99 protein-coding genes and 3 pseudogenes (1 of these 102 only partly in view) are annotated in these 113,126 nt (G+C 71.8%); 60 read left to right on the forward strand and 42 right to left on the reverse strand.

The window, feature by feature from the left end; all coding sequences use genetic code 11:
• Positions 1–21: 21 nt before the first annotated feature.
• Both DFH01_RS20025 and DFH01_RS20030 read left to right on the forward strand, forming a co-directional pair.
• Positions 22–762, forward strand: a complete 741-nt coding sequence (locus DFH01_RS20025) for a response regulator transcription factor (RefSeq protein ID WP_109872225.1) — start codon at positions 22–24, stop codon at positions 760–762.
• Between the two features lie 116 nt (positions 763–878).
• A complete protein-coding gene (locus tag DFH01_RS20030) occupies positions 879–2,903 on the forward strand; it encodes an eCIS core domain-containing protein (protein ID WP_109872226.1) in 2,025 nt (674 codons plus the stop codon).
• Between the two features lie 51 nt (positions 2,904–2,954).
• On the opposite strand, the gene DFH01_RS20035 is transcribed toward DFH01_RS20030, so the two are convergent.
• The 3 genes from DFH01_RS20035 to DFH01_RS20045 all read right to left on the reverse strand — a co-directional run bounded on the left by DFH01_RS20035 (position 2,955) and on the right by DFH01_RS20045 (position 5,081).
• On the reverse strand, positions 2,955–3,515 hold the full coding sequence (locus tag DFH01_RS20035) for a DedA family protein (RefSeq protein ID WP_109872227.1): 561 nt from the start codon (positions 3,513–3,515) through the stop codon (positions 2,955–2,957).
• Between the two features lie 100 nt (positions 3,516–3,615).
• On the reverse strand, positions 3,616–4,305 hold the full coding sequence (gene cuyB / locus DFH01_RS20040; protein WP_109872228.1) for a cysteate racemase: 690 nt from the start codon (positions 4,303–4,305) through the stop codon (positions 3,616–3,618).
• Between the two features lie 11 nt (positions 4,306–4,316).
• Positions 4,317–5,081, reverse strand: coding sequence for a sulfite exporter TauE/SafE family protein (locus DFH01_RS20045; RefSeq protein ID WP_109872229.1), 765 nt, complete (start codon positions 5,079–5,081; stop codon positions 4,317–4,319).
• Positions 5,082–5,248: 167 nt separating this feature from the next.
• Between DFH01_RS20045 and DFH01_RS20050 the strand changes: the two genes are divergently transcribed.
• Both DFH01_RS20050 and DFH01_RS20055 read left to right on the forward strand, forming a co-directional pair.
• Complete coding sequence (locus DFH01_RS20050) at positions 5,249–6,100, forward strand: sulfite exporter TauE/SafE family protein (protein WP_332903287.1); 852 nt, start codon at positions 5,249–5,251, stop codon at positions 6,098–6,100.
• A gap of 95 nt (positions 6,101–6,195) precedes the next feature.
• Positions 6,196–6,453: a hypothetical protein gene (locus tag DFH01_RS20055; protein ID WP_146217102.1), complete on the forward strand. Its 258-nt coding sequence runs from the start codon at positions 6,196–6,198 to the stop codon at positions 6,451–6,453.
• 18 nt (positions 6,454–6,471) lie between these two features.
• Here DFH01_RS20055 and DFH01_RS20060 read toward each other — a convergent pair whose 3' ends face one another.
• From DFH01_RS20060 to DFH01_RS20070, 3 genes are all read right to left on the reverse strand, one after another.
• Positions 6,472–8,112 (reverse strand): ABC transporter permease, encoded by a 1,641-nt coding sequence (locus DFH01_RS20060; RefSeq protein WP_109872232.1) that lies wholly within the window; start codon positions 8,110–8,112, stop codon positions 6,472–6,474.
• Positions 8,113–8,136: 24 nt separating this feature from the next.
• A complete protein-coding gene (locus DFH01_RS20065) occupies positions 8,137–9,126 on the reverse strand; it encodes an ABC transporter substrate-binding protein (protein ID WP_109872233.1) in 990 nt (329 codons plus the stop codon).
• Positions 9,127–9,224: 98 nt separating this feature from the next.
• Entirely contained in the window at positions 9,225–9,899 is a 675-nt protein-coding gene (locus DFH01_RS20070) for a cyclic nucleotide-binding domain-containing protein (protein WP_109872234.1), read from the reverse strand.
• Positions 9,900–10,118: 219 nt separating this feature from the next.
• Here DFH01_RS20070 and DFH01_RS20075 point away from each other — a divergent pair, with 219 nt between their 5' ends.
• The 12 genes from DFH01_RS20075 (at position 10,119) to DFH01_RS20130 (ending at position 36,924) form a co-directional block, all read left to right on the forward strand.
• Positions 10,119–12,857 (forward strand): nitrate/nitrite transporter, encoded by a 2,739-nt coding sequence (locus DFH01_RS20075; protein WP_109872235.1) that lies wholly within the window; start codon positions 10,119–10,121, stop codon positions 12,855–12,857.
• Between the two features lie 19 nt (positions 12,858–12,876).
• Positions 12,877–16,611 carry a nitrate reductase subunit alpha gene (locus tag DFH01_RS20080; protein ID WP_109872236.1) on the forward strand — a complete coding sequence of 1,245 codons (3,735 nt, stop codon included), beginning with the start codon at positions 12,877–12,879 and terminating at the stop codon, positions 16,609–16,611.
• 28 nt (positions 16,612–16,639) lie between these two features.
• Positions 16,640–18,214, forward strand: coding sequence for a nitrate reductase subunit beta (gene narH / locus DFH01_RS20085; RefSeq protein ID WP_109872237.1), 1,575 nt, complete (start codon positions 16,640–16,642; stop codon positions 18,212–18,214).
• A complete protein-coding gene (gene narJ / locus DFH01_RS20090) occupies positions 18,211–18,918 on the forward strand; it encodes a nitrate reductase molybdenum cofactor assembly chaperone (protein WP_109872238.1) in 708 nt (235 codons plus the stop codon). The genes narH and narJ overlap by 4 nt, the downstream gene beginning before the upstream one ends.
• A 12-nt stretch (positions 18,919–18,930) precedes the next feature.
• The gene (narI, locus tag DFH01_RS20095) at positions 18,931–19,728 is read left to right on the forward strand and encodes a respiratory nitrate reductase subunit gamma (RefSeq protein ID WP_109872239.1); all 798 of its coding nucleotides are present in this window, start codon (positions 18,931–18,933) and stop codon (positions 19,726–19,728) included.
• 5 nt (positions 19,729–19,733) lie between these two features.
• Complete coding sequence (locus DFH01_RS20100; protein ID WP_109872240.1) at positions 19,734–20,591, forward strand: peptidylprolyl isomerase; 858 nt, start codon at positions 19,734–19,736, stop codon at positions 20,589–20,591.
• Positions 20,592–20,603: 12 nt separating this feature from the next.
• Positions 20,604–21,110, forward strand: a complete 507-nt coding sequence (locus tag DFH01_RS20105) for a hemerythrin domain-containing protein (protein WP_109872241.1) — start codon at positions 20,604–20,606, stop codon at positions 21,108–21,110.
• A gap of 10 nt (positions 21,111–21,120) precedes the next feature.
• Positions 21,121–22,359 carry a molybdopterin molybdotransferase MoeA gene (locus DFH01_RS20110; protein WP_109872242.1) on the forward strand — a complete coding sequence of 413 codons (1,239 nt, stop codon included), beginning with the start codon at positions 21,121–21,123 and terminating at the stop codon, positions 22,357–22,359.
• On the forward strand, positions 22,359–23,075 hold the full coding sequence (locus DFH01_RS20115; protein ID WP_109872243.1) for a carbonic anhydrase: 717 nt from the start codon (positions 22,359–22,361) through the stop codon (positions 23,073–23,075). The genes DFH01_RS20110 and DFH01_RS20115 overlap by 1 nt, the downstream gene beginning before the upstream one ends.
• Positions 23,072–24,268: an NnrS family protein gene (locus tag DFH01_RS20120; protein ID WP_109872244.1), complete on the forward strand. Its 1,197-nt coding sequence runs from the start codon at positions 23,072–23,074 to the stop codon at positions 24,266–24,268. Before DFH01_RS20115 ends, DFH01_RS20120 begins: the two co-directional genes overlap by 4 nt.
• A 164-nt stretch (positions 24,269–24,432) precedes the next feature.
• Complete coding sequence (locus DFH01_RS20125; RefSeq protein WP_158287835.1) at positions 24,433–35,514, forward strand: autotransporter outer membrane beta-barrel domain-containing protein; 11,082 nt, start codon at positions 24,433–24,435, stop codon at positions 35,512–35,514.
• Positions 35,515–35,523: 9 nt separating this feature from the next.
• Positions 35,524–36,924: a M48 family metalloprotease gene (locus DFH01_RS20130; protein ID WP_109872246.1), complete on the forward strand. Its 1,401-nt coding sequence runs from the start codon at positions 35,524–35,526 to the stop codon at positions 36,922–36,924.
• Between the two features lie 36 nt (positions 36,925–36,960).
• Here DFH01_RS20130 and DFH01_RS20135 read toward each other — a convergent pair whose 3' ends face one another.
• Genes DFH01_RS20135 through DFH01_RS20155 form a run of 5 tightly spaced genes read right to left on the reverse strand, consistent with a single transcriptional unit; the run spans position 36,961 to position 42,190 of the window.
• On the reverse strand, positions 36,961–38,154 hold the full coding sequence (locus DFH01_RS20135) for an efflux RND transporter periplasmic adaptor subunit (RefSeq protein WP_109872247.1): 1,194 nt from the start codon (positions 38,152–38,154) through the stop codon (positions 36,961–36,963).
• 3 nt (positions 38,155–38,157) lie between these two features.
• Complete coding sequence (locus DFH01_RS20140) at positions 38,158–40,518, reverse strand: ABC transporter permease (RefSeq protein ID WP_199231303.1); 2,361 nt, start codon at positions 40,516–40,518, stop codon at positions 38,158–38,160.
• Positions 40,515–41,279: an ABC transporter ATP-binding protein gene (locus tag DFH01_RS20145; RefSeq protein WP_109872416.1), complete on the reverse strand. Its 765-nt coding sequence runs from the start codon at positions 41,277–41,279 to the stop codon at positions 40,515–40,517. The genes DFH01_RS20140 and DFH01_RS20145 overlap by 4 nt, the downstream gene beginning before the upstream one ends.
• Before the next feature lie 55 nt (positions 41,280–41,334).
• Complete coding sequence (locus DFH01_RS20150; protein WP_109872249.1) at positions 41,335–41,865, reverse strand: cytochrome b; 531 nt, start codon at positions 41,863–41,865, stop codon at positions 41,335–41,337.
• A gap of 16 nt (positions 41,866–41,881) precedes the next feature.
• Entirely contained in the window at positions 41,882–42,190 is a 309-nt protein-coding gene (locus DFH01_RS20155) for a PepSY domain-containing protein (protein ID WP_109872250.1), read from the reverse strand.
• A 126-nt stretch (positions 42,191–42,316) separates the two neighbouring features.
• On the opposite strand from DFH01_RS20155, the gene DFH01_RS20160 reads away from it, so the two are divergent.
• The 3 genes from DFH01_RS20160 to DFH01_RS20170 are packed head-to-tail and all read left to right on the forward strand — an operon-like array spanning position 42,317 to position 44,636.
• Positions 42,317–42,631 (forward strand): PepSY domain-containing protein, encoded by a 315-nt coding sequence (locus DFH01_RS20160; RefSeq protein WP_109872251.1) that lies wholly within the window; start codon positions 42,317–42,319, stop codon positions 42,629–42,631.
• On the forward strand, positions 42,631–43,290 hold the full coding sequence (locus DFH01_RS20165; protein ID WP_109872252.1) for a response regulator transcription factor: 660 nt from the start codon (positions 42,631–42,633) through the stop codon (positions 43,288–43,290). Before DFH01_RS20160 ends, DFH01_RS20165 begins: the two co-directional genes overlap by 1 nt.
• Positions 43,287–44,636, forward strand: a complete 1,350-nt coding sequence (locus tag DFH01_RS20170) for a sensor histidine kinase (RefSeq protein ID WP_109872253.1) — start codon at positions 43,287–43,289, stop codon at positions 44,634–44,636. The genes DFH01_RS20165 and DFH01_RS20170 overlap by 4 nt, the downstream gene beginning before the upstream one ends.
• 60 nt (positions 44,637–44,696) lie before the next feature.
• On the opposite strand, the gene DFH01_RS20175 is transcribed toward DFH01_RS20170, so the two are convergent.
• The 4 genes from DFH01_RS20175 to mntR all read right to left on the reverse strand — a co-directional run bounded on the left by DFH01_RS20175 (position 44,697) and on the right by mntR (position 48,803).
• Positions 44,697–46,316: an arylsulfatase gene (locus tag DFH01_RS20175; protein WP_233256194.1), complete on the reverse strand. Its 1,620-nt coding sequence runs from the start codon at positions 46,314–46,316 to the stop codon at positions 44,697–44,699.
• Between the two features lie 62 nt (positions 46,317–46,378).
• Complete coding sequence (locus tag DFH01_RS20180; protein ID WP_199231304.1) at positions 46,379–47,701, reverse strand: DUF2252 domain-containing protein; 1,323 nt, start codon at positions 47,699–47,701, stop codon at positions 46,379–46,381.
• Between the two features lie 221 nt (positions 47,702–47,922).
• Positions 47,923–48,363, reverse strand: a complete 441-nt coding sequence (locus DFH01_RS20185; RefSeq protein WP_109872255.1) for a MerR family transcriptional regulator — start codon at positions 48,361–48,363, stop codon at positions 47,923–47,925.
• Positions 48,360–48,803 (reverse strand): manganese-binding transcriptional regulator MntR, encoded by a 444-nt coding sequence (gene mntR, locus DFH01_RS20190; protein ID WP_233256195.1) that lies wholly within the window; start codon positions 48,801–48,803, stop codon positions 48,360–48,362. Before mntR ends, DFH01_RS20185 begins: the two co-directional genes overlap by 4 nt.
• Before the next feature lie 95 nt (positions 48,804–48,898).
• Here mntR and DFH01_RS20195 point away from each other — a divergent pair, with 95 nt between their 5' ends.
• From DFH01_RS20195 to DFH01_RS20225, 8 genes are all read left to right on the forward strand, one after another.
• Entirely contained in the window at positions 48,899–50,233 is a 1,335-nt protein-coding gene (locus DFH01_RS20195; RefSeq protein WP_109872257.1) for an Nramp family divalent metal transporter, read from the forward strand.
• Positions 50,234–50,332: 99 nt separating this feature from the next.
• A complete protein-coding gene (locus DFH01_RS20200) occupies positions 50,333–50,614 on the forward strand; it encodes a hypothetical protein (RefSeq protein ID WP_109872258.1) in 282 nt (93 codons plus the stop codon).
• A gap of 53 nt (positions 50,615–50,667) precedes the next feature.
• Complete coding sequence (locus DFH01_RS20205) at positions 50,668–52,956, forward strand: heavy metal translocating P-type ATPase (RefSeq protein WP_442899715.1); 2,289 nt, start codon at positions 50,668–50,670, stop codon at positions 52,954–52,956.
• Between the two features lie 28 nt (positions 52,957–52,984).
• Positions 52,985–53,803: a hypothetical protein gene (locus tag DFH01_RS20210; RefSeq protein ID WP_109872259.1), complete on the forward strand. Its 819-nt coding sequence runs from the start codon at positions 52,985–52,987 to the stop codon at positions 53,801–53,803.
• A 184-nt stretch (positions 53,804–53,987) separates the two neighbouring features.
• Positions 53,988–54,179, forward strand: coding sequence for a hypothetical protein (locus tag DFH01_RS28840; RefSeq protein ID WP_233256213.1), 192 nt, complete (start codon positions 53,988–53,990; stop codon positions 54,177–54,179).
• A complete protein-coding gene (locus tag DFH01_RS28845; RefSeq protein ID WP_233256211.1) occupies positions 54,179–54,478 on the forward strand; it encodes a DsbA family protein in 300 nt (99 codons plus the stop codon). Before DFH01_RS28840 ends, DFH01_RS28845 begins: the two co-directional genes overlap by 1 nt.
• Before the next feature lie 44 nt (positions 54,479–54,522).
• Entirely contained in the window at positions 54,523–55,038 is a 516-nt protein-coding gene (locus DFH01_RS20220) for a M23 family metallopeptidase (protein ID WP_109872419.1), read from the forward strand.
• Positions 55,035–55,361: a YnfA family protein gene (locus tag DFH01_RS20225; RefSeq protein WP_109872260.1), complete on the forward strand. Its 327-nt coding sequence runs from the start codon at positions 55,035–55,037 to the stop codon at positions 55,359–55,361. Before DFH01_RS20220 ends, DFH01_RS20225 begins: the two co-directional genes overlap by 4 nt.
• A 54-nt stretch (positions 55,362–55,415) precedes the next feature.
• On the opposite strand, the gene DFH01_RS20230 is transcribed toward DFH01_RS20225, so the two are convergent.
• Both DFH01_RS20230 and DFH01_RS20235 read right to left on the reverse strand, forming a co-directional pair.
• Positions 55,416–56,741, reverse strand: coding sequence for an MFS transporter (locus tag DFH01_RS20230; RefSeq protein ID WP_109872261.1), 1,326 nt, complete (start codon positions 56,739–56,741; stop codon positions 55,416–55,418).
• Positions 56,741–57,016, reverse strand: a complete 276-nt coding sequence (locus DFH01_RS20235; protein ID WP_109872262.1) for a metal-sensing transcriptional repressor — start codon at positions 57,014–57,016, stop codon at positions 56,741–56,743. The genes DFH01_RS20230 and DFH01_RS20235 overlap by 1 nt, the downstream gene beginning before the upstream one ends.
• Positions 57,017–57,108: 92 nt before the next feature.
• Between DFH01_RS20235 and DFH01_RS20240 the strand changes: the two genes are divergently transcribed.
• The 9 genes from DFH01_RS20240 to DFH01_RS20275 all read left to right on the forward strand — a co-directional run bounded on the left by DFH01_RS20240 (position 57,109) and on the right by DFH01_RS20275 (position 61,771).
• Positions 57,109–57,810 (forward strand): HupE/UreJ family protein, encoded by a 702-nt coding sequence (locus DFH01_RS20240; RefSeq protein WP_233256196.1) that lies wholly within the window; start codon positions 57,109–57,111, stop codon positions 57,808–57,810.
• Positions 57,811–57,828: 18 nt separating this feature from the next.
• Positions 57,829–58,548 carry a transmembrane anchor protein gene (locus DFH01_RS20245; protein WP_109872264.1) on the forward strand — a complete coding sequence of 240 codons (720 nt, stop codon included), beginning with the start codon at positions 57,829–57,831 and terminating at the stop codon, positions 58,546–58,548.
• A gap of 229 nt (positions 58,549–58,777) precedes the next feature.
• On the forward strand, positions 58,778–58,984 hold the full coding sequence (locus tag DFH01_RS20250; protein ID WP_109872265.1) for a cold-shock protein: 207 nt from the start codon (positions 58,778–58,780) through the stop codon (positions 58,982–58,984).
• 205 nt (positions 58,985–59,189) lie between these two features.
• Complete coding sequence (locus DFH01_RS28290) at positions 59,190–59,342, forward strand: hypothetical protein (RefSeq protein ID WP_158287836.1); 153 nt, start codon at positions 59,190–59,192, stop codon at positions 59,340–59,342.
• 146 nt (positions 59,343–59,488) lie between these two features.
• On the forward strand, positions 59,489–59,614 hold the full coding sequence (locus DFH01_RS29040) for a hypothetical protein (RefSeq protein ID WP_269846272.1): 126 nt from the start codon (positions 59,489–59,491) through the stop codon (positions 59,612–59,614).
• A 77-nt stretch (positions 59,615–59,691) separates the two neighbouring features.
• Positions 59,692–59,883 (forward strand): hypothetical protein, encoded by a 192-nt coding sequence (locus tag DFH01_RS20260; RefSeq protein WP_109872267.1) that lies wholly within the window; start codon positions 59,692–59,694, stop codon positions 59,881–59,883.
• A 693-nt stretch (positions 59,884–60,576) separates the two neighbouring features.
• Positions 60,577–61,086 carry a cold-shock protein gene (locus DFH01_RS29045; RefSeq protein WP_269846273.1) on the forward strand — a complete coding sequence of 170 codons (510 nt, stop codon included), beginning with the start codon at positions 60,577–60,579 and terminating at the stop codon, positions 61,084–61,086.
• Between the two features lie 81 nt (positions 61,087–61,167).
• Positions 61,168–61,347: a hypothetical protein gene (locus DFH01_RS20270; RefSeq protein WP_199231305.1), complete on the forward strand. Its 180-nt coding sequence runs from the start codon at positions 61,168–61,170 to the stop codon at positions 61,345–61,347.
• A 97-nt stretch (positions 61,348–61,444) separates the two neighbouring features.
• Entirely contained in the window at positions 61,445–61,771 is a 327-nt protein-coding gene (locus tag DFH01_RS20275) for a hypothetical protein (protein WP_109872270.1), read from the forward strand.
• Positions 61,772–62,134: 363 nt separating this feature from the next.
• On the opposite strand, the gene DFH01_RS20280 is transcribed toward DFH01_RS20275, so the two are convergent.
• Positions 62,135–62,587 carry a hypothetical protein gene (locus tag DFH01_RS20280; RefSeq protein ID WP_146217103.1) on the reverse strand — a complete coding sequence of 151 codons (453 nt, stop codon included), beginning with the start codon at positions 62,585–62,587 and terminating at the stop codon, positions 62,135–62,137.
• 365 nt (positions 62,588–62,952) lie between these two features.
• On the opposite strand from DFH01_RS20280, the gene DFH01_RS20285 reads away from it, so the two are divergent.
• On the forward strand, positions 62,953–63,321 hold the full coding sequence (locus DFH01_RS20285) for a hypothetical protein (RefSeq protein ID WP_109872272.1): 369 nt from the start codon (positions 62,953–62,955) through the stop codon (positions 63,319–63,321).
• Positions 63,322–63,521: 200 nt separating this feature from the next.
• The gene (locus tag DFH01_RS20290; RefSeq protein ID WP_109872273.1) at positions 63,522–64,604 is read left to right on the forward strand and encodes an NnrS family protein; all 1,083 of its coding nucleotides are present in this window, start codon (positions 63,522–63,524) and stop codon (positions 64,602–64,604) included.
• 21 nt (positions 64,605–64,625) lie between these two features.
• Here DFH01_RS20290 and DFH01_RS20295 read toward each other — a convergent pair whose 3' ends face one another.
• From DFH01_RS20295 to DFH01_RS20325, 7 genes are read right to left on the reverse strand one after another with little or no spacing between them, the layout of a single operon-like run.
• Positions 64,626–65,630: an FAD:protein FMN transferase gene (locus tag DFH01_RS20295; RefSeq protein ID WP_109872274.1), complete on the reverse strand. Its 1,005-nt coding sequence runs from the start codon at positions 65,628–65,630 to the stop codon at positions 64,626–64,628.
• A gap of 14 nt (positions 65,631–65,644) precedes the next feature.
• Positions 65,645–66,229: a nitrous oxide reductase accessory protein NosL gene (locus DFH01_RS20300; protein WP_109872275.1), complete on the reverse strand. Its 585-nt coding sequence runs from the start codon at positions 66,227–66,229 to the stop codon at positions 65,645–65,647.
• Positions 66,226–67,056 carry a DUF2705 family protein gene (locus DFH01_RS20305; RefSeq protein ID WP_109872276.1) on the reverse strand — a complete coding sequence of 277 codons (831 nt, stop codon included), beginning with the start codon at positions 67,054–67,056 and terminating at the stop codon, positions 66,226–66,228. The genes DFH01_RS20300 and DFH01_RS20305 overlap by 4 nt, the downstream gene beginning before the upstream one ends.
• Entirely contained in the window at positions 67,053–67,991 is a 939-nt protein-coding gene (locus tag DFH01_RS20310) for an ABC transporter ATP-binding protein (RefSeq protein ID WP_233256197.1), read from the reverse strand. The genes DFH01_RS20305 and DFH01_RS20310 overlap by 4 nt, the downstream gene beginning before the upstream one ends.
• Positions 67,979–69,331, reverse strand: coding sequence for a nitrous oxide reductase family maturation protein NosD (locus DFH01_RS20315; protein ID WP_109872277.1), 1,353 nt, complete (start codon positions 69,329–69,331; stop codon positions 67,979–67,981). The genes DFH01_RS20310 and DFH01_RS20315 overlap by 13 nt, the downstream gene beginning before the upstream one ends.
• Positions 69,331–71,286 (reverse strand): TAT-dependent nitrous-oxide reductase, encoded by a 1,956-nt coding sequence (gene nosZ / locus DFH01_RS20320; protein ID WP_109872278.1) that lies wholly within the window; start codon positions 71,284–71,286, stop codon positions 69,331–69,333. Before nosZ ends, DFH01_RS20315 begins: the two co-directional genes overlap by 1 nt.
• Before the next feature lie 11 nt (positions 71,287–71,297).
• The gene (locus DFH01_RS20325) at positions 71,298–73,625 is read right to left on the reverse strand and encodes a NosR/NirI family protein (RefSeq protein WP_233256198.1); all 2,328 of its coding nucleotides are present in this window, start codon (positions 73,623–73,625) and stop codon (positions 71,298–71,300) included.
• Between the two features lie 169 nt (positions 73,626–73,794).
• Here DFH01_RS20325 and DFH01_RS20330 point away from each other — a divergent pair, with 169 nt between their 5' ends.
• Positions 73,795–74,694 carry a ferritin family protein gene (locus tag DFH01_RS20330; RefSeq protein ID WP_109872279.1) on the forward strand — a complete coding sequence of 300 codons (900 nt, stop codon included), beginning with the start codon at positions 73,795–73,797 and terminating at the stop codon, positions 74,692–74,694.
• A 187-nt stretch (positions 74,695–74,881) separates the two neighbouring features.
• On the forward strand, positions 74,882–75,652 hold the full coding sequence (locus DFH01_RS20335) for an SDR family NAD(P)-dependent oxidoreductase (RefSeq protein ID WP_109872280.1): 771 nt from the start codon (positions 74,882–74,884) through the stop codon (positions 75,650–75,652).
• A gap of 34 nt (positions 75,653–75,686) precedes the next feature.
• Here DFH01_RS20335 and DFH01_RS20340 read toward each other — a convergent pair whose 3' ends face one another.
• The 10 genes from DFH01_RS20340 to DFH01_RS20385 are packed head-to-tail and all read right to left on the reverse strand — an operon-like array spanning position 75,687 to position 84,965.
• Complete coding sequence (locus DFH01_RS20340; protein ID WP_109872281.1) at positions 75,687–76,481, reverse strand: ABC transporter permease; 795 nt, start codon at positions 76,479–76,481, stop codon at positions 75,687–75,689.
• Positions 76,478–77,425 (reverse strand): ABC transporter permease, encoded by a 948-nt coding sequence (locus tag DFH01_RS20345; RefSeq protein ID WP_109872282.1) that lies wholly within the window; start codon positions 77,423–77,425, stop codon positions 76,478–76,480. The genes DFH01_RS20340 and DFH01_RS20345 overlap by 4 nt, the downstream gene beginning before the upstream one ends.
• 4 nt (positions 77,426–77,429) lie before the next feature.
• Complete coding sequence (locus DFH01_RS20350; protein ID WP_109872283.1) at positions 77,430–79,019, reverse strand: ABC transporter substrate-binding protein; 1,590 nt, start codon at positions 79,017–79,019, stop codon at positions 77,430–77,432.
• Between the two features lie 24 nt (positions 79,020–79,043).
• Positions 79,044–79,793, reverse strand: a complete 750-nt coding sequence (locus tag DFH01_RS20355) for a creatininase family protein (protein WP_109872284.1) — start codon at positions 79,791–79,793, stop codon at positions 79,044–79,046.
• A gap of 2 nt (positions 79,794–79,795) precedes the next feature.
• Positions 79,796–80,263 (reverse strand): RidA family protein, encoded by a 468-nt coding sequence (locus DFH01_RS20360; protein WP_109872285.1) that lies wholly within the window; start codon positions 80,261–80,263, stop codon positions 79,796–79,798.
• Complete coding sequence (locus tag DFH01_RS20365; protein ID WP_109872286.1) at positions 80,260–81,177, reverse strand: NAD-dependent epimerase/dehydratase family protein; 918 nt, start codon at positions 81,175–81,177, stop codon at positions 80,260–80,262. The genes DFH01_RS20360 and DFH01_RS20365 overlap by 4 nt, the downstream gene beginning before the upstream one ends.
• A complete protein-coding gene (locus DFH01_RS20370; RefSeq protein WP_233256199.1) occupies positions 81,174–82,148 on the reverse strand; it encodes an ABC transporter ATP-binding protein in 975 nt (324 codons plus the stop codon). The genes DFH01_RS20365 and DFH01_RS20370 overlap by 4 nt, the downstream gene beginning before the upstream one ends.
• An 8-nt stretch (positions 82,149–82,156) precedes the next feature.
• Positions 82,157–83,149 carry an ABC transporter ATP-binding protein gene (locus DFH01_RS20375; RefSeq protein ID WP_233256200.1) on the reverse strand — a complete coding sequence of 331 codons (993 nt, stop codon included), beginning with the start codon at positions 83,147–83,149 and terminating at the stop codon, positions 82,157–82,159.
• Positions 83,146–84,312 carry a mandelate racemase/muconate lactonizing enzyme family protein gene (locus DFH01_RS20380; RefSeq protein WP_109872288.1) on the reverse strand — a complete coding sequence of 389 codons (1,167 nt, stop codon included), beginning with the start codon at positions 84,310–84,312 and terminating at the stop codon, positions 83,146–83,148. Before DFH01_RS20380 ends, DFH01_RS20375 begins: the two co-directional genes overlap by 4 nt.
• On the reverse strand, positions 84,309–84,965 hold the full coding sequence (locus tag DFH01_RS20385; protein WP_109872289.1) for a GntR family transcriptional regulator: 657 nt from the start codon (positions 84,963–84,965) through the stop codon (positions 84,309–84,311). Before DFH01_RS20385 ends, DFH01_RS20380 begins: the two co-directional genes overlap by 4 nt.
• Before the next feature lie 244 nt (positions 84,966–85,209).
• Here DFH01_RS20385 and DFH01_RS20390 point away from each other — a divergent pair, with 244 nt between their 5' ends.
• Positions 85,210–85,821, forward strand: a complete 612-nt coding sequence (locus DFH01_RS20390) for a hypothetical protein (RefSeq protein WP_109872290.1) — start codon at positions 85,210–85,212, stop codon at positions 85,819–85,821.
• Positions 85,822–85,857: 36 nt separating this feature from the next.
• Here the strand turns inward: DFH01_RS20390 and DFH01_RS20395 are convergent, their stop codons facing one another.
• Positions 85,858–86,766 carry an acetamidase/formamidase family protein gene (locus tag DFH01_RS20395; RefSeq protein ID WP_109872291.1) on the reverse strand — a complete coding sequence of 303 codons (909 nt, stop codon included), beginning with the start codon at positions 86,764–86,766 and terminating at the stop codon, positions 85,858–85,860.
• Positions 86,767–86,984: 218 nt separating this feature from the next.
• On the opposite strand from DFH01_RS20395, the gene DFH01_RS20400 reads away from it, so the two are divergent.
• Positions 86,985–88,340 (forward strand): L-serine ammonia-lyase, encoded by a 1,356-nt coding sequence (locus DFH01_RS20400; protein WP_109872292.1) that lies wholly within the window; start codon positions 86,985–86,987, stop codon positions 88,338–88,340.
• An 18-nt stretch (positions 88,341–88,358) separates the two neighbouring features.
• Here DFH01_RS20400 and DFH01_RS20405 read toward each other — a convergent pair whose 3' ends face one another.
• From DFH01_RS20405 to DFH01_RS29150, 3 genes and pseudogenes are all read right to left on the reverse strand, one after another.
• The gene (locus tag DFH01_RS20405) at positions 88,359–88,895 is read right to left on the reverse strand and encodes a hypothetical protein (RefSeq protein WP_146217105.1); all 537 of its coding nucleotides are present in this window, start codon (positions 88,893–88,895) and stop codon (positions 88,359–88,361) included.
• A 43-nt stretch (positions 88,896–88,938) separates the two neighbouring features.
• A complete protein-coding gene (locus DFH01_RS20410) occupies positions 88,939–89,709 on the reverse strand; it encodes an LLM class flavin-dependent oxidoreductase (protein ID WP_408609209.1) in 771 nt (256 codons plus the stop codon).
• 100 nt (positions 89,710–89,809) lie between these two features.
• A pseudogene (locus DFH01_RS29150) lies at positions 89,810–89,983 on the reverse strand (LLM class flavin-dependent oxidoreductase); the annotation flags it as partial.
• 535 nt (positions 89,984–90,518) lie between these two features.
• Here DFH01_RS29150 and DFH01_RS20415 point away from each other — a divergent pair.
• Positions 90,519–91,436: an alpha/beta hydrolase gene (locus tag DFH01_RS20415; RefSeq protein WP_109872294.1), complete on the forward strand. Its 918-nt coding sequence runs from the start codon at positions 90,519–90,521 to the stop codon at positions 91,434–91,436.
• On the opposite strand, the gene DFH01_RS20420 is transcribed toward DFH01_RS20415, so the two are convergent.
• On the reverse strand, positions 91,325–91,978 hold the full coding sequence (locus DFH01_RS20420) for a membrane dipeptidase (protein WP_158287838.1): 654 nt from the start codon (positions 91,976–91,978) through the stop codon (positions 91,325–91,327). The two genes, DFH01_RS20415 and DFH01_RS20420, sit on opposite strands and share 112 nt — an antisense overlap.
• A gap of 241 nt (positions 91,979–92,219) precedes the next feature.
• On the opposite strand from DFH01_RS20420, the gene DFH01_RS20425 reads away from it, so the two are divergent.
• Positions 92,220–93,257, forward strand: coding sequence for a Bug family tripartite tricarboxylate transporter substrate binding protein (locus DFH01_RS20425; RefSeq protein ID WP_109872296.1), 1,038 nt, complete (start codon positions 92,220–92,222; stop codon positions 93,255–93,257).
• 157 nt (positions 93,258–93,414) lie between these two features.
• Here DFH01_RS20425 and DFH01_RS20430 read toward each other — a convergent pair whose 3' ends face one another.
• Entirely contained in the window at positions 93,415–94,998 is a 1,584-nt protein-coding gene (locus DFH01_RS20430) for an ABC transporter substrate-binding protein (protein WP_109872297.1), read from the reverse strand.
• Between the two features lie 195 nt (positions 94,999–95,193).
• Between DFH01_RS20430 and DFH01_RS20435 the strand changes: the two genes are divergently transcribed.
• From DFH01_RS20435 to DFH01_RS20455, 5 genes are all read left to right on the forward strand, one after another.
• Complete coding sequence (locus tag DFH01_RS20435) at positions 95,194–96,399, forward strand: dipeptidase (RefSeq protein WP_109872298.1); 1,206 nt, start codon at positions 95,194–95,196, stop codon at positions 96,397–96,399.
• Positions 96,400–96,477: 78 nt separating this feature from the next.
• Positions 96,478–97,449, forward strand: a complete 972-nt coding sequence (locus DFH01_RS20440; RefSeq protein WP_233256201.1) for an ABC transporter permease — start codon at positions 96,478–96,480, stop codon at positions 97,447–97,449.
• Positions 97,446–98,348: an ABC transporter permease gene (locus tag DFH01_RS20445; protein ID WP_109872300.1), complete on the forward strand. Its 903-nt coding sequence runs from the start codon at positions 97,446–97,448 to the stop codon at positions 98,346–98,348. Before DFH01_RS20440 ends, DFH01_RS20445 begins: the two co-directional genes overlap by 4 nt.
• Positions 98,345–99,184 carry an ABC transporter ATP-binding protein gene (locus tag DFH01_RS20450; RefSeq protein ID WP_109872301.1) on the forward strand — a complete coding sequence of 280 codons (840 nt, stop codon included), beginning with the start codon at positions 98,345–98,347 and terminating at the stop codon, positions 99,182–99,184. Before DFH01_RS20445 ends, DFH01_RS20450 begins: the two co-directional genes overlap by 4 nt.
• Entirely contained in the window at positions 99,181–99,921 is a 741-nt protein-coding gene (locus DFH01_RS20455; protein ID WP_109872302.1) for an ABC transporter ATP-binding protein, read from the forward strand. The genes DFH01_RS20450 and DFH01_RS20455 overlap by 4 nt, the downstream gene beginning before the upstream one ends.
• A gap of 118 nt (positions 99,922–100,039) precedes the next feature.
• Here the strand turns inward: DFH01_RS20455 and DFH01_RS29155 are convergent.
• Positions 100,040–100,180, reverse strand: a pseudogene (locus DFH01_RS29155) (tripartite tricarboxylate transporter substrate-binding protein); the annotation flags it as partial.
• 95 nt (positions 100,181–100,275) lie between these two features.
• On the opposite strand from DFH01_RS29155, the gene DFH01_RS29115 reads away from it, so the two are divergent.
• The 11 genes and pseudogenes from DFH01_RS29115 to DFH01_RS20510 all read left to right on the forward strand — a co-directional run.
• On the forward strand, positions 100,276–100,449 hold the full coding sequence (locus tag DFH01_RS29115; RefSeq protein WP_332903288.1) for a hypothetical protein: 174 nt from the start codon (positions 100,276–100,278) through the stop codon (positions 100,447–100,449).
• Positions 100,450–100,714: 265 nt separating this feature from the next.
• Entirely contained in the window at positions 100,715–101,722 is a 1,008-nt protein-coding gene (locus DFH01_RS20470) for a dipeptidase (protein ID WP_109872304.1), read from the forward strand.
• A 4-nt stretch (positions 101,723–101,726) separates the two neighbouring features.
• Positions 101,727–102,590: a carbon-nitrogen hydrolase family protein gene (locus tag DFH01_RS20475; protein WP_109872305.1), complete on the forward strand. Its 864-nt coding sequence runs from the start codon at positions 101,727–101,729 to the stop codon at positions 102,588–102,590.
• Between the two features lie 90 nt (positions 102,591–102,680).
• Positions 102,681–102,854, forward strand: a complete 174-nt coding sequence (locus tag DFH01_RS28295; RefSeq protein ID WP_158287839.1) for a helix-turn-helix domain-containing protein — start codon at positions 102,681–102,683, stop codon at positions 102,852–102,854.
• 43 nt (positions 102,855–102,897) lie between these two features.
• A pseudogene (locus tag DFH01_RS20480) lies at positions 102,898–103,134 on the forward strand (IS66 family transposase); the annotation flags it as partial.
• Between the two features lie 95 nt (positions 103,135–103,229).
• Positions 103,230–104,210 (forward strand): LysR substrate-binding domain-containing protein, encoded by a 981-nt coding sequence (locus DFH01_RS20485; protein WP_109872306.1) that lies wholly within the window; start codon positions 103,230–103,232, stop codon positions 104,208–104,210.
• Positions 104,186–107,998 carry an FG-GAP-like repeat-containing protein gene (locus DFH01_RS28855; protein ID WP_109872307.1) on the forward strand — a complete coding sequence of 1,271 codons (3,813 nt, stop codon included), beginning with the start codon at positions 104,186–104,188 and terminating at the stop codon, positions 107,996–107,998. The genes DFH01_RS20485 and DFH01_RS28855 overlap by 25 nt, the downstream gene beginning before the upstream one ends.
• Positions 107,943–109,691 carry a cadherin-like domain-containing protein gene (locus DFH01_RS20495; protein WP_233256212.1) on the forward strand — a complete coding sequence of 583 codons (1,749 nt, stop codon included), beginning with the start codon at positions 107,943–107,945 and terminating at the stop codon, positions 109,689–109,691. Before DFH01_RS28855 ends, DFH01_RS20495 begins: the two co-directional genes overlap by 56 nt.
• Positions 109,692–110,199: 508 nt before the next feature.
• Entirely contained in the window at positions 110,200–111,264 is a 1,065-nt protein-coding gene (gene pdhA, locus DFH01_RS20500; RefSeq protein WP_109872309.1) for a pyruvate dehydrogenase (acetyl-transferring) E1 component subunit alpha, read from the forward strand.
• Positions 111,261–112,247 (forward strand): alpha-ketoacid dehydrogenase subunit beta, encoded by a 987-nt coding sequence (locus tag DFH01_RS20505; RefSeq protein WP_109872310.1) that lies wholly within the window; start codon positions 111,261–111,263, stop codon positions 112,245–112,247. The genes pdhA and DFH01_RS20505 overlap by 4 nt, the downstream gene beginning before the upstream one ends.
• Positions 112,244–113,126 carry the 5' portion of a dihydrolipoamide acetyltransferase family protein gene (locus DFH01_RS20510; protein ID WP_109872311.1) on the forward strand. The gene runs 224 nt beyond the window's last position, so 883 of the gene's 1,107 nt are visible here — the first part of the coding sequence; it begins with the start codon at positions 112,244–112,246; its stop codon lies off the right edge, out of view. Before DFH01_RS20505 ends, DFH01_RS20510 begins: the two co-directional genes overlap by 4 nt.

The raw sequence follows: 113,126 nt of genomic DNA on the forward strand, positions 1-113,126 counted from the left end.
CGCGCCCTGGGGGAGTCGCCGATGGCCGAGGGCACGACCACGATCCTGGTTGTGGAGGACGACCCGTTCCAGCGGGAGACGGTCTGCGCCTATCTGGCGAACCAGGGCTTCGCCGTGGAAGGCGTGGGCGACGGCGCCGGCTTCCGCGCGGCGGTCGCGCGGGGGATGCCGGATGCCGCGCTGGTGGATATCGGCCTGCCGGGCGAGGACGGCTTCTCCCTGGCGCGCTGGCTGCGGGGCCTGTCGCCAACGGTCGGCATCGTGATGCTGACGGCGGCCACCGACCTGGTGGACCGGGTGGTCGGCCTGGAATCGGGCGCCGACGACTACATCACAAAGCCTTTCGAGCCGCGCGAGCTGCTTGCGCGCCTGCGCGCGCTCATGCGGCGTGCCGGCGGCGAGGGGCGCGCCGCGGCGGCGCCGGGCCCGGCGGAGGCGCTGCCGCCCAACAAGGTGCGGATCGGCGCGGCTGTGCTGGACCGCAAGACCGGCGTGCTGCGCACCGCGGAAGGCAAGGACGACCAGCTCACGGAGAGCGAGCTGTCGCTGCTGAACCTCTTCATCGAGAACCCGAACCGCGCGCTGCACCGCGACTGGCTGCTGGAGCGGACCTCGGGCGAGGAGGAGCCGGAAGCCTTCGACCGCGCCATCGACCTGCGGGTGATGCGCCTGCGCCGCAAGATCGAGCGCCACCCGGCGCGGCCGATGGCGCTGCGGACGGTGCGGGGCGTGGGGTATCTGTTCGACCCGGAGGCCGGCTAGCGCCTGGCGCCGCAAGGCGAGAGGACGGACCGCACGAAGCTGTTTACGCGGGTTTCTTGCCTTTGCGACCGACGCGGCAATAGGTTCTTGCACAGTCGCGAGCCTGGGGAACCCGGATGTCACGCAGCTGGGCGCTTCCGAAAGCGCGCTCCGGCCCGGCCGCCGAGGCAGTGGCAGCAGCAGGGCAGATCCCGGCGCATCACGCCCGCCCCGCCACGCGGTCGCGCGACCTGCCGCGTGGCGACGCGAAAGCCGGCTACTACGATCATCGCCTGGGCGGTTCGCCGGACGTCGTCCTGGCGCCCATGCAAGGGGGCCTCGAACGCGAAGCGGCTGCCGTGGCAAGCGGCCTGGTGCATCGTCCGGCGGATGCGGGCGCGGCTCGGCCGCTCTCCCGGTATCAGCCCGAGGCCCACCGCACCGGGGCGCAGCCCGCGCCCCCGAGCGTCAGGCACACGCTTCTGTCGCAGGGCGAGGCGCTCCCTGGCGGGTTGCGACGCTACCTGGGTCGGCGGCTTGGGGATGACCTGGCGCATGTCCGGTTGCACCGCGACGCAGCCGCGGCCGACGCCGCGCGGGACATCGGTGCGCAAGCCTTCGCATCCGGACGGCACATCGCGTTCGGTGCGGGCGCCTATCGGCCCGACACGCCGGGTGGTCTGGCGCTGGTCGCGCACGAGCTGGCCCATGTCCTGCAGCAGCGCGGAGCGTCCAGTCTGGTGCAGCGGTCACCGCAGCCAGGGACGGGAGAGTCACTCGCGGACGGGCCTTCGCCGGCGGCGCGCTTCTGGCTGGGCGTGGCTGCGACCGGACTTGAGTGGCGCGAGCAGCAGATCGAGGATGCTCGGAGGCTTGCCGAGGAGTCCGTGGCGCGGATGCTTCGCGAGCAACGGCTGCGTCTGATCTATCTCCAGGATCAGATCCGCAGCCTTGAGCGCGGTAACGCTTATGAAACGCTGGACGGGCAGGAGCGACGGCTCGCGGCGCTGCGCAAGTTCGAGGAAGAGCGACAGGCGATCTTCGACGCCTACGATCCCTCCTATCCGCGCCGGTCCCAGTCGCGTCTGCCGCAGGCCGCGCATGTCCCGCTATCCTATGGCACGACGACGCTGCCCTTGCAGGGTCCTCTCCAGCCGTCCTTCCCGCAGTCCGCGCCCGACATCGCGCCCGACAAGCCTGCCCGTTTCGGCAAGTTCGGCGGCCTGCTGCATGAGCATGACGCGGTTCGGTCGTCGGTCGCCGACGCGTACGGATACGACATCGAGACGCAGAAATTCCAGGTCGCCGATGACCTCGAGCGGCTGGCCAGGGCTGGCTACACGGAGATCCACATCGCGACGGGCACGCATGGAGCGCCTCAGGGCACCCTCGATGCCGAATTCGACTTTCTTCGCCAGGATGCGCGCAGCATCCTCGACACCGCGCAACGCCATCCGGGGTTGCGCATCATCCCCTACAACATGGCGGACGCCGTTCAAGTGGCCCGGTTCAACGCCGCGCAACTCCTCGCCGCGGAGGGGCGGCTGCCTGGCGGGGCAACGATGGCGGCCTATTGCTTCAGCCGAACCAATATTCCCGATCCGAACCAGGGCCCGGCCGGCCCGCACGGCACGGTGGAGGTGCTGGAGCCTCGCGGACCGCTGGGCGCGACTTTCCTGCACGGCGGGCTCGCCGTCGGTGCCGGCGTGCTCAGCATCTCCAGCGGCATGCAGGACCCGAATCGCGGCGTCGGCATGGCGAAGATGGCCGGCGGTGGCGCGCAGGTCGTCGGCGGCATGAGCTACGCCGCTGGCCATGCGCGCGATTCACTCGGGCTTGTACGCTTCGGCTCCCGTGCCAATGCGGTCGGCGGGGCAATCACGGCGCCGCTTGCCCTCGTGGACTTCTATCGCGGCATGCAACAGAAGTTCGATCCGGGCGCCGTCCCGGAGAGCAGCCAGGAGGCGTTGTATGGCGCCTTCGAAGACACGGCGATGCTGGCCGGGGCCTTCTTCCCGCAGGCGGCGCTCGCCGCTTTGGCCCTGCAGTTCGGCCTGAGGCCGGCAGCGGAGGCGGTTGCGGAGCGCGTTGCCCCGACCTTTGTCGAGAGCATGTCCGGTGCGTACGGCATACCCTCGCAGTATCTTTGGGGGTGGAACTGATCCGGCACGCGGTCCCTGCGCACATCGCGCGCCGAGCGGGCGCGGGAGCCCTCACACGCCTGGCGCGACCCTCGGCCGGCGCAGGAAGCGGCGCAGAAGGTAGACGCCGATCAGCGTCACCGCGGTTCCGACCAGCACCCAGAGCAGGCGCTCCGGTCCGAGCAGCGCGCCCAGGAACCAGCCCGCCGCGGTGAAGGTGCAGGCCCAGATTCCCGCGGCGATGAAGTTCAGCACCGCGAAGCGGCGATGGTCCATGCCGGCGATGCCGCAGGCCGCCGAAGCGACGTTCCGGATACCGTAGAGGAAGCGGAAGCTCAGCACGAAGAGCGCGCCGTAGCGTTCCAGCAGGCCGGAGGCGCGGGCCACGCGCGCCTCGGCTTTCGGGAAGCGCCGCAGGGCAGACGGCCCAAACTTCCGGCCGAGGGTGAACCAGGTCTGGTCCCCGGCGAAGGAGCCGAGCCAGACCGAGGCGATCAGCAGCCAGGGGTCCACGATGCCCGTCGCGGCGCCGGCCGCGGCCGCAACCAGCACGAAGGTTTCGCCTTCGAAGAAGGCCCAGAGGGCAGCCGCCACATAGGCGAGCGCCCCCCACTCAGCCCAGAACTCCGCCACCCCTGTCCTCCCAGAGCGGCGGGACTATGCCGATCACGGGCGCGTTACCAAAGTCCTTTCTTGGGTGGGAATGTAGAGATCGCCGGACAGGCGCGCCGGCCTAGGCTCCGCGCGCCCAGCCGATCGCCGCGCGCGCCAGCGCGTCGATCGTGTCGCAGACCGGGAAGGGCAGGGGCGGGCCTGCGGCGATGCCGAGCGGGATTTCCGTGCATCCCAGGACCACGGCGCGGGCGCCGCGCGCCGCCAGGGCACGGGCGGACTCGGCCAGCGGCGCATGGGCTTCGGCGACGCGGTTCGCCTTCACCTCCGCGATGCCGGGCGTGACCAGGCGGGCCATCTCGGTCTCCGTGGGCACCAGGCACTCGTAGCCACGCCCCTCCAGCCGCTGCTGGTAGAGCCGCATGGCGAGCGTGCCCGCCGTGCCCATCACGCCGATCCGGCCCCGCGGCACGCCAAGCCTGGCGAGCTCCGCCGCCGCGGCGTCCACGATGTGCAGGATGGGCAGCGGCGTCGCCGCCTGCATCGCCTCGAACCACCCATGGACGGTGTTGCAGGGGATGGCGATGGCGCCGCAGCCGGCGGCCTCGAGCCCCCGGATGCCGCGAAGCAGCGCCGGCAGCGGATCCTCCCCGCCGCCGAGGCGTGCCGCGGTGCGGTCCGGCACGCGGGGGTCGGACCACAGCACGGCGGGGATGTGGTCCTGGTCGCGCTCGGCCGGCGTCAGCAGCGTCAGCCGCCGCATGAACTCCGCCGAGGCCAGCGGCCCCATGCCGCCCAGCACGCCCAGCATGCGCGATTCCGTCACAGCCCCAGCCCGTCCCACACCAGCTTCACCCCGGTCACGAAGAGCATCACATAGACGATGCGGTAGAACAGCCGGTCCTCGATCCGCTTCGCCATCCAGACGCCCAGCGCGACGCCGATCGGCGCCAGCGGCAGCAGGACCAGGCTGGTCAGCAGGTTCTGCGCCGAAAGCTGGCCGAGGAAGAAATACGGCACCAGCTTCACGTAGTTGATCACGCCGAAGAACACGACCGTCGTCGCGACGAGCTTCGCCCGGTCCAGCCGTAGCGGATAGAGATAGACCGCGAGCGGCGGGCCGCCGGCATGCGCCACGGTGGAGGTCAGGCCCGACAGGGCCGACCAGAAGCCGCCGCGCCAGCGATCGGGCTGGGCCGGGGGCGGGGCCACCCGTCCGGGCCGCGCCTGCCAGAGAGAGCGGGCGAGGAAGGCGAGCGAGATCACGCCGACCATCAGCTTCACCTGCCGGTCGCCGAGCAGCCCGAAGACCGCCGTGCCGAGGGCGATGCCGAGCAAGCCGCCGGGCAGGATGGCGAGCAATTCGCGCCGGCTCCACTTGCCCCACCAGGCGCGGAGCCCGGCGATGTCCATCGCGCAGAGCACCGGCAGGGCGATGCCGGCGGCCTGCGGCGCGGGCACGGCCAGCGCCATCAGGGGCACGGCGACATTCCCGGCGCCGGAGGCGAACCCGCCCTTCGAGATGCCGGTGATCAGGAAGGCGGGAATGGCGAGCGCCCAGAAAAGCGGCTCGGTGACGAGGGGCATGACGCGATCCTAGGCGCTGCCGGGCTGGCAGGCGCAATCCGCATGGCTGAGAAGCGACTTGTCCAGGTGACGCATGGCTTGCGCCTCGTTATGCCACCGCCGTTGACGCTTTAACCGTGATTCGGTGCGCTCCGCCAGAGTGAACTGGATTGTGGTTAATTTCTGCCTTGACGGGGTTCGACGCAATGACCGGCTTCCTGCACGATCCGCTCTGGCTCGCGGGCCTCGCCCTGGCGATGGCCGCAACCGGCCTCGTCTCCGGCACGCTGGCCGGCCTGCTCGGCGTTGGCGGCGGCATCGTGATCGTGCCCGTGCTGTTCAACGTCCTGCCCTTCTTCGGCATCCCGGAGGCGGTGCAGATGAAGCTCGCCATCGGCACCAGCCTGGCGACGATCATCCCCACCTCCATCCAATCCGCCCGCAAGCATTTCGCCAAGGGGACCATGGATGTCGCGCTGCTGCGCAGCCTGGCGCCCTCCATTGCGGTCGGCGTGGCGCTGGGCACGGTGCTTGCGATCTGGCTGCGGGGCGATGCGCTGAGCGCCGTCTTCGCGACGGTCGCCGTGCTTGTGGCGGTCAACATGGCCACGACCGGCGCGGAGTGGCGCCTGCGCGAGAGCTTCCCCGCCGGCGCGCCACGACACGGCATCGGCGGCTTCATCGGCACCGTCAGCGCCATGATGGGCATCGGCGGCGGCACCGTCGGCGTGCCCATCCTCTCCGCCTTCGGCGCGCCGATGCGCGCGGCGGTGGCGACGGCCAGCGCCTTCGGCATCATCATCGCAGTGCCGGCGACGCTGGGCTTCGTCTGGGCCGGCTGGGGCAACCCGCTGCTGCCGCCGCTGAGCCTGGGGTATGTCAACCTCATCGGCGTGGCGCTGATCGTGCCGACCTCGATGCTGGCCGCGCCGTGGGGCGTGAAGCTGGCCCACACCATTCCGCCCGTGCTGCTGAAGCGGCTCTTCGCCCTGTTCCTGGCAGTGACGAGCGCGCGGATGATCTGGGGCCTGGTGGGCTGAACCCCGGGCCGGGGGCCGGCGGTCCGGCCGCCGCCCTAGGCCCGCCACGATCCGGCGCGAGCCTCCGGGCGGCCCGATGCCCGGAGGCAGTCCCGATGCGCCGCCTGTCCCTCGCTATGCTCGCCCTTGCGCCGCCAGCCGCGCCGGCCCTGGCCCAGTCCACGCCGGCGACCGTCTTCTGCGCCAACGAACGCATCCTGGTGGAGCGCAGCAAGCTGGTGCAGGTGCAGTCCCGCATGGGCCATGCGCGGATCTGCATCATCGGCCCGAGCTTCGACTTCCAGCCGGATGGCGTGACCTGGGTGCGGCAGAACCTGCGCCGCGACGTCGGCGACCGCTGCAACTGCGGCTGAGCGCGCCGCGAGACCCGCTCAGGGCCGCCAGGGCAGCGTGCCGGCCGGCAGCTTCCGCGCCGCCAGCGTGGCCAGCGCCATCAGCCCCGCCATCAGCAGCAGCGCCAGGCAGGAGACGGCCGAGGCGAGGGGCGAATTGCCGCTTTCCTGCAGCCCGAAGACCAGCACGCCGAGCGTCTGCGTCCCCGGCCCGTAGAGCAGCGAGGAGACGGTGACCTCGTTCACCGCCGTCAGCGCCACCAGGATGCCGCCCGCGGCCAGCGCCGGCGCCAGCGGCGGCAGGTGCACCCGGAACAGCCGTCGCAGCACGCCCGCGCCCATGCCGCGCGCGGCCTCGTCCAGCGACGGGTCGAGCCGTGCCGCCGCCGCCGCGACGGGCCGCAGCGCCAGCGCCTGGAAGCGCGTGAGATAGGCGAAGAGGATCAGGCCGAGCGTGCCGTAGATCGCCCCGCCGCCCGGCAGGGACAGCACCACGAGGATGGCGGCGACCCCCGTGCAGGCGCCGGGCAGCGCATAGGGCAGGTCCGTCGCGGCACTCGCCGCGCGCACCGCCCGCGCCCTCAGAACCAGCGCGATCGGCAGGGCCGCCAACGCCAGCAGCAGCGCGGCGCCGAGGCTGAGCAGAAGGGAGTTGGCGAAGGCCGCGGCGGTATGCGCCCCCGGCGCGGTGGCCGCGGCGAAGTGGCGCAGCGTCACGGTCTCGGCGGAAAGCTCCATGCCGCGCGCCGGGACCAGGGAAGCCGCAAGCAGCGCCAGCATCGGCACGGCCAGCACCGAGAAGAGATAGAGCAGCACGAGCACGAACGCGCCGCGCTCGGCGGGCCGGGCCAGCGGGACCGCCGCGAAGGGCTGGCGCCCCGCCACGGGCGCGCGCCGCGCCGCCAGCGACTGCATCGCCAGCGCCGGCGCGGCCAGCAGCGCCAGCAGCACGGCGAGCGCCGCGGCCTGGGCGAGCGCATCCGCGCCGCCGGCCGAGAGGCGCTGCCAGATCAGCACCGGCAGCACCGTGATCCGCGCGGGAATGCCCAGCAGCGCGCCGACGCCGAAATTGCCCAGCGCCGCGACATAGGCGAGCCCGGCGCCGGCCAGCAGCCCGGGCATCAGCAGCGGCCAGATGGCGCGGCGCAGCGCCGCCTCCGGCGTGGCGCCCAGGCCGCGCGCCGCCAGCACGGCCTCGCCCGGAACGCGCCGCAGCAGCGCCGCGATGGCGAGCATCACCAGCGGCGCCGACTGCACGGCCAGCAGGATCGTCATCCCCGCCGCGCCATAGACCGGATTGGGCGTGCCGAGCGGCGGCGCGAGGCCCAGCGCCAGCAGCAGCGGCGAGGCCGGGCCGGAAGCCTGGATCCATCCCAGCGCCATCACCTGCGCCGGCACCAGGGCGGGCAGCACGGAGAAGAAGAGCAGCACGCCGCGGCCTGCCAGGCCGCGCAGCAGCAGCGCCCAGGCCAGCCCGGCGCCGATCGCCGTGGCCAGCGCCGCCGCGCCGAGCGAGATCCGCAGGCTGTTCGCCGTTGCGCGCCAGACGGCGGGGTCGGCCAGGCCCGCCGCAACCGCGCCGCCGCCGAGCGCCTCGGCAAGCAGGCGCAGCAGCGGCACCGCCCCGATCGCCAGCAGCCAGGCGGCGGCGGCGAGAACCAGCGGCCGTGAGGTCGGCAAGGCGGAGCGGACCCGGCGCGGCCCTTACCCGCCCGCGAGCTGGGCGAAGCGGCGCAGGATCTCGGGCTGCTCGCGTGCCGCACGGGCGGCATCGAAGGGCATCACCTTGATGCTGCGCGGGTCGGGGAAGCCGGCCGGCGGCGCCACGGCGGGGTCGGCGGGCAGGAAGCCCTGGCCGGAGGCAAGGACCTGGCCCTCGCGGGAGAGCAGGAAGTCCACGAAGGCGACTGCCGCCGGCACGTTGCGCGCCGTGGAGAGGATGCCGACCGGCTCCGTGATCGCGGAAACCCCGTCCTCGGGGAAGACGAAGCGCACGGGCGCGCCCTTCGCGGCTTCGCGGATGGGCAGGTAGTCGATGACGATGCCGAAGGCGCGCTCGGCGCCCGAGACGGCCTGCATGACGGGGCCGTTGCCGCCGCGCGCCTGCACGCCGTTCTGGACCAGCCGCTCGACATAGGACCAGCCGAGGGCCGGGTTCTGCACCAGCGTCGTGATGTGGATCGCCGCGGCGCCCGACACGGCCGGGGAGGGCATGGCCACCTGGTTGCGCGCACGGGCATCGAGCAGATCGGTCCAGCGCGCCGGCACGAAGGGCGCGCGGACATGGTGCATGAAGCCGGTGGTGATGAGCTTGGTGCCGAAATAGCCACGGCCCGGATCCAGATGCTCGGCCGGGATGCCGCCGGTCTGCACCTCGGGGCTGGCCCGCAGGCGACCCTCGGCCTTCAGTCCTTCGAAGGTCAGGCTGTCGGCCAGCAGCAGCAGGTCCGGCCGGGGCTGGCCGGCGGCGATCTCGGCACGGAGGCGGGTCATGATCTGGCCGGTGCCGCCGCGGATCCACTCGACCTGCACCGCCGGATGGCGGCGCCGGAACGCCTCGACCGTGGCCGCGGCATCGGGCTCGAGCTGCGACGTGTAGAGCACCAGCGGCCCGGACACCTGTTGCGCCGCTGCCGGGCGGATCGCAGCCGCCGCGAGCGAGACGAGACCAAGACCGAAGCTGCGACGCCGCATCCCTGTGTTCTCCCCCTGGTTGCTCCCCTGATCTAGCCGGGCGCGCGGCGTCGCGGCAGGGGGGCAATGTGAAGAGGAGGTTGCAGCGCCGGGCCTGCTCAGGAGTGGACGAGGGCGCTGCGGTCGCGGACCGTCGGTCCGCGCGCGCCGCGCCTGAGCCTCCCCTTGGTCTCCAGCGCGGCAAGGGTGCGCGAGAGCGTCTCCGGCGTCATGCCGAGGCGCGCGGCGATCGCGGCCCGTGGTTCCGGCAGCGCCGCGCATCCCGCCCCGGCCTCCTCCGACACGCGCCTGGCCAGGAAGCGCGAGACGCGCGCTTCGACACTGTTCAGCTTCAGGTCCACGACCTGGTCCACCATCAGCCGCCAATGGCGTGACAGCAGCTCGACGGTGGCGCGGCTCAGATCGAGCGAGGCAGCCAGCCTGTCGCGGAAGTGCTGGGCGGGGATCATCAGCACGCGGATTTCCGTCAGCGCCATGGCGGACGGAAGATAGGGCAGGCGGAGCACGACGGCGGGGGCGACGAAGATCTCCCCCGCGCCGAAGATCTCGACGATCGTCGTGCCGCCCTGGTCCCCCTTCGCCTGGAGCCCGACGCTGCCCTCGAGCAGCAGGTGCAGGAACTCCGCCTCCTCGCCTTGCTCGAACAGCACGGTCCCCTTCGGCAGCAGCTGCGTGAAGCTCGGCTGCAGCAGGTCCTGCATCGCGGCCGCCCCGGCGGCCTGGAAGAACGGAGACCGCTCGACCATCGCGTAGGTCGTCTCACGCTTGCCCATGTCCCGTCCTCCTGCTGCCGGTCCGGTATGGCAGGCGGGCCGCCGGTGCGAATTGACCCAGATCAAGAGCGACCTTGCTCCGGGCCAATGGCCGGCTTGCCGAATGTCGCCAACCCTCGAACATTGGCCTCGCCCCTCCCCGCGACTTGATCTGGCTCAAGCCCGCGAAGCTGCGCGGCGGCTCAGTTGCGCCCATCCCGCTCGAAACCGGAGGAGGGCATGAGCGCAACGACGAATCCGCCCGAGCCAGGGGCGCAATCACGCGCCCTCTGGCTCTCCACCATCGCCTTCACGGTCTGCTTCGCCGTCTGGACGATCTTCTCCATCATCGGCGTGCAGATCAAAAAGGATCTCGGGCTGACGGAGACGCAGTTCGGCCTCCTGGTCGGCACGCCGATCCTGACGGGCAGCCTGGTGCGCCTGCTCCTCGGCATCTGGACCGACCAGTATGGCGGACGGATCGTCTATGTCGGCGTGATGGTCGCGGCGGCGATCGCCACCTTCCTGCTGACCTTCGCCTACGACTACACGACCTTCCTGATCGCCGCGCTCGGCATCGGCATCGCCGGCGGCTCCTTCGCCGTCGGCATCGCCTATGTCTCGAAGTGGTTCCCGAAGGAGAAGCAGGGCACCGCCCTCGGCATCTTCGGGGCGGGCAATGTCGGCGCGGCGGTGACGAAGTTCCTCGCCCCCGTCGTCATGATCGCCTTCGGCTGGAAGATGGTGGCGCAGCTCTGGGCCGTGGGCCTGCTGGTCACCGCGGTGGTGTTCTGGTTCGGCACGAAGGACGATCCCTCGCTCGCCGCGCGCCGCGCCGCCGGCGAGAAGCCCGAGCCGATGACGGCCCTGCTGGAGCCGCTGAAGAACATTCAGGTCTGGCGCTTCAGCCTCTACTACTTCTTCGTCTTCGGCGCCTTCGTCGCGCTGGCGCTCTGGCTGCCGCGCTACGTCATCGACGTCTACGGCTTCGACATCGCGACCGCGGGCATGATCGGCGCGGCCTATTCGGTGCCGGCCTCGATCTTCCGCGCCTATGGCGGCGTGCTGTCCGACAAGTACGGCGCGCGGCGCATCATGTACTGGACGCTCGGCGTCTCGGTGGTGGTGAGCTTCATCCTCTCCTACCCGCCGACCACCTATGTGATGGAAGGCATCCGGGGACCGGTCGAGTTCCACCTGGCCACCGGTGTCGGCGCCTTCATCGTGCTGGTCTTCGTCCTCGGCTTCTTCATGAGCCTGGGCAAGGCCGCGGTCTACAAGCACATCCCGGTCTACTACCCGAACCGCGTCGGCCCCGTGGGCGGCATCGTCGGCCTGATCGGCGGCCTTGGCGGCTTCGTGCTTCCGATCGCCTTCGGCGCGCTCAACGACCTGACGGGCATCCGCCAGTCCTGCTTCATGCTGCTCTTCGCGATCAGCGCCGTGGCGCTGGTGTGGATGCACTTCGCCATCCTCCGCATGGAGCGCGAGGCCGCTGCGCCGGCACTGGCGAAGCTGCCGGCGCTGCCGGAGATGCAGCCGATCCACGGGCCGGCGCAGGAAGGCGTGCTGCGCGGCGGCGCCATCGAGGACTGGCGGCCGGAAGACCAGGCCTTCTGGGAGGCGAAGGGCCGCGCCGTCGCGCGCCGCAACCTCTGGGTCTCCATCCCCTGCCTGCTGCTGGCCTTCGCGGTCTGGATGGTGTGGTCGGTGGTGGTGGCGAAGCTGCCTCAGGTGGGCTTCCGCTTCACCACGGACCAGCTCTTCTGGCTGGCGGCGCTGCCGGGCCTGTCGGGCGCCACGCTGCGCATCTTCTACTCCTTCATGCCGCCGATCTTCGGCGGAAGGCTGTGGACCACGCTCGCGACCTGGTCGCTGATCGTGCCGGCGCTCGGCATCGGCTTCGCAGTGCAGAACCCGGACACGCCCTACTGGATCTTCCTTGGCCTCGCGCTGCTCTGCGGCCTTGGCGGCGGCAACTTCGCCTCCTCCATGGCGAACATCTCCTTCTTCTTCCCGAAGCGGGAGAAGGGGAACGCGCTCGCGCTGAATGCCGGGCTCGGCAATCTCGGCGTCAGCGCGGTGCAGTTCGTGGTGCCGCTGGTGATCACGGCGGGCGTGTTCGGCGCGCTCGGCGGGGATCCGCAGGCGATGCAGGGCGGGGGCACGCTCTGGCTGCAGAACGCCGGCTTCGTGTGGGTGCCCTTCATCGCGGCGGCGGCCTTCGCGGCCTGGTTCCGCATGGACGACATCGCCAGCATGAAGGCCTCTTTCGCCGACCAGGCGGTGATCTTCCAGCGCAAGCACAACTGGGTCATGTGCCTGCTCTACACCGGCACCTTCGGCTCCTTCATCGGCTACTCCGCGGGTTTCCCGCTGCTGGCGCGCACGCAGTTCCCCGGCGTGGACGCGCTGCAGCTGGTCTTCCTCGGCCCGCTGGTCGGCGCGCTCTCCCGCTCGCTGACGGGCTGGGTGTCCGATCGCTGGGGCGGCGGGCGCGTGACCTTCTGGGTCTTCGCCGCCATGGCGCTCGGCGTCTACGGCGTGATCCACTTCATCGGCATCAAGGACCAGCCGGGCGCCTTCTGGGGCTTCTTCGGGTCCTTCATGTTCCTCTTCTTCGCAAGCGGCGTCGGCAACGCCTCCACCTTCCAGATGATCCCCGCGATCATGGGCAAGGACATGGCACGCCTGATGCCCGACGCGGATGCCACGACGCGGCGCCTGCAGGCGGAGAAGGAGAGCGCGGCGATCATCGGCTTCACCTCCGCGATCGCGGCCTACGGCGCCTTCTTCATCCCGAAGAGCTACGGCACCTCGATCGCCATGACGGGCGGCCCGCTCGCCGCGCTGTGGGCGTTCTTCCTCTTCTACCTGCTCTGCATCGCCGTGACCTGGGCGGTCTACACGCGCCGCGGCGGCCTGCTGCACGACGTCGAACGCAGGCCGCCGCCTGCCGCCGCAATGCCTGCCGAATGACCGGGAAGGACAAGCAACAATGAGCCATTTCCTCGACCGCCTGACCTACTTCAGGAAATACGCCGGCAGCTTCGCGAACGGCCACGGCGAGACCACGACCGAGAGCCGCGCCTGGGAGGACGCGTACCGCTCGCGCTGGGCGCACGACAAGGTCGTGCGTTCCACGCACGGCGCGAACTGCACGGGCTCCTGCTCCTGGAAGATCTACGTCAAGGGCGGGATCGTCACCTGGGAGACGCAGCAGACCGACTATCCGCGCACGCGGCCCGGCCTGCCGAACCACGAGCCGCGCGGCTGTTCCCGCGGGGCGTCCTACTCCTGGTATCTCTACAGCGCGAACCGGGTGAAATACCCGATGATCCGCAAGCGGCTGCTGAAGCTGTGGCGGGAGGCGAAGGCGCTGCACGCCGATCCGGTGGCGGCCTGGAAATCCATCCAGGACGATCCCGTGAAGCGGCGCGACTACCAGCAGGTGCGCGGCCAGGGCGGCTTCGTCCGCGCCAGCTGGGACGAGGCGGAAGAGATCGTCGCCGCCGCCAACGTGCACACCGTGAAGCGGCACGGCCCGGACCGCGTCATCGGCTTCTCGCCCATCCCCGCGATGAGCATGGTCAGCTACGCCGCGGGCAGCCGCTACCTGTCGCTGATCGGCGGCGTCTGCATGTCCTTCTACGACTGGTACTGCGACCTGCCCCCCTCATCGCCGCAGACCTGGGGCGAGCAGACGGACGTGCCGGAGAGCGCCGACTGGTACAACGCCGGCTTCATCATGATGTGGGGATCGAACGTGCCGCAGACGCGCACGCCCGACGCCCACTTCATGGCCGAGGCGCGCTACCGCGGCACCAAGGTGGTCACGGTCACGCCCGACTACTCCGAGGCGTCGAAGTTTGCCGATCTCTGGCTGCACCCGAAGCAGGGCACGGACGCGGCGCTCGCGCTGGCGATGGGGCATGTGATCCTGAGCGAGTGGCACGCGCAGGGCAGGGGCGACTACTTCCTCGACTACTGCCGCCGCTACTCCGACATGCCGATGCTGGTGCTGCTGACCGAGCGCGACGGGCGCCTGGTGCCGGACCGGCAGCTGCGCGCGAGCGACCTGGCCGGCAATGCCGGCGAGGCGAACAATCCGGACTGGAAGACCGTCGCGATCGACGATGCGACCGGCAACCCGTACATCCCGACGGGCTCCATCGGCTTCCGCTGGGGCGAGCAGGGCAAGTGGAACCTGGAGGGCCGCGACGCCCGCACGCTGGAGGCGGTGACGCCGCGCCTCACGCTGCTGGGGAACGAGACGGCGCCGGTGGCCTTTCCCTATTTCGGCGACGGCGCGCCCGAGTTCTTCAATCCGACCGCGCTTGGCGACACCGTCACGCATGACGTGCCAGTCGCCAGCGTCACGCTGGCCGATGGAAGCTCCGCCCGCGTCGCCACGGTCTACGACCTGTTCCTGGCGAATTACGGCGTCCTGCGCGACGGCCGCACCAACTACGACGCCCTGGCGCCCTACACGCCGGCCTGGGCGGAGGCCGTGTGCGGCGTGCCGCGCGCGCAGATCGTCTCGGTCGCGCGTGAGTTCGGCGACAACGCCGAGAAGACGCGCGGCAAGTCCATGGTGATCCTCGGGGCGGCGCTGAACCACTGGTACCACTCCGACATGAACTACCGCGGCATCATCAACCTGCTGGTGATGTGCGGCTGCATCGGCCAATCGGGCGGCGGCTGGGCGCACTACGTGGGCCAGGAGAAGCTGCGGCCGCAATCGGGCTGGATCCCGGTTGCCTTCGCCACCGACTGGGCGCGACCGCCGCGGCAGCAGAACAGCACCTCCTTCTGGTACGCGCACACCGACCAGTGGCGGTACGAGACGGTGCAGGTGAAGGACCTGCTCTCACCGACGGCGCCGCAGCCGTTGAGCGGGCAGCTCATCGACTTCAACATCCGCGCGGAGCGCATGGGCTGGCTGCCCTCCGCGCCGCAGCTCGCGCGCAACCCGCTGACGATCGCGGCCGACGCGGAGGCCGCCGGCGTGCCGGTGCCGCAATACGTCGCGCAGTCGCTGAAGTCGGGCGCGCTCGAGATGTCCTGCGAGGATCCGGACCATCCGGCGAACTGGCCGCGCAACCTCTTCGTCTGGCGGTCGAACCTGCTCGGTTCCTCCGGCAAGGGGCACGAGTATTTCCTCAAGCACCTGCTCGGCACGCAGCATGGCGTGCAAGGCAAGGACCTTGGCGAACAGGGCGAGGCGAAGCCGGAAGAAGCCGCCTGGCACGACGAGGCGCCGAAGGGGAAGCTCGACCTGCTGGTGACGCTCGATTTCCGCATGAGCACCACCTGCATGTATTCCGACATCGTGCTGCCGACGGCCACCTGGTACGAGAAGCACGACCTCAACACCTCCGACATGCATCCCTTCATCCACCCGCTCTCCGCGGCGGTGGATCCGGCCTGGGAGAGCCGCACCGACTGGGCGATCTTCCGTGGCATCGCGAAGCGCTTCTCGGCGATGGCGAACGGCCATCTCGGCAAGGAGCGGGACGTGGTGCTCACGCCGCTCATGCATGACAGCCCGGCCGAGCTCGGCCAGACGCATGTGATCCGCGACTGGAAGAAGGGCGAGGTCGAGCCGATCCCGGGCAAGACCATGCCGTCCGTCACGGTGGTGGAGCGCGACTATCCGAACACCTTCGCCCGCTTCACCGCGCTCGGCCCGCTGATGGAAAAGCTCGGGAACAACGGCAAGGGCATGGCGTGGAAGACCGGCGACGAGGTCGGCTTCCTCCGCCACCTGAACGGCGAGGTCGAGGTGCCGGGCGTCGAGGGCAAGCTCGCGCGCATGGACACTGACATCGACGCCTGCGAGACGCTGATGCATCTCGCGCCCGAGACCAACGGCCATGTCGCGGTGAAGGCGTGGGAGGCGCTGGGCAAGGCCACGGGCCGCGACCACCGGCACCTGGCGCTGCCGAAGGAGCATGAGGCGATCCGCTTCCGCGACGTGCAGGCGCAGCCGCGAAAGATCATCTCCTCGCCCATCTGGTCTGGCCTGGAGAGCGAGGAGGTCTGCTACAACGCAGGCTACACGAACGTCCACGAGCTGATCCCGTGGCGCACGCTCAGCGGGCGGCAGCAGCTCTACCAGGACCATCCGTGGATGCTCGCCTTCGGTGAGGCGCTCTGCCTCTACCGGCCACCGGTGGATCTGCGCGCGCACCAGGCGCTGCACAACGCGAAGCCCAACGGCCATCCGGAAGTGGCGCTGAACTTCATCACGCCGCACCAGAAATGGGGCATCCACAGCGTCTACACGGACAACCTGCTGATGCTGACGCTCTCGCGCGGCGGCCCGATCGTCTGGATCAGCGAGACCGACGCCGCGACCATGGGCATCGAGGACAATGACTGGATCGAGGCGTTCAACGCCAACGGCGCGCTCTGCGCCCGCGCCGTCGTCTCCCAGCGCGTGCCGAAGGGCATGATCATGATGTACCACGCGCAGGAGAAGATCGTGAACGTGCCGGGCAGCGAGATCACGCATGCCCGCGGCGGCATCCACAACTCCGTCACGCGGGCAACGGTGAAGCCGACTCACATGATCGGCGGCTACGCGCAGCTCGCCTACGGCTTCAACTACTACGGCACGATCGGGACCAACCGCGACGAATTCGTGGTCGTGCGGAAGATGGCCAAGGTTGACTGGATGGACGGGCCGAGGATCACGCCGCAGGCCGCGGATCTGCGGGCGGCCGAGTGAAGCGCGGACCGGGAAAGGAGATCAGACCATGAAGATCCGCGCGCAGATCGCGATGGTTCTCAACCTCGACAAGTGCATCGGCTGCCACACCTGCTCCGTGACCTGCAAGCAGGTCTGGACCAGCCGCGAAGGCGTGGAATACGCCTGGTTCAACAACGTGGAGACCAAGCCCGGCATCGGCTATCCGAAGGACTGGGAGAACCAGGAGAAGTGGAAGGGCGGCTGGACGCGCAAGCGCAACGGCACGCTGCAGCCGAAGATCGGCGCGAAGTGGCGCATCCTGGCGAACATCTTCGCCAACCCGAACCTGCCGGAGATCGACGACTACTACGAGCCCTTCACCTTCGACTACACGCACCTGCAGACCGCGCCGGAGAGCGAGACGATGCCCGTCGCGCGCCCGGTCAGTCTGCTGACCGGCGAGCGGATGGAGATCAAGTGGGGCCCGAACTGGGAGGAGATCCTGGGCACGGAGTTCCGCAAGCGCAGCGCCGACCGGAACTTCGACGGGATCCAGAAGCGGATCTACGGCGAGTTCGAGAAGACCTTCATGTTCTACCTGCCGCGGCTGTGCGAGCACTGCCTCAACCCGGCCTGCGTCGCCTCCTGCCCGTCGGGCTCGATCTACAAGCGGGAGGAGGACGGCATCGTCCTGATCGACCAGGAGAAGTGCCGCGGCTGGCGCATGTGCGTCTCGGCCTGTCCCTACAAGAAGATCTACTACAACTGGCAGAGCGGGAAGGCGGAGAAGTGCATCTTCTGCTACCCGCGCATCGAGGCCGGCGAGCCGACGGTGTGCTCCGAGACCTGCGTCGGCCGCATCCGCTACCTCGGCGTGATGCTCTACGACGCCGACCGCATCCAGCAGGCGGCGAGCGTCGAGAACGAGCAGCATCTGTATCAGGAGCAGCTCGACCTCTTCCTCGATCCCGAGGACCCGCAGGTGATCGCCCAGGCGCGCGCTGACGGCGTGCCGGAGGCCTGGCTGGAGGCCGCGCGCCGCAGCCCGGTCTACCGCATGGCGATCGACTGGAAGATCGCCTTCCCGCTGCACCCCGAATACCGCACGCTGCCGATGGTCTGGTACGTGCCGCCGCTTTCGCCCGTGCAGTCGGCGGCCGAGGCGGGACATGTCGGCTGGAAGGACGGCCTGCCGGACATCGAGGCGCTGCGCATCCCGGTGAAGTATCTCGCGAACCTGCTCACAGCGGGGGCGGAGGCGCCGGTCGTCAGCGCGCTGCAGCGCATGATGGCGATGCGCATGCACATGCGGGCGCGCACCGTGGAAAGTCGTGACGACACGGCGATCCTTGCGCGCGTCGGCATGACCGCGTCGCAGGTGGAGGCGATGTACCAGACGCTGGCCATCGCGAATTACGAGGATCGCTACGTCATCCCCTCGACGCACCGCGAATACGCCGAGAACGCCTTCGACCTGAAATCGTCCTGCGGCTTCAGCTTCGGCCAGGGCTGCTACGACGGGCGCACGGTCGGCAACCTGTTCAGCGCCAGCGGCCCCTCCGCGGGGCGCATGGCACCGCCCGCGATCCGCGAGGCGAACGAGGCCGCCGCCGCGGCGGCAACGCAGGAGCCCGGACGATGAACCGCCGCCTCGCCATCCTCTCTGTCCTGCTGCGCTATCCGGACGCGGCGCTGCGCTCCGACCTGCCGGACATCGCGCGCGCGATCCCGCAGGCGGGGTTCCGCGCCGATCTCGCCCCGCGCCTCGGCCGCCTCGCCCGGCGGCTCGGCCTCGGCGACGGGCTCGACCGGGAGGAGGCCTATGTGCGCCTCTTCGACCGAGGCCGCGGCACCAGCCTGCACCTGTTCGAGCATGTGCATGGCGACACCCGGAACCGCGGCCCCGCGATGATCGAGCTGGCGCAGGTCTACGAGCAGGCCGGCTTCGCGCTCGATGCGCGCGAACTGCCGGACTTCCTGCCGCTGTTCCTCGAATTCTGCGCCCACACGCGGGAGGACGTCACCGCGAACCTCCTCGGCCAGTGCGCGCCGATCCTCGATGCGCTGCATGCGCGCCTGCTCGGCCGGGCCACGCCCGATGCGCGCGCCTATGCCGCCGTGCTCGCGGCCGTGCTCGCCGAGGCCGGCCTGCGGCCCGCGCAGCAGCCCACCTCCGAGCAGGAGCGGAGCGACGCCGAGGAATTCGCCGAACTCGACGCCGCATGGGAGGCGGAGCCCGTGGTCTTCGGCCCCGAATCCGATCCCGACAAGCAGGGCGCGCGCGCGAAGGTGGGCGCGATGATCGACCGCCTGCGCGCGCTGCGCGCCAGCCATGCCATCCGCTGAAGGAGCCTTGCGATGATCGAGCTCTACGACAGCTTCACCGCCTATCTGCAGGGCTTCCTGTTCGGGATCTATCCCTACATCTGCATGGGCGTCTTCCTGATCGGCAGCCTCATCCGCTTCGACCGGGACCAGTACACCTGGCGGTCCGGCTCGTCCCAGATGCTGCGCGCGCGGCAGCTCCGCCTGGGTTCGAACCTGTTCCACTACAGCATCATCTTCCTTTTCTTCGGGCACCTGATCGGGCTGCTGACGCCGCATTGGGGCTACGAATGGGCGATCCGGCCGGAGACGAAGCAGCTTCTCGCGGTCTACAGCGGCGGCGCCGCGGGCATCGTCTGCTTCGTCGGGCTCAGCCTGCTGCTGCACCGCCGCCTGTTCGACCCGCGCATCCGCCGCACCAGCACCTTCGCCGACATGGCGATCCTCGTGCTGCTGTGGGTGCAGCTCACGCTCGGGCTGGTGACGCTGCCCTTCTCGCTCGGCCATGAGGATGCCGGGATCATGCTTGCGCTGGCCGCCTGGAGCCAGGCCATCTTGACCTTCCAGGCGCGGGCCTCGGAGCTGGTGATCGGCCTGCCGTTTCCCTACCTCGCGCATCTCGTGCTGGGCATGACGCTGTTCCTGCTGACGCCCTTCACGCGGCTGGTGCACATCTTCTCCGCACCGGTCTGGTACCTGTTCCGCTCCTGGCAGATCGTGCGCCTGCGCGGCGGCGCCACGGCCCGGCCCGGCCCCGTGCCGCGGCCCGGCCTGGCGCCCGTGCCTGCGCCTGTCCTGGCGGAACAACGCCCGCGCGTGCCGGCGGAGTGAGCGACATGGCCGTTCACTTCCATCCCCGTCCCGCCCCGTCCGCACCCGCACCCGCCGCCGCATCTCAGCCGTCGGGGCCGCTGCTGCCCGAGCACGACATCACGGTGAACGGGCACGTCATCACGGCACGCGAGGTCGCCGCCGAGATGCAGCACCACCCGTCCGACAGCGCCCTCGCCGCCTGGAACGCCGCGGCGCGCGCCCTGGTGCTGCGCCGGCTGCTGCTCGATGCGGCGGCCGAGGCGGGAATCGCCACCGGAGGGGAGGCCGAGGAGGAGGATGCCGTGTCCGAGCTCCTCTCCCGCGAGATCCGCCTCCCCGCGCCGGACGAGGCGGCGTGCCGCCGCTGGTTCGCCGCCCATCCCGAACGCTTCGGCCGGCCCGAGGCGTGGGAGGCGAGCCACATCCTGATCGCCGCCGATCCGGAGGTGCCGGAGGAACGCAAGGCCGCCGAGGCGCGGGCGCGGGACCTGCTCGCGCAGGTCGAGGCTGCGCCGTGGCGCCTCGCGGACCTCGCACGCCTGCACTCGGACTGCCCTTCGCGGGAAGAGGGCGGTGACCTCGGCCGCATCGCCCGCGGCTCCAGCGTGCCGGAGTTCGAGGCGGCGCTCGCCGCGGCCGAGCCCGGCCGGCTCCTCCCCGATGTCGTGGCCAGCCGCTACGGCCTGCATGTCGTGCTGCTGCACCGCCGCCTGCCGGCGCGGCCGGCGACGTTCGAAGGGGCGGCCGATCAGGTGGCCCGCGACCTCGTCCGGGCCTCCTGGGAGACGGCGGTGCGGCAGTATCTCGCGGTGCTGGCCTCGCGCGCGGCGATCGAGGGCTATGCCTTCGACGGCGCGGCCTCCGGTCCCCTGGTGCAGTAGCGGGAGGGTGCGATGGGCGCGGTGGAAGCGGAGTTCGGCGGCCTCGGGCCCGACCTGCTCGCCGATCCCGTCGCCTTCCTGCTCGCCGAGCATGGCCGACAGCGTGCGCTGCTCGGCCATCTCGAACGCCTGGCGCGGCGCACGCAGGGGTCCGCCCGGCCGGCGATCGCACGCGCGCTCGTCGCCTGGCTGGCCTGCGAGCTGCCGCTCCATCTGCGCGACGAAGCCGACAGCCTGTTGCCGCGCATGGCCGCCGCCGCGCCCGCGCTCATGGTCCGGCTGCAGGCGGAGGACCTGGCGCTGCGCGCGCTGCGCCGGAAGCTGCGCGACGCCCTGGCGCCGATCGCGGCCGGCCACGCCCCGCCGAAGGACTTCGCCGCGACGGTGCTCGCCTTCGCGCAGCTCTATCGTCGCCGCCTCGCCACCGAGGAGGCGGAGGTGCTGCCCACCGCGCGCCGCGTCCTGGACGACGCGGCCTGTGACGCCATCGCCGCCGAGATGCGGCAACGCCGGAGTTGAGGACAGCATCATGCCAGATGGAGCGCATGCCTGCGGCTGCGACATGCAGGACGGGCTGCTCGCGCCCGACATCGCCCTGCGGATCCTGCTGGAGGACGCGGCGCCGGTCGCGCGGGAAGCGGAGGTTCCGGCCGAAGCCGCACGCGGCCGCGTCCTGTCGCGTGCCGTCGTCGCGCCCGGCGACCTGCCGCCCTTCGACCAGTCGGCGATGGACGGCTACGGCTTCGCCGCGGCGGATTGTGCGCAAGCGGCGGCGCCACGCCTCGGCCGCCGGATCGCGGCGGGTGACGCCCCCGGCGCGGAGGTTCCCGCGGGCCAGGCGGTGCGGCTGCTCACCGGCGCGGCCATCCCCGACGGCATCGCCGCCGTGCTCATGGAGGAGCACGCGGCCCTGCGCGCCGGCGCCGTTTTCGCACGCCGGCCTCCGCGGCCGGGGCAGAACATCCGCCGCCGCGCCGAGGACGTCGCCGCCGGGGCCGCGGTGCTGCAGCCCGGGCTGCGGCTGGGAGCGCGGCACGTGGCGCTGCTGGCCGCGCTCGGCATGGGGCGGGTGCATGTCCGGGATCGCGTGCGCGTGGCGCTGCTCTCGAACGGCAGCGAGTTGGACGCGGGGCGCGGCCTGCGGGACAGCAACCGGCCGATGCTGGCCGCGCTGCTCGCGGGCCAGCCGGCGGAGGTCGAGGATGTCGGGCTGCTGCCTGACGACCCGGATCGGATCGCCGCCGCGCTCGCGCGGGCCGCGGCGGGCGCCGACCTGATCCTCTCGACCGGCGGCGTCTCCGGCAGCGATGCGGACCACCTGCCGGCCGCGCTCGCGGCGGCGGGCGGCGAGGTCGAGGTGCTGAAACTGGCGCAGAAGCCGGGCAAGCCGCTGGCGCATGGGCGGCTCGGCGGGGCGCGCTGCCTGTTCCTGCCCGGCAATCCGGTCGCGGCGCTGGTCGGGATGCTGACGCTCGGCGTGCCGCTGCTGCATCGCCTCGCCGGCATGCCGCCGCAACCACCGCGCCTGCTGCCGAGCGTGCTGGCCGAGGGCTTCGCCCGCCAGCCCGGCCGCGTGGAGTACCTGCCGGTCCGTATCGTGGGCGAGACGGAGGAGGGTCTGCCGATGGTGGAGCGCACGGGCCCGGCCGGCTCGGCGCGGCTGCTGCCGCTGGCCGCGGCCGACGGCCTGCTGCGCATCCCGGCCATGCTCGGGACGGTGGCGGCGGGCGGGCGCTTCGGGATGCTGCCGCTGGAAGGGCTTGCCTGATGGCCACGGCCTTTCCCCCGCGGTCGCGCGGCGGGGCGCTGCGCCGCCTCGTGGACGGCTTCGACCGGTTCCGCGACCAGCATTTCGAGCACGACCACGAGCTCTACGACACGCTGCTCGACGGGCAGCGGCCGGAGGTGATGGTGATCGCCTGCTCCGACAGCCGCACCGACCCCGCCATCATCTGCGGCGCCGAGCCCGGCGAGCTCTTCGTCGTGCGCAACGTCGCCGCGCTGGTGCCGACCTACGAGCCCGACCACCGCCCGCGCGGCACCTCGGCCGCGATCGAGTTCGGCGTGGTCGCGCTTGGCGTGCGGCACGTGATCGTGCTCGGCCACAGCTTCTGCGCCGGCGTTCGATGCCTGCTGGAGCACGACCATGGCGGTCGGCGCTTCGACTTCGTCTCCGACTGGGTCGGGATCGCATCGGAGGTGCGCGACGAGATGGACGGGCTGGTGACCGAGGCCGAGCGACCGGTGATCGCGCGCCGCGCCGAGCAGGCGGCGGTGCTGGCCAGCTTGCGGCACCTCCATACCTACCCCTTCGTCGCGGAGCGCGTCGCCGATGGCCGGCTCTCGCTGCATGGCTGGTATTTCCACTTCGGCTGGGGCCTGTTGCAGGCCGCCGAGGGGCCGGACGGCCCGTTCCGCCAGGTGGACCGCGGCATGCCGCCGGCCCCGGCCATGGGCCGCGCGGTGGCGGAGCCACCGGCATGAACGCCCCTGCGGCAGACCGGACCGCCTTCGCCGTGCCGCTCTTCCGCCACGGCTTCCGTCCGTTCTTCCTGCTCTGCGGCCTCTGGGCGGTGGCTGCGATGCTCGCCTGGACCGCCATGCTGCACGGGGCGTCGTTGCCGGATGGCCTGCTCCCTGGCGTGCGTTGGCATGCGCATGAGATGATCGCGGGCTTCGTCGGCGCGGCGATGTGCGGGTTCCTGCTGACCGCCGTGCCGAACTGGACCGCGCGCCCGGGCTATGCCGGCTGGCCGGTGATCGGGCTGGCGGTCCTGTTCGTGGCGGCGCGGCTGGCGCTGCTGCCGGGCGTCGCGTTGCCGCCCGATCTGGCCGTGACGGTGGCGTTGCTGCCGGTCCCGGCGCTGCTGCTGGCGATCCTGCCCGCCATCGTCGCGGCCCGGACGCCGCGGCTGTTCGGCCCGCCCGCGCTCGTCCTGGCGTTCTGGGTGGGTGATCTGCTCATGCTGGGCGATGCCGCCGGCTGGTTCGCGGACAGCTGGGCGATGGGGCAGATGCTGGCGCTGAATGTCGCGCTCGCGCTGGTCGGGCTGATCGGCGGGCGCATCGTGCCGGCCTTCACGGTGAACGGGCTGCGACGCGCAGGCCGGCCCGTGGAACTGCGGCCGCTGCCGGGCGTGGATCGGGCCGGCATGCTGGCGCTGATCGCGGTGGCGCTGGTGGACCTCATGTTGCCGGGCGGCCTGCTGGCGGGTGGCGTGGCCGCCGTCGCGGGCGTGCTCGCGGCGCTCCGGCTGTCCCGCTGGCACGGGCTGCGGACCTGGCGCGAGCCGATTCTGTGGGTGCTGCATGCCGCCTATGGGCTGATCCCTGCCGCGCTGCTCCTGAAGGCCGCCTTCCTGCTGGCATCCGCGCCCTGGGCGGCGGCCTGGCTGCATCTGCAGGGGGCCGGCGCGATCGCGCTGATGGTGCTGGCGGTCACGACGCGGGCGACGCTCGGTCACACCGGGCGCGACCTGGCGGCGTCGTCCCTCGTGGCGGCGGCCTATGGCCTGCTGCTCGCGGCGGCGCTGCTGCGCGTCTTCGGCGGGCTGGTGCTGCCTGCCGGCACGTCCCTCGCTGCGGCCGCGACGCTCTGGATCGCGGCCTTCTCGATCTTCCTGGCCGTCTTCGGGCCGATGCTCCTGGCGCCGAGACCGGACGGCAAGCCCGGCTGATCCGGTATGCGCGGCGTTGCGCATATGTAGTCATCTGGACATGTTCAACTTCTGATTGACCACCCGCAACGTTTCGTGATGCGTTTTGCCCGACATCACGGAACGGGGGCGGGCGACGCGGCGGCAAAGCCGCGCGCCGCGCCGGGAGAGACGACGTGCATCCGATGGCGGACGGCGCATGCTTTCCGGCGTGTGGCGACAGGATCCCGCTGCCCAGTACGCGGCGCCGCGGGCTGCTTGCGACCACCAGCCTGACCCCGGCCGTACTGGCCGTGCTGATCAGCCTCGGGCCCGGCGATGCGCTTGCCGCCTGCGTGGATGCGGGCGCCACGCGAAGCTGCACCGGTGACGTCACGACCGGCACGCTCGTCGTCGGGCCTTGGCCGGGCCCGGCGCCCGACATCCGCAGCATCGTGGTCGACAGCCTGACCTCGAGCATCGTCGCGACCAACGGCCCGGCGATCGGGCTGCTGCGCTTCGGGGCGGTGGGGATCGGGCCGAATGTCTCGGTGCAGGCCGTCATCGCCCCGGGCCTGGTCGCGCAGGGCGCCCCGCTCTCGGTGCCCCTTCTGCCGCGCGATCTCGGCGCCGTGCATGCCCTCAGCCTCGGCGGGCGCTTCAGCGCCGGCGGCGCGGCGCGGGTGGTCACGGAAGGTGACTTCAACTGGTTCAGCCAGGGCGGGGCGGCCATCTCGGCCGCCTCGCTCGGCGGCTTCTCCGATGCCGAGAACGTCGCCGGCGGTGCGGGCGGCGTCGCGACGGTCACGGCCCGCGGCGGCACGGTCGTCACCACCTCCGACGAGGCGGTCGGCCTCTCCGCGCTGTCGCGTGGCGGACGCGGCGCCGATGGCGACAGCGGCAGCGGGCTGCCGAGCGAAGGCGGCATCGCGGGCGCCGGCGGCTCCGCCGCGGTGACGAGTTCGGCCGTCGTCGTGACGGGCGGACGGAGTGCGGTGGGCCTGCTCGCGCAGTCGCGCGGGGGCCAGGGCGGCGACGGCGACAACGCGGTCGTCTTCGGCCGGGGTGCCGACGGCGGCGCGGGCGGCGCCGGCGGTGTCGCGACGGTGCTCAACATCGCGGGCGGGAGCGTCACCACCAGCGGCTTCGGCGCGCATGGCGCCATGGCGATCTCGGTCGGCGGTGGCGGCGGCGCCGGCGGCGACTTCGATGGCATCGTCGGTCTTGGCGGCGCCGGAGCGCAGGCGGGCGCTGGCGGCATCGCCTTCGCCGTCAATGAAGGCGTCATCGCCACGCAGGGCATGCTGGCGGCGGGTCTCGTCTCCATGTCCGTGGGCGGCGGCGGCGGCGATGGCGGCACGTCGCAGGGCATCATCTCGCTCGGCGGCGCCGGCACGCTCGCCAGCGCCGGCGGCAACGTGCTGGCGCGCAACAACGGCAGCATCAGCACGACCGGCGGCCTCGCGCAGGGAATCTTCGCACTTTCGCAGGGCGGCGGCGGCGGCCGCGGCGCGACCGCGAGCGGCGTGATCAGCGTTGGCGGCGAAGGCGGGGGCGGCGGCAGCGGCGGGACCGTCACCGTCCATCACGCGGGCAGCATCGCGACGGAAGGCCTCAACGCCGAAGGCATCCTGGCGCTGTCAGTGGGTGGCGGTGGCGGCGCGGGCGGCAATGCGACAGCGATCGCCCCCCTCGGTCCGCTGTCCGTCGCGATCGGCGGCTCGGGCGGTGCAGGCGGCGCCGGTGGCACGGTGCGGATCAACCAGGACGACGCCGCGCTGCCGCCGGATGCCAGGCCGACCGTCATGACGCGGGGCGATGGCGCCACGGGCATCGCCGGACTGTCGGTGGGCGGCGGCGGCGGCAGTGCCGGAAGCGCGGTGTCGGTCGCGGTATCCGCCTTGCCCTTCGTGCCCAGCGTGTCCGTCGCGCTCGGCGGCAGCGGCGGCGCAGGCGGCGCTGGCGGCCTGGTCGAGTCGCGCTACAGCGGCAGCGTCGAGACCCGCGGCGACGTCGCGCATGGCATCCGACTGCAATCGGTGGGCGGTGGCGGCGGCGCCGGCGGCAGCGCGATCTCCGTCGCGGCCGGGGTCTCGGCCGGCATCAGCGTCGGGCTCGGCGGCAGTGGCGGCGGCGGTGGCGCCGGCGGCGGCGTGACCTACCAGGGCGCCGCCGACATCTCCACGCTCGGCGCATCCTCCGTCGGCATCATGCTGCAATCCATCGGCGGCGGCGGCGGCGACGGAGGCAGTGCGATCTCCGTCGGCGCCAACGCCTTCGGCAGCATCGCCGTCGCGCTTGGCGGCACGGGGGGTCTCGGCGGCGCCGGCGGCAACGTGCAGGGCGTCAGTTCCGGCAGCATCGAGACCCTCGGCGACCTCAGCCACGGCATCATGGCCCAGAGCATCGGCGGCGGCGGCGGCAATGGCGGCCAGGCGATCGGCTTCGGCGCCGGCCTGGCGGGCTCCGTCACGGTCGCGCTCGGCGGGGCAGGGGGCGTCGCGGCGAGCGCGCGGTCGGTGACGGTCTCCCAGGCCGCCGGTGAGGGCGAAGGCCCCGCCATCCTGACGCATGGCGTCGGCGCCTATGGGATCCTCGCGCAATCCGTCGGCGGCGGCGGCGGGCATGGCGGCGTCGCCGGCGCCGGTGCCCTGGCGGGCGGCGGGGCGGTGAACGTCGCCCTGGGCGGGCAGGGCGGCCTGGGCAGCAATGGCGGCACGGTGGAGGTCGGCGGCGCCGGTGCGATCACGACCCTCGCCGACAATGCGGTCGGCATCTTCGCGCAGAGCGTCGGCGGCGGCGGCGGGGTTGGCGCGCTCGGCGCCGGCGCCGCCGCGACCCTGTTCACCACCGTCGGCGCCACGATGGGCGGCACCGGCGGCGCAGGCGGCAATGGCGGCCGGGCCACCGTCACCTACGCCGGCGATATCAGCACCGGGCAGACGCTCGAGGGAGACATCACCACCGGGCGGAGCGCCGCCGCGATCGTCGCGCAGAGCATCGGCGGCGGCGGCGGCGCCGGCGGACTTGCCGGCGGCGCGTCGGTGGGGATGGGCACCGTCAACCTGGCGCTCGGTGGATCAGGCGCATCCGGCGGCAGCGCCGGCATTGCGGAGATCACCTACAGCGGCAATGCGCGGACGCTTGGCGATCTCGCGCCCGGTCTGGTCGCGCAGAGCGTCGGCGGCGGCGGCGGCATCGGCGGCGTCACGCGCGGCGGCGGGAGCGGCGGCCTGCTCGGCCTGTCGATCGCGCTCGGCGGCAGCGGCGCGGCGGGCGGCAACGGCGCGCGAAGCCGCGTGGACCTGGCCGGCACGGGCAGTGTCTCCACCGAGGGCGACCACTCCCACGGCATCGTCGCGCAGAGCATCGGCGGCGGCGGCGGCATGGCCGGAACGGCGCTCGGCATCGGGGTCGGCGCCGCACCCATCACGATCGCGGTCGGCGGCGCGGGCGGCGCGGGCGGCGCGGGTGGCGCGGCCACCGCCCTTTCGGCCGGCAGCGTGACGACGCTCGGCAACCAGGCCTACGGCATCGTCGCGCAGAGCATCGGCGGCGGCGGCGGCATCGCCGGGGAGTCGCAGGCCTATGCCATCGGCGTTCCGATCGGCGTGCCGGTGGGCGGCCAGGCCGGCGCCGGCGGTGCCGGCGGCCTTGCCCGCGCGGAGAACACGGGCAGCGTCTCGACCAGCGGTGACTTCGCCGCGGGCATCCTGGCGCAAAGCGTCGGGGGCGGTGGTGGCATCGGCGCCTTCGGCCGCTACTTCGGCTTCCAGCCGCCGCAGCTCAGCGACGTCACCCTCGAATTGTCGGTGACGCTGGGCGGGCGCGGCGGCGTGGCCGGCGGCGGCGGGCAGGCGAGCGTCGCGGGCACCGGAGCGGTGGCGACGACGGGGGCAATGGCGCCGGGGATCCTGGCGCAGAGCATCGGTGGCGGCGGCGGCATCGGCGGCACCGCGAACGGCCAGACCGCCGGCGCCGGCACCGTCGGCCTGACGATCGCCGTCGGAGGCGGCGGCGGCAGCGCGGGCGGGGGCGGTGTCGTCGCCCTGGACTACGCAGGCACCGTCACAACGGAAGGCCCGCTGTCCCACGCGATCCACGCACAGTCCATCGGCGGCGGCGGCGGGGCCGCCGGTTCCGCCACGGCCGGCAACGCATCGGCCTACAACCTCGCCTTCGCCGTCGGCGGCAGCGGCGGCTCGGCAGGCGCCGGCGGTCTCGTCAGCGTGAACTCCACGAGCCCCATCGCCACGACGGGCGAACTCTCCGCGGGGATACTGGCGCAGAGCATCGGCGGCGGTGGCGGTGCCGCCGGCGGCGCGATGATCGACAATTCGGGCTTCGGCACCGGCAGCATGGCGCTCGGCGGCAATGGCGGCTTCGGCGGCGCCGGCGGCGGCGTGGTGGTCACGCGCAGCCATGGCGGGCTGGTGCCGCCGGCGTCCGGGGCGGTCCGGGCGCTGTCGAGCTACGGGCTTCCCGCCGGCATCGCCACGCTCAGCACCACGGGCGGTGGCGCGCCGGGCATCGTCGCGCAGAGCATCGGCGGTGGTGGCGGCCTCGGCGCGACCAACCTCAATCTCGCGCTGGTGACGAGCTTCGACGTCAATGCCCTGCTCCCGACGAGTTGGGATTTCCAGGTCGGAACCAACGGCGTCGGCGGCGCGGGAGGCGTCGTGACGGTGGCCGCCGCCGACAACATCGCGACCGGCGCCGCCGCGCCGGCGGCCGACCCTGCCGAGCCGCTGCTCACCATGCTGCGTGTCGCCGGGCTCTCGGCCGAGGGCGGTGCCTCGCCGGCGATCGTGGCGCAGAGCATCGGCGGCGGCGGCGGCACCTATTTCGGCGCGGGCAACGCGCTGCTGCGCTCCACCTCCGGCCGTGCCGAGGTTGCCGCCGAGCTTGGCGGGACCTCCGCAAGCAGCAATGCGGCAAGCGCGGTCGCCATCCGCTTTGCCGGCGCCGTCCAGACGCTCGGCCTCGGCTCGGACGCGTTGGTCGCGCAGTCCGTCGGCGGCGGCGGTGGCACCATCGTCCAGGCCGCCGGCGGCCTCCGCAGCTTCGGCGTCGGGCTGGACGCCTCCGTGCTGCTCGGCGGCCAGGACATCAGGGACGGCACCGCAGGCAGCAGCGCCGTCACCTTCCAGGGCCGCGCGAGCACGACCGGCCATGCCGCACGCGGCATCGTCGCGCAGAGCATCGGCGGGGGCGGCGGCCTTGCCACCCTGCCCATCGCCACCGGGATCGGCGGCCCGGCGACGAGCGACGACGATGTCCGTGTCGTACTCGGCGGCGTCGCGCGGCCCGAGGGCGGCGGTTGGAGCCAGAACGCGACTTCGGACAGCCCGGGCGGTGCCGTGAGCGTGCGCACGATCGAGGCGCCCGGCGAGGCGACCAGCGTGAGCACCATCGGCCGTGGCGCGCACGGTATCGTCGCGCAGAGCGTCGGCAATGGCGGCGGACTGGCCGAGGTGCCGGGGCTGATGACCGTCGGCGACGACGTCTCGCGCGACGAGTACCGCTTCGGACTGACGCTGGGCGGCGGTGGCGGCGCAGCCTTCGCGACCGGGTCCGCCACCGTCGACAATCAGGCCGACATCGCGACCGCAGGCGCCCATGCGATCGGCATCGCGGCGCAGAGCATCGGCGCCGGCGGCGGCCTTGCGGGCATGCCGCTCGCCTTCTTCCTCCGCGCGGACGACATCCGCGACCGCACGATCCACCTCACCCAGTCGCTCGGCGCGCGGGAGACCGACGGCAGCGGCGGCGCGGTCACGCTGTCGAACAACGGCATCGTCCAGACCGCCGGGTTCAATGCCCACGGCCTGCTCGCCCAGAGCATCGGCGGCGGCGGTGGAGCGGCCGTCGGCGCGCTCGAATTCCCGATCGGAACGGCGGAGGGCGGCGCCGGCAGCCTCGCCCCGCGGCATCGTGTCGAGGCCGGCATCCGTCTCGGCGGAACCGCGGCGAGCGGCGACGGAGGCATCGTCAGGCTGACCAACGTCGCGAGCGTGGTGACAAGCGGCGATGCCGCCTTCGCGCTGCTCGGCCAGAGCATCGGCGGCGGAGGCGGCAGCGCCGGGCTCGGACGGCCAGGCGAGTCCTGGCTGTATGCGGCGCCGGACAGCGACATCGGCCTCACCGTGAGCGCCGATCCTGCCGACCGGGCGGCGGTCAGCTTCCGGCAGGTGGTGGATCTCGGGGCGGGGGCGGGCAGTGGCGGCGCCGGCGGCGCGGTCGAAGTGGTCAACAAGGCGGCGGTCACCACCTTTGGCAGCGAGTCCATCGCGCTGCTCGCGCAGAGCATCGGCGGCGGCGGCGGGGTCGCCGGGCTTGGCATGGCCGACCCCTCCGGCCGCGTCACGCTCGGCGGCGCCCTCGGCCTCGGCGGTGCCGGCGGGCGGGTGACGGTGACGCTCTCCCCGCCCGGCAGCATCGCGACCGAGGGGCGCATCGCGCATGGCGTCGTCGCGCAGAGCATCGGCGGCGGTGGCGGCATGGGCGGTGGCGGGCTCGGCACGGTGACGCTCGGCACGACGGGCGGCATCGGCGGCAACGGCAGCCGCGTCGCGATGACGCTGGATGGCGCGATCGCGGTCGGCGGCGGCCTGGCCGCCGGCGCCGTGGCGCAGAGCATCGGCGGCGGTGGCGGCATCGTGGCGGCCGACGGGCTGGGCGGCGCCGAGCCGGGCGGCCGCTCCGTGCGCCTCGGCGCGAACCTCGGCGCGAGCGGCAGCGGCGGGCAGGTCACCGTGACGCAGGGCGCGGGCGCGACACTGCAGACGGGCGGAGCGTTCGGCCTCGGCCTGCTCGCCCAGTCGGTGGGCGGCGGCGGCGGGCTGACGCTGCTGCACAACCCGGATGCCGGCGCCGCGGAGACGGCGCTGCGGCCGCTCCATCGACTCGGTGCCCTGTCCGGCGCGGCCGGCGATGGCGGCGCGGTGGCGTTCACCCAGTTCGGCGTGATCGCGACGGATGGCGAGGCGGCGCATGGCGTGCTGGCGCAGAGCATCGGCGGCGGCGGCGGGCTGGCGATGGGCAGCGGGCTGCATCAGCTCGGCGCGGGTGGCGCCCAGGGTGGCGCCGGCGGGGATGTGGCGCTGTCGATGCGGGGCAGCGGGGTCTTCACCGCCGGCGACTTCGCCCATGGCGTCGTCGCGCAAAGCGTGGGTGGCGGCGGCGGTGCTGCGCATGCGCAACTGCCTGTCGGCCAGGGAGCCGGCGTGATCGCCGGATTCCCGGCCGTCGTCCTCGGCGGCACGACGGGCGTCGCCTCGCCCGGCGGCACGGCAAGCCTGACCCTCTCGACCCGCGGCGGGGTCGCTGCGGCGATCGGCACACAGGGCGACGGCGCGCTTGGCGCGCTGGTGCAGTCGGTCGGCGGCGGCGGCGGCCTCTCGGGCGGCATCGTCGCGGCGCAGGGGCCGCTGACGCTCGGCTCCGCCGGGCCGTCTGGCCGCGGCGGCGCGGTCGCGCTCTCCATGAACGGCAGCATCGCCACCGCGGGCGCGGCCGCGCCGGCGGCCATCGTGCAGAGCATCGGCGCGGGCGGCGGTGTCGCGAGCGCGTCCACCGGCGCGGTGACCCTCGGCGCCAGCCAGCCGGGCGATGCGGCGGGCGGCAGCGTGCGCCTGACGCTCGCCGGCACGGTCTCGGCCACCGGCCAGGACGCTTCCGCGGTGATCGCCCAATCCGTGGCGGCCGGCGGCGGCTTCGTCGGCTCCGCCGGCGGCGTCCTGCGCCTCGGTTCCCAGGGCGGATCGACCGATGCGCCGGGCACCGTCGAGATCCGCAACAATGCAGCGATCGGCGCCACCGGCGATCGTGCCACCGCCCTGCTGGCGCAGTCCGTGGGCGGCGGCGGCGGCGTGGTGCTTCGCGCCGGCGGCAATGCCACGCTCGGCCTGAGCCCGGTGAGCTTGCCAGGCATCAGTGACTTCGGGGCCAGCGGCGCCGGCGGTGCCGTCACCTACTGCGCGACGCCGACGGTCGGCGCCGGCGGCACGCCCTGCTCGATCGTGGCCGGGGGCGCGACCGGCACGGTCACGCCCGGCCCGCTCACCGTTGCCGGCACCGGCGGCATCGCGCTTGTCGCGCAATCCATCGCCGGCGGCGGCGGTTTCGTCGGCGACGTGGCGGGCAGCGCCACCTTCGGCAGCGTCGCGGCCGGCAATGGCGGCCTCGTCACCGTGACCGGACCCGGCGCCATCACCGTGCTCGGCGCGAACGGCGCGGCCGCGATCGCGCAGTCGGTCGGCGGCGGCGGCGGCATCGTGGCGCGCGCCGGCGGTGCCGCGGTGCTCGGCGGCACCGCAGGCGGCATCGCCAATGCGAACCTCGATGCCGATGGCGGCCGCGTGACGCTGCAGACCGAGGCGGCGGTGACGGCGACCACCGCCGGCAGCCTCGGCCTCGTGGCGCAGAGCATCGGCGGCGGCGGCGGCACGCTGCTGTCCGGCGGCGGCGCCGCCACGCTGGGCGGCGCGCGGCCGGGCGACGGCGGATCCGCGGAATTGCGGTCCGCCGATGCGGCAACCTCCGGCGCGGCCCTGATCGCGCAGAGCGTCGGTGGCGGCGGCGGTCTCGTCGGCCGTGCGAACGGCGCCGTCACCCTCGGCGGCAGCGCCACCGGGGACGGCCAGTCTGCGCGGGTCGCCCTGCGCGGCGCGGTGGCGACAGCGGGCGACGGCGCCCCGGCGATCATCGCCCAGAGTCTGGGTGGCGGTGGCGGCATCGTGCTGGGCGGCGCCGGCTCGGCGACGCTCGGCGGCTCCGGGGTCGGCCGCGGCGGCGCGGTGGACGTGGAGGTGACGTCCGACAGCGTCATCGCGACCGCGGGCATCGGTTCGGCGGGCATCGTCGCGCAGAGCCTCGGCGGCGGCGGCGGCGTGCTGGCCGGCGTCAACCTCGGCCGCGTCGTGTTCGGCGGCACGGGCACGACGGCATCGGACGGCGGCGGCGTGGACGTGGACAGCAAGGCCGCCATCACGACATCCGGCGTGGGAGCCCACGGCATCGTCGCGCAGAGCGGTGGCGGCGGCGGCGGTATCGTGCTCGGCACCCGCGAGGAACGGGCCGGTTCGTCGCTTCGCGCCGGCAGCGGCAGCGGCGGCGCGGTGAACGTGACCAATGCCGGGCCCATCCGGGTGTCGGGCGCCAATGCGCATGGCATCGTCGCGCAGTCGGCGGGCGGCGGTGCGGTCTTCGCCAATGAGGGCCTGCGGCTCGACGGCATGCCGGCCAGCGGCCGCATCGGCCGGGCGGGCGGCATCGGCAGCGCCGGGCCGATCAGCATCTTCAACGACGCGCGCGTGGAGGCCGCCGGCGCGAACGGCATCGGCATCCTCGCCCATGGCATGGCGGAGGCCTTCTCGGCCGCCGCGACCGTCACGATCGAACTCGATCCTCAGAGCCAGGTCATCGGCGGGCCCGGCGGCGCGGGGATCCACGCGCAGTCGCGCGCCACGGCGATCTCGCTGACGAACCGGGGCCTGATCGGCTCCGCCGACGGCATCGCGGGCCGAGCCGTCAGCGTAGGCAGCGGCAGCGGCCTGCTCAGCCTGACCAACAGCGGCGTGATCACCGGCAACATCGCCGCGCCGAACGCGACGATCGACAACCGGCCTCGCGGCGTCATCAACGCCGGACCCAGCCTCGCGCTCGGCAATGCGGGCCTGCTCAGCAACGAGGGCGCCTTCGCGGTGGCAGGCCGCGGGACCCTCGGCGCGACCGAGCTGAATGGCCGCTTCGTGCAGGCCGCCACCGGATCGATCTTCGTCGATGTCGCCGGCCGGTCCGGCGGCGGCATCAGCGTGGACCAGCTGGTGGTGACGCGGAGCGCGACGCTCGGCGGCAGCGTGCGGCCGGAACTGGTCGCGGGCAGCATGATCGCGCCGGGCACGCACCAGGCGAGCTTCCTCAGGGCAGCCCAGGGCGTCACGGCGAGCGCGCCCGTGCTGGTGCCGCCGCCGACGCTGAACATGACCTGGTCGCTGCAGTATCCGAACGCCAACGAGGCGGCGATCCGCGTCGACGTCACCACCTTGGCCCCGGCGGCCGCGATGACCGCGAACCAGCGCTCCGTCGCGGCCGGGCTGCAGCGCGCGGCGATCGCCAATCCCGCCGGCTTCGCACCGATGGCGGCGGGCGTCTACGGCGCGACGGACCCCGTCGCCTATGCCAGCGCGATGACCTCGCTCGGCGGCGATGGCGGCATGACCGGGCTGATGGCCACGCAGGGCGCGATGCGCCAGTTCATGTCCGGCCTGACCGCGCGCATGGACCTGCTGCAGCGCAGCTTCCAGGCGGACGTGATCCCGCCCGCCTCCTTCCTGCCCTATGACTTCTCCGCGGCCTTCGCCGGCGACGGCGCGATCCGCGGGGATGGCGCGCTGCTCGGCATGGACAGCCTGGCGGACACGCTGCCCTCGCCCTTTCGCGTATGGGCCATGCCGATCGGCTTCGGCAGCGGCATGGACGCGCGCGCCGGCTTCGGCACCGACGCGGAATCGCGCGTCGGCGGCTTCATGACCGGCTTCGACACCGAGGTCACGCCGCGGCTGACCATCGGCGCGGTGGGCGGCTGGTCCGACGGCGGCTACTCGGCGGGCTCGCTGGTGTCGAGCGGCACGTTGCGCGGCGCCCACGCCGGCACCTACGCGCTGTGGAACGACGGGCCGCTGTATGTCTCGAGCGTGCTCGGATACGCCCGGCACGACGCGCGGCAGAGCCGCATCATCGCCGCGCCCGGCGTTACGGAGATCGCGCGCGACGATCTCGCCTTCCACAATCTCGGCGCCAATCTCGAACTGGGCTACCGGATCGCCTTGGGGGAGGACTTCACGCTGACGCCGCTGGCCGGCATCGGGCTGAATGCCTGGCACCGCGAAGGCTCGTCCGAAGCGAGCCGCACGCTCGCTGGCGCCGGCGGCATGCTGGGCCTGACCCAGGCCCCGGCGGGAGACTACAGCGTGCCGATCTCGCTCGGCTTCCGCGCCGACACCGCCTGGGACCTGGGGAAGGGGCTGATGCTCGGCGGCCATGCGCGCCTCGCCTGGGTACGGGAGGATGGCGCGACCGCCAGCAGCGCCGCGGCCCTGGCCTTCGCGCCGGGCGAGACGTTCCGGCTGCAGGGGTCGGCGATGCCGCGCGACCGGCTGTCCTTCAACCTCGGCCTGCAGTTGCAGCCGAACGAGACGCTCGGCTTCGGCGTCAGCATGCTCGGCGACGTCGGCGACGGCTACAGCGCGATCGGCGGCGTAGGCCGCGTGGTCTGGCGCTGGTAGGATGCGCCGATGTGTTTCGGTGCGCCCCATGGCCCGGGCTGCGCGATAGGCCGCCGTTCGCTGCTGGTGGCGACGGCCTTTGCCGCCGGCGTCGTCAGCGCGCCGGATGCCGCCGCGCAGGTGGCGCCGCGGCAGATCGTGACCATCCGCGACGCCGAGACCGAGAACCTGCTGCGCCGGATGGCGTATCCGCTGATGCAGGCCGCGGGCGTGGACCCCGCGACCGTGCCGATGACGCTGATCCGCAACGGCGCCGTCAACGCCTTCGTGGCGCAGGGTAACTTCCTCTACCTGTACACCGGGCTGATCCAGCAGGCCGAGTCCGCCGGTGAGGTGGCGGGCGTGCTGGCGCATGAGATCGGGCACGTGATGGGCGGGCATCTTGCCCGTCTGCCGGAGCAGATGCGCAACGCCATGCTGCGCTCGCTGGGTGCCATGCTGCTTGGCGGCGCCGCGGCCGCGGCCTCCGGCGAGCCGGGCGCCATGGCGGCCGGCATGCTCGGCGGCCAGGCCATGGCGACGAACGAGTTCACGGCCTTCACCCGCACGCAGGAACAGTCGGCGGATCAGGCGGCGCTCGACCTGCTCGACCAGGTCGGCTGGTCGGCGCGCGGGCTGGAACGCCTCCTGGAGCGCACAGTGGACAAGGAGCAACTCGTCGCCGGCCGCCAGGATCCGTATTTCCGCACGCACCCGCTCTCGCGCGACCGGCTGGACTTCGTGCGGCAACGCGCCGGCAGGTCGCGCGTGGCCGGGGCCGGGATGCCGGCCGGGATCGAGCGCTCCTTCGTCATGGTGCGCGCCAAGCTCGACGGCTTCATCGAGCCGCATGCCGCCGTGATGCGCCGCTATCCCGCCTCCGACACCAGCGCGCCGGCGCGCTATGCGCGGGCGATCGGCACCTTCCGCGCGGGCCGCATCGACCAGGCGCTCGCGATGCTGCGGCCCCTCGCGGCCGAGGCTCCGTCGGATCCCTGGCTGCAGGAGCTGACCGGCCAGGTGCTGCTGCAGGGCCAGCGGCCGACCGAGGCGGCGCGACGCTATGCCGAGGCCGTGCGCCTCGCTCCCGCGGAGCCGCTGATCCGCATCGGCCATGCACGCGCGCTTGGCGAGATCGGCAATCCGGCGCAGCTGCGCCTCGCCGCGTCCGAGCTGGAGACCGCCTTGCGCAGCGAGCGCCGCAGCGCCTTCGCCTGGCGTCAGCTGGCGGTGGTCCGCGGCCGGCTCGGCGAGACGGCTCTTGCCGACCTCGCGCTGGCCGAGGAAGCGCTGATCCTGCAGGACGCGCGCCAGGCCGCCGCGCTGGCGCGCCGTGCCGAGGCGGGCCTTCCAGCCGGCGCCCCGCGGCTGCGTGCCCAGGACATCGTCGCCGCCGCGGAAAACCTGCCGGCACGCAGGCGGCGCTGGTAGCCCGGCGCCGCGCCGGAGTCGCCCGGCGCCACGCCGTCAGCGGGTGCGGCTGACGCGGCCGCCGTCGCGCAGCGTGCTCGGCGGGAACAGGATGACGGTTTCGCCGGGCGCAAGGCCGGAGGAGACCATCGCGTCGCGGGCGGCGCGGCGCGCCAGCGCGACCTGCCGCTCATGCGCGACGCCATCCTGCACGACGAACACGGCCCAGCCCGCGCCGCGGCGGAACAGCGCGCTGACCGGAACCAGCACCGCGCCCTCGACCGCCTCGACCGTCATCCGCGCATCCACGCGGAAGCCGTCGCCGAGCGCGGCCCAGGATTCCGGTGGACCGGTGAGGTCGATCACCACCCAGACCCGCTGCTCCTCCACGCCGAGCGCCGAGACGCGGGTGAAGGCGCCTGGCTCCACCAGGCGGACGCGACCCTCCAGCGGCGCCGGCCCGCCCCAGCGCTCGATGGTCACCGGGGCACCGGGGGTGATCCCGACCGCCTCCGTCGTCAGGACATCCACCACGACCTCGAGGTCCGTCGGATCGCCGAGCTCCAGCAGCGGCGCGCCGGAAGCCACCACCGCCTCGCTCTCCTGCAGGACGCGCAGCACGCGCCCGGCGACGGGTGCGCGCACCTCGCGCCGCTCCTCCCCGTTCTCCGTCGCATCGACGGCCGCCAGCACGGCGCGCGCCTGGTCCACCTCGTGCTCGGCGGCGTGCCGACGCCGCTCCGCCGCGAGCATGTCGCGCGCCGCCACGCGCTGGGCCAGCTCCGCGCGCTCGAGCTGCTGCAGCGGCGCGGCGCCGCGCGCCTGCAGCTGGCGCACCCGCGCCGCGTCCGCCTCGGCCTGGGTCTGCTCGGCGGCGGCGCGCTCCATCAGCGCCGCGGCCTGCTCCAGCATCGCCTCGGCCGCCCCGAGCCGCTCCTCCGCTTCGCGGCGCGCGCGCGGACTGAGCAGGGCGGAGGGCGCGGCCAGGATCTCCGCGACCACGTCGCCGCGCCCGACCGTGTCGCCCGCGCGCACGCCAAGCCGCATGACCTGCCCCGCGACGGGGGCGGAGACGACGTAGCGGTCGCGCACCCGCGTGCGGCCATCCTCCTCCACCACGACCTCGAAGCGGCCGCGCGTGACCTGCTCGGTCTCGACGAGGGCCGGTCGGGGGCGAAAGGCGACGAAGGCGCCGCCCGCAGCCAGCAGGACGGACGCGGCGATCAGCGCCCGGCGGAGGTGCCGGCCCACGCCTCAGTCCCTCGCCTTCAGGGCGGCGATCAGGTCGAGCCGGTCGATCCGCCGCCGCACCACCAGTGCGCTGGCCAGCGCCGCGCCCAGCACGACGAGCGCCGCCGTCGCGAAGGTCGCCGTGCTGATCACCGCGGGCACGTCGAAGCTCTCATTGTCCCGCGCTCCCAGGATGAGCCCGACGAACCACTGCGCCAGGACCAGCCCCAGCGGCACCGCGACCAGCACCGCCAGCGCCAGCTCCGCAAGCAGGATGCGCGACACCTCCCGCCGCGTGAAGCCGAGCACCCGGAGGCTCGCCATCTCCCAGCCCCGCTCCTGCAGCGCGACGCGGGCGCTGTTGTAGACCACGCCCACCGCGATGATCACGCCGAAGCCGGTGAGCGTCACGGCGCTGGTCAGGACCAGGCCGGCGATCACCTCGTCGAAGACGCGCAGCCACACCGCCTTCACGTTCGTCGCCGCCACGCGCGGCCGCTCCGCGAGACGCTGCCACAGCGCCTCGGCCGCCAGCGGGTCCACCCGCAGCGCGACGTGGGAGACGAGGTCGTCCTCGCGCATCAGCCGGTTCAGCGCGCCGATTTCCATCAAGGCGGTGAAGCCGATGATGTCCTCGACCAGCGCGGCCACCGGCAGGTCATGCACGCGTCGCGCGCCTTCCAGCACCTCGACCTGCACCGTGTCGCCTTCACGGACGCCGAGCCGCTCGGCCAGCCGCCGGCTGAGGGCGATGCCGTGCCGCGGGATGGGCACGGGCCGGAGATCGACATCCCGCGGCACCCGCAGCGCCGCGCCCTCCGGCAGGCCGGTCAGCGCGAGCAGCCGGCTGCGCTGCGCCGCACGCAGCCTGACCGGCACGATGCGCTGGCCTTCCGCGGCGAGCACACCGGGCAGCCGCGCCATCTCGCGCACGGCGCGGGAGGGGCGGGGGTCGGTGAGCGCGACGAAGGCGTCGCCGCGCTCAATGCGGTCGAACTGAAGCTCGACCATGCTGTCCATCGCGTCCCACCAGAACAGGCCGAGCACCACCATCGGCACCGCCAGCGCGATGCCGAGCACGGTGAGCAGCGTGCGCAGCGGGCGGCCGAGCAGGCCGCGCAGCGGGATCTTCGCCCGTGCGCCGAGCCGGCGCCCCACCCCGCCGAGCACGCGCCCGCCGAAGGCCGCGGGCCGCGCCGGGCGCAACCCCTCCGCGGCGGGCAGGCGCAGGATCCGCCGCAGGGCCGCGAGCACGCCGAGCAGCGCGACCGCGAAGCTCGCCGCGGCGGCCAGCAGGGGCAGCCACGCCGGCAGCAGGTAGGGCAGCTCGGGGAAGCGGAAGAAGGGCCGGTAGTTGCCGAGCATGCCGGCCCCCATCCAGGCGCCTGCCGCGACGCCGAGGGCCGAGCCGAGCAGGCAGATCATGGCGACGAACTTCGCGTAGTGGAGCGCGATCGGGAAGGACGGGTAGCCGAGCGCCTTCAGCGCCGCGACCTGCTCGCGCTGCGCCTCCACCATCCGGCCCAGCACCACGTTGAGCAGGAAGGCGGCGATGCCGAAGAAGACGAGGGGCACGGTGACGGCCAGCGTGCGCTGCTCGGCCAGCTCGTCCTCCAGGAAGCGGTGCGAGGGCTGGTCGCGCCTGCCATAAGCGCCGCGGCCGCCCCAGGGCAGCAGCAGCCGGTCGAGCTCGGCGATCACCGCCGGCTCCGAGGCGCCGGGGGCCAGCGTCAGCACCACCTGGTCGAAGGCGCCCTGCATGTCGAAGGCCCGCGCCACGGCGTCCTCGTTCGCCCAGAGCACGACGAAGCCGCGGTCGTCGGGCAGCGGGTTGCCGGGGCGCGAGGTGAAGACGAATTCCGGCGAATGCGCGATGCCCGTGATCCGGAAGCGCTCGCGCCTTCCGTTCAGGATGACGGCGATCTCGTCGCCCGGCCGCACACCGCGGGCTTCGGCGAAGGCGGCGTGGATCACCGCCTCGTCGTGCCGCGTCGGCTCCGGCAGGCGGCCGGCGAGCAGCCGCAGCCGGTTCAGCGCCGGCTGCTCGCCGCCGACCGGCAGGGACAGGACACGGCCGGCGACGGGCACCTCGGCGCCCGGCCAGTCCACGCGGGCCTCGCCGGTGACGCGTCCCTCGGCGAGCGCGACGCCCGGGATCTCCGCGATCCGCGCCAGCAGCGTGCGCGGCGCGCGCTCCACCTCGGCATAGGCCTCCGCGAAGTGGCTCTCCGCATAGAAGGCCTGCTGCGCCCCGCGGAGCGAGAGGAAGCTGCTGACCGACATCACCAGAACGGCGACGCCGGCGCCGATCAGCAGCGCGATGGTGACGACCTGGCCGCGCAGCGCCCGGATGTCGCGTAGCAGCTTGCGGTCCAGCACGCTCACCAGACCAGCTCCTCGGGCGCCAGGCGGCGGGCATTCGGCTCGATCGCCACGATGCGCCCGCCGCCCATGCGCAGCACGCGGTCCGCCATGCCGGCGATCGCCGCGTTGTGGGTGATGACGACGGTCGTCGCCCCCACGTCCCGGTTCGCCCGCGCGATCGCCGAGAGCACCAGCTTGCCGGTCTCGACATCGAGCGCGCCGGTCGGCTCGTCGCAGAGCAGCGCGTCGGGGCGCTTGACGATGGCGCGCGCCACCGCGACGCGCTGCTGCTCGCCGCCCGAGAGCTGGCCCGGGAAATGGTCGAGCCGGTGCGACAGCCCGACCAGCGCCAGCGCCTCCTCCGGCCGCATCGGGTCGCGTGCGATCTCGGCGACGAGCTCGACATTCTCGCGCGCGGTCAGGCTCGGGATCAGATTGTAGAACTGGAAGACGAAGCCGACATGGTCGCGCCGATAGGCGGTCAAGGCAGCCTCGTCGGCGCCGGTCAGCTCATGGTCGCGCCAGGCGGCGCGGCCGGAGGTCGGCGCATCGAGACCGCCCAGGATGTTCAGCAGGGTCGACTTGCCGGACCCCGAGGGTCCCAGCAGCACCACGAACTCGCCCTGCAGGATGTCCAGGTCGAGGTCGCGCAACGCGTGCACGGTCGCGTCGCCGCTGCCGTAGCTCTTGCACAGGCCGCGCGCGACGAAGACCGCGGGGGCGTCGGTGTTGCCGGAGCCGCCGGCCTGGGGCGCTGCGTCGGTTGCCGTCGTATTGGGCATCCGGCGCAGCATGCCACGGTTCTGCTGCTGGCGGCGACGATCGCGCCGCCCGGGTTCAGCCTCGCACCATGCGGGAGAGGGCGCGGTCCCGCAGGATGAACTGGTGCCAGAGCGCCGCCAGCACATGCGCCGCGATCGCCGCGAGCATCAGGTTGGCCAGCACCTCGTGCGCCTCCCCCCAGAGGCGCCCGCCCGGCACGGGGAAGGGGGCGGGCAGGGGCATCCCGCCGAAGATGGTCACCGCCCGGCCGCGCGCCCAGCGGTCGAGCAGGCCGCTCAGCGGCACGCCGATGGTCAGCCCGATCAGCGCAAGATGCATGGCCGTGGCCGCCAGGCGCTGCCAGGCCGGGCCCTCCGCCGGGGGCGGCGGCGCCACGGCGCGCCAGGCGACGCGCAGCGCCGCGAAGCCGAGCACCAGCACGCCCAGGCTGTAGTGCAGCTGCATCGCGAGGTCGCGGCTGGCACCGCGGGGGAAGTCCTCCATCGTGCTGCCGACCGCCCAGGCCAACAGCACCAGCAGCGCGCTCGCCCAGTGGATGGCGCGTGTCGCCATGCCGGGGGAGCGCAGCGCGACGGTCGTCGCCATCCCTGTGCTCCTTCGCTCAGCGGCCGCGGGGCGCGACGGCGCCGGTGGCGGCGTCCACGCGCAGCTCCACGCGGCGGCCCTGGGCGTCGTTGGCCTTCACCTGCCAGCCGCCGCGCTCCCATTCGAGCTCGCTGACGGCGGTGTAGCCGGCGCCGAGCACGGCGGCGATGGCGGCGGGGGCGTCGAAGCGGGCATTGGCGGGCGTCACCGCCTGCGCGCCTGACCGCTCGGCGCGGTTGTCGTCGGAGGAGGCGAGCGCCGCGCCGAAGGGGGCGGCTGCGGCAAGGGCGAGGGCGAGGGCGGCGACGGGGCGGAAGCGGGTCATCTCGGATCTCCAGGGTTCGGCGTTGCGGCCTCTCCGCAACGGGGCGCATCCTGGCCACCCCCACCTGAACCGAGGCTGAGCCACCCGTTCAGCCGCGGTTCAGGTGGCAATGCCGATGCTGGACGGATGCGCCGAGCCCTCCTGCTGCTGCCGATGCTGCTGCTGGCCAACCCGGATGCGCGGGCGGATGACCGGCGCGACCATGAACGCGCGCGCGCCGCGCTCGCGGCCGGCGAGATCCGGCCGCTCGCCGAGCTGCTGGCCGAGGTCGAGCGCCGCTATGTCGGGCGCGTGATCGAGACGGAGCTGGAGCGCGAGGATGGGCGCTGGATCTACGAGTTCAAGCTGCTGCCGTCCTCCGGCCGGGTGGTCGAGCTGCGCCTCGATGCCGCGACCGGGGCGCTGCTGCGCAGCCGCGGGCCGGTCCAGGAGCGGCGCTGATGCGGATCCTCGTCGTGGAGGATCACCCGACCCTCGCCCGGCAGGTGATGGACGCGCTGGCGGAGGCCGGGTTCGTGGTCGATCACGCGGCGGATGGCGAGGAGGGCCACTTCCTCGGCGACACCGAGCCCTATGACGCGGTGGTGCTCGACCTCGGCCTGCCGGTGCTGGACGGGCTGACGGTGCTGAAGCGCTGGCGTGCCGCGGGGCGCGACATGCCGGTGCTGATCCTGACGGCGCGCGACGGCTGGAGCGAGAAGGTCGCCGGCCTGAATGCCGGCGCCGACGACTACCTGGCCAAGCCCTTCGTCATGGCGGAGCTGGTCGCGCGCATGCAGGCGCTGGTGCGGCGCGCGCATGGCCGCAGCCGCCCGGAGATCGCGCTCGGCCGCCTGGTGGTGGACACCGCCGCGCAGCGCGTGACGCTGGACGGCGCGGCGGTGAGGCTGACCGGGCTGGAATACCGCCTGCTCGCCTATCTTGCCCTGCATGCCGGGCAGGTCGTGTCCAAGACGGAGCTGACGGAGCATCTCTACGCGCAGGACTTCGACCGCGACAGCAACACGCTGGAAGTGGTGATCGGCCGGCTGCGGAAGAAGCTCGGCGAGGGGCTGATCGAGACGATGCGCGGCCAGGGCTACAGGCTCGCCGCCGCATGAGATGGCCGCGCTCGCTCGCGCTGCGGCTGGCGCTGGCGGCGGGGTTGTGGGTGGCGGTCGGGCTCGGCGCCGCGGCGTGGTTCGTGACCGGCGTCGCGGTGCGCGGGGTCGAGGGCGCCTTCGACGCACGGCTCTCCGGGTTGCTCGATGCCGCCGTCGCAGCCACGGCGACGGATGCCGAGGGGCGCATCGTCGTGGCCCGCGCCCCGGCGGGCGCGGATTTCGAGCGGCCCTTCGGCGGCGCCTACTGGCAGGTGACGGCGCCGGACGGCTCGGTCACCACCTCCCGCTCGCTCTGGGACCAGGCGCTGCCGGCCGCGGCGGGCGGCCATGACGGCGTGCTGCTGCGGGACGTGGCGGGGCCGCGGGGCGAGAGGCTGCGCCTCGCCGAGCGCGACCTGCTGCTGCCCGGCGCGGCGGCGCCGGTGCATGTCGGGGTCGCGCTGTCGCGCGCGGAGACGGAGGCCGAGATCGGCAGGCTGCGCACGTTGCTGCTGCTGACCTTCGCGGTGGTCGGGCTCGGCCTTGTGGCCGGCGTCGTCGGCACGGTGGTTGCGGGCCTTGCGCCGCTCCGTCGCGTACGCAGCGCGCTCGCCGAGATACGCGACGGCCGGCGCGAGCGGCTGGGCATCGCGGCACCGTCCGAGATCGCACCGCTGGTGGCGGAGGTCGACGCGCTGATCGCCGCGAACCGTGCCACCGTGGAGCGCGCGCGGTCGCATGTCGGCAACCTCGCCCATGCGCTGAAGACGCCGCTCGCGGTGCTGCGCAACGCGCTCGACCGCGCGAGCCCGGACATCGTGGCCGCGCGAGCCGAGGCGTCGGCGCTGGAGCGGCTGGTGCATCACCACCTTGCGCGCGCCCGGGTGGCGGCGCTCGCCTCGTCCTCCGCCGCGGAGTCCTCCCCGCGGGCGATCGCGGATGACGTCGCGCGCGCTTTGCGCCGCCTCTTCGAGGAGCGTGGCCTCGTCATCGAGGTGCGCGGCGATCCCGGTGCCCGGGTGCGGGTGGATCCCCAGGATCTTGCCGAGATGCTCGGCAACCTGATGGAGAATGCGTGCCGATGGGCCCGGCAGCGTGTCGGCGTGACCGTCGCCGCGGAGGGCAAGCTTGTGGTCGTCACCATCGCCGATGACGGGCCAGGCCTGCCGGAAGGCGTGCGGGACGCCGTCCTCGGCCGCGGCGTGCGGCTGGACGAACGCGAAGCGGGAAGCGGCCTCGGTCTCGCCATCGTGGCGGACCTGGCGTCGTTGCACGGAGGCAGCCTGGAGCTTGGACGCGCCGGCGAAGGCGGGCTGCTCGCCGCCCTGCGGCTGCCGGGGCACGCCGCCCTGGCGGCGAGCTGACGCGCCGGGAGCCCGGCGCGCCGCGTCGCCGTCAGCGCGCGTCGACCCCGGGCTCGGCGCTCACTGGTTTCGTCCGGCCGCGGCCCGCTGCATGGCCTCCATCACCTGGTCGATGCTGAAGCTCGCCGGCCGTTGTCGGGGCGGGAAGTCCCGGAAGGTCTGCAGGTGCTGCGCCACCGCTGCCTGGGCCGGTACGAACACGAACATCCGGGCCAGGGCCCAGGGGCCGTAGAGCGCGCTCTCCTGCCCGCGCTCGAAGGGATCGGCGCGAATATGGAACAGCCCCGGGGCCCGCAGGTTAGTGAATTCTCCGGACCAGACGCCGATGCCCGTCGCCCGCTGCTCGGCGAACACGAACTTCCATTGCTGGTAGCGCAGGGCGACGAGCTGGCCGTCGTCGTTCCAATAGAAGAACTCCTGGCGCGGCGAGCGCTCCTGGTCGCCTTTGAGGAAGGGCAGCAGGTTGTAGCCGTCGAGATGCACGCGGAAGGTCTTGTTGCCGGCCTGGTGGCCCTGGCGGCACCGCTCCACGATGTCGGGCACGCCCGCCGCGGCGACCAGCGTCGGCAGCACGTCCTCGTGCGCGCAGATGTCGTTCACCACGGTTCCGGGCCGGACCACGCCGGGCCAGCGCATGCAGAAGGGCACGCGGTAGCCGCCCTCCCAGTTGGTGGCCTTCTCGCCCCTGAAGGGCGTGGCGCCGCCATCCGGCCAGCTCATGACCTCGGCGCCGTTGTCGGTCGTGTAGATGACGAGCGTGTCCTCGGCGATGCCGAGGTCGTCGAGCTTCTTGAGCAACGCCCCGACATGGCCGTCGTGCTCCACCATGCCGTCCGGATAGAGGCCGAGGCCGGTCCTGCCTTCCGCCTGCGGGCTCAGATGCGTGAAGACATGCATCCGTGTGCTGTTGAAGTAGCAGCAGAAGGGGCGGTTGGCGCGGTGCTGGCGGTCGATGAAGTCGAGCGCGGCGTCCAGGAATTCCTGGTCGATCGTCTCCATGCGCTTGCGGGTGAGCGGCCCGGTGTCCTGGATGCGGCCATCGGCAAAGCTGCGGATCACGCCGCGCGGGCCGAAGCGCTGGCGAAAGCGCGGATCGCGCGGGTAGTCGGGGTTCTCCGGCTCCTCCTCGGCGTTCAGGTGGTAGAGATTGCCGAAGAACTCGTCGAAGCCATGGTTGGTCGGCAGGAACTCGTCCTTGTCGCCGAGGTGGTTCTTGCCGAATTGGCCGATGGCGTAGCCGAGCGGCTTCAGCAGGTCCGCGAAGGTCGGGTCCTCGGGCTGCAGGCCAATGTCGGCGCCCGGCAGCCCCACCTTCGTCAGCCCGGTGCGGATCGGCGACTGGCCGGTGATGAAGGCGGCGCGCCCCGCGGTGCAGCTCTGCTGGCCATACCAATCCGTGAAGTAGGCGCCTTCGCGCGCGATCCGGTCGATGTTGGGCGTCCGGTAGCCCATCGAGCCGTGGTTGTAGACGCTGAGGTTCCACCAGCCGATGTCGTCGCCCATGATGAGCAGGATGTTCGGCGGACGCCGCTGCCCCGCCTGCACCGGCGCGGCGGCCTGGCCGGGCCTGGGCGGCTGCTGCGCCTGCGCCAGCTGCCCGCCGGCCGTGGCGAGCCCGGCCGCGCTGCCGAGCAGCATGTCGCGCCGGTTCACGCGGGCGCCGCGTTCACGCTCGTTCACCGCAGGGTCCTCCCCTTCCTGTCCGGATCGCCGCGGATGCGGCGAAAGCCGGTTCCGTTCGCTCACGCCTCCTGCATCACGCGGACCTTGCCCTTGCGCACGGCCGCCTTGAGCGCGGCGTGGTCGCGTTCCGCCTGGTCGGCATAGGCGAGGGCGAAGCGGCCGATCGCCCGGTCGAAGTCATCGCCGGAGCCGAGATAGCCGCTGATCTGCGACACGCCGCCGGCCTTGGCATGCGCCCGCGCCAGCACGGCGCCGGTGGCCTTGGCGTAGATCTCCAGCATCTCCGCGTCGAAGGTCTCGACCAGCGGCTTGATCTTCGCGTCCCGCAACTGCCGCACGTAGAAATGCACGCCGTTCGGGCTGGTGACCCAGCCCAGGAAGATGTCGCTCGTCGGCTGCATCAGCCGCTGGCCCATCACCACGCGCTGGCCGTGGTGCGGATAGGCGCTGGCGCCCGCGAAGGGCTCCAGGACGGAGGCGGCCGCTTCCTTGAACTGCAGGAAGAGCGGTTCGTTGGAGGTGGACATCATCAGCAGGATCCAGCAGCGCCGGCCGACGCTGCCGATGCCCACCACCTTGATGGCCGCATCCACGGGCTTGAAGCGGTCCAGCAGCACCCTGCGATCCTCTGCCAGCGTCTCGCGGTACTCGGCCAGCAGCGTGTCGACGACGCCCTTGAAGGTCGGTGCGCGCGCCAGCTCGGGATGGAAGATCAGCGGCGGCGCGTCGCGGATGCCGGGCTGCCCACCCACCACCTGCCCGAGCTTCGGGAAGTCCATCTCGGACCCTGAGCGGTCGAGCGCCTTCTCGATCCTGTCGCTGACCATCTTCCGCCGGTTCTTCGGCAGGCCCTCGATCACGTCCTCGGCGGTCAGGCGTGAGTACCAGACCTCGGTCGGGTGCATCTCGGCGAATTCGCGCAGCCGCTTGCGGTAGCTCCGCGCGGCGGCCTCCGCGGCATCGCGCCCCCTGGCGTCGGACAGGCCGAGCGAGCGCGCGGCCAGCACGAAGGAGGCGGCCAGGCGCTTCACGTCCCATTCGAATGGCGCCGGCAGGGTCTCGTCGAAATCATTGATGTCGAAGATCACGCTGCGCTCGGGCGTGGCGAAGCCGCCGAAATTCATCATGTGGCAGTCGCCGCAGGCCTGCACGCGCAACCCCGGGCTCGGTGTCCGCGCCAGGTCGGCCGCCATCAGCCCGGCCGAGCCGCGGTAGAAGGCGAAGGGCGAGGCGAGCATCCGGCCCCAGCGGATCGGCACCAGTTCCGGCAGGCGCTCGGCGTCGGAAGCCTGCAGGAAGGCGATGGGATCGACGCGGTCGGCGGGCTTCTTGCATGCCGCGTGGGCATCGCGCGGTACGCTGTCGCGCAGCGCCTTGCCCACGGCTTCGTGCTCGGCATGGGATCGGTGCGGCCGCGGGGCGCCTTGCGATGGAGCCTCGGCCGACGGCGAAGCCGGCGCGGCAGCACGCTTCAGGCGCGCCGCACGGTTCGATGTCCTGGCCTCAGGCATGGCACGCCTCTCGCTGCGCGGTGGGTCACACTCGCCCCAGCATCAGAAGGCAGATTGCCTCAGGCAGCCTTGATGTGCCGCAAGCGCCGGCGTCACCCGCCCCCATGCGTCGGATCGTCGCAGTGCCCGTGCCCGAAATCGGCCAGGGTCTCGATGATCCGGCATTCGCCGACCACCCCGCCCGCGCAGCTCGTCGCCATCCGGTCGAGTTCCGCCCGCAGGGCCGTCAGCCGCCGCAGCCGCGCATCGATCTCGCGGATCTGGGCCGTTGCCAGCGCGTGTGCCGCGCCGCAATCGGCGTCGGGATGATCGGCCAGGTCGAGCAGCGCCCGGATCGCCTCGCTCTCGAAGCCGAGTTCACGCGCGTGGCGGATGAAGCCGAGGCGGCGGAGATGCGCGTCGCCATAGGCGCGGTGCCCGCCCCCCGTGCGCGCGGGCGGCGGCAGCCAGCCTTCCTGCTCGTACCAGCGGATCGTCGTCGGCTTGACGCCGGTGGCGCGCGCCAGGTCGCCGATCGAGAGATGCGCACTCATCGCCCGCCATCCTCCCGTTCGGCCAGGAAGCGCGCGAAGGCGGCCAGCGCCTTCTCGCTCGCATGGTGCTCGAGGCCCTCGGCATCCGTCTCGGCCGTCTCGGGATCGAGGCCGACGGCGATCAGGAAGCGCACGACCAGCTCGTGCCGCGCCTTGGCGGTCCGCGCCATCTCCTGGCCGGAGGGCGTCAGGAACAGGCCCCGGTAAGGCTTGGTCTCGACGAGCCCGTCGCGTTGGAGACGGCCGACGGTCGCGGTGACGGTCGCCTGCGACACGCCCATGCGCCGCGCGAGATCCACGGCGCGCGCCTCGCCCTCCTCGCGGAGCAGGTCGGCGATCAGCTCGACATAGTCCTCCGCCGTCGCCGTCCGGTCGGCCTCGCGCTGCCTTGCGAAGCGCGCGGCGTGGTGGTCGGCGGGCGGCAGGGGGCGCTTGGCCATGGTGCGCTGCATGGGGCTGATGTGGGCACTCCGCTGAAGGGGCTTGATAGCGGCAAGATGATAACTTAGCCTAGGCTTAGTTTCGGAGGCAGTGCATGAACCCGCCCTCGGACAGGTCTGCCACGCCACATGCAGGCCCGCCGAGCCTGCCGGAGGTCCACCGCAGCGTCGCCGTCCCGAATGCCGGCGGGTTCCTGCGCAAGCTCTTCGCCTTCATGGGGCCGGGCTACCTCGTGGCGGTCGGCTACATGGATCCGGGCAATTGGGCGACCGCTTTGGCCGGCGGCTCTGCCTTCGGCTACACGCTGCTCGCCGTCGCGCTGGCCTCCTCGCTGATGGCGATCCTGCTGCAGGCCCTCTGCGCGCGCATCGGCATCGCCACCGGGCGTGACCTGGCGCAGCTCTGCCGCGAGCGCTTCCCCAAGCCGGTCTCCTATCCGCTCTGGCTCTTCGCCGAGGTGGCGATCTGCGCAACCGACCTCGCCGAGCTGATCGGCACGGCGATCGCGCTGGAGCTGCTGTTCGGCATCCCGCTGATCTACGGCGTGATGCTGACCGCGCTCGACGCCTTCCTCATCCTCTGGCTGCAGAACAAGGGCGTCCGCTGGCTCGAGGCGCTGATCTTCGGCTTCATCGTCCTGATCTTCGGCTGCTTCGCGATCCAGATCGTCCTCTCCGACCCGGTGTGGGGCGAGGTGCTGCGCGGATACGTCCCTTCCGCCTCGATCGTGACGAACGAGACGCAGCTCTACATCGCCATGGGCATCCTCGGCGCGACCGTGATGCCGCACAACCTCTACCTGCACACGGCCGTCGTGCAGTCCCGCGCCTGGCGGCAGGACCTGGACGGCAAGCGGGAGGCAATCCGCTTCGCCAGCATCGACAGCACCATCGCCCTTTCGTTCGCGCTGCTGATCAACTCGGCCATCCTGATCACCGCGGCGGCGACCTTCCACACCACAGGGAACACCGAGGTCGCCGAGATCGGGGAGGCCTACCAGCTGATGACGCCGCTGCTCGGCAGCGGTCTGGCGGCAACGCTGTTCGCCGTCGCGCTGCTGTTCTGCGGGATCAACGCCACCGTCACGGCGACGCTCTCGGGCCAGGTGGTGATGGAGGGCTTCCTGCGCTTCCGCATGCCGCCGGTGCTCCGGCGGCTCGTCACCCGGCTGATCGCGATCGTGCCCGCGGTGGTGGTCACCTGGATGTACGGCGCTTCCGGCACGGCGCATCTGCTGATCCTGTCGCAGGTGATCCTCTCGATGCAGCTGCCCTTCGCGGTGATTCCGCTGATGATGTTCGCTTCCGACAAGGCGAGGCTCGGCGCGCTCGCGGCGCCGCGCTGGCAGGTGGTGACGGGATGGGCGATCGCGGTCGTCATCGTCGTGCTGAACGTGAAGGTCCTGGTGGACGCCGTCCCGGGAGGGTGAGGGGATCGCCCCGACCGTAAGGACGGGCGCGCGGAACAGGCCCGCGCGGCAACCGCCGCTCCCGGGGGACGTTCGACGCCGCGAGGAGGGCACGGCGTCGTGCATGCGCATCTCCTCGCCGAGACCCTGGTCGAGCGGATTCAGGGCGGCGGCGGCGAAGGCGGCCGGACGGGCATCTGGATGATCTACGTCGCGGTGGCGGTGGACCTCACCAGCGACGGGCTGATGCTCGGCACCGGTGCGGCGGTGTCCGCCGGGCTCGGCCTCGTGCTGGCGGCCGGGCAGGTGCTGGCCGACCTGCCGGAGGGCTACGCGGCCGTTCCGTCACCGGGCGTCGCAGGGCGCGTGAACTCCTCCTCATCTTGCGTGGTTGGAGCTTGAACCTCCAGCCACTGGAGATCCCATAACCCGACCTCGGCTGCGGAGTTCGTGGGGTGGACAGAACGGAACGCCTGGCCTGGCGCATCGAGGGCATGGACTGCGCCTCCTGCGTGGCCAAGGTGACGAAGGCGGTGGAGCGGCTGCCCGGCGTCTCGGAGGTCGAGGTCAACCAGATGGCCGAGCGCCTGACGGTATCCCTGGCACCCGGCGTCAGCACGCCCGAGCAGGTCGTGAGCCAGGTGGAGGTGCTGGGCTACCGTGCGCGGCCGCTTCCCACGCCAGCGGCGCGCGAGCCGCTTCGCGCGGCGGGACATACCGCTCACGTCCATGGCCCTGGCTGCGACGACCACGACCACGACCACGACCACGACCACGGCCGCGGCCACGGCGGCGGCGCGGGGCAGGGGGGCGCCTTCGGGCATGCTCATCCGCATGACGATCCCGCCGATGCCGGCAAGCCGTGGTGGCGTACCGGCAAGGCGTTGCTGGTCTGGATCCTCGGCGGCCTCGTGCTCGGCGCCTATGCGGCGTCGCTCGCCCTGCCGGAGCGGCTGACCTACCCGCTCTTCCTTGTCGCGACCGCCCTGGCGCTGGTGCCCTTCGGGCGTCGCGCCATCGCACTGGCCCGCGCCGGCAGCCCCTTCTCCATCGAGACGCTGATGGTCACCGCCGCCATCGGCGCCGCGGTGATCGGCGCGGCGGAGGAGGCGGCCATCGTCGTCCTGCTCTTCGCGCTGGGCGAGTTGCTGGAGAATGTCGCCGCCGGCCGCGCCCGGGCGGGCATCCGGGCGCTCGCCTCGCTGATGCCGCGGGTCGCCCTGCGGCTGCGCCCCGACGGCAGCAGGGAGCAGGTTCCGGCCGAGAGCCTGGACGTGGACGACGTCGTGCTGGTGCGCCCCGGCGACCGCGTGCCCTGCGACGGCGCGATCGAGGAGGGCGTCTCCGCCGTCGACGAGAGCCCGGTGACGGGCGAATCCGTGCCCGTCGCGCGCGGACCCGGCGACCATGTCGTCGCGGGCTCGATCAACGCGGACGGCACGCTGCGCGTGCGCGTGCTCCGCGCCGCGGCCGACAACACCATCGCGCGCATCATCCGCATGGTGGAGGACGCCACCGCCTCCCGCGCGCCAACGCAGCGCTTCATCGAGCGCTTCGCGGCCTGGTGGACGCCGGGTGCGATGGCGGTGTCGGCGCTGGTCATCCTGGTCACGCCCTTCGCCTTCGGCTGGGACTGGTGGACGAGCCTCTATCGCGGGCTGGCGGTCCTGCTGATCGCCTGCCCCTGCGCGCTGGTGATCTCGGTGCCGGCCGCCATGGCCTCGGGCCTCTCGGCCGGCGCGCGGCGGGGGCTGCTGATCAAGGGCGGCGCCGCGCTGGAGGCGATCGGCACGGCGCGCACCGTCGCCTTCGACAAGACCGGCACCCTCACGGAGGGCCGGCCGCGCGTGACCGACCTGCTGCCTGCCGATGGCCGCTCCGCCGAGGACCTGCTCGCCCACGCCGCGGCGGTTGAGGCGGGCTCCGCCCACCCTTTGGCGAAAGCCGTGCTGGCGGAGGCGGAGGCGCGCGGCGTCGCGGCCCTGCCCGCACAGGGCCAGGCCGCCGTGCCGGGCAAGGCGGTGCTCGCCACCGTCGCCGGGCGGCGCGTCAGCGTCGGCAGTCCGCGCCATGCCGCGGAGGCCGGCGCCGCACTCGGCGCGTTTGCGGGCGAACTCCTGCGGCTGGAAGGCGAGGGAAAGACCGTCGCGGTCGTGCTCGTCGATGGCGGGCCGCTCGGGATGATCGCCTTCCGCGACGAGCCGCGCGCCGACGCCTCGGCCGGCGTACAGGCGCTGGGCGCTCTCGGCATCCGCCCGGTGATGCTGACCGGCGACAATCGCCGCACCGGGGAGGCGATCGCCGCCTCGCTCGGGCTGGATGCGAAGGCGGAACTGCTGCCCGACGACAAGCTGCGCGAGATCGCGCGGCTGAGGGAGGACGGCGCGGTGGTGATGGTCGGCGACGGCATCAACGACGCGCCGGCGCTGGCCGCCGCCTCGGTCGGCGTCGCCATGGGCGGCGGCACCGATGTCGCGCTGGAGACGGCCGGCGCGGCGGTGCTGCAGGACCGCGTGACGGGCGTGGCGGAACTCGTCGCCCTGTCGCGCGCGACGATGGCGAATGTGAAGGCCAATGTCGCCATCGCCATCGGGCTGAAGGGCGTGTTCCTGGTGACGACGATGGCGGGCATCACCGGCCTCTGGCCCGCGATCATGGCCGATACCGGCGCGACGGTGCTGGTCACGCTGAACGCGCTGCGGCTGCTGGGCTGGAAGCCTGCCCTGGCCGGCGCGCGCGGCTGACGGCTGAAGACGGAAGGACGAAGACGCGATGGATACGTCAGGGGCGGTGCTCGCCTCGGTGCTGGTGACGGGGCTCGTCGTCGCCTTTCTGCATGCGGCGATTCCGACGCATTGGCTCCCCTTCGTGCTGGCGGCGCGCGGCCAGGGCTGGAGCCGTACGCGAACGCTCGGTGTGGTCGGCTTCGCCGGCGCCGGCCATGTGCTGCTGACCACGCTGCTCGGGGCGCTCCTGGTCTTCGCGGGGATGCAGGTGGAGGGATGGATCGGCAGCCTCTTCGCCTGGATCGCGGGCGGCGCGCTGATCCTGATCGGACTTTTCTATCTGTGGCGGCAACGGCGCGGCGGTGGGCACGGGCATGTGCACCTGTTCGGCGGGCACGCGCATGATCACGACCATGATCACGACCACCATGGCCACCGTCACGACCATGCCCATCATCACGACCACGACCACGACCACGACCACGACCACGGGCACGATCACGGCCATCGCCACGATCACGCGCCCCGTGCCGCTCGCGCCGCGCAAGGTGCGGCTGCGGCTGGCGCGCCGGCGCGCCGGTCCGATATCGCCGTCATCCTCGGCCTCTTCGCGCTGCTGACCTTCTCGCCCTGCGAGGGCTTCCTGCCGGTGTACGGCGCCGGCATCGTGTTCGGATGGTGGGGCTTCCTGCTGCTGTCGGGCGCGCTGGCGCTGGCCACCGTCGCGGCGATGGTGCTGTTCACCTGGCTGACCCTGCTCGGCATCGAGCGGCTCAACCTCGGTCGCATCGAGCAATACGAGGCCGGGATCTATGGCGCGCTCTTCATCGGTCTCGGCCTGCTGATCATCGTCACCGAGGCATGATCCGCGGCGATGCGCTTGCCAGATGCCCTTGCAGATCCGCCTGGGCGCCGGGGTCTGCCTTGCGCCTCGGCTTCAATACCGGCGCCCATGTCGCGACAATGCTCGGCCTCGGCTCCCTGCTCCTCGCCGGCCTGAGCCCGGCGCGCGAGTCCACGCCGGCCCATGACAAGACCGGGAGAACGACATGAGCACGATGGTGACCCGCCGCGCGGGGCTGATCGGCTTCGGGACCGTCATTCCCTTGCCTGCGCTTGCCCAGCCGGCGCAGCCGCCGTTCCGGGTCACGCCCCCGGGCGATGCCACGCCCCGGCCGACCCCCGCGGAGCGCTTCATCGGCCGCGACGACGCGCCTGGCCGGAGCGCTTCGAGGCGCTGATCACGACCTTCTACGTCAACAAGGAAAGCTGGGCGCACAGGCAGGATCCGCGCACCTGGCTGCGGCGCACCGCGCAACGTGCCGGGCTTTCGTCGGAGCGGCTGCAAGCCTGTTGGAGCGACCGCGCGTTCCTCGATCCCCTCTTCGCCAGTCGCCTGCAAGGCGAGCGCGAGTTCGGCGTGACCGCGACGCCCTCCTTCATCATCGGCGGCACCCTCAATCCGGGCGTGCTGACCTTCGAGCGCTTCTCCGACCTCGTGCGGCCTCTTCTGCCGGCCGGCTCGGCGCCGCGAGGCTGAGCGCGGGGTTGAGCTTCCGGGCGGACCGGGGCATGCCGCGCTCCATGCGATCCCTCCCGACCCTTGGCGGCGCCACGCTGGCGCTGGCCGCCGGCATGTCCCTCGGCCATCCCGCGGCGGCCGCGCCCTGCCCGACGGTGATGCCGGTCGCGGGCGAGAAATCCTCGCCCTTCGGCGCCGCGCGGGGCGGGCGCGGCCATGGCGGAACCGACATCAGGGCGCCGATCGGCTCCGTCGTGCTGGCGGCCGCCGGCGGCGTGGTCACCTTCCTCGGTCGCTTCCACGACTACGGCCTGATGGTCGAGATCATGCATTCCGACGGCAGCCGCGCGCGCTACGCCCACCTGGCGCGCTTCGCCCCGGGCCTCTCGGCCGGCGATGCCATACGCGCGGGGCAGGACATCGGCATCCTCGGCCGGACCGGGCGGACGACCGGGCCGAACCTGCATGTCGAGCTGCGCCGCGAGGGCAGGCCGGTGGACCCATGGCCCTGGCTCACCCGCGCCGCCTGCACGGAATACCAGGAGGTCGCCGAAGCCCCGGACACCCCGTCACGATGAGGTCCATCGCCCTCTTTGCCGCCGCCGCCGTGGCCGAGATCGCGGGCTGCTACGCCTTTTGGGCCTGGCTCCGGCTCGGCAAGCCGGCGGTCTGGGCGGCGGCGGGCGTTCTCTCCCTCATCGCCTTCGCCTGGCTGCTGACCCTGGTCGAGGTGGAGCATGCGGGCCGCGCCTACGCGGTCTACGGCGGCATCTACATCGTCGCGACGCTCGTCTGGCTGCGCGCCGTCGAGGGCTTCGCGCCCGACCGCTGGGACGTGATCGGCGGCGCCGTCGCCCTGTGCGGCGCGGCGATCATCCTCTGGGGACCACGGGGCGCGTGAGGATGGCGTGGCGCGCTTTGCGCGGGCCCATCTCCGCCCGCGGCGGCGCGGCGCTCAGCGGCCGGGGAACGCGTGCAGTTCGTCCGTCATCGGCGCGTGCGCATGCCGGAAGCGTCCGTCCGGCAGCGGATCCGCGCCGACCAGATGCGGGTGATCCGCGGCGAGTCCGTGGTGCTCGTGCGGGACGGGGCGCTCGCTGGCAGCCGGCCAGAGGGCCGCGGCCAGCGCCGTGCCCGCCGCAGCCAGCACCGCCATGGCGATGAACGTCGCCCCAAGACCCGCGGAGGAACCGAGCCAGCCTGCCAACGGATAGGTCAGCAGCCAGCACGCATGGCTCAGCGCGAACTGCGCGGCGAAGAGTGCCGGGCGGTCGCCTGCCGGTGCCGAGCGGCGCAGCAGCCGCCCCGATGGCGTCAGCACCAGCCCGTTGCCGAGGCCCAGCATCGCCCATAGCGGCAGCACGAGCGACCAGTCCCGGATCGCCGCGGGCCCGGCCAGCATGCCCGCGGCCAGCAGCCCCGCGCCGGCCAGCATCACCGGCCGGTCGCCGAGCCGGTCGAGCACGCGCGGCAGGGCCAGCGCTGCCGTCATCGAGCCGAGGCCATAGGCCGCAAGCGTCCAGGCCAGTTCGCCGCTGCCAAGCCCAAGCCCGGACTTCACCACCACCACGGTGTTGACGATCACCATCGCACCCGCCGCCGCCACCGCGAGGTTCAGCGCGAGCAAGCCGCGCAGCCGCGGCGTCGCGAGATAGAGGCGCGCACCCCGCGTGGTGCGCCCCCAGGCGCCTTCCGCGGTCGTAGGTGGCCGCGGCGAGGGCAGCAGCACCGAGACGACCAGCGCCGCCGAGGCCAGGAAGCCGAGCGTCGTGCCGGCGAACAGCCAGTGGAAGCCGATCACCGAGAGCAGCGCCGCGGCCAGCATCGGGCTCAGCAGCGATTCCATGTCATAGGCGAGGCGCGAGAGCGACAGCGCCCGCGTGTACTCCGCCTCGTCCGGCAGCACGTCGGGGATCGTCGCCTGGAAGGTCGGCGTGAAGGCGGCGGAGCAGGATTGCAGCAACGCGATCAGGACATAGACCTGCCAGATCTCGGTGACGAAGGGGAGCGCCAGCGCGACCGCCGCGCGGACAAGGTCGAGTGCGACGAGCAGGCTGCGCCGCGGCACCAGATGGACGAAGGCGCCGGCCACGGGCGCGATGCCGACATAGGCGACCATCTTGATCGCCAGCGCCGTGCCCAGCACCGCGCCGGCATCCGCGCCGGCCAGTTCGAAGGCGAGCAGCCCGAGCGCCACGGTCATCAGCCCGGTGCCGACCAGCGAGAGGATCTGCGCGGCGAAGAGATGCCGGTAGGTGCGGTCGGCGAGCGGAGAGAGCATCAGAGGTACTTGGTGATCTGCTTGAACTCCTCCATCGAGGCACGGCGCTTTGCCGCCGTCTGATCCGCCGCGTCGTCGAGGCAGTGGTCGATGTGGTCGCGGATCAGCACCCGCTTCGCCTCGCTCACCGCGCGCTCGATGGCATGCAGCTGCTGCGCGAGATCGAGGCAGGGGCGGCCCTCCTCGATCATGGCGACGACGCTGCGCAGATGCCCCTCGACCCGGCGCAGGCGTTTCGCCACCGCGGGATGCGAGCCATGCAGATGCTTCGTCATGGGCTTGATCCTATCCCCCAGGGGAGGATAGGGGCAAGCCGGAAAGACCGCCGGCAGGGCGGCGATTCGCCGGGATGATGATCTTGCACCACGTGACGCCACGGCCGCGCGGCCGATCTTGCCTGCTCCTGCTGCTTGCCGCCGCGCTCGTGATGCTGCCGGCCGGGGCCTTCGCCCATGCCGTCGCGGAAGGCGACGCCGGCTACATCCAGGAAGTCTCGGGCGCGCACCTGCTGCCCTTCGCCTATCTCGGCGCGAAGCACATGGTCACCGGCTACGACCACCTGCTGTTCCTGCTGGGCGTGGTGTTCTTCCTCTACCGGCTGCGTGATGTCGGACTCTATGTCACGCTCTTCGCGGTCGGGCATTCGGTCACGCTGCTGCTCGGCGTGCTGCTCGACATCGGCGTCAGCGCCTACATCGTCGATGCGATCATCGGGCTGTCGGTGGTCTACAAGGCGCTCGACAACCTTGGCGCCTACCGCCGCTGGTTCGGGGTCCAGCCGGACACGCGGGCCGCGACCTTCATCTTCGGGCTGTTCCACGGCTTCGGCCTCGCCACGAAGATCCAGGATTTCGACATCGCGCCCGAAGGGCTCGTCGCGAACCTCATCGCCTTCAACGTGGGTGTCGAGATCGGTCAGATCCTGGCGCTCTCGGCCATCCTGGTCGCGATGGGCTGGTGGCGGCGCAGCGCCTCCTTCGCCCGGCACGCCTATGCGGCGAATGTCTGGATGATGGGGGCGGGCTTCCTGCTCACCTTCTGGCAGCTCGCCGGCTTCTTCCTCGCCTGACCGAACGGATCGCACGCCATGTTCAACGCACCCCTGCCGCGGGTCGAGGACCTGCCTTCCTCCGCCCAGCTGCTCCGCTCCACGCTGGTCTCGGCCGCCATTGCGGGCGGGCTGCTCGTCACCGTGCTGCTGCCGGCCGAGTATGCTGTGGACCCGGCCCGCATCGGCCGCGTGCTCGGCCTGACGCAGATGGGCGAGATCAAGCGCCAGCTCGCCGAGGAAGCGGCCGCCGACCAGGCGCGCGGCGCGAGCCTCGCCGCCATCGAGCAGCGCATGGCTGCGGTGGAGGAGCAGATGGGCCGGCTCGAGCCCCTCGTCGCACTGGCGCAGGGGATACCGTCGCCACCCCCCGCCAGCCGGCCCGTGGCTGCCGCGCCGGCTCCCGTGCCCTCCGCCCCGGCTGGCGCCGGCCGCAGCGACGAGACGGTGCTGACGCTGCGCCCCGACCAGGGGATCGAGATCAAGCTGCGCATGCGCCGCGGGGCGGAGGCACGCTTCGCCTGGCGGGTGAATGCGGGGCATGTCAATTTCGACACCCATGGCGAGCCGCCTAACGCCGCACGCGGCTTCTACCACGGCTACGGCACCGGCCGGTCCGTGACACAGGATGAAGGCCGGATCGTCGCCGCCTTCGACGGCACGCATGGCTGGTTCTTCCGCAACCGCTCCGGCCGCACCGTCACGATCACGCTGCGCACGGAGGGCGACTACGACACGATCATCCGCCCGAACGGATGACGGCGCGACGATGCGTCCGACCACCCGCGCAGGGCGCGCACGAGAACGTGCTGAGAAACAGCTTGCACTCGTGGGGCGGGTCAGCCACTTTGCGGGGGTCAACCTCGTTTGGTTCGGCCTGGTCCCTTGCTCTTCACTGAGCGCCGAGCCTGGTGTCCGCTTCCCCTCGACGCTTGATCCGACGCGCGACGTTCGCGCGGCGGCTCTTTATCATGAACGGAACACCATAATGTCCATCGGCACCGTGAAGTGGTTCAACGCGACCAAGGGCTATGGCTTCATCCAGCCGGATGACGGCTCGAAGGACGTCTTCCTGCACATTTCGGACGTCCAGCGCTCTGGCCTGCAGGATGTGCGCGAGGGCGACAAGCTCGAGTTCGACGTCCAGCAGGGCCAGCAGGGCAAGACCTCGGCCTGCAACCTGCGGATGGCCTGAGCCGACGCGAACCGGGGCTGCTTCGGCAGCCCCACCCGTGCCTTGCCGGCGCATCTCTGCCGGACCGTTGCCAGTTCAGCCGATACCGGCAGACTGACTTGTTTTTGTCCGGGCCGTCTTGCTCGGCCGGACCTTGACCCGCCATCGGCGCCCCGTTCCCGTTCGGAGCCGCTTGGGACGCCCGATCGGCACTTTGGAAAATCGCATGCACGTTTCTTTGGCGCAGGCCGCGATCGCGCCTGGCCGTACAACTCTTGTCACCACCTCGCATCAGACCGCCGAGACGTCCTGGCGGGCCGAGCCCGGCACGCTGACAGCCGAGGAGATCCGCAACATCGTCATCGAGATTCTGGGCTGACCGATCCACGGCGCTGCGACGCTGTTCGCGGGGCCGTCTTTCCCAGAAGAGGAGTCATCATGGTGCAGCACAGCTTTTCGGTCGGACAGAGTGTCGAACTCGTCCCGGGCCGGCTGGACGGCAACATTCCCCGAGGAGCCTACACGGTGCAGCGACTGCTTCCGAACGACGGAGCGGACCGCGAGTATCGCGTCAGGAACGTACGCGACGGCCACGAGCGCGTGGTGCGTGAGAGCCAGCTGCGATCTGGTCCGAACCAGCTGTTCGGCTGAGCTGACGCCGGCTGCGGCGCGCGAACGACCGTCGGACCTCATCGCTTCGCCTCACCTCGTCCAGAGAGGGATCTCGATTGCAACAGCAGAGCAAGACCACCAACAGAGCGCCCGACGGAACGCCCGCCATCCCGGAGGAGGAGGTCGCCTACCTCGCCAAGCGCCACCGGATCTCACCGGCGATCGTGCGGGAAATCGTGCGGCGTATCGGCTCGGGGGAGCGCAGCGCGGTGGAGCGGGAGATCCGCAAAGGCATGATGCGGCGGTGAACCGGATGCCGCTTCGGGCCGCGCCGCAACGCTGATCGTCCTTGCTGCGGATCTGCCCGAAGACCCGCACGGGGTCATGGGCGAGAGCGTCCCGACGGCTGCCCGCGGTTCGGCTCCTCCTCGGCAACCTCGGGGCAGTGGGTGACTTGCCCGCCCCTGGCATGGAACTCAGCCACCAGCCGCGCCGCCTCGGCTTCGGAGGGTTGCCCACCGGCAGCCCGGGCGCGGGCGATCTGCGCGGCAACCGCTTGTGCCTGGCGGAAGCGCTCGCGGTAGACATCGGCCCTCGTGGGAGCGGCCGGCTGCTCATTGTCTGACGTCGCGGCGGGGGCCGTCTGCTTGCGGTCGCTTTGCATCGGCAGGCCCTACCAGAGGGCAGTTGGCCTTGGCCAGCCGCAGGCTCGTCACCTGACCGTCAGCGATCGCCGTTCCGACCCGCAGGCGGGCTGCGCCCGCGACGTCGCGCAAGCCCTGCCGGATCTGTCGTCCCGGCAGACAGCTTGCGAAGCTTTCCGGCTAGGAGCGCTGCATCTATCATCCATCCGGGCGCGAGGGAGGAGATCGGTTGCCTTGAGTCGAGATGGTGGACGGGTCCGCAAGTCCCGTGGAAGAGGCCGGTCCGAGGACGAGACGTTCGGCGATGGCGGTTGGTCGCCTCCGCCCGACTTTGGCCGCCCGGCAGCGCGGCCTCCGGTGCCCGGCTTCGGTCAGGAAAGCCAGGCGACCGTGAAGTGGTTCAATGCGGAGAAGGGCTTCGGCTTCGTCGAAATCGCTGAAGGCGGCGGCGATGCTTTCGTTCACGCAAGCGTCCTGGAACGGGCCGGTGCCAAGTTGGTCGAGCCGGGCGCGATCCTGCGGGTCCGCACGGGACCAGGCCAGAAGGGATTGCAGGTCACGGAGGTGCTGGACATTTCCGCCGGGGAATCGCCGCCGGCAGAGCGGCCCCGAACCCGCTCCCGGGACTCTTACGCGGCGGCGCCCGCCTACGGTGAGGGCGAGGAGGTGCAGGGCACCGTGAAGTGGTACGATCCGGGGAAGGGCTTCGGCTTCGTGGCGCCGGCAGACGGCGGCAAGGACGTGTTCGTGCATGCCACGGCTCTTGAACGCAGCGGCGTCCGAACGCTCACGGACGGACAGGCTGTTCGGATGCGGGTTGTGCAGGGGCGGAAGGGACCGGAAGTCTCGACGATCTCCACCGATTAGCGGGACAGGATAGGCCTCCATTTGCCGCGGCCGCCCGCGCTTCCGCGGGCCGTACGCTCACCTCGTCGACAGGGATCAATGATGCGAAAGCCGAACTACAACATGGAGCGGAAGGACCGCGAGCGAGCCAAGCAGGCGAAGGCCGCGGCCAAGGCGGAGAAGCGTGCGGCGAAGGGCGCAGAGGATCGCGCGCCGGACGCTTCCATGCCGCAGGACGACATCCGGGCCGACAAGGTCGAAGGCGGAAAGCAGGAGAGCTGAGCGCCGTGCCTGTCGCAGAGCGCGCCCGATCCGCGGCGTGAAACAGCGAGGGCCTGCTGAAGCTCGAGCGGGCCGATGATCCTGGGGGAGTGGCGGCGTGGATAAGGATGCCCTGGCCAGCTGGGCGCTGACAAACGGGTGGCGGCTGATCGCGGGCCACCCGAGCCTCACGAAGCCCTCCGCGCCGAACGAAGCCATCGTCCGGCTCGTGCTCAAGGCGACGGTTGCGAATGTGGAGGCGAAGAAGCCCGCAGGGAAATGGGAGAAGGTTGCGGGCGCACCCTACGCGCAGATCGAGTCCGATCCAGATGGCGGGTTGCCGCGCGGCCTTGGCCTGGAAGCCATACCCAGCATCGGCATGCTGATGCAGGAGAACAAGGACCGCATGGTCTTTGCCCGCATGACCGCGCCAGCAAGGCCCTAGCTAGCGATCACCCTGTTTGCGCGTGCTTTGCGTGGTCTTGCTGACGCCGCCCTGTTTCGGGGTGACGTTGTGCTTTCCACCCGCGCGGGAATCCTTCGGGTTGGATTTGCCACCTGCTGCGTTCTGGCCTCCCTGAGGGGCGCGGCCCGCCGGCGGAAGTGGCGGTAGGTTTGCCATCGGTTCTCGGTGTCCTTTCTGCGACAGGATCGGCGTCGCGTGCCTGGGCTGGGACGTCGCATTGGGAAGCTGGTCGTCCGTGCCAGCATCATCCATGGGCGCGATCCGGGTCAGGCACAAGCGATCCTCGCTGCCTTTCCAACCTGCAGACGGTGATCGGGTGCCGGCGTCCAGCGCCGAAGGACGTCAAGCGTCCGCCGAGGCATGTCGCAGCCTCGGCGCGCCGGTGCGCAGGTCCGACTCTCCCGCGTTCGCGATCTCGGGACATGCGGCGGCTGGATCGAAAAGCCGGATTATGTCGTCCGCCAGCGCGGCGTAACTCACGGGCTCGCTTTCGGGATCTCGCCGATACACCCGGACGGCATGGGCCTTCGCCAGCAGCCCCAATGCAGTCGCGGGCGTCGAGGAAAGAATCTCGGCAAGCATGCTCCTGTGTGCCGGTTCACCCCGGCAGAGTTCGCTGTAGCCGCCATCGACTGCAGCGCACCACGGCATGCTGTCGAGGCGCGCGCCCTCGATGGAGCGGGCCTGAGCGGAAGCGATGAAGGCGGCGCAGAGGCTGAGCAATCGAGCATCAGCAGCAGGTGTTTGGTCTGGCGCGGCCTGGGCAAAGGAATGCGGTTGAACCCCAAAGGTCATGCAGAAAGTTCTCCGGCCGCGGAAACAGCGGGTTGAGCCGGCGTGGGGAGCACCGATGACGTATTGTATGAACCCTTCGGCCCGCGCGGCAACCCTTCCCTTGTTGCTCTCTGCGGGTCCGCCGGCTGTCGATATGCAGTGGAGCCGCGCCGTTGCTTGGGCTGGAGAACAGCGGAGAGCGGCAGCTTGCGCGGGAGCAAGCACGTTGCAGCAGGCGTCCAGCGAGCCTCCGTGATGCTCACGCGCTCAGGATGCCACGTGCTAGGCTGCGCGGCGCCTGAAGACGCGCCGCGACCTGGGTTGGGGGAAGAACGGGTCACCGGTGCGGCCTGCACGTTCTGCTCTTCGGGCGACAGGGAGGCTCCATGACGCTGCGGCTCGTGGCTTCTGGCGATGGCGACGCGCTCGCACTGCGCGATCACCTCGTGCCCCTTATCCGCACGCGAGGGGCCATCGAGATCCAGCGTGACGCCGTTCGCGTCGTCACGTGGCGCCCGGGCGATTGGGGCTTCGAACACTGGACGCCTTTCAACGACCTCCAGCCGGGCGAGGCCTCCTCTCCCGGCTACCGCCAAGCGCTGAAGCGGCAGCACACCGAGCCGGACCTGCCCTACGGCCTCGACGTGTGGCTGTCCGGAACCCGGGTGCTGAGCGTGTTGTGGGCCGATGACGGCAGCTTCCACGTCGCTGCCTTTTCCCGAGGACCCTGGGAGGACGACGCGCTGGCTCTCTGAGGGCGGCCCGCCGGCCGCAGGCGCTACGTCGCCGTGCTTCGCTCTGACTCCCAGCCCAGGCTCTGCCCATTCCGGGACGGCGATGGGCGATTGGATGCTCGCGGCCATGTGCCACCGAGAGTCGCGGGCTGACGCTGGTGCTCGATGGCCGCCGGTGGTGTGTTGCCCTCCAGGCGCGCGGAGCAGCCACGGTCCATGGCATGAAGCACCCTCGCTTTCTTTCCTCTCATCGCCTGATGTTCGGCTTGGCCACGGCCCAGGGCGCCGTCTTCCTCCTCGCCTGGGTCCTCTTCGGCGTGCCGCTCTCGGACGGCGCAGCCTGGCACGCGCATGAGATGATCTTCGGCCAGGCAATTGCCGTGATCGGCGGCTATCTCCTCAGCAGCGTCGGCATGCGGCTGTTGGCTGCGGGCGCCCTCGCCTGGCTCGCGGCGCGCGCGGCCATCCTCGTGCCCGGAGTAGCCGACGAGCTCCGCGCCGCGCTGTCTGTCGCCGCAACGGCCACGATCGTGCTGCCTGCCGCGCGCGCCTTCCTGCGCGGCGTGAAGCGGCCGGGCAATGTGGTCTTCCCCGTGCTGCTCGGCGGCTTCGTCGCCGCCGATGCCTTGTTCCTGCTGGGCCAGTTCCACTCCTGGGATCGGATGACGGAAGCGGGCGTCTGGCTCGGCCTCGGCCTGGTGGTGCTGTTGATCGCCGCGATGGGCGGGCGGCTGCTGAGCGCCGCCGCGTCCGGGGCGGCGCAGCGCGGCGGGGGAGGGCGCATCCCGCCGCGGCCGGGCCTGGAAGCGGCCCTGCTGGGCCTGCTCGCCGCGGGCTTCGTCGCGGAGGCCGCTGCAGATGCGGCGTTGGTCGGCGCGACGCTGTTCGCGGCAGGCGGCGTGCTGCTCGGCTACAGGGTGGCGTTGTGGATCCCGGGATTGCGTCGCAGCGGTGGTGATGTCCTCGCGCTGGCGGCCGGGCAGCTCTGGCTCGGGCTGGGCTTTGTGGCGTGGTGGATGGCAGCGGCCGGCCTCATTCCGCTTCCCGGGCTTGCGGCCCTGCACCTCGCCACCATTGGCGGGATCGGTGGAACGCTGCTGGTGATGACCATGCGCGCCGCCGCGCAGCGGGAGGGCCGGGCGATGCCGCGGCGTGCCGCGCCGGTCGTGGCGGGCCTGATGGGTGCCGCGGCGATCATCCGCGCCGTCGCGCCGCCGGATTGGGGCTGGCCGATGGCGGTCACGCTCTGGACAGGCGCAAGCCTGGTCGCGGCGGCGTTCGTGTTCCGCGCGCGCGAGCACTGAGCAGCGCTTCGCGCGGCGTGCTCAGCCCGCGCCGATCCGCGCGGACGTGCCGTCGTGCCGCAGCAGACGCACTTCGATATCCGGCCGATCCGACAGCGCTTCGGCGATGGCCTCTTCCGGCATCAGCGCGAAGCCGGTGGAGAGCGCATCGGCCCAGGTCGCGTCCGGCGCCAGCACCGACACGGCGCGGTGCAGCCGCGGGCTGCGGCCGCTGCGCGGATCCAGCAGATGGGTGAAGCGTCCGGCGGGGTCGAAGACGAAGCCCGCATCGCCGGAGGTGGCGAGGGCGCGGTCCGTCAGATCCACCTCGTCCCAGTTCTTCCCCGGCGCCTCCGGGTCACCGAGCGCCGCGCGCCAGGGACGGCCCGAGGGCGGCACGCCGAGGCTCCGTGCCTCGCCGAGGTCCACCAGCGTCCGCGCCACCCCGCCGGCACGTAGCAGCGCGACGACGGCATCCGTGATGTAGCCCTGGGCGATGCCATTCAGGGTCAGCGCCATGCCGCGGCGCGTGAACGCCACGCGGTCCGCGGAGACGCGCAATCCGCGATGCCCGACCTGCGCCAGCGCCGCCTGCAGTGCCGCCGGCGCAGGACCCGCGGGGTCCGCGCCGCGCGCGCCGAAATGCGCGGCGTAGAGCATCCAGAGCGGCTGGATCGTGGGATCGAAGGCGCCGCCCGTGGCCTCCGCAGCCTCGATCGCGCGCGACAGCAGTCGCACCATTTCCGGCGGTGGCGCGACCAGCACGCCGCGACGGTTCAGGCGCGACAGCAGGCTGTCCTCGCGCCAGAGGCTCAACATCGCCTCAAGCCGGTGGATCTCTGCCGCTGCCGCGGCGACCAGCCGCTCCGCCTGCGCCTGGTCGGGGTGGAACAGGGTGATCCGGCCGAGCGCGCCGAGGACCGGGCCGGTCCAGGTGATGGCAGGCGCTGCGACGGCGACCGCCTCCGGTGCTCCGGGCAGGGCAAGGCCGGGCGCGGCTGCCAGGATGCCGAGGACACGACGGCGGGAGTATGTGGTGGGCTGCATGTCCTCCCTCCCGTTCAATGCGAATGCGGCGGCGGATGTTCCGCTGCGCGTTCTCCCGGTCCGCGTTCCGCGGCAGCAGCGGCGCCGGCAGCTTCGCCACCCAGCGCCCAGTCGCGCGGCACCTCGTCGAAGGTCAGCACGCGCCCGCCATGCTCCGCGGCGAAGCGCTCGGCCGCGCTACGCTCGGAGAAGGGCACTGCCTCCTCGGCGCCCATCCCGCCTCTGCGATCGCTGCCGAGCACGAAGAAGGCGCGATGCGCGTCCACCCAGTTCGTCGCGCCCGGATCGTCCCAGCTTTCCGCCTTCGCCATGTCGGAGACATAGAGCGCGGCGATGTTCCGAGGGCTCTCGGCCAGACGGGTGTAGGCGATGGTGTCGCGGGCCGAGGAGAACCAGACCGGCTGAGCCTCTCCGCGCAGCAGCGCCTGGCCCTTGGGCCCCGCATGCTCCACGAGGGTCATCCCGCAGAAATGCCCCACCGCGTCGCCTGTTAGCGCCGCCGGTGGCGGCGGCGCGGCGGCTGCCTGCTCGTCGTCGCAGCCAGCTAGGGAGGCGAGGGCCAGCAGGGCGGCGAGCGGCACGACATCCCGGCGTTTCACAACTCCCTCCGCGCGAAGACGGCCGCTGCCGCGGCGAGGGGAACCAGCACCCAGGCCAGCAGCGCGGCGAGCAGCACGGGCGGCCCGAGCGCCGTGCCTTCCGCGACCCCTGCCATGCCGGAGAGCTCGCCGAGGCCCGGCAGGCCCGCCAGGTTGAGGAGGCGGTAGGCATCGGCCGGATTGAGCAGCAGCGCCGCGTCCAACATGCCGGCGGTGATGCGTTCGCCCGCATCCGCGACCAGCAGGCCGAGCAGCGCCATGTCCCAGATCAGCACCATCAGCAGCCAAAGCCCGACCGCGATGCCGGCGGCGGTGCCGCGATCCCTGACCAGCGCGCTGGCCAGCATGCCGAGCGCCACGAAGGCCGCCCCGAGCAGCACCGAGGAGCCGATCATCTGCGCGAAGGCCCACCAGCCTTCCGGCCCGACATCGTGACCCGCCACGGCCAGCGCGGCGCCCGCCGCGCCGTAGCCGGACACGGTCGCCACCGCCAGGATCGCGACCTGGCCGAGGAACTTGCCGCCCAGAACCTGCCAGCGCGCGACGGGATAGGAGAGCAGCAGCAGCATGGTGCCGCGCTCCATCTCGCCCACCACCGCGTCATGGGAGATCAGCAGCGCGATCAGCGGCAGCAGGAAGATCGAGAGGCTGGACAAGCTGACCACCACCACGTCCAGCGCACTGGCGCCGACGCGCCCGGCCGGCGCGGCGCCCAGGAACGCGAGCGTCAGGGCGAGCGCCGCCAGCAGCAGCGTGGCCGCGATGACCCAGCGGTTGCGCACGCCTTCGCGTACCTCCTTGCCCGCGACGAGCAGGGCGGCGTTCATGCGGTGCCCCCCCGCTCTCCTCCCTGGCCGCGCAGGAAATGCGCGTAGAGCTCGTCCAGCGTCGGCGCCTGCAGCTCGATATCGGTGATGGCGGGATCCTCCGCCGCGCGACGCAGCAGCGCCATCTTGTCCTCCGGCGCGCAGGGGATCTCGACGGCCCGCGCAGCGATGCGGCGAAGCCCGCCGGCGGATGCCAGCCAATCCGGCGGCGTCGCACCGGCAAGCGTCAGGCGCAGCCGCACTGGCAGGCGCGCCAGCGCGCGAAGCTCCGCCAGCGTGCCGTCGGCCACCAGCCGGCCGCGATCGAGAATGACAACGCGCTCCACGCGGCCTTCCAGCTCTTCGAGCGCGTGGGAGGAGAGCAGCACCGTCGTGCCCGCGCCGGAAAGCCCGGCCAGGATGTCGTAGAGGCCCTGTCGCATCTCGGGATCCAGGCCGGTGGTCGGCTCGTCCAGCAGCAGGGCGCGGGGCGCGCCGATCAGCGCCTGCGCCAGGCCCAGGCGCTGGCGCATGCCCTTCGAGTAGGTGCCGACGCGCCGCCGTGCCGCTTCGGCGAGGCCGACGCGGTCCAGCATCGCATCCGCGGCGGCCGCATTCTCGCCCTTCAGGCGCGCGAAGAAGCGCAGGATCTCGCGCCCGGTCAGCGCGCCGTTGAAGGTGACGCTCTCGGGCAGCCAGCCGATGCGCCGACGCGTCTCGGCCGCTCCCTCGGATGGATCGCGGCCGAGGACCAGCAGGCGCCCGGCGCTCGGCCGCGCCAGGCCGAGCATCAGCTTCATCAGCGTCGTCTTGCCCGCGCCGTTATGGCCGACCAGCGCCACGCGCCCGCCTTGCGGCAGCGAGAAGGACACGTCGCGCACCGCCTCCACGGCGCCGTAGCGCTTCGCGACCCGTTCCAGCTGGACCGCGGGAATGTCGGCCTTCACGGACGCCACCTCGGCGCGGCATCGGGCAGGGGCGGCGCTGTGATCAGCGGGCGGCTGTCCACCACGCCGCCCGGCAGGATGGCCGGGAATTGCGACTGCGCCCAGCGCAGCACCTGCACGGCCGGGCTGTTCAGCAGCAGCTTGGCGCGCGGCGCGGTCCATAGCACCTGGTCCACCAGGTCGTTCGGGCGGTAGGCGGCGTCCGCGATGCCGTCCCGGTCCAGATCGAAGGCCGGGTTGTCGGACCAGTAGTTCCCGCGTCCGTCGCGCGACCAGTCGAGGTGGCGCGTGCCGACGTATTTCACCTGCGTCCGGTTGCCGATGAAGGCGTTGCCGGTGATCGCGTTGCCCTCCGACCCCGCGGTGAAATGCACGCCGATGCCGCAGCCCTCGAAGCGGTTGCCGGTGAAGCGGTTGCGGTTGGAGTTGTAGATGAAGACGCATTTCCCGGGTGCGGGTCCGCCCGCCGTGCCGCCGCCGGCTCCCGCAGGCATGTGTTCGCGCGCCGTCGAGTCCGAGTCCTCATCCGCCCTGAAGCCGCCCGCGCGGCCGATCACCCGATTGCCCGTGATCTCGGAGCCATTGGCGTAGTTGAAGAGAAGTCCGTGGTCGCGGTCGCCATCCGAGAGATTGCCGCGCACGCGCAGGCGCTGCGAATACATGATGGCGTAGCCGGCGTGATTGCCGAAGGACGCGTTGCCGCTGACCTCGCTGTCGTTGGCGTACATGTAGTGGATGGCGAAGCGCAGGTCGCGCAGGCGGTTGCCGGCGAAGAGGTTGCGTCGGCTCACCTTGACGAAGATGCCGTCGCGCCCGAAGCGGATGTCGTTGTTCTCCACCCGCGCGCCCGGCGCGTTCCACACCGACACGCCATCCCCGCGTTCCGACATGCGGCCGCCGCTGCGTCCGGTGATGGTGTTGCCGCGCACCACCCCGCCCTCCGCACCATGGACATAGACGCCGAACAGGTTGCCTTCGATCCGGTTCCCTTCGACGACCGCGCCCTTTGCGCTCTGTCGGATCAGCACGGCGGAATCCATCGCCTCGAGCCGCGACCCGGAGCCGCGGATCGTCAGGTTGCGCACCGCGGCGCCCTCGGCCGTGATGGTCACGACGCTGCCGTTGCCCGGCCCCTCGAGGACGGCGCCCTCTTGCCCCACCAGCGCGACGGCGCGGTCGAGCGAAACGGGGCCGCGGTGCAGGCCGGGCAGCAGCTCGACCACGCCGCCCGGCGCTTCGGACGCGATGGCCGCCCCGATGTCCTCTCCCGGTGCGACGGTGCCGCGCGCCGCGGCCGCGCCGCCTAGCAGCAGCGCTGGGAGAAGGACGAGAGGGGCGGCCGCGCGCATCACGCGTTCTGCGGCTCCACCAGCATCCTGCCCTTCATCTCCATGTGCATGGCGTGGCAGAACCAGGTGCAGTAGTACCAGTAGACGCCCGGGCGCTCCGCCCTGAAGGTGACGGAGGACGTCGCCTGTGGCGGCACCTCCATGCTGATGCCGTAGTTGCTGATGGCGAAGCCGTGCGTCAGGTCCTCCACGTCGTCGACATTGGTGACATAGACCGTCACCTCGTCGCCCTGCCGCACGTTGAACTTCTCGAGCCCGTACTGCGGCGCCATGGAGGTCATGTAGACCCGCACCTTGCCGCCGTCGCGCACCACCTTGCTGTCCTCCATCAGGTTCACGCCATCGGCCTGGGCCTGCTTCACCGCATCGGCGAAGAAGGGATCGTCCCGCGTCCAGCGATGCACGGGGTTGATCTTGGAACGGTGGACGATGGTCGCGTCATGCGGCTCCGCGTAGCTCGGCCCGTCATGCACCAGCACCATGCGATCGCCGGAGATGTCGATGAGCTGGTCGTTCTCCGGCTTCAGCGGGCCGACATTGAGGAAGCGGTCCTTGGAGAATTTGTTGAGGCTCAGCAGCCACCTGCCGTCGGCCTCCTTCGTCTGGCCCATGGAGCTGTGGTTGTGGCCGGGCTGGTAGTGGACATCGAGCTTCTGGATGATCGGGTTCGCGCGCTCGCCGCGGAAGGCGCGCTTCGCCGTCTCGATGTTCCATTTCACAACCTGGCTGTCGATGAACAGCGTGGTGAAGGCGTTGCCCTTGCCGTCGAAGGCGGTGTGCAACGGCCCTAGGCCGAGCTCCGGCTCCGCCACCACCACGTCGCGCGGCTGGATCCTGTCGTCGAACAGGTCGTCGAAGCGGCGGACGTCGAAGACGGTGACGGTGGGCGAGAGCTTTCCGTTCGCGACCACATGGATGCCGTCGGGCGCCGTGTTGATGCCATGCGGGCTGTTCGGCACCGGCACGTAGCGCGTCAGCGGCGATCCGCGCGTGCCGTCCAGCACGGGCACGCCGCCGATCTCGCGGTAGTTGCGCTGGCGCACCGCCTCCTCGATCCGCTGCAGGTTGAAGATGACGACCCAGTCCTGCTCGGCCGACATCATCTCGGCGAGGGTGACGCCGCCTTCGGAATTGTAGCAGGTCGAGAAGGCATACTTGCCCTGGTAGTCGGCATCGGTGTTGTCGAGGTTTCCATCCACCACGATCTGCCAGGCGACCTGCATCGTGTCGCCGTTCACCGCGGTGAAGATCGAGCGATAGGCATCGGGCCTGTCGAGGTCGCGCCCGTCGTTCGGAACCGGCACGCGGTCCTCGCCATTGCAGAAGACGTAGCCGGTGCGCGGATATTTCTGCACGCGCAGCCCATGCACGGTGAACTGGTTCGGCAGCTGGATGATCTTGTCGCAGCGCATCACGTCGAGGCGGATGCGGCACACCCGCGTGTTCAGCTTGTCGTTCGCGAACAGGTAGCGCCCGTCATAGGTGCCGTCCGTGAAGGACAGGTGCGGGTGGTGCAGGTCACCGCTGTCGAAGGTGACCTTGCCGAGCTTGGCGAGGTGCGTCTTCGTTTCCGGCGTCAGGCCTTCGGTCAGCACCTTCAGGCTCTCATTGGTCTGTCCCCAGCCGGTGGCGCTGTCGCGGTTGAAGACCGGCACGCGGATCAGCTCGCGCATCGAGGGCATGCCGTAGATCCGCACCTCGCCGCTCTGCCCGGAGGAGAAGAAGACGTAGTATTCATCGAGCTCGCCGGGATGCACCTCGTTGCTCTGCCGCTCGGGGCGGCGCTGCGGGCGCGACCTGTCGTCGCGTTCCTCTCGGCGGCGGTCCTGCGCTTCCGCTGTCCCGACCAGGTGCGTCACGGTGCCGGCGGCTGCCGCCCCGGCGGCACCGGCCGCCGCGGTCGTGCCGAGCAGCCGTCGGCGGTTCATCCCCTTGGGCTCGCGGTCGTCGGACATGGCTTCCTCCTTCATGGGCCCTGCGTTGCCGCCGGCGGCGTCGACGGCGTCCCGGTGGTCCTGGTGATGACGGTCTTCGGCGGCCCCTTGGCGCCTTTCGCCGGAAGCGGCACGGCGCTCATCGCGATCGCCTTCTCCCGCTTCAGCCGCTTCTGGATGTTGTGCGGGCAGCGATCCTCCGCGCGGTAGAGTTCCTGGCAGTGCATGCAGTAGATGCACTCGTTCGGGTTGATGTTGCCCTCGGGATGGATGGACTGGACCGGACACTCGCGCGCGCAGCGCTGGCAGGGGCTGCCGCATTCTGGCCAGCGCTTCAGCCACTCGAAGGTTCGCATCCGCGCGGGGATGGCGAGGCCCGCACCCAGCGGACAGAGGTAGCGGCAGAAGAAGCGCTCGATGAATAGACCCGCCGCCAGCAGGCCGACGGCGTAGAGCACGAAGGGCCAGGTGCGGTCGAATTTCAGGATGATGGCCGTCTTGAAGGGCTCGACCTCGGCCAGCTGCTCGGCCAGCGCGACGGAGTAGAGCGAGGCGCCGAAGAGCCCGAGGAAGATGATGTACTTGATCGGCCAGAGCCGCTCATGCAGGCCCCAGGGCACGGTGATCTGCGGCACCTTCAGCTTCTGCGCCACCGTCGCGAGCAGTTCCTGCAGCGCGCCGAACGGGCAGAGCCAGCCGCAGAAGACGCCGCGGCCCCAGAAGATCAGCGCCGCCGCGACGCCCGTCCAGAGCACGAAGATCAGCGGCGCGGCGAGGAAGTAGGTCCAGCTGAATCCGGTGACCAGCGCGCTGGCGAAGGTGATGACGTTCACCACCGAAAGCTGCGCATTCGCGTACCAGCCGAGCCAGACGAGCGTCCAGATCAGGAAGATGCGCCGCACCCACCGGTAGAGCGCAGGACGGCGCACGAGCTGGTCCTGGAAGAAGAAGATCCCCGTCAGAACGCCGAGCGCCACGGCCGTGATGCCGATGTCCCAGGTCTTCGTGCGCCAGATCCGCTGCCAGAGCGGTTCGTCGAGCGGGCCGTCCGTCGCCGTCTCCGGGCCTGCGCCGATCGCTGGCGGCGCGGCCGCGACGGGCGCGGCGGGCGGCGGGGAAGGGCGGTCGATGTATCGCTCCGGCAACCGGTATCCCAGCTCGAAAGGCAGGAAGGCCTTTTCGCGCGCGCCGATCGCGCGCTGGATCAGGAGCTGTGTCTGCCACGGCGCCGTGGGGTCCATCCCGAACTGCGGCGGCACGGTGAACAGCGCGATCTCCGGCAGCCGCGGCGCGCCGTCCGCGGCGATGTCGCCGAGCCGCGTGTGGTCGCGGTCGCGGAAGCGCAGCGTGCGCCCGTCCTGGATCAGCTCGATCCGGTCGAAGATGCCGCCGCGCACATAACCCGAGCCCTTGAAGGAATAGACGCCCTCGCCGGCGACGAGGATCGCCTGCTGTCCGGGCTCCAGCCTGCTTCTCAACTGCTCATAGGCGGCATCACCGAGCAGGCTGCGCCCGATGGTCGGCACGCTGACGAGGGCGGCGTAGAGATCGATGAAGGTCTCGTCCTCGTCGCCCGGTTCCGGACTGTCGGCGGCCGCCTGGTTGCCGCCGCGCCGGAAGGCGTCGTTGACCTCGCCGATGCTGAGGTGGAGCCGGCGCACGGATCCGTCGCCCAGCAGGCTCTCCCAGTCCCGCACCTCGCCGGGGCCGGTCGCAAGCGTGGCCGGAGCCGTGGCGGGTGTTGCCGCCGTTTCAGCCGGTGCGGTGCCGCCGAGGCGTCCTGAACGGATGAGCCGCACCGCGGAGCGCACGACGCTGTCCGCCATCACCAGCACCGTCACGGTCGCGCCACTGACGATGTCCGTCTGCGGCGGCCTCGCCTCGCCTCGCACCACCGGGGCGATCTCGGCACCGACCAGGCTGTTGATCGCGCTGACCACGCGCTGTTCGGGGATGCCGATCAGCACGATGGGCTCCTTGTGATCCACCAGTCGCACGCCGCGGATCACGCCCCCGGTGTCGATGGCGACGAGGATGTGGATCGGCTTGCCGGAATAGCCCGTGGCGTCGGTGACGTCGGCGTTCAGGTAGACATGGCCGAGCAGCCGGTCGCCCGCATATACCGGCGCGAGGGGCGGGTCGCCCTGCGGCGGCCCGATACGGTCCGCGCCCGGGAAGATCTCCGCGGGCGTGACGCCTGGCAGGAACTCCGCAAGGCGCGCAGCCTTGGCGGGATGGGCGCAAACGCAGAGCCAGCCCAGCAGCAGCAGAAGGTGCAGAAAGCATGTCTTGCCGCCGGTACGCCGGCTGCGACGGGTCCGGTCCGGATGCTGGTAAGCCAACCGCAACTCGCCTCGCACGCCTGACCTTCCTCAAGGGGCAGGGCCAAGCGCTGTGCTGCGGCCCGTATTGTCCTTGGCCAGGCGCGGCGATGCTCCGCCGCGGCCTGGCGATCCTTCTCCTTCCGTCGAACGCCTGTCGGCCGGGGGCGTTCCGTGGCCAACGAGCCTTGGCGGAAGGAAGACTGCCATGTCGCTGCTGAAGAACGAGCCGCCCGCTCCCATGCGTTCGCTCGGCGAGCTCTTCGCCATGGCGCAGGCCCTGGAGGAGGAGGCCGCGGCACGCTACGCCGAGCTCGCGGCCGAGATGCGCGCGGCCGGCCTCGCATCGGTCGCCCAGGCCTTCGAGCACCTCGCCGACGAGGAGCGCGGCCATGCCGAGCATGTCATGGCGTGGTCCCAGGCCCGCACCGGCCATGCGCCCGATCCGGACATGATCCGCTGGCAACCCCCCGAGACCTTCGACGAGGAGGAGGCGCGCGGGATCGCCTCGTCCAGGCTCGCCTCGGCGTATCGCGCGCTGTCCATGGCCGTGCGCAACGAGGAGCGTGCCTTCGCCCTCTGGACCTACATCGCCGCGCAGGCGGAGGATGCCGAGATCCGCGAGGCGGCGGAGCGGATGGCGGCCGAGGAACTGCGGCATGCCACGCTGCTGCGCCGTGAGCGCCGCCTTGCCTACCACGCGGGCCGAAGCGCAGGCGGTGCGGACTCCGGTTCGATGCAACGGCGCTCGCCTCTCGACCAGGCTGCGCATGCGGAGGCGGCGCTGGCCGCTCTGCTGGCCGAACTTGCGCGCAGCCCGGCTGCGCCGGCCGAATTGAGCGGCCTGGCGGCGGATGCCGTGGCGATGGCTGAACGGGTGGCCAGGGCCTCCGCGGCGGCCGGCGAAGACTTGCGGCTACCGAGCGGCAGCGCCGTTGTCCCGGCCTCCATGGAGGAGGCGCTGCGCCTCTCCGAAAGCACTGTCGAAGCCTATCTGGACGCTGCCGAGGCCGCCCGCTCGGATGAGGTGATGCGAGAGCTGCAGGCGCTCGCTGCCCGCGCGATCTCCCGAACGGCATCGCTGCGCCGGATCGCGGAGGGCAGCTGACGCGCCGAAGCCACGGCAAGACAGGCCGAAGCACGGCGGGCCTCTACATCCGGGGTGCCGGAAATGGCTTGGCCCTGCTGCGCCGACGGCACAGCATGCTGCTACCTTGCCGGCCCGGCTGCGATCTGGAAGGCAGCCCGGCGCGGAGACACCCGCCAACCCGTCGCCGCGCACCCAGGAGCAGCAGATGACGCAGCCAGGTCCGGTCGCGCTGATCACCGGCGCATCCTCCCCGGTCGGGATCGGCGCCGCCATCGCAAGGCGGCTCGCGCATCACGGATGGCGGCTGCTGCTGGTCGCGGAGGGGCCGGAGGCGTCGCTCGCCGGGGTGGTCGCCGAATGCCGCGCCATCGCGCGCGACCCCGGAAAGGTGGAGGGCCTCATTGCCGACCTGCGCGAGGCGTCCGCGGCGGAGGCGATGGTCGCCCGCGCACTCGACGCCTTCGGCCGCGTCGACGCGCTGGTCAACAATGCCGGCATGCGCCTGAGCAAGCCCTTCGGCAGCTTCACGGCCACGGAGTTCGACGAGGTCGTGGCCGTGAACCTGCGCGCCCCCTTCCTGACGAGCCAGGCGGTGCTGCCCGCCATGCGTCGCCAGGGCGGCGGCCGGATCGTGCACGTCGCGAGCCAGCTCGCCTCCGTCGCCGCGCAGGACCGCGCGCTCTATGGCCTGACGAAGGCGGCACTGATTCACCTCACGAAGTGCATGGCGCTCGAACTGGCGCCGGAGAACATCCTGGTCAACGCCGTCAGCCCCGGGCCGACAGCGACCGCGCCGATCCTCTCCGGTGCGCATGACCGTCCCGGGGTCGCCGAGGATCGGCTGCGGCGCGTGCCGGCCGGACGGCTTGGCCGGCCTGAGGAGATCGCCGAGGTGGTCGCCTTCCTGCTCACGACGGAGGCGACCTTCCTGCTCGGCCACGACATCGTCGTGGATGGCGGCTACACGCTGCACTGAGCGTGGTGGCCCGGGGCGTGGTGCGCCCCGCGCATCACGCCCGCGCCTGCAAGCCGCGTCCGAGCAGCATCGCCGCAAGCGCAGCGACCAGAAGGGCAAGGCCCGGGAAGATTGCGAGCCAAGGTGCGGCCGTCATGTAGTTGCGGCTCTCCTGAAGGCTCGCGCCCCAGTCGGGCGTGGGGGGCGGGACGCCAAGCCCCAGAAAGCCCAGCGCCGCCTGGATCTGCAGCGCGAGGGGGAAGAGGATCACGCATTGCAGCAGCACCGTCGGCAGCACGTTGGGCCCGACATGGCGCAGCAGCACCGCCCATTCGCCATGGCCGAGCGCGCGCGCGGCCTCCACATAGGCGCGGGCGCCCTCGCCCAGCGCCGCGGCACGCGCGACGCGGAAGAACACCGGCGCGTAGATGATGCCGAGCGCCAGCACCAGGTTCACCGCCCCCGGTCCCAGCGTCGCCGCGACCACCACGCCGAGGATGATCGGCGGGAAGGCGAGCAGCGCGTCTGCGCCGCGGGAAAGCGCCATGTCGCCCAGCCGCCCGAAGAAGCCCGCCACCGCGCCAGCCACGCCGCCGATCAGCGCGGCAAGCAGCACCGCCGCGCCGACGATGCCGAGCGTGGTGCCGGCCCCGTGCACCACGCGCGCATAGACGTCGCGCCCCGTCTCGTCCGTGCCGAACCAGTTGGCGGCGGAGGGCGGTGCGAGGCGGCGCGCGATGTCCACGCTGTCCGGCGCGCCGGCGAAGAGGCCCGGCGCGATGGCGACAAGCAGCAGCAGCCCGGCGAGGCCAAGCCCGAGGCCGTATTCGATGCGCGCGCGCCGGTTCATGCGCCGCGCACCCGCGGATCGATCGCGGCGTAGAGCAGGTCCACCAGCAGGTTGACCAGCAGCGCGATCAGCACGGCGACCAGCAGCGCGCCCTGCAGCACCGGATAGTCCCGTGCCTGGATCGCGGCGAGGAGCGTGCGGCCCAGGCCCGGTATGGCGAAGAGGGTTTCGACCACCACCACGCCGCCCAGGATCTGCACCAGGATCACGCCCGCGAAGGTGACCAGCGGGATCGCCACGTTGCGCAGCAGATGCCGCCCATAGACCAAGCGCGCCGGCAGGCCGCGGGCGATCGCTGCGCGAATGAAATCCTGCCGCATCACCATCGCGGTCTGCTGGCGCGCGAACTGCGCATAGGCCGCGGCCTGCAGCAGCGCCAGCGCCAGCACCGGCAGCGCGATGCTTTCCAGGTTGTCGGACAGGTTCTCGCCCGGTCCCGCATAGATCAGCGGCGGCGACCAGCCGAGCCAGGCGCCGGCGGCGATCAGCAGCACCATGCCCGTCCAGAACACGGGCGCCGACAATGCGAGAAGGGAGAACGCCTCCACCACCAGGTCGGGCCAGCGCCCCTGGCGCACGCCGGCGACGACGCCGAGCGGCACGCCGACCAGCAGCGCGACCGCCAGCGTGACCAGGCCGATCTGCAGCGTCACCAGGAACGCCTCGCCGACGATCCCGGCCACCGGCAGGCCTTGTCGCCAGGAGTCGCCGAGGTCCCCGCGCAGAACGTCGCCCGCCCAGCCAAGATATTGCTGCCAGAGCGGGCGATCCAGGCCGAAGAAGGCGCGCAGCGCAGCCTCCGCCGCCTGGTCGCCGGCGCTCTGGCCCAGCATCTCGCCGACGACGTCGCCCGGCACGGCACGGATCAGCAGGAAGACGGCGGCGGTCGAGAGCACCGCCGTCGCCGCCGCCGCACCAAGCCTGCCGGCGAGCGCACCGAGCATCGCCTCAGGCCGCGATCCAGCTGCGCGCCAGCCCGAACCACCAGCCGGTCGGGTGCTGCGCGTAGTTCCGCACGCGCGACTGCGTGACGGTGACGAGGTTCGGCGAGAACAGCATGATCGTGGGCACGGTCTCGCTCATCAGCTTCTGCAGCTGGACGTAGATGCGGCGTCGCTCCGCCGGGTCAGACGTCTCCATGCCCTGGTCGAGCAGGCGGTCCGCCTCGGCGTTGTTCCAGTTGCGGAAGTCCGCGCCCTGCGGCGGGCTGCGGAAGTGCCGGTAGTAGAGGATGTGGGGATCGGGCTGCGTGCCCCAGTCGTTGAAGGTGAAGCGCATGTTGCGCGTGCGGAAGGCATTGAGCCACACGCCGAGCTCGACGCGCTGGATGTTCAGCCGGATGCCGACGCGCTGCAGCTGCTGCGCGATGGTGACCGCCGCCGGGTCCATCCACTCGAAGCCGATGATGCTGACCAGGTCGAGCTGGAAGCCGCCGCCATGCCCCGCCTCCGCCAGCAGCGCGCGGGCGCGGTCGAGGTCCGGGCGCTGCGTGGCGAGCTCGTTCAGCGGCGCGCCCCAGCTTTCCTGCATGGCGGCGACGGTGGTGCCGAGAACCGTGCCGTGGCCACCGATGGAGGCCTGCATCACCGCCTCCTTGTCGATGGACAGCGCGATCGCCTGGCGCACGCGGACATCCCGCAGCTGCGCGAAATTGCCGTCGAGGTCGAGCGTGTTCTGGCGGAGCGACGGCGCCGTGCCGATGTTGAGTCCCTGCACGTCGCGCAGCTGCTCGGCATCCTGCGGCCGTGGCAGCAGCGCGACATCGGCGCGCCGGTTGCGCAGCGCCTGCAGCAGGCTCGCGGCGTTGGGCTGCGTGCTGAACAGGATGGCCTCGAGATAGGGCTGACCCGCCTCCCAGTATTGCGGGAAGCGCTGCATCCGGATGTGGCTCTGCGGGCGGAACTCGGCCAGGCGGAACGGGCCGGTCCCCACGGACTGCTGCGACAGCCGCGCGCGCGCATTCTGCGCCGCGAAGGTGTCCTTCGGCACGACGCAGCCGAAGCGGTTGGTCAGTGTCATGGGCAGGGATGCGTTCGGCCGGTTCAGCCGGATCACTACCGTATGGTCGTCAGGTGTCGCGATCTCCGCGATGGCACCGAAGTCGGCGGCACCCGGGCTGCCGTTGGACGCGTCGCGGATGTAGTCGTAGCTGTATTTCACATCGGCCGAGCTCATCGGCTGGCCGGTGTGGAAGGTGACGTTGCGGCGCAGGCGGAAGGTGTAGGTCAGCCCGTCGGGCGAGATCTGCATGCTCTCCGCCAGCAGCGGCCGCGCCTCGCCCGAAGGGTGTTCGTACATCAGGCCCTGATACATCAGGACCGTCACGGCGGTGCGCGCATCGCCGGCCTGGTGGAACGGATCGAGGTTGGGCGGCTCGTTGGCGATCGCGACTGTCAGCGTCCCGCCCCGGCGCGCCTGCGGGTCAGCGGGGCCGTAGATGTCGAGCGCCGCGCCTTGCGCCAGGGGCAGGGCGGGGGCGGCGAGAAGCCCGGCCGTGCCGAGCAGTGCGGCGCGGCGGGTTATCGAAGGCGTCCACATCGTCTTTCTCTCCCTTTGGTCTGTTCAGCGCTGCAGGAAGGCGCGGATGAAGGTGACGGTGCGCGCGACGGCGGTGGCGACGATGTCCTCGCCGGCCTCGGCCGTGGCGAGGCGCGCATCGCCGAAGACGCCATTGCGCGTCTGCTCGTGGAAGGGGATCGGCACCTGCAGGAAGAAGGGCTGCTCGTTCGTGCCGAGCGGCAGGTCCATCGGGATCATCTCGCCCGGCGCCAGCGCGTCGCGCCGCACCAGTTCCGGCGCCACGGCGAGCGCCACGGAGACCTCGACCTCGCAAGCATGGCCGAAGCGCGGCGTCCTGCCATGCGCCTTCACCCGGTCGGCGGCCTGCTGGAAATAGAAGCCGACCGCCGCCTGCATCCCGACCTCGTACAGGATGCGGGAGGCCGCGACGGCCAGCGCCGTGGTGTTCCCGTTGTGGCCGTTCACCAGCAGCAGATGCGTGACGCCATGCGCCTTCATGCTGCGCGCGACATCCACGCAGCAGCCGAGGAAGGTCTCCTCGGACAGCGTGATCGTGCCGGGGAAGCCCATGTGGTGGCGCGACAGGCCGTAGGGCAGCGGCGGCAGCACCACCGCTTCCGGTCCCACCGCCTCCGCCAGGCGCTGCGCGATGCGGTGCGCGATGACGTAGTCGGTGGACGTCCGCATGTTCGGGCCGTGCTGCTCCGTCGCGCCCACCGGCAGCAGTGCCAGGCGCGGCTTCGCCGCGGCGAACTCGACCGTCGTCATCTCCGCCAGTTCAAGCCAGGCCATGCTCAGGCACCCTTCAGCGCGAAGACGAACTCGATCTCCACCGGCACGCCGCGCGGCAGCATCGCCACGCCGACGGCGCTGCGCGCATGTCGCCCCGCCTCCGCGAAGACCTTTCCGAGCAGGTTCGACGCCGCGTCGATCACCTTCGGCTGCTCGATGAAGCCGGGCGCGGAGGCGACGAAGCCCGTCACCTTGACTGCGCGCGCCACATGGTCGAGCGAGCCGGCGGCGGCGCGCAGCACGGCCAGCGCCTGCAGGGCGCAGAGCTCCGCGGCCCGGCGACCGGTCTCCACATCCACGTCGTCGCCGAGCCGCCCGAGATGCGGCAGCGATCCATCGGCCGCGCGCGGCAGCTGCCCGCTGATCCAGACGAGCCCGCCATGCACCACGGCCGGCACATAGTCGAAGGCGGGGGCGGCGACGGGCGGGAGCGTGATCCCGAGTTCCGTCAGCCTTGCCTCGTGGCTCATGCGCCTCTCCTCATCTCTGCCAGCGTGTCGTCCAGGATATCGGCCAGGCCGCGTCGCGGCGCCCAGCCGAGCGCGCGCAGCGCCGTGTCGTCCACCAGCGGGAAGGCGGCCGGCCCAGGGACGACCACGGCCCGCAGCTTCGGCGAGAGCGCGGCGGCGATGCCCGGCAGGCTTGTGGTGAGCCCGGCCATGTTCAGCACGCGCGGCGGCCCGCGACGCGCGGCGAGCAGCAGCAGCGCCGCCGCGGCGTCGTCGCCATGCACGACATCGAAGGAGACCGGCGAGACCTCCTCGAGCAGGTCTGTCCCATCCGCCGCCGCGCGCAGCATGCGGGCATAGCTGCCGGCGGCGCCGGCGTACCAGCGGCCCGGCCCGAACACCAAGGGAAGGCGCAGCGTCACGACGTCGAGGCCGAGCGCATCCACCGCCCATTGCGCCGCCTGCTCCGCCATCAGCTTGGTCAGCCCATAGGCCGTGCGCGGCGCGGGCGGCGCTGCCTCGTCCACGCGCGTCGCGCGGTAGTCCGAGGCCGGGCCGAAGACCACGGTGGAACCGCACTGCACCACGCGCGCGACGCCGGACGCGGCGCAGGCCGCCAGGGTTGCGGCGAAGGCACCGGCATTCACCGCGACGGCGCGCGCCACATCGCCCTCGGCGGTGCGCGCCAGCCCGTCGCCGGTCGGATTGTAGCCCGCGGCCCAGATCACCGCCTCCGGACGGAAGGCAGCGAGCGCCGCGGCCAGCGCGCCGCTGTCCTGCGCGTCCCCGTCGAAGCGCGCGATGTCGAGATCGGCGGCGAGGTCGCGCCCGGCCGGCCCGAAGCTCGCGCCGGCGATGCCCTGCGCCACCGCGGCACGCAGCACGCGGCTGCCCAGGAAGCCGCCCCCGCCGATCACCAGAATCCGTTGGGTCATCGCAGCACCAGATCGTCGCGGATGCAGGCCGCGCGCCGGCCCGGCGCCAGGTCGCGCAGCGCCGGCACCTGGTCCGCGCAGGCAGGCAGGGCATGGGGGCAGCGCGTGCGGAACACGCATCCCGAGGGAGGCGCGGCCGGACTCGGGATCTCGCCCGAGAGCACGATGCGCGGTCCACGCGCGCGCCCCGGCCGCCCCGGCGAGGCGGAGAGCAGCGCGCGCGTGTAGGGATGGCGTGGATCGCGGAACAGCATCTCCGCCGGCGCCTCCTCCATGACCCGCCCGAGATAGAGCACCGCGACGCGGTCGCAGAGCGCGCGCACCGCGCCGAGGTCGTGCGAGACGAAGAGCAGCGCAAGACCGCGCTCCGCGCGCAATTCGCGCAGCAGCGCCAGGATCTCCGCGCCCACCGAGACATCGAGGGCGGAGACCGGCTCATCCGCCACCAGGAATTCGGGCTCCACAGCCAGGGCGCGGGCGATGGCGACACGCTGGCGCTGCCCGCCGGAGAGCGCGCGCGGCGGGCGCGCCGCCGCCTCGGGCGGCAGCCCCACGCGCGCCAGCAAGGCGGCCACGCGCGCGCGCGCCTCGTCGCGCGGGGCGATGCCGTGCAGCAGCATGCCGTCGGCGATCGCGGCACCGACCGTCATGCGCGGATTGAGGCTGCCGAAGGGGTCCTGGAACACCATCTGCATCCGGCGCCGCAGCGGCCGCAGCGCGCCGCGATCGAGCGCGGTGATGTCCGCGCCGTCGAAGCGCACGCTGCCGGTGGTGGGGCGCAGCAGCCGCAGCAGCAGCCGGCCGATGGTGGACTTGCCGCTGCCGCTCTCGCCGACCAGGCCCAGCGCCTCGCCGCGCCGGATGGCGAGATCCACGCCCGCCACCGCGCGCACCGGCCGGCGTCGCGGCGCGAAGAGGCTGGGGCCGCCGAACTCCATCGTCAGGCCGCTCGCTTCGACCAGCGCGCTCATGCCACCGCTCATGCGACCTCCGGCCAGCGCAGGCAGCGGCTGCTGCGGCCCGGCGCCACCGCGACCAGAGGCACGGGCTGCGCGCGGCAGGCCGCCTCGGCGAGGGCGCAGCGGTCGGCGAAGCGGCAATGCGCCGGCGGGTCGAGCGGGCTCGGCATGCGGCCGGGGATGCCGCGCGGCGGCGCCGCGTCGCCCTCCATCTCCGGCACGCAGTCGAGCAGCGCACGCGTGTAGGGATGGCGCGGCGCGGCGAGCACCTCGGCGGCCGGCCCTTCCTCCACCACTTGGCCCGCGTAGAGCACGCAGATGCGATGCGCGAGGCCGGCGACCAGGCCGAGATCATGACTGACGAAGATCATCGCCATGCCCTCGCGCGCCTGCAGGTCCTGCAGCAGTTCCACGATCTGCGCCTGGATGGTGACATCGAGCGCCGTGGTCGGCTCGTCGGCCACCAGCAGCCGCGGTTGGCCGGCGAGCGCGAGCGCGATCACGGCGCGCTGGCGCATTCCGCCGGAGAGCTGGTGCGGGTATTCCTCGGCGCGGCGCCGCGGATCGGGGATGCCGACGCGCTCGAGCAGCGCGACCGCGCCCTCCGCCGCCTCGCGCCGGCCGGCGCCGCGCAGGTGGCGCAGCGTCTCGGCGATCTGGTCGCCCACCTGGAAGACGGGATCGAGCGCGCTGCCCGGGTCTTGGAACACGACCGCGATGTCGCGCCCGCGCAGGCGCCGCAACGCCTCGCCGCGCAGCGTGGCGAGATCGAGCGTCGCGCCCTCGCGCGTGGTCCAGCCGAGATGGCCGGTCACGCGTGCCTCCGGCCCGTGCAGCCGGGCCACGGCCATGGCGGTGGCCGACTTGCCGCTGCCGCTCTCGCCGACCAGGGCGAGCGTCTCGCCCGGCGCCAGGGTGAAGGACACCTCCTCAGCCGCGCGCAGCCAGCCTTTCCCGGCCGGGAACTCGACCGAAAGCCGGTCGGCGCGCAGCAGGGGGGCGGCCTCGCTCACCGCGGGCGGAAACGCGCGAGCGCCGCGCGGTCCGGCTCCACGCCCAGGCCGGGCGCAATGGGCACGGCGATGCGGCCCTGCACCGGGCGCAGCGGCGCCAGCAGGATCTCGTCGCGCAACGGGTTGTCGGCGACGTCGTATTCGACCCAGGGCGGATCCGCCTCGTTGGTGGTGGCGGGATAGGCCGGATGCGCGGCGACCAGATGCACCGCCGCCGCGAGGCCGAGCCCGCTGCCCCAGACATGCGGCGAGAGCCGCGCATGGCGCAGCGTGCAGAGCTGCGAGATGAGCCGCCCCTGGCTCAGCCCGCCGACCAGCGCGAGATCGGGCTGCGCCACGTCCATCGCGCGCGGCGCCAGCAGCCGGTCGAAGGCGAAGGCGGTGTACAGCGCCTCCCCGGTCGCGACCGGGATGGTCGCGCGGGCATGCAGCAGGCGGTAGCCTTCCTCCTCGGCCGGCGCGAGCGGCTCCTCGAACCAGCCGACGTCGAGGCCCTCCAGCGCGCGCATGGAGGCGAGCACCTGGTCGAGCGTGTAGTTGCCGTTCGCATCCACGAAGACGCGCATCGCCGGGCCATGCGCATCGCGGACGAGCCGCACGCGCGCCGCATCGTCGGCGGCGCCGCGGCCGATCTTGATCTTGCAGGCGGGGAAGCCGGCGAAGCGTGGAAGCTGGCTTTCGATCCCGCGCGCCGGGTCGGCGGTGAAGTAGCCGCCCGAGGCGTAGCACAGCACCTCCTCGCGCGCGCGGCCGCCGAGCAGCGCATGCACGGGCAGGCCGAGTTCCTTGCCGAGCGCGTCGTGGATGGCGATGTCGAGGCCCGACAGCAGCGCCATCAGCCCGTTCTGCACGCCGAAATGGTAGTTCTGCGCGATCAGCGTGTGGAACAGCGCGGCGTGGTCGGTCAGCCGCGCGCCGCGCCACCGCGCCTCCACCATGCCGAGATAGGCGGCGGGGAAGTCGGGCGGGCCCCAGGCCTCGCCCCATCCGGTGACGCCAGTGTTGGTCTCGATCTCGACGATGGTCGCGCCGCGTGCCGCGGTGAGGCCGCGCGCCATGCCGTAGGCGTGGCTGTCGGGCATCTGGTGCAGCACCGGATGCAGGCGGATGCGCGCGATGCGGGCAGCCGTGTCCCCGGGCGGGGTCGGAGCAGGATCGGTCATGGGACGAGGCGCTCCCGGGAGCCTTGGAGATGGGCGGTCATCGCCGCTTCCGCGGCCGCGGCGTCGCGGGCCTCGAGGGCGGCAAGCAGACGCTGGTGCTCGGCCGCCGTCTCCTCCGCGCCGGTCTGCGCGGCGAGGTAGAGGCGGGAGACATGGATCTGCGCGTTCAGCGCGGCGAGCGCCTGGCGCGCCGGCGCGTTGCCGGAGGCCTCGGCGATGGTGCCGTGGAAGTCCTCGTCGGCGGCGGCATGGGTGTGATGGCGCTGCCACGGCCCGCGGCGCGATTCGGGCGCCATGGCGGCGAGCGCGCCGCGCAGCCGGCCGAGCTGTTCCTCGCTGATACGGGTGGCGGCGCGCGCGGCGAGCCAGGGCTCCAGCCGCAGCCGCGTGTCGAACATGGCGTGCAGGAACTCGGCGTCGGGCATCGGCGCCACCGAGAAGCCGAGGAACGCCTCGTTGCGCACCAGGCCACGCGCCGCGAGTGCGGCAAGGGCTTCACGGAGCGGCGACGAGCTGACGCCCATCTCGCGAGCCAGCGCGTCGATGTTCAGCCGGGCGCCCGGCGGGAGGTCGCGGTCCATGATGCGTTCGAGCAGCCGGGCGCGCACCTGCTCCGCCAGGCCGATCCTCGTAAGGCTTCGTGCATCCTGCATCGTGCACGATCCTGCCTCCAGAGCACCGCACGCGCAAGGTGCCCTCCCCACCTGTGGCGTCCATCGGGCCGTGGATTGGGCCGAAGCTGCTCGCACCCGGACACTGTGGGGGGAATCATCGATGGGCGCGCGCAAGGCGGCCTTTCACGTCCGCGCCTGCGTGCCGGCGCGGCGCATCGCCGCCATTGATCTGACCTGCTCCGCAGCGCACCGTTAGGGGAGACAGGCAGCGGAGGAGTGATGCATGGCGGAGACGCTCGTCTTTCCTGGCACCGTGGAATGGTCCGGCGAGAACCCCGGCATCTCTCTCAAGGAGACGCCAGACGGCCCCTTCACGACCCTCGCCTCGTTCTTTCGCGTGGTGCTCTCGCCGCATGGACGCGGGCATGCGCTGGTGCTCATGCTGTCGCCGCAGGAGTCGGCGCCACCCGCTGACCGGGCAAACCTGTGCCTGACCGACAACGAACCGCTCGCCCGCTGGCTGGTGTCCGACTACGTGGCGCACTTCGGCGCGTGGCGGGCGCTGCCGGGCCTCCGGGCGCTCGAATACCGCAGCCTCGACAGCGTGACCTCAGGCGGCGACGCGATCAGCCGCTACAGCGAAACCGTGCGGGCAGGCGACCTGACGCTGGTGCTGGAGTGGTCCGGGCTGGGCAAGCCCTTCTGCTTTGCGTTGCCGCCCGAGCAATCCGCCACCGGCCGCCACCACATGCCGAGCCTGTTCGTGGGCTGCGAGGCTGCCAGCGTGACCGTCAACGGGCAGAAGCGGCCGGGTGCGCCGATACCGCGCGAGATCGCCGGGCATCGCATCTCCACGGCGATGCTGGCGTTCTCGGAGACCTGGATCCGCGCCTGATGGCACCGGACACCATGTGCGGCGTGACGCCCGATCCTAGCGCTTCGGGAGCCAGCGCCTGGCGATGCGGCAGGCGACCGTGAAGGCAGGGTTGAAGACATTGCCGACATCGTAGCGGACGACCTGGCCCATCAGGTGGCTGGCGGCGCGGGCGTCCAGGCCGTAGTCCTCGCCGAGCCAGCGCGACATCTCGGTCGTCGCGTGCTGCAGCGCCTGGTCCAGCGGGCGGGCATTGCCGACCGTGAAAATGTCCTCGGCCGTCTCCCCGCGCGGCCAGGTGATCGTCCGCTTCAGGACGCGGAAGGTCACCTGCATCTCGAAGGAGGTCTCGATGCCGGTGCCGACGATCTCTCCGTCGCCCTGGGAGGCATGGCCGTCGCCGAGATAGAAAAGCGCGCCGGGCACCGCGACGGGAAACCAGGCCGTCGTGCCGGGTGCGAACAGGCGGTAGTCCATGTTCCCGCCGTTCTGCGCGCTGGTCGCGGTGGACAGCGCCTGCCCGCCCGCCGGCGCGACCCCGAAGCAGCCGATCATCGGCTGCAGGGGCGGGGCGAAATCCTCGAGCCCCTTCACCTTCTCCTGCAGCCGCACCGTCCCGGCCTCCCGGTCGATATCCCAGACGACGCGCTGCTGCGGTGGCCGGTTGAGGATCGCCGCCGGATCCAGCACGGTCAGGGCGAGCGGCGAGTAGGTCCAGCCGGTCGCGCGGCTCGGCGTCAGCCGATCGATCCGCACGGCGAGCGTGTCCCCGGGCTCGGCGCCCTCGATGAAGAATGGGCCCGTCATCGGGTTCGGCCGGCTGGCGACGGCCACCTCCCGCGCATCGAGGCCGGACGCGTCGATGGTGTCGGTGATCAAGGTGTCGCCATCCGCGACGCGCAGGCAGGGTTCGGCGACGCCGATCGCGTTGAAGTATCGCGTGGGACGGAAGCGGTGCGTGGCCATGGGATCCTCGGGACATCTCGCTGGCATGGGCCGACCGGTCCGCGCCAAGGCTGCTCCCGGCACGCTAGGAACGGGTTCGGGCAGCGGTCAAGGCGCGGCCGGCCCGCCGCGCCGCTTGACCGTCGCCGCCGCCGCGTGGAGCGTTGCGGGATGGAAGTCCCGCTCATCCGGCTGGCCGTCGCCCGGAACCATTGCCGGCTGATCGTGATGGCCGCGCGATGAGCGAGGGCTGGATCGGACTCTTCGACCTGTTCCGCATCGGCGTCGGGCCGTCGAGCTCCCACACCGTCGGGCCGATGCTCGCGGCCGCGCATTTCGCCGCCTCGCTGGACATGCAGCCCGATGCGATCCGCGTGGAGCTGTTCGGATCGCTCGCCCTGACGGGGAAGGGGCATGGCACGGATACGGCGGTGATCCTGGGCCTTGGCGGCGCACGACCCGACACGCTCGACCCGGATGATGCGGCGGCGATCGCGGCGGAGGTCCGGCGGACGCGGCGACTGACGCTGCCGAGCGGCCTGCGTATCGGCTTCGATCCCGACAGCGACATCGTCTTCCGCCCACGCGAGACGCTGCCCTTGCACCCGAATGCGCTGCGGCTGACGGCGGGCGGCACGTCGCGCAGCTACTACTCGGTCGGCGGCGGCTTCGTCGTGGACGAGGCAGGCCAGCCGCTCGGCGGCGGTGGCGGCGATGCGGCGCAGGTGCCGCATCCCTTCACGAATGCCGCCGAACTGCTGGCAGGCGCCGACGCGGCGGGCCTCTCGGTCGCTGGACTGATGCGCGCCAACGAGATCGCGCTACGCAGCCCCGCCGAGCTTTCGGGCGGCATCGCACGCATCCGCGAGGCAATGCGCGCCTGCGTCGCGCGCGGCCTGCGCGGCGAGGGCGAACTGCCGGGCGGCCTGCGCGTGCGCCGTCGCGCGCCTGGCCTGTTGCGGCGGTTGGAGGAAGCGTCGTCCCGCAACGAGGCCGATCCGCTCGCCGCGATGGACTGGACCAATCTCTGGGCGCTGGCCGTGAATGAGGAGAACGCCGCGGGCGGGCGCGTGGTGACCGCACCGACCAACGGCGCCGCCGGCATCGTGCCGGCCGTGCTGCACCACTACGAGCGCTTCGTGCCGGGCGCGAACCCTGCCGGCATCGAGGACTACTTCCTCGCCGCAGCCGCGATCGGCGCGATCATCAAGCGCAACGCCTCGATCTCCGGCGCCGAGGTGGGCTGCCAGGGCGAGGTGGGCTCGGCCTGCGCCATGGCCGCCGCCGGCCTCGCCGCGGCGCTGGGCGGGAGCAATGCGCAGGTGGAGAACGCCGCCGAGATCGCGCTGGAGCACAATCTCGGCCTGACCTGCGACCCGGTCGCGGGGCTGGTCCAGGTGCCCTGCATCGAGCGGAATGCGATCGGAGCCGTGAAGGCGATCAATGCCGCCCGCCTCGCACTGCATGGCGACGGCCGGCACCTGGTCTCCCTCGACCAGGTTGTCGCGACGATGCGCCAAACGGGCCTCGACATGTCGCACAAATACAAGGAGACCTCGCTGGGCGGCCTCGCGGTCAATGTGATCGAGTGCTGAGCGACCGCGACGGCTGTGTCAGGCTGCAGCCACGCCCGGGAGGAATGACCTGAGTTCGTCGATCCGTTCGGCTGTCCAGGCGGCCAGCGCCGCGGCCAGCGCGTTCGGATCGGCCGGCAGTTCGAGCAACGGCCGCGACGCCGCGAGGAATGCCGCCTCTCCGCTGAGCGCCGACCATCCGCGCGGCAGCCGCGCCCGCAGCACCGTGCTCGGCGAGCCGGCCGGCACGCCGCTCGCGCCGACGGCGACGATGGCATGTGGCGTGGTCGGCAGACGGGGCTCGGCACCGTTCCACCCACTTCCTCCGTCGGGAAACCGGAGACCCCATCCGACGAACCACTCGGCCTCGACGCTGGGCGCGTAGGGCGGCCGGAGGAAGGCGTGCCCCCAGATCACGCCGCGTTCGGGATCGGTGACGTAGGTCGTGCGGCCTGTCGCGCGCATGCCGCGCAGGAGCGGCGCAATGGCTTCCTCGGTCTGCTCGAAGCAGGCGGCGATCCTCGCTTCCGCAGCGAGGAACCGCTCGGCAGCGAGCAGGTCATGGGCGTCCGGCATGGTTTGCATCGGTCTGGTCCTGCGCTGACTGCTGGATGGCCGACTACGCCGCTGCGCCTGCGGGCGCGTGCACCTCGGCGAGGATCTCGAAGGATCGCACGCGAGCGGCGTGGTCGTGGATCTGGGCGGTGACCATCAGCTCGTCAGCACCGGTGCGCGCGACGAAGTCCGCAACGCCGCGCCGCACCGTCCCTGGCCCGCCGACGACCGAACAGGCGAGCGCATGATCGAGCATGGCGCGCGCATGCGGATCGAGCTGCGCGTCCAGCCCTTCCACCGGCGGCGGCAGCTTCCCCGGCCGACCACGGCGAAGGTTCAGGAAGGCCTGCTGCAGGGAGGAAAACAGGCGCCGCGCCTCGGCATCCGTCTCCGCGGCGAACACATTCAGGCCGAGCATGACGCGCGGTGCCGCGAGCCGCTCCGATGGGCGGAAGCGCTCGCGGTAGATCGCGATGGCATCCACCATCTGCGCCGGCGCGAAGTGCGAGGCGAAGGCGTAGGGAAGCCCGAGATACGCTGCGAGTTGCGCGCCGAAGGTGCTCGATCCCAGGATCCAGACCTCCACCTCTTGGCCCGCGCCCGGCACGGCCTGCAAGGCCTGGCCGGGCTCGGCAGGCCGGAAGTAGGCAATGAGTTCGACCACGTCCTGTGGGAACTCGTCCGCGTCGGCAGCCAGGTTCCGGCGCAGCGCGCGGGCGGCGACCTGGTCCGTCCCGGGTGCCCGGCCCAGCCCCAGGTCGACGCGACCGGGGTGGAGCGCCGCAAGCGTTCCGAACTGCTCGGCGACGATCAGCGGGGCGTGGTTCGGCAGCATGATTCCGCCGGCGCCAATCCGGATGCGCTGCGTCCCCTCCGCCGGCGCCAATCCGGATGCGCTGCGTCCCCGCGGCCACATGGGCCAGGGCCACCGCCGTTGCGGCGCTGGCGATCCCGGGCATGTTGTGGTGCTCGGCCATCCAGAAGCGCCGGTAGCCGGCCGCCTCCGCATGGCGGGCGAGATCGAGCGAGTTTCGCAGCGCCTGGCCGGCGTCGCTGCCCTCAGGGACCGGGGAGAGATCGAGAACCGATAGGGCGACCATGCCTTTCATATGGGCGGGCGGCGCGTGCCTGGAAACCCGAAGCCGGTCGCGAGGCGACCAGCCAGCCCGCAGGCCACCGCTTCGCCAATATAAGCTGGAAGAGATTATGTGGGCGCAGCACCGTGGAAAGATGCCAGGCGGTTGCAACACGCGCGGTGCAACGGGCAACCATGGCGCTCGCAGGAGAGATGATGCCTTGGACTACGTCGGCATCAACGGACGGCTTCGCTGGCACGGAGATCGCGCAGTCGCCGTCCCGCTTTGTCGGTCTTGCGGTCCGCCTCGCCCTCAGTCGGACCTCGCATTGACCGGCTTCCGGCTCTATCCGTGGCCGGAGCACGTCGCTCTGCGCAGCTGAGTCGACCGGCCTCCTGCGTGACCAACCGGGGCGTCCGGAACTACCCGATCGAACTGCACGCCGCGGTCTCGGGCACGGCGGCGCGGGTGGGTTTCCCGCGCATTTCGACGCCAGCGGCTGCGTTCACATCTACCCTGTCGGCGCATAGAATCATCCTGTGCTGATGCAGCGTGGAGAGTTCCGACCATGAAGGCGATCCATCCCGACATGCGGATCCTGCAGGAGGCGCAAAAGGGCGCCTACGGCGGGACCAGCATCGAGGAGGTCCGCAAGGCCTGGTCGGTCTACACGAGCAGCCTTGCCGCGCCGCGCCCTCCCTCGCTTTCCGTGCATGACCGGCTGATCGCCGTGCCGGGCCATCCGGTGCCGGTGCGCGTGTACCGCCACGCCCAGCCCACGGGTGCCTGCGCGATCTACATGCACGGCGGAGGCTTCATGAAGGGCGATCTGGACAGCTCCGACCCGATCGCCTGGGGCTTCTGCGACCAGACCGGCGCGACGGTGGTCAGCGTGGATTACCGGCTGACGCCCGAGCATCCGTTTCCTGCCGCCTTCGACGATTGCTACGGCGTGCTCACCTGGCTGTCTGCGAACGCGGCCGAACTCGGAGCCGACCCGGCGCGGATCGCGCTGGTCGGCGACAGCGCAGGCGGCCAGCTCGCCGCCGCGATGTGCCTCGCCGCCCGCGACAAGGGTGGCCCGCGCATCGCTGCCCAGGTCGCGATCTACATGGCCCTCGGCTCGTCCATGGACAGCGGCTCCTATGTCGAGAACGCCACCGGCTACGGCCTCACGACCCAGTATTGCCGCGACTCCCTCGCGCTCCTGTTGCCCACTCCGGAGCACCAGGGCAATCCCTATGCCCGGCCCTGGCTGGCGAAGAGCTTCGCCGACCTGCCGCCAGCCTTCGTGCATTCGGCAGAGCTCGACCCGGTGCGCGACGATGGCCGGTTCTATGCGGCGAAGCTCGCGCTGGCCGGCGTCGACGTGACCTACCGCGAGGCTCGCGGCATGCTGCACGGCTTCATGCGCGCCCGGTTCACCGGCAGCGCGGCCCGCGCGGAATACGACGCGATCTGCGAGTTTCTTCGCCAGCGTGTGTAGGACGAGGTCGTCCGGCGGGCCGTGGCGACGGCCCCCCGAGCGGCAGCGAGACCAGGCGTGCGACACCCGCAACAAGCGGCGCGAGGGCGCATGGCGCACGCTGCGGTGTCCATCGCGGGAAGGGCACCGCGGTGTCCGCCGCGCCGGGCGGGGATCCTGCCGGCACTCGGCCGACCAATTCCTCCTGCTGTCGCATGCAGCCGAGCCGGGACTGAGCCGCAGTTGAGCAGCAGGGCCGTCTTGCGCGAAAGGAAGCGCGCATTGTTCATCTCGTCAGGATGGCGCTTCTCGACGGTGCTTCCGAAGGCCCGGACGTAGTCCGCTGTGGCGCTGCCGTAGCGGGAGACGCTCATCTCCACGATCGCGTCGGCTTTCGAGCTGCTGGACAGCGCCGGCATGTCGTTGCCGAAGCCGACATGGTCGATGCCGACCAGGTTCATGATGTGATTCAGGTGCCGGAGGAGCAGGTCGAGCGTCGGCGGATCGGCGCAGAGACGCCGCCAGAAAGCGAAGCCATCGATGGTCTGCTCGAAATCGTCCATGGGCGAGCGCGGCATTCGCGGCGGCGACATCGCCCTCCCGCAGCCAACGCGGATCGCCGTCCGAGTGGAACACCAGACCGTCGATGACCAGCAGCCTGTCGTGAAACGGCGACATGTCGGAGCCCTTTCCCGCAACGCTGTCCCGGCCGCCGGCCGGGCGTTGCGGATCGGATAGCAACGCGTTCATATTCAAAATGAGGTGCTGCTTTGTCAGGGCTTTGAAACGGCGAAAGGGGACACGATGACGACGGACTGCAACGGGCGGGCGCCCGGCGAAGCTGTACTGACGACGCGCGCAGCCGGGATCACGCGGCGGCGCGCCGTCGCCGCCCTGGGGCTTGCGGCGCTGGCGCCCATCGGGCGCGGCGCCATGGCGCAGCAGCAGTGGCCGACGCGGCCGGTCCGCCTGGTCGTCGCCTATCCGGCCGGCGGCGGCACGGACATCGTCGCGCGGCTGTTCTCCGATCGCTTGGCGCAGCTGTGGGGCCAGCCGGTCATCGTCGAGAACCGCGGCGGCGCGGCTGGCACGATCGGCGCGGAGAGCGTCGCCCGGGCGGCGCCCGACGGCTATACGCTTCTCGTCGCGGCCTCCCCCGAGATCGCGATCGCGCGCAGCACGCAGCGCAACCTGGCCTATGACCCCGTCAGGGATTTCGACGCGATCACGCTCATCAACCAGACCCAATTCGTGCTCTATGCCACGGCGAGGCTGGCGCCGAACAACGTGCAGGAGCTGATCGCCCTGGCCAGGGCGAGGCCGGGCGAGCTGAACTACGCGAGCTTCGGCAATGGCACTTCGAACCACTTCGTCGGCGAGCTGTTCAAGATGTCCGCGGGCGTGGACATCACGCATATCCCCTATCGCGGCGGCGGCCCGATGATGACGGACCTGATCTCGGGCACCGTGCAGCTCGCCTTCGAGGCCATCAACACCGGCCTGCCGCATGTGCGCGGCGGCCGGCTGAAGGCGCTGGGCGCCGCGATGATGCAGCGCTCCCCCCTGATGCCGGAGGTGCCCACCTTCGACGAGCAGGGCGTGAAGGGCTTCACCGGCGGAAGCTGGGTCGGCATGGTCGCGCCGAAGGGAACGCCGCAGCCCATCATCAACCGCGTGGCGGCCGACATTAAGCGCCTTCTGGATGCGGGGCTGGCGGCCGAGTTCGAGCAGCGCGGCCTCACGCCTGACGGCCGGGGCCCGGCCGAGTTCGGCGCCTTCATCGAGGCGGAGGTGCTGAAATGGGGCTCCGTGGCGCAGCGGGCCGGGATCGCGGCGGGCTGAACTGGTCGCGCAGGCCCGCAGGGAGCAGGACCGGTAGCGCCGGGAACCGCCACCTCGCCGGGCCAGGCGATCCGCCGACGCTGATTCGGCCCCGCCCGGCCCTGATGGCCTGAGGCGATGCCCTCATGGCGTTCGAGGGCATCGCAGCGCGGGTGGGTCAGCCCTTCCGGAGGCCCTCGTAGCGCGTGTAATCGGCCGTCAGGCCGAGTTGCAGCCCGCTCACGCCACGCCGCAGCACCGCGATCTCGTTCCGTTGCAGCATGAAGGCCACAGGCGCGCGCTGCATGTGCTCGCGCTGCATCTGCTCGTAGATCGCGAGCCGCTTGGCAGGGTCGTGCTCCCGCACCGCGGCGCGCGCGCTTTCCGTCAGGCGCTGATCGATCCAGTGCAGCCGCCAAGCCATTACGCGAAGTCGGTTGTTCTCGGAGTTGTCGTCGTTCTCGCAGAAATACTGAGCGTTGGAGTTCGGGTCGAAATAGTCCGTGCTCCAGCGCAGCAGGACCATTTTCGTGGTGCGGTTGCGCGACTTGGTCAGCACCTGGCGCGGATCGGCGGAGAGCAGCGAGGCGCGGATGCCGACCTCCGCCAGGTTGCGCTGAAGCGCCTGCGCCACGTCGAAGAAGGGCGGGCTCCCATAGTGGTCTAGTTCGATCGCGAAGCCATCGGGATAGCCTGCTTCAGCAAGAAGGCGGCGGGCGCGAGGGATGTCCCGCGTGTAGGGCCGGTCGGTGATCGCGCCCGGCATGCCCGCCGGCAGGAAGGCCTGGTGGACGCTCCAGGTGCCGGGCGTGACATTTGCCGCGATGCCGTCGTAGTCGATCGCCCACTTCACCGCCTCATGTACCTGCGGCTTTGAAAGCTCCGGCACGGACGTGTTCATCGCGACATACATCTGCGTGCCCTGGCCGGACGACACCAGCGTGTAGTTCGCGTCGCTCCGCAGCGCACGAAGCCGGTCGGCATCGAGGTCGCGCGCGATGTCGGCATCGCCGCGCTGCAGCATCAGGAACTGCACGGAGCTGTCCGGCACATGGCGGATCAGGATGCGCCGGACCGGCACCGGCTGGCCGTAGTTCGGGTTCGCCATCAGCGTGACCTGCTCGTTCGCGTTGTAGCCCGCGATCCGATAGGGGCCCGCGCCGGCGCTGTTGGTCTTCAGCCACTGGTTGCCCATGTCGCCGTCGCGCTCATTGGCCATCACGCGCGCCTTCTCGACGACGCTCGCGACATTGGCGGAGAGGCAGTAGAGCACGAAGCTGGTCGCGCGCGCCTCCGGCAGTTCGACCGCGAGCGTGCGGTCGTCCGTGGCCCGGATCAGCTGGCGGACATTGTCCTTGTTGAAGCCGAACTGCGTCAGGATGAAGCTCGACGCCTTGCCCAGGATCACGGCGCGCTGCAGCGAGAATGCCGCGTCCTCGGCAGTGACGGCGGCGCCGCCCGCGAAGCTCTGGCCGGCGCGCAGGTGGAAGGTGAAGCGCTTCGCATCCGGGGTGATGTCCCACCGCTCCGCCAGGTCGCCGCGGACGGTCGCGCCATCCGGCCGCACCAGCTTGCGATAGCAGTTGGTGCAGACCTCGTTGCTCGAGAACTCGTAGGCCTCGGCGGGATCGAGGCTGATGATGTCGCCGATGTGGCGCGCCATCACGATGACGTCGCGCGGCGTCTGCGCATGGGCCAGCCCCGCATGGAACGCCGGCAGGGCGAGCGGGGCGGCAAGCACGCTACGACGGTGGAGGGTCATCGCTGTCGCTTCCTCAATGCCCCGAGGGGCGTGGCTTGGCCCGGCGCGGTACCCGCGCCTCGATCCGGGCGCTTTCGTCAAAGATTGCAGCGCGCCGACCATCGCGGCAAGCATGCTGTGCATCTTGTCGGATGGCGGATGGCATGTGACCGTATAGCCCTGGGCCGCGTCGGCTGGAGGGGGAAAGCGGGCAGCATGGCGAAGGCAGCATCTCGCGCCCGCGACCCGTTGAAGCGCGCGATCGCGCTGCTGGAGCGTGTGCCTCTGGTCGATGGGCACAACGACCTCGCCTGGGTGATCCGGCTGGACTCCGAAGCGCGTGGCGACGTGCTGCGCTACGACCTGACCCGCATCCACCCGGAGAGCGACACCGACATTCCGCGCCTGCGCGAAGGGCGCGTCGGCGCGCAGGTCTGGGCCGCCTATGTGCCGACGGACCTGCCCAACCCGGCGCGTGCCACGCTGGAGCAGATCGACACCATCCTCCGCATCGAGGACGCGCACCCGGATGTCTTCCTACCCGCGCGGAGGGCCTCCGACATCGTCCGCGCGCACCGGGCCGGCAAGATCGCCTCCATCATCGCGGTGGAGGGCGGCGTCGGGCTCGAGAACAGCCTCGGGCCGCTGCGTGTCTGGCATGCGTCCGGCGTCCGGCTTCTCACGCTCTGCCATAACGGCACGCTCGACTGGGTGGACAGCGCGACCGATGCGCCGCGCAGCAACGGCCTTTCGCCCTTCGGCCATGCGGTGATCCGGGAGCTGAACCGGCTGGGCATGATGGTGGATTGCGCGCATGTCGCGCCGACGGTGATGCACGACGTGCTGGACACCTCGACGGCGCCGGTCGTGTTCTCCCACTCCAACGCCTTCACGCTCTGCGCGCATCCGCGCAACGTGCCCGACGACGTGCTGGACCGCGTGAAGGGCACCGAGGGCATCGTGATGGCGACCTTCGTGCCGGACTTCACCAGCGAGGAGGTGCGCGCCTGGATGAAGCCCCTGCGGGAGGCCCATCTGCGCAGCACCGGCGGCGGCTGGCTGCAGGCGATCGAGGCCTGGGAGAAGGACCATGGCCCGCGCCCGCTGGCGACGCTCGAACAGGTCGCGGATCACGTGGAGTATCTGGCGAACCGGATCGGCACGCGCCGCGTCGGCATCGGGTCGGACTATTTCGGGGTGCCGACCAAGCCGGTCGGGCTCATGGATGTCAGCCGCTTCCCGCACCTCTTCGCCGAGTTGATCCGCCGCGGCTGGTCGGAGGATCACCTGGCCGATCTCGCCGGCGGCAACTTCATCCGCGTGATGCGGGCGGTGGAGCGGGAAGGGCGGCGGCTGCGCGGGATCGCGCCGCCCGGCCTCGGCACGGTGCAGCAGCTTGACGCGCGCCCACAGGCCGGCTGAGGCGGGCGGCGCGCCGCGGCGGCGCCCGGGCGCGCGGTGAAGGGCCGCTTACGTGCGCTCGCGGCCACCGCGGCCAGCGTGCCGATCACGCTCTTCGGGCTGGTGCTCGTCACCTTCCTGATCGGCCGCGTCATGCCGCTCGATCCCGTGCTCGCCATCGTCGGCGACCGCGCACCACAGGAGGTGGTGGAGCGCGTGCGGGTCGAACTCGGGCTGGACCGCTCGCTGCCCGAACAGTTCCTGCGTTACCTCGGCCAGCTCGCGCAGGGCGATCTCGGGCGCTCCGTGATGACCTCAAACCTCGTCACGCAGGACATCGCGCGCTTCCTGCCCGCCACCTTCGAACTGGCGACGGTGGCGATCCTGCTGGCCACGCTGATCGGCGTGCCGCTCGGGGTCGCGGCGGCGGCCAGGCAGGGCAGCTGGCTGGACCAGTCGGTGCGGGTGGTCTGCATCGCGGGCCATAGCCTGCCGGTGTTCGTGCTCGGCCTCGCCTCGCTGCTGGTGTTCTACGCCTGGCTCGGCCTCGCACCGGGGCCGGGACGGCAGGGCGTGTATTTCCAGGACATGGTGGAGGTGCGCACAGGCCTGCTGACGGTGGATGCGGCGCTCGCGGGCGACTGGCCGGCGCTGCGCGACGCGCTGGCGCATCTGGCGCAGCCGGCGGGCGTGCTGGCCGCCTTCTCGGTGGCCTACATCGCCCGCATGACGCGCGCCTTCATGCTGGCCGAGCTGCAATCCGAATACGTCACCACGGCCCGCGCCAAGGGGCTGACGGAGGCGCGCATCATCTGGCGGCACGCGTTCCGCAATACCGCCGTGCCGCTCGTCACGGTGCTCGCGCTGACCTATGCCGGGTTGCTCGAAGGCGCGGTGCTGACCGAGACGATCTTCGCCTGGCCGGGGCTCGGCCAGTACCTCACCGCGTCGCTGCTCAATGCGGACATGAACGCAGTGCTCGGCGCCACCCTGGTCGTCGGGCTCATCTATGTGGCGTTCAACCTGCTGGCGGATGCGCTCTACCGCCTGCTGGACCCGCGCACGCGATGAGCGCGCCGTTCTCGCGCGAATGGCTGCTGTCGGACGCGCCGGAGTCGCGGCGGCAGGCGGCCTGGGGCCAGCGCTACCAGGCCTGGCTGGCCTTCCGCCGCAACGGGCTGGCGATGGCGGGCCTCGCTGTTGTCCTGCTGCTGCTGGCAATGGCGCTGCTGGCGCCCTGGCTCGCCACGCATGATCCCGGCGCGCAGAATCTCGGCGTGCGGCTTGCGCCGCCATCCGCGACGCACTGGCTCGGCACCGACGAACTCGGCCGTGACCTCTGGTCGCGCCTCGTCTTCGGTGCGCGGATCACGCTCGGCATGGTCGTCGCGGTGGTGCTGCTGGTGGCACCCCTCGGGCTGATCGTCGGTTGCGCCGCGGGCTATGCCGGCGGCATGGTGGACCGGCTGCTGATGCGCGTGACCGATGTCTTCCTTGCCTTCCCGCGGCTGGTGCTGGCGCTGGCCTTCGTCGCCGCGCTGAAGCCGGGCGTGGAGAGCGCGGTGATCGCGATCGCGCTCACCGCCTGGCCGCCCTATGCCCGCCTTGCGCGCGCCGAGACCCTCACCGTGCGCAACGCGGACTTCATCGCGGCCGTGCGGCTGACCGGCGCATCCGCCACCCGGACCGTGCTGCGCCATGTGGCGCCGGTCGCGGTGCCGAGCCTCGTCGTGCGCGTCACGCTCGACATGTCATCCTTCATCCTCACCGCGGCGGGGCTCGGCTTCCTCGGCCTCGGCGCGCAGCCGCCGCTGCCGGAATGGGGGACGATGATCGCCACCTCGCGCCGCTTCATCCTGGAGCAGTGGTGGGTGCCGCTGATCCCCGGCATCGCCATCTTCCTCGCCAGCCTCGCCTTCAACCTGCTCGGCGACGGGCTGCGCGACGTGCTGGACCCGAAGCAGCGATGACGCCGCTTGCCGAGATTCGCGGCCTGCACGTGGACTTCCCCGGCAGCACCGGCTGGCAGCCGGCGGTGCGCGGCGTCTCGCTCGTGCTGGGGCGCGAGAAGCTCGGCCTGGTGGGCGAGAGCGGGTCGGGCAAGTCGGTGACCGGGCGCGCGCTGATGCGGCTGCTGCCGCCCAGCGCACGCATCCGGGCGGAGACGCTCCGCGTGGCCGGGACGGACCTGCTGACCGCGACGCCGGAGGCGATGCGTCGGCTCCGCGGCGCGCGCATCGGGCTGATCCTGCAGGATCCGAAATTCTCCCTCAATCCCGTGATGCCTGCCGGCGAGCAGATCGCGGAGGCCTGGCGCGCGCATCACCGCGGCAGCCGGCGCGAGGCACGCGAGGCAGCACTCGAACTGCTGTCGCAGGTGCTGATCCGCGATCCAGCGCGCGTCTTCGCCGCCTATCCGCACGAGCTCTCCGGCGGCATGGGCCAGCGCGTGATGATCGCGATGATGCTCGCCCCCGGCCCCGACCTGCTGATCGCCGACGAGCCGACCAGCGCGCTCGACGCGACCGTGCAGGCGGAGATCCTGCGGCTGCTCGACCGTCTCGTCTCGGATCGCGGCATGGGCCTCGTGCTCATCAGCCACGACCTGCCGCTCGTCTCGCGGTTCTGCGACAGGATCGTCGTGATGTACGGCGGCCGCGTGATGGAGGAACTGCGCGCCGCGGATCTGCACGCCGCACGCCATCCCTACACGCGCGGGCTGCTGAACTGCCTGCCGCGGCTCGATGCCGCACGGCAGCGCCTGCCGGTGCTGGCGCGCGACCCGGCCTGGCTGGAGGGGCCGTGATCGAGGTCCGCGACCTGAATGTGCGCTTCGGCAAGGTGCATGCGGTGCGAGGCGCCTCCTTCACCGTGGCGGAGGGCGAGAGCTTCGGCCTGGTCGGCGAATCGGGCTCCGGCAAGTCCACCGTGCTGCGCGCGCTTGCGGGACTGGTCACGGGCTGGACCGGCAGCATGTCGATGGCCGGCTGCGCGCTCGGGCGCCGACGCGATGCGGCCTTTCACCGCGCGGTGCAGATGGTGTTTCAGGATCCCTACGGCTCGCTGCACCCGCGCCAGACGGTGGATCGCATCCTGTCGGAGCCGCTGATAGTCCATCGCATTCCCGATGCCGACCAGCGCATCGCCCGCGCGCTGGAGGAGGTGGCATTGCCGCGCGCCGTGCGCTTCCGCTTCCCGCACCAGCTCTCGGGTGGGCAGCGGCAGCGCGTGGCGGTGGCGCGCGCGCTGATCGCCGGCCCTTCGGTGCTGCTGCTCGACGAGCCGACCAGCGCGCTCGACGCGACGGTGCAGGCGGAGGTACTGAACCTGCTGGCGGATCTGCGCGCGGCACGCCGCCTGACCTGCATCCTCGTCAGCCACAACCTCGCGGTCGTTGCGCATCTCTGCACGCGGCTCGCGGTGATGCAGCAGGGCGAGATCGTGGAGACGCTTGACGAGGCCGCGCTCCGCGGCGGGCGTGCGACGCACCCGCACACGAAGGAGCTGATCGCGCTCTCCCGTGATCTCGACGGGACTGGGTAGTGCGCCCGTTCAGTCGAAGCGTTCGGCCGCAAACGGCGCAGAATCCGTGTTCGATGGCTGACCGAGTATGGATGGCGGCAGCAGCCGCGCAGTCGGCGCCGAGCCCGGCCGCCATCCTCGCCACAAGCGGCTTGGGTGTCCGGGCGGGCGCGACCAGGCCGACCCAGCTGCTGCCCGTGAATCCGCGCCGGCCCTGCTCATCGAGCGTCCCCACCTGCGGCGCCAGCGGCGAGCGGCGGGTCATCGCCGTGCCGACTGCCGTGAGCCGGCCGGGATAGTGTCAAAGGCAAGCTGCACGGTGCCAGCGATCAGATCCGTCATCATCGGGCCGCTGCCGCGATAGGGACATGGGCGATGTCCACATTCGCGGTGGCCTGGAACAACTCGCCGACGCCTGGCGACGCTCTCGGCACCTATGGTCCCCGCAGCGCCGGCACGATTTTCCACCACCACCGGCTGGCCCCGGGCGCGCCCGAGCGGCTCGGCGGCTGGCGGGCCACGATGTCGGCGCTGCCGCCGGCCGGATAGGCGACGATCAGCCGTACCGGGCGCGACGGCCAGTTCCCCTGTGCAAGCGCAGGGCGCCAAGTGCCCCGAGCGACGCGGCGCCCAGGGCAGCGCCGGTGAGCTGCCGCCGCCCAGCGGATGCGGTGGCTAAACCAAGCACGGTGCCCCGCTGCTTCATGCTGCTGCCTTCCTGTCCAGTTCGGAGCTTTCGACGCCCCCTTTTCAATATGGCCGTATTGCGATCCAATCCGTCTACGCCGAAGCGCGGAAGAGGGATCAGGACGGCATGAGTACGCTGCACGACCGGATGCTCGTTATTGACGGGCTGGTCTTCTACTCCGATGGCGACCCGCGCTGGCTGCGCGAGGGCAATGTCTCGGCGGCGAATGTGACTATCCGCTCGCCAATGGATAACTTCGAGACCACCTTCGACGCGTTCGCCAGCTGGCGCGCCCGTTGCGCCGATCCGAACTCCGGCTGGCTGCTGGTGGAGCGTGGCGCCGACATCGACCGCGCCAAGGCGGAGGGGAAGGTCGGGCTGATCATGGGCTGGCAGGACACCAAGCTGCTGGGCGACAAGGTGGAGCGCATCGAGGCGTTCCATCGCCTCGGCCTGCGCATCGTCCAGCTCACTTACAACGAGGCGAGCGCCGTCGGCGATGGCTGCCTCGAAAAACGCAACGCCGGTCTGTCCAACTTCGGCCATGAGGTGGTGGCGGAACTCAATCGCCTCAACATGGCCATCGACCTGTCCCACACCGGAGAGCAGACCTGCCTGGACACGGCCGCTGCGACGAAGCAGCCCATCCTGCTGACGCACGCCAACGCCCGCGCGGTCACCAACCGCGTGCGCAACAAGCCGGACGAGGTCATCCGGGCGGTGGGCCGCACCGGCGGGCTCGTTGGCGTCTCGCTCCACGGCTTCATGAACTGGGACGGCAATCCGGCGAACCCGCCGACGCTCGACCTGTTCCTGCGCCATCTGAAGCATGTGGTGAGCCTCGTCGGCATTGATCATGTGGGCTTCGGCAACGACATGGCGGCGCTGGCGAGTTCCGAGAAGGCGGACGCCATCCTGGACATGAGCTTCACCCGGTATGCCGGCGCCACCGCCGACTTCATCCGCGCCTTCGGCAACACGCTCGAGAAGCGCTACCCCGACGAGTTGAACAATCCGCGCTTCCTCTCGCGCAAGACCGACGCGCTGCTGAGGGCCGGCTACAAGGAAAGCGAGGTGGAGAAGATCATGGGGCTGAACTTCCGTCGCGTGCTCGGCGAAATCTGGCAGGGCTAGGCGGATGCAGCGCCTGTTGCGCGTCGGCCTGGCACAGACCGGGCCGGTGCTGACGGAGGGGTTCGATGCGGGCCTCGCCGCCGCCGAGGCGATGTTCGCCGATGCGGCCGCGCGCGGCGTGAAGTTGCTGCTTTTCTCCGAGTTGTTCCTTTCGCCCTTTTTCCCCAACCGGCTTGAGAAGGAGTTCGACCGCTTCTTCGTCACGCCCGACGGGCCCGAGGTCCGAAGGCTGCGTGAGGCCGCTGCACAGCACGGCGTCGCCGCCATCCTCGGACTTGGACTGCGCGAGAAGGCCGGCTACAGCAACGCGGCGCTGGTGGTTGATGAACGCGGCGCTGTCGTCGGCACTTATCGCAAGACGCATATCCCCGCTTATTTCCCGACCGACGCGCCGGGCGGTACCGGCAGTTTCGAGAAGCTCTACTTCACCCCGGGCAACACCCTGCCGGTGTTCGACCTGCTGGGCTGTCGCTTCGGCATTCAGATCTGCAATGACAGACTCTACCCCGAGCCCTCGCGGGTGCTCGCGCTGACCGGGGCTGAGGCGATCTTCATGCCGATCTGTTTCTCCACCTATGCCGATCCCGGCCGTCGCGCATCGATTTGGGAGGTGCCGCTGCGGGCCCGCGCCCATGAGAACGGGGCGTGGGTGGTGGCGGCCAATCGCGTCGGTGTCGAGGGCCCGCGCCACCATCTCGGGCGCAGCATGGTGGTGGACCCGCGCGGCATGATCGCCGCCGAGGCAGGGATCGATCGCGACGAGCTCCTGGTGCACGACCTGGATCTCGACGAGCCGGCACGTGCTAGGAAGGACTTTCCTTGGTGGCGCGACCGCCGGCCCGATCTCTATCGCGCCATAGCGGAGTGACCGAGGGCTCCCGCGGCGCGCGGAGGCCGTGAACAGACATCGGTTCGTAGGCCGCCTGGCAAAGGCGCCGCCGCGGCTCACCGGGGTGCGGTGGTAGAGCGCCCGGTCGGTATTGTTTGGACCGCCGCGCTGTCCGGGCCGGATCGCAGCACGGCGCAGCGCGTGCTCAACACGCTGCGCGTCCTCGGCTTCCTGCGTCAGGTGCAGGGATCGCGACGCCATCTGCTGGCAGAGCAGCTCGCGTACCATGTTGGCCGGCGGTGATGCCGGCGCCGACGGCATTGCCAGTCCACGGATCTACGATCTTGCCTGCCGGGCCTGTGCCGGCGTGGTGGTGCAGCGACCTGCGCCGGTGCGCCTGATCGAGGGCGGGCTGCCGACGGAGGCGACGGTCGCGCATGTGATGGTCTCGCGCTACGCCGACCATCTGCCGCTGTATCGGCAGGCCGGGATCCTCGCCCGGCAGGGCATTCTCGTGGACCGCGCGACGCTGGCGGCCTGGGTCGGGACCGGTGCGGCCGAGCTCGTGCCCGTATTTCTCCGTTAATGCCGGGTCGGGTCCGTTCCCGGATGTTGGCTCCCATCTGTTCCAGAACGGATTCCGATCCGCGGAGCGCGTTCATCAGGAAGTGAGGCTTGATGAGGCGCGAACTGGACCTGATCCTCACGCCAGGCGCGGTGCCGATCGCCCAGGCGGTCCGTCTCGACCTGGGTGCGACGACCTATGCCTGGGTGGGCACGCGGGCGCAGATGCTGGGGCGCGACCACCTCTCACCGCGCGACCTCGCGGAGATGCCGGTGCTCATGGCGCCGCAGGGCTCCGACTCGCACCGCACGGTGGTCGACTGGTGCGAGACCGCCGGGACGCCGCTACGCCGCGCCAGTCTGTGCAACAGCCTCGCCGTGCTGGGCACGATGGTCCGCAAGAGCGTCCTCGATCCCAGCGTCTCCGTCAGCTACCTGCAGGTCAGCGGCGGCGGGACGAAGACCGGCGGTCTGGTCAACCTCAACACGCAGAACGTCTTCGACGGCATCAGCATCACCGTCTCCAACCTGTACACGACCGATATCGTCTATCTCAGCGACCAGGTGACGCGGACGAGCTTCGTCGACATCCTGAACTATGTGGGCGTCTACCGCGTCAAGACCATCGCGGACGGGGTCCCCGTCTACCAGGAGACCGTCGTGAACGCCCAGCCCGTCCCAGGGCCGGACGCGGAGAAGAACCTCGGCCCCGACACCCTGGCCCTGATTCGGAACAGCGACGGCCCGATAGGGACCTTCGACTTCCGGGTCTGGGACCGTGTCGAGGGCGCCTGCACCGTCAACGGCGTTGCAGTGGACGGCGACGGCGAGGACCTGCAGATCGTGCTGCTCGACGTCCCGGCCTGGGCGCGCGAATTCGCCATCGGGCATGTGCTGCAGAACCTGGCCTTCGCGACGGTCAGCGATGCGCCGATTGTCGCGCGCACGCTGAAGATCGCCGTCGACGACCCGTACTATGCCGTCACCACGGCCAACATCACCGTCAACGTCACCCCGCAGAACGACGCGCCGGTCATCACCTCCAAGTCGCGCTGCGCGCCACCGATGGCATGGCCGAGCGCACGGAGGCCCTGACCATCCGCGTGCTCGACCGCGCGGAGACCGCGCAGCTCAGCGGCTTCGGCCCGGTGACGCTGGCGGAGAACGCCGTGAGCGCCGGCCCCGTGGTGCTGGATTCCAGCGTCTTCCTGACCACCGGCGACACGCCGAAGCGCCTGACGCTGACCGGCGCGCTGGCAGAGGACACGCTCGGCATCCAGAACCAGGGCAGCGGCGCGGGGCAGATCGGCGTCAGCGGGAACACCGTGACGTGGCAGGGCGCGGCCATCGGCACCTTCACCACCGGGCCGGGCGCCCCGCTGGTCATCGACTTCCTGGACGACGTCCCCTCCGCCGCGATGCAGCCGCTGCTGCAGGCGCTGACGTTCAGCAACGCCAGCAACCAGCCCACCGCCAGCCGCACCCTGCTGCTCGACATCGTCGATGCCGGGGGCACGCATCTCAATGCGCCGGTGGCGCCGGGCTTCACCCAGCTGACCGGCGCCGCCAGTCCCTTCGCCGGCTTGGCCGTGGCCGCCGGCAACAGCGCGCCGGCCTTCCTCGACGTGGATGGCGATGGCCGGACCGACCTGATCGCCGGCGGCAACGATGGCCGCGTGGTCTGGTGGAAGAACACCGGCAGCGGCTTCGTCGCGGTCGCGCCCGGCGGCGACAATTCGCTGCGCGACGTTGTCAATCTCTCCCAGCGCATCGCCACGCCCGCCGTCGCCGACCTCGACGGCGACGGGCAGGCCGAGCTCGTGGTCGGCGACTTCGCCGGCGGCCTGCAGGTCTGGGAACGACGCGGCGACGACTGGGTGCGGCAGAACGGTGCCGACAATGTCTTCCTTGCGCGATCCGTCACCGTCGCGGCGATCACGACCACCGAGGATCTCTTCGACTACAGCAACGGCATGTCCTTCGACAGCACCGTCACCTATACGCGGCCGACGCTGAGCACCGCGTCCAAACTCGGGCTGAGCGCGCCCGCCTTCGGCGACATCGACGGCGACGGCATCGCCGACCTCGTCGTCGGCCGGGCCGATGGCGGCTTCGCCGCCTTCCGCGGCACCGGGCCCGACTTTCCCCGCTACGCGCCCGGCTTCCAGCCCTTCCTCGCCTTCGAGGTGGATCCCCTGGCAGGCATCGATGCCGGCTCGGCAAGCGGCGCGGCGCTGCTGGACGTCGATCTCGACGGACGCATCGACCTGGTCACGGGAAATGCCGCGGGCACGCTGACGGCCTATGGCATCGCCGGGACCGCCTTCGTCCCCTTCGCCACCAACCCCTTCGCCGGCGTCGTGCTGGATGCCAATGCGCGGCCTGCGGCGGCGGATGTCGATGGCGACGGGCTGCTCGACCTCGTCGTCGGCGGCGTCGGCGGCGGCTTCCAGGTGTTCCGCAGCACGCCGGCGCTCGGCGTGCCGATCGCCGTCACCGTGACGCGGCAGAACGACGCGCCGGTCATCACCTCTGCCAGCACGGTCTCGATCACCGAGGGCACGGCGGGAATCTTCTACACGGCCCAGGCCACCGACCCCGACGGCGCCACCAACCTTGTCTGGACGCTGAGTGGCGAGGATGCGGGGCGCTTCACGCTCGACAGCTTCAGCCGCGGCCTGAAGTTCACCAATGCGCCGACCGTGAAGCCGGACTTCGAGGTGCCGACGGATGCCAATCGCGACAACGTCTACCGCGTCACGCTGAACGTCACCGATGGCGCCGCCGTCGTCGCCAAGGACCTGACGATCACCGTGACCGACGTGCGGGAGACGACGACCCTGACGGAACTCGTCGCCAGCATGGCGGTGACGGAAGGCGCCGCCGCGCAGCGCATCGATCCCGCCGTCACCTTCACCCAGGGCCAGTCGCTAGACGGGAAGCAGCTGATCGTCGGGGGGCTGCTGCCGGAGGACCGCGTCTCCCTGGTGAACGAGGGCTCCGGCGCCGGCCAGATCGGCTTCGACGGCAGCATCGTGACGTTCGGCGGCGACGCCATCGGCACGGCAACGGGCGGCGTCGGCGCGCCCTTCGTCGTCACGCTGAACGCGGGGGCGCACGGGCCGCAGGTAGATGCACTGATCCAGGCGCTGACCTACAGCAACGTCAGCGACAACCCGGCCGCCACGCGGACCCTGACCTTCGACCTGATCGACGCGACCGGGCGGCACCTGAACGGCGTGGCGCAATCGACCTTCACGCTCGCCACCGGTGCGGCCAATCCGCTGGACGGGATCGATGCCGGGTTCGAGAGCGCGCCGGCGCTGGTGGACCTCGATGGCGACGGCCGCCTCGACCTCGTCTCGGGCAATGACGAAGGCGCGCTGCTCGCCTGGCGGAACACTGGGACGGGCTTCGTGCCCTTCGCCGCCAATCTCTTCGCCGGCGTCGATGTGGGCCCCGTCACCGCGCCGACCTTCGCCGACCTCGACGGCGACGGCGATCCGGACCTGCTGCTTGGCGCCGGCGCGGCGACCTACCCCGGCGCCATCGTGACCGCGTGGCGGAACACTGGCACGGCCTTCGTGCCGATGCTGCCCGACCCGTCGCCCTTCACCACCGCGACGAATGTCCTGACGCCGCAGTTCGTGCAGCTCGTGCCCGGCGGCGCGCCGGAACTGATCCTGGGCGACCTCAGCGGCAACCTGAACGCCTTCAAGCTGTTGCCCGAGGGCTACTACACCATCGATTCCGCCTACAACGCGGCGACCCCGCTGCCGACGCTGAACGGCAGCTCCGCGGCGACGCTGTTCGACCTGGACGGCGACGGCGTGGGCGAGCTGATCGCCGGCGATTCCGGCGGCGGGCTGCGCGTCTTCCGCCTGCAGGCCACCCTGAGCGGCGCGCCGAACAATGCCGCGATGGAGGCGCTGCTCGAGGCGCTGACCTACCAGAACACCAGCGCCGACCCGACTGCGACGCGCACGCTGACCTACAGCTTCCGCGATCCCCGGCTCGCGGACTTCGCGGCCGGCTCGACGAAGCAGGTCCTCGTCACGGTGAAGGAGGTGAACCAGGCGCCGGTCATCGACAGCCCGGCCGCCCCGACCACGATCGCCCATGCCGAGAACGGCACCGGCGCGGTCTTCACGCCGCAGGCGACGGACGCCGACAGCGACGCGCTGACCTGGAGCCTGGTGGGCGGCGACGTCGCGTTCTTTGTCATCGATCCGCTCTCCGGCGCGGTGCACTTCGCCGCGCCGCCGAACTTCAGGGGCCCTCGCGACAGGGTCCGGCGGCAGCAACAGCTTCACGGTGGTCGTCGCGGCCAGCGACGGCATCGCCACGACACCGGGCGCGACGGTGACGGTCGAGGTGACGGATGTCGCCGAGCCCTATGCGCTGACCGGCCTCGGCGGCAGCCTGCTCGTCGGCGAGCAGGACTCGCCGACGCTTCTCGCCCCGGGCATCGGCGTGACGGGCGGCGATGCGCTGGTCGGCGCCGTGCTCTGGGTCAGCGGGCTGGCCGCGGGCGACGTGGTCTCGCTGGGCTCGCAGGGCGACGCCGCGGGCGAGATCGCGCTCGACGCCGGCATCGTCTCCTTCGGTGGCGTGCAGATCGGCACCGCCAGCGGCGGCGCCGGCAACGACTTCGTCATCGACCTCGACGACGGCGCCACGCCCGAGGCGCTGCAGGCCCTGCTCTCCCGCCTGACCTTCGCCAATGCGGGCGAGACGCCGGCGGCAGACCGCCTTCCGACCATTGCGCTCGACGGCAGCGGCGGCACGGTGCTGACCAGCGGCACCGTGCAGGTGCATGTTGCCGCCGTGGACGAGGCGCCGAGCGGGCCGGCGATCACGCTGGCGGCGGCGATCGAGGATAACGTCGTCCGGCTGACCGCTGCCGCGCTCCTCGCCGGCTGGTCGGACCCGGAGAGCCTCGATCTCGCCATCGCCAACCTGACGGCCTCGAAGGGCACGCTGCAGGACATCGGCGGCGGCCTCTGGGCCTACATCCCGCAGCAGGACGACGACAGCGGCGCGGTCTTCAGCTACGGCCTGTCGGATGGCGTGAACGTCGCGGATGGCAGTGCGACAATGGACCTGCTGCCGGTCAACGATGCGCCCTCCCGCCCCTTCGGCATGCCGCTGGCGGCGTTCACTGAGGACGTGGCCGCGCTGGTGACCGCGGAGCAGCTTCTCGCAGGCTCCACCGATCCGGACGGGCCCTCGCTGTCCGTCGTCAGCATCAGCGCTTCCTCCGGCACGCTCACCGACCTCAGCGGCGGCCAATGGAGCTATCAGGGAGCGCCGGACGACGACGGTTCCGTCACCTTCATCTATCTCGTCACGGACGGCGTCGAGACGGTCCAGGGCGGGGCGGCGGCCGACATCCTCCCGGTGGACGACGCGCCGACCGGCCCCGCCGCCGCCGTGCTGCCGGCGCTCGCCGAGGATGCGAGCGGTTTGCTCCTCGCGGCCGACCTGCTCGCCGGCTGGAGCGACATCGACAGCGTGTCGCTGGAGGTGATCGACCTCGCGGCGTCCTCCGGCACGCTCGTCTTCCTCGGCGGCAGCACGTGGCGCTTCACCGGCGATGCCGACGACGACACCGCGGTGAGCTTCACCTACCAGGTCAGCGACAGCACGACGGGCGTCGCGGCCAGCGCGGTGCTCGATCGTCTGCCGGTCACCGCCGGGCTGATCCGGGCTGGCAACAGCAGGGCCGACAGCATCGCGGGCGGGGCGGACAACGACACGCTGAGCGGCCTGGCAGGCGACGACAGCCTGGTCGGCAACGGCGGCAACGACGCCCTGATGGGCTCCACCGGCAACGACCTGCTCGAAGGTGGCACTGGCCTCGACAGGCTGGTCGGCGGCAGCGGCGCCGACAGTCTCCATGGCGGCGAAGACGCGGATACGCTGATCGGCGGCGACGACATCGATCTGCTCGCCGGCGGCGCCGGCAACGACGTCTATGACGGCGTGACGGCCGGCGACATCATCAGCGAGGCGCCCGGCGGCGGCATCGACATCGTCCGCGCCACGATCAGCTGGGCGCTGGCCGCGGAGGTGGTTAACCTCACGCTCGGCGGCCTCGCCGCGGTGAACGGCACGGGCAACGTCGGCGCCAACGTCATCATTGGCAACACCGGCGCCAACCTGCTCGACGGCCTAGAAGACAACGACCACCTCTCGGGGCGCGACGGCAACGACACGCTGCGTGGCGGACTCGGTGCCGACACGCTGAACGGAGAGCGCGGTGCGGACGTGTTCTTCTATGGCGCGCCGGAGGAGGGCGGCGACCGCATCCTCGCCTATCGCGGCCTGGATGACACCATCCAGGTTTCCGGCACGGGTTTCGGCCTGGCCGTCGGCGCCGACCTCGTCGCGACCGGCCGATACGCCGCCAACACGGCAGGGGCACCGGTCGGCGTGCTCGGGCAGTTCGTCTACGACACGAACGACTTCACGCTGTGGTGGGACGACGATGGCACTGATGCCGCCGGTCCGGTGCTGATCGCCAACCTCGCAGGCCTGAGGAACTGGTCGGGCGCGGAGATCGTGGTGGTCTGACGCACGCGCCTGAACGCGCCACGGGTTGCCGAATTGCGTCAGGACCGGCCGTGTCCCCCGCGCGCATGCGTGCGGCAGCCCTGCGCTTCCTGCGCGGCCGCTTTCTGGCGGAACCCAGGGCCGCCCGTCTGCGCGCTCGACGGTCATCGGGCAACGCCCACGATCGGCCCGCAACACGCGACGCTGTCAGAGAATATCGCTCCACGGTTCCCACCGCTGCAGCAGTAGAAACCGGGAACACAACTCTCTCTGGGCTGTCGAAGACTGTCTCCGCGCCATCTTAGGGATGATCAGAAGCCGCGCTGGAATCGCCAGAATGCGCCTTCGATCTGCTCCCCTGGCGATGCCTGTCGGGGGAGGGCGGAATGGCTGGGCTGGCCGCGTTGCAACTGACCGTCCGCTTCGGGTTGCCCCGTGCTTGATCAAGGTCAAGGCCGGACGCGCCTTGCTTCGGGTCTAAGGTCTGCGTCTGCCCTGGCTTCTTCGCCAGCGCGGAGGGAGAACGCCCATGGTGACCACGACCGTCGCGCAGTTCTCGGTGACACTGCGGCGCCACCTGGATCGGGATGGCCGTTCCGTGGGGCCGCTGCCCGATTGGGCGGCTCCATGCACGCTCATCCCGCTCTACCGCGCGATGGTGCGGACGCGCGCCTTCGACCAGAAGGCCGTCGCCCTGCAACGTACAGGGCGGCTCGGCACCTATGCCTCATCGTTGGGGCAGGAGGCGGTCGGCGTGGGCCTCGCCGCGGCGATGCGGGACGACGACGTGCTGGTGCCGAGCTTCCGCGAGCACGGCGCCCAGCTCTGGCGGGGCGTGACGATGCGCGAGCTGTTCCTCTACTGGGGCGGCGACGAGCGCGGCAGCGATTTCGGCGGGCCGCGCCAGGACTTCCCCGTCTCCGTCCCGGTCGGCAGCCACGCCCCGCATGCCGCAGGTGTCGCGCTGGCCTTTCGCCTGCGTGGCGAGCCACGTTGCGCCGTCTGCGTGCTGGGCGACGGCGCGACCTCCAAGGGCGACGTCGCGGAGGCGCTGGTGTTCGCCGGCATCTGGCAGGTGCCGCTCGTGGTGGTGGTCAGCAACAACCAGTGGGCGATCTCCGTCCCGCGCACCCGCCAGACCGCGGCGGCGACGCTGGCGCAGAAGGCGATCGCCGCGGGCATCGAGGGCGAGCAGGTCGACGGCAACGACGTGATCGCCGTGCGCGACGCCGTCGCCGAGGCGCTGGAGCGCGCGCGGGGCGGCGGCGGGCCGCGGCTGATCGAGGCGCTGACCTACCGGCTCTGCGACCACACCACCGCCGACGATGCCAGCCGCTACCGCGACGATGCCGAGGTCTCCGCACATTGGCCGGAGGAACCGCTGCTGCGTCTGCGCGCGCATCTGCACGCCGCCGGCGCCTGGTCCAAGACGGAGGAGGAGGCGCTGCTGGCGGCATGCCGCGAGGAGGTCGAGCGTGAGGCGGCGGCCTGGCTCGCCACTCCGCCGCAGCCGGCAGCGACGATCTTCGCCCACACCTACGCCACGATGCCGGAGGAGCTGCGCCGCCAGGCGGCGGAGGCAGCGGTGGCATGACCGCGGCGGAACTCACCCTGGTGCAGGCGGTCAACGCCGCTCTGGCGCGCGCGATGGCGGACGATCCCGCCGTCATCGTGCTTGGCGAGGATGTCGGCGTGGATGGCGGCGTGTTCCGCGCCACCGAGGGCCTGCTGGCGCGCTTCGGCGATCGCCGCGTGCTTGACACGCCGCTGGCCGAGGCAGGCCTGGCCGGGCTCGCCATCGGCCTCGCCGCGCAGGGCATGCGGCCGGTGCTGGAGATCCAGTTCACCGGCTTCCTCTACGCCACGCTCGACCAGGTGCTGAACCACGCGGCGCGGCTGCGCAACCGCACGCGCGGGCGGCTCACCTGCCCGCTGGTGATCCGCGCGCCGAGCGGCGGTGGCATCCGCGCTGTCGAGCATCATTCGGAAAGTCCCGAGGCGATCTTCGCGCATGTCCCCGGCCTGCGCGTCGTCGTGCCGTCCTCCCCGGCGCAGGCCTATGGGCTGCTGCTCGCCGCCATCCGCGATCCGGACCCGGTGATCTTCCTCGAACCCACGCGGCTCTATCGCGCGTCGCGCGAAGCGGTGGCGGACGACGGCGCGGCGCTGCCGCTCGACCGCTGCCGCATCCTGCGCGAGGGCGTGGACGCAACCCTCGTCGCCTGGGGTGGCCTGGTGCCGGAGGCGGTGGCGGCGGCGGACACGCTGGCGGCCGAGGGCATCGGCTGCGAGGTGATCGACTTGGCGACGATCAAGCCGCTCGACGAGGCGACGATCCTCGCCTCGGTCGGCCGCACCGGCCGGCTGGTCATCGCGCAGGAAGCGCCGCTGACCTGCGGCGTCGCGGCGGAGGTCGCGGCCCGGATCGCCGAGCGCGGTCTTGCCGACCTGCGCGCGCCGGTCCAGCGCGTTGCCGGCTGGGACACGGTGATGCCGCTGCCGCGGCTCGAAGAGGCCTACCTGCCCGGCGCGGCGCGGATCGCAGCGGCGGTCCGTCGCGCGATGGCCTGGTCATGACCGTCTTCCGCCTGCCCGACCTGGGCGAGGGATTGCAGGCGGCGGAGATCGTCGCCTGGCATGTGGCCGTGGGCGATCATGTCGTCGCCGACCAGCCGCTCGTCTCGGTCGAGACGGATAAGGCGGTGGTTGAGGTGCCGTCGCCGCAGGCCGGCCGGATCGCGCGGCTCTGCGCCGCCGCGGGCGCCCGCATCCATGTGGGCGAAGCGCTGGTCGAGTTCGCCGATGCCGCGGCGCCCGATGCGGGTGCCGTGGTCGGCGCATTGCCCGAGGCCGCGAAGCCGCCACCCGCCCTGCCGGTAGCCTCACCTCAGCCGCGAGAGAGCGCGCCGCGTGCGATGCCGGCCGCGCGTGCGCTGGCCGCGCGGCTCGGCGTGGATCTCGCGGGCATTGCCGGAAGCGGGGCAGGCGGAACGATCACGCTCGGCGATGTCGAGGCCGCTGCGGCACGGGCCGACGCAGGCCCGACGGGCTTCGTGCCGCTCTCCGGCGTCGGCCTCGCCATGGCGCGCAACATGGCGCGATCCCGCGACGCGGTGGCGCCGGCGACGGTCTGCGACGATGCGGATGTCGAAGCCTGGCCGCCCGACGCGGACTTCACGATGCGCCTGGCCCGCGCGGTTATCGCGGGCTGTCGCGCGGCGCCGGCGCTCAATGCCTGGTTCGACGGGGAGGCGCAGGCGCGCCGGCTGCACGCGGAGGTGGCGATCGGCATCGCCGTCGAGACCGAGGCCGGTCTGTTCGTGCCGGTGCTGCGCGAGGCCGCGCGCCGTTCCATGGCCGAGCTGCGCAGCGATTTCGAGGGGATGAAGCGCGGGCTGGCGGACCGCTCCCTGCCGGCGGAGGCGTTGCGCGGCGCCACCATCACCCTCTCCAATT

This window comes from Falsiroseomonas bella (assembly GCF_003173615.1).
In the GTDB taxonomy this organism is placed as follows: domain Bacteria; phylum Pseudomonadota; class Alphaproteobacteria; order Acetobacterales; family Acetobacteraceae; genus Falsiroseomonas; species Falsiroseomonas bella.

What these genes read in the sequence shown, in the direction of transcription:
- narJ (WP_109872238.1), top strand. Translation starts at nt 18,211, where the DNA reads ATGAACCGCCGCCTCGCCATCCTCTCTGTCCTGCTGCGCTATCCGGAC.
- nosZ (WP_109872278.1), bottom strand. Translation starts at nt 71,286, where the DNA reads ATGTCCGACGACCGCGAGCCCAAGGGGATGAACCGCCGACGGCTGCTC.
- DFH01_RS20405 (WP_146217105.1), bottom strand. Translation starts at nt 88,895, where the DNA reads ATGCCGGACGCCCATGACCTGCTCGCTGCCGAGCGGTTCCTCGCTGCG.
- DFH01_RS20115 (WP_109872243.1), top strand. Translation starts at nt 22,359, where the DNA reads ATGGCCACGGCCTTTCCCCCGCGGTCGCGCGGCGGGGCGCTGCGCCGC.
- DFH01_RS20030 (WP_109872226.1), top strand. Translation starts at nt 879, where the DNA reads ATGTCACGCAGCTGGGCGCTTCCGAAAGCGCGCTCCGGCCCGGCCGCC.
- DFH01_RS20145 (WP_109872416.1), bottom strand. Translation starts at nt 41,279, where the DNA reads ATGCCCAATACGACGGCAACCGACGCAGCGCCCCAGGCCGGCGGCTCC.
- DFH01_RS20430 (WP_109872297.1), bottom strand. Translation starts at nt 94,998, where the DNA reads ATGACCCTCCACCGTCGTAGCGTGCTTGCCGCCCCGCTCGCCCTGCCG.
- DFH01_RS20410 (WP_408609209.1), bottom strand. Translation starts at nt 89,709, where the DNA reads ATGCTGCCGAACCACGCCCCGCTGATCGTCGCCGAGCAGTTCGGAACG.
- cuyB (WP_109872228.1), bottom strand. Translation starts at nt 4,305, where the DNA reads ATGCTGGGCGTGCTGGGCGGCATGGGGCCGCTGGCCTCGGCGGAGTTC.
- DFH01_RS20350 (WP_109872283.1), bottom strand. Translation starts at nt 79,019, where the DNA reads ATGTGGACGCCTTCGATAACCCGCCGCGCCGCACTGCTCGGCACGGCC.
- DFH01_RS20225 (WP_109872260.1), top strand. Translation starts at nt 55,035, where the DNA reads ATGAGGTCCATCGCCCTCTTTGCCGCCGCCGCCGTGGCCGAGATCGCG.
- DFH01_RS20450 (WP_109872301.1), top strand. Translation starts at nt 98,345, where the DNA reads ATGACGCCGCTTGCCGAGATTCGCGGCCTGCACGTGGACTTCCCCGGC.
- DFH01_RS20290 (WP_109872273.1), top strand. Translation starts at nt 63,522, where the DNA reads ATGAAGCACCCTCGCTTTCTTTCCTCTCATCGCCTGATGTTCGGCTTG.
- DFH01_RS20165 (WP_109872252.1), top strand. Translation starts at nt 42,631, where the DNA reads ATGCGGATCCTCGTCGTGGAGGATCACCCGACCCTCGCCCGGCAGGTG.
- DFH01_RS20220 (WP_109872419.1), top strand. Translation starts at nt 54,523, where the DNA reads ATGCGATCCCTCCCGACCCTTGGCGGCGCCACGCTGGCGCTGGCCGCC.
- DFH01_RS20380 (WP_109872288.1), bottom strand. Translation starts at nt 84,312, where the DNA reads ATGACCGATCCTGCTCCGACCCCGCCCGGGGACACGGCTGCCCGCATC.
- DFH01_RS20125 (WP_158287835.1), top strand. Translation starts at nt 24,433, where the DNA reads ATGGCGGACGGCGCATGCTTTCCGGCGTGTGGCGACAGGATCCCGCTG.
- DFH01_RS20330 (WP_109872279.1), top strand. Translation starts at nt 73,795, where the DNA reads ATGTCGCTGCTGAAGAACGAGCCGCCCGCTCCCATGCGTTCGCTCGGC.
- DFH01_RS20415 (WP_109872294.1), top strand. Translation starts at nt 90,519, where the DNA reads ATGAAGGCGATCCATCCCGACATGCGGATCCTGCAGGAGGCGCAAAAG.
- DFH01_RS28290 (WP_158287836.1), top strand. Translation starts at nt 59,190, where the DNA reads ATGCACGTTTCTTTGGCGCAGGCCGCGATCGCGCCTGGCCGTACAACT.
- DFH01_RS20305 (WP_109872276.1), bottom strand. Translation starts at nt 67,056, where the DNA reads ATGAACGCCGCCCTGCTCGTCGCGGGCAAGGAGGTACGCGAAGGCGTG.
- DFH01_RS20045 (WP_109872229.1), bottom strand. Translation starts at nt 5,081, where the DNA reads ATGCCCCTCGTCACCGAGCCGCTTTTCTGGGCGCTCGCCATTCCCGCC.
- DFH01_RS20345 (WP_109872282.1), bottom strand. Translation starts at nt 77,425, where the DNA reads ATGCTCGGTGCGCTCGCCGGCAGGCTTGGTGCGGCGGCGGCGACGGCG.
- DFH01_RS20285 (WP_109872272.1), top strand. Translation starts at nt 62,953, where the DNA reads ATGACGCTGCGGCTCGTGGCTTCTGGCGATGGCGACGCGCTCGCACTG.
- DFH01_RS20155 (WP_109872250.1), bottom strand. Translation starts at nt 42,190, where the DNA reads ATGACCCGCTTCCGCCCCGTCGCCGCCCTCGCCCTCGCCCTTGCCGCA.
- DFH01_RS20195 (WP_109872257.1), top strand. Translation starts at nt 48,899, where the DNA reads ATGAACCCGCCCTCGGACAGGTCTGCCACGCCACATGCAGGCCCGCCG.
- DFH01_RS20245 (WP_109872264.1), top strand. Translation starts at nt 57,829, where the DNA reads ATGTTCAACGCACCCCTGCCGCGGGTCGAGGACCTGCCTTCCTCCGCC.
- pdhA (WP_109872309.1), top strand. Translation starts at nt 110,200, where the DNA reads ATGGTGACCACGACCGTCGCGCAGTTCTCGGTGACACTGCGGCGCCAC.
- DFH01_RS29115 (WP_332903288.1), top strand. Translation starts at nt 100,276, where the DNA reads ATGTCCACATTCGCGGTGGCCTGGAACAACTCGCCGACGCCTGGCGAC.
- DFH01_RS20100 (WP_109872240.1), top strand. Translation starts at nt 19,734, where the DNA reads ATGGCCGTTCACTTCCATCCCCGTCCCGCCCCGTCCGCACCCGCACCC.
- DFH01_RS20445 (WP_109872300.1), top strand. Translation starts at nt 97,446, where the DNA reads ATGAGCGCGCCGTTCTCGCGCGAATGGCTGCTGTCGGACGCGCCGGAG.
- DFH01_RS20470 (WP_109872304.1), top strand. Translation starts at nt 100,715, where the DNA reads ATGAGTACGCTGCACGACCGGATGCTCGTTATTGACGGGCTGGTCTTC.
- DFH01_RS20385 (WP_109872289.1), bottom strand. Translation starts at nt 84,965, where the DNA reads ATGCAGGATGCACGAAGCCTTACGAGGATCGGCCTGGCGGAGCAGGTG.
- DFH01_RS20390 (WP_109872290.1), top strand. Translation starts at nt 85,210, where the DNA reads ATGGCGGAGACGCTCGTCTTTCCTGGCACCGTGGAATGGTCCGGCGAG.
- DFH01_RS20120 (WP_109872244.1), top strand. Translation starts at nt 23,072, where the DNA reads ATGAACGCCCCTGCGGCAGACCGGACCGCCTTCGCCGTGCCGCTCTTC.
- DFH01_RS20065 (WP_109872233.1), bottom strand. Translation starts at nt 9,126, where the DNA reads ATGCGGCGTCGCAGCTTCGGTCTTGGTCTCGTCTCGCTCGCGGCGGCT.
- DFH01_RS20360 (WP_109872285.1), bottom strand. Translation starts at nt 80,263, where the DNA reads ATGAGCCACGAGGCAAGGCTGACGGAACTCGGGATCACGCTCCCGCCC.
- narH (WP_109872237.1), top strand. Translation starts at nt 16,640, where the DNA reads ATGAAGATCCGCGCGCAGATCGCGATGGTTCTCAACCTCGACAAGTGC.
- DFH01_RS20370 (WP_233256199.1), bottom strand. Translation starts at nt 82,148, where the DNA reads ATGAGCGCGCTGGTCGAAGCGAGCGGCCTGACGATGGAGTTCGGCGGC.
- DFH01_RS20315 (WP_109872277.1), bottom strand. Translation starts at nt 69,331, where the DNA reads ATGCGCGCGGCCGCCCCTCTCGTCCTTCTCCCAGCGCTGCTGCTAGGC.
- DFH01_RS20105 (WP_109872241.1), top strand. Translation starts at nt 20,604, where the DNA reads ATGGGCGCGGTGGAAGCGGAGTTCGGCGGCCTCGGGCCCGACCTGCTC.
- DFH01_RS20420 (WP_158287838.1), bottom strand. Translation starts at nt 91,978, where the DNA reads ATGGACGATTTCGAGCAGACCATCGATGGCTTCGCTTTCTGGCGGCGT.
- DFH01_RS20150 (WP_109872249.1), bottom strand. Translation starts at nt 41,865, where the DNA reads ATGGCGACGACCGTCGCGCTGCGCTCCCCCGGCATGGCGACACGCGCC.
- DFH01_RS20130 (WP_109872246.1), top strand. Translation starts at nt 35,524, where the DNA reads ATGTGTTTCGGTGCGCCCCATGGCCCGGGCTGCGCGATAGGCCGCCGT.
- DFH01_RS20340 (WP_109872281.1), bottom strand. Translation starts at nt 76,481, where the DNA reads ATGAACCGGCGCGCGCGCATCGAATACGGCCTCGGGCTTGGCCTCGCC.
- DFH01_RS20170 (WP_109872253.1), top strand. Translation starts at nt 43,287, where the DNA reads ATGAGATGGCCGCGCTCGCTCGCGCTGCGGCTGGCGCTGGCGGCGGGG.
- DFH01_RS20395 (WP_109872291.1), bottom strand. Translation starts at nt 86,766, where the DNA reads ATGGCCACGCACCGCTTCCGTCCCACGCGATACTTCAACGCGATCGGC.
- DFH01_RS20295 (WP_109872274.1), bottom strand. Translation starts at nt 65,630, where the DNA reads ATGCAGCCCACCACATACTCCCGCCGTCGTGTCCTCGGCATCCTGGCA.
- narI (WP_109872239.1), top strand. Translation starts at nt 18,931, where the DNA reads ATGATCGAGCTCTACGACAGCTTCACCGCCTATCTGCAGGGCTTCCTG.
- DFH01_RS20505 (WP_109872310.1), top strand. Translation starts at nt 111,261, where the DNA reads ATGACCGCGGCGGAACTCACCCTGGTGCAGGCGGTCAACGCCGCTCTG.
- DFH01_RS28840 (WP_233256213.1), top strand. Translation starts at nt 53,988, where the DNA reads ATGAGCACGATGGTGACCCGCCGCGCGGGGCTGATCGGCTTCGGGACC.
- DFH01_RS20280 (WP_146217103.1), bottom strand. Translation starts at nt 62,587, where the DNA reads ATGACCTTTGGGGTTCAACCGCATTCCTTTGCCCAGGCCGCGCCAGAC.
- DFH01_RS28855 (WP_109872307.1), top strand. Translation starts at nt 104,186, where the DNA reads ATGGCCGAGCGCACGGAGGCCCTGACCATCCGCGTGCTCGACCGCGCG.
- DFH01_RS20075 (WP_109872235.1), top strand. Translation starts at nt 10,119, where the DNA reads ATGAGCGCAACGACGAATCCGCCCGAGCCAGGGGCGCAATCACGCGCC.
- DFH01_RS20475 (WP_109872305.1), top strand. Translation starts at nt 101,727, where the DNA reads ATGCAGCGCCTGTTGCGCGTCGGCCTGGCACAGACCGGGCCGGTGCTG.
- DFH01_RS20365 (WP_109872286.1), bottom strand. Translation starts at nt 81,177, where the DNA reads ATGACCCAACGGATTCTGGTGATCGGCGGGGGCGGCTTCCTGGGCAGC.
- DFH01_RS20485 (WP_109872306.1), top strand. Translation starts at nt 103,230, where the DNA reads ATGAGGCGCGAACTGGACCTGATCCTCACGCCAGGCGCGGTGCCGATC.
- DFH01_RS20250 (WP_109872265.1), top strand. Translation starts at nt 58,778, where the DNA reads ATGTCCATCGGCACCGTGAAGTGGTTCAACGCGACCAAGGGCTATGGC.
- DFH01_RS20070 (WP_109872234.1), bottom strand. Translation starts at nt 9,899, where the DNA reads ATGGGCAAGCGTGAGACGACCTACGCGATGGTCGAGCGGTCTCCGTTC.
- DFH01_RS20160 (WP_109872251.1), top strand. Translation starts at nt 42,317, where the DNA reads ATGCGCCGAGCCCTCCTGCTGCTGCCGATGCTGCTGCTGGCCAACCCG.
- DFH01_RS20425 (WP_109872296.1), top strand. Translation starts at nt 92,220, where the DNA reads ATGACGACGGACTGCAACGGGCGGGCGCCCGGCGAAGCTGTACTGACG.
- DFH01_RS20270 (WP_199231305.1), top strand. Translation starts at nt 61,168, where the DNA reads ATGCGAAAGCCGAACTACAACATGGAGCGGAAGGACCGCGAGCGAGCC.
- DFH01_RS20230 (WP_109872261.1), bottom strand. Translation starts at nt 56,741, where the DNA reads ATGCTCTCTCCGCTCGCCGACCGCACCTACCGGCATCTCTTCGCCGCG.
- DFH01_RS20435 (WP_109872298.1), top strand. Translation starts at nt 95,194, where the DNA reads ATGGCGAAGGCAGCATCTCGCGCCCGCGACCCGTTGAAGCGCGCGATC.
- DFH01_RS20235 (WP_109872262.1), bottom strand. Translation starts at nt 57,016, where the DNA reads ATGACGAAGCATCTGCATGGCTCGCATCCCGCGGTGGCGAAACGCCTG.
- DFH01_RS20185 (WP_109872255.1), bottom strand. Translation starts at nt 48,363, where the DNA reads ATGAGTGCGCATCTCTCGATCGGCGACCTGGCGCGCGCCACCGGCGTC.
- DFH01_RS20025 (WP_109872225.1), top strand. Translation starts at nt 22, where the DNA reads ATGGCCGAGGGCACGACCACGATCCTGGTTGTGGAGGACGACCCGTTC.
- DFH01_RS20335 (WP_109872280.1), top strand. Translation starts at nt 74,882, where the DNA reads ATGACGCAGCCAGGTCCGGTCGCGCTGATCACCGGCGCATCCTCCCCG.
- DFH01_RS20400 (WP_109872292.1), top strand. Translation starts at nt 86,985, where the DNA reads ATGAGCGAGGGCTGGATCGGACTCTTCGACCTGTTCCGCATCGGCGTC.
- DFH01_RS20080 (WP_109872236.1), top strand. Translation starts at nt 12,877, where the DNA reads ATGAGCCATTTCCTCGACCGCCTGACCTACTTCAGGAAATACGCCGGC.
- DFH01_RS20355 (WP_109872284.1), bottom strand. Translation starts at nt 79,793, where the DNA reads ATGGCCTGGCTTGAACTGGCGGAGATGACGACGGTCGAGTTCGCCGCG.
- DFH01_RS20210 (WP_109872259.1), top strand. Translation starts at nt 52,985, where the DNA reads ATGGATACGTCAGGGGCGGTGCTCGCCTCGGTGCTGGTGACGGGGCTC.
- DFH01_RS20055 (WP_146217102.1), top strand. Translation starts at nt 6,196, where the DNA reads ATGCGCCGCCTGTCCCTCGCTATGCTCGCCCTTGCGCCGCCAGCCGCG.
- mntR (WP_233256195.1), bottom strand. Translation starts at nt 48,803, where the DNA reads ATGGCCAAGCGCCCCCTGCCGCCCGCCGACCACCACGCCGCGCGCTTC.
- DFH01_RS20110 (WP_109872242.1), top strand. Translation starts at nt 21,121, where the DNA reads ATGCCAGATGGAGCGCATGCCTGCGGCTGCGACATGCAGGACGGGCTG.